The organism is Streptomyces sp. NPDC016851 (assembly GCF_055562795.1).
Map to the genome: position 1 here is coordinate 474,735 of NZ_JBVHEP010000001.1, position 115,343 is coordinate 590,077.

The window sequence follows — 115,343 nt, forward strand, 5'->3', positions numbered from 1 at the left end:
CGATCTCGTCAGGCAGCTCCTTGGGAAGGGTCTCGTCGAACCACCCCGGATGGATGACCGGCGCCGGCCTGCCCCAGGCCGCATGCGTGGCGCGCACGTCGTCCGGGGACGACCGGAGCTCGCCCGCCGCTAGATGGTCCGAGTCCTCGGCGCCGGGCGCGGGCATACCCTGGAAGGAGTCGTAGACGTGGATCTCGCGGTCGCGGTCGCCCAGCGAGTCGAGCACGCTGCGGATCCAGAGGGCCATCGCGCCTCTGTAGCAACCGAGTTCCACCACGGGTCCCGGCAGACCGCGAGCGGTCAGGTCGGCGAGTTCGTCGGCGATCACGCGGAGCCGGTCGGCACAGACCGTGCCGGAGTGCTCCCGCAGCAGCCACTCCCGCAGATCCCTCAACGTCGAGTCCATGAAGGTCACCACCTGTCCACGAAGGGGTCGGCGAGCTCCCCGCTCAACGCCGCCGACAGCGGTCGGTTGATCCTGGGCAGCAGGTACACGTCATTCAGGCGTTCCTGCGGAACCCACTCGAAGCCCACCTGGATGGGGTCCGGAGGTTCCGGCATGCGCGGCTCGGCGTCGTCCACCTGCTCGGCGAGGAAGTTGAACTGAACCTTCTGTACGTCCCCGAACTCGCCTTGCCACGACTCGGGGACGTACTCGACGACGCACAGCAAACGCCGGGCCACGACTTGGAGGCCGGTCTCCTGCGCGACCTTGCGGTTCACGGCCTGGCGCAGGTCTTCACCGACCTGGGCCTTGCCTCCCGGGAGGTTGTAGTGGAACCCGGCCTCGTCGTCGTACGACAGCAGCAGGACGGCACCGTCGCGCACGATCGCCGCCTTCACGGACACACTGATCCGAGGCAGCTCGGGCGTCAGAGACACGACAGCGCCTCCGGCTCGCCGACGCGCATCAGGTCGCCGACCTCCGCCAGAGACCCCGCGACGGTGGAACGGAAGCTCCCTCCGCGCTGGAACTGACGAGCGGCGGTGCGCATACCCGCGAGGGCGGCACGGCTGAGCTGGTTCGCATAGATGCAGAGGTGGAAGCCGGCCTCGCCGAGTTCGGTGGCGCTCAGGTCGGGGAACGCCGTGGGCACGCTGACCAGCGGCACGCCGTGACTCCACGCACGCCCGATGGTCCGCGCCTGATCACCGGTCGCGTCCTTGGAATGGATGAGCACCGCATCCGCTCCGGCCTCGGCGTACGCCTCGGCGCGGGTGATCGCCGTGGCCATGTCCTCCCCGGCGATCAGGGCCTCGGTGCGGGCCATGACCACGAGGCCGTCACCGGCGACCTTCCGTATACGCCCCACCTGCTCGCACAGAAGGTCCCGGTCGGCGAGAGCCTGCGCCCGGTGGGCAGCGAAGCTGTTGCACTTCGGGTACGCGCTGTCCTCGACACACACCGCAGCGGCTCCGGCGCGCATCAGGTCGTACGCGAACCGCTCCGCAGTGCGCCCCGAGCCGCCCGCGTTGTCGATGTCCACGACGACGGGCAGTTCGGTGACACGGCCTAGCGAGGCGACCACGTCGGACAGGTCCCGGGGACCCAGGACGTTGGCGTCAGGTAGCCCGGAGGCCGCGGACACCTCCAGACCGCTCACCCAAAGGGCGTCGAAGCCCGCCTCCACCGCGACGTGCGCGGCGAGCGCGTTCACCGCACCGATCGCCAGGAGCGGGTGCTTCCGCTCGCTGTCGGCGAGGGCCTCACGCAGACGTGTCGCCTTCGTGCCGTCAGCCATGGGTCTCTTTTCCTTCCGCGTGGGCGGCGAGCGACGGCACCAGTTGCCGTTCGCGCAGTACGTCCCAGGCTGCGAGCAGCACCTCGGACCGGGGCCGGCGGGCGTCTAGGCGGACCACGTCGCCGAGGAGCGGGAACTCGTCGGGCTTCGTGACCACGGCCTCGTAGGTCTCGCGAACCCGGCTCTGGACGTCGTGCACGTCCCAGTCGGCCCGGACGGCGTCACCCTGGCGGGCCTGCGCCCGGCTCATCGAGGCGTCGGTCTCCAGGTCCAGGACGAGCGTGAGATCGGGGGCAACGGTGAGGTGCGCGGCCAGCGTCTCGTACGTTTCCGACGCCCTCATGCCGTGCTTCACGGCGAAGAAGGCCAGCTCGCTGAGAAGCCAGCGGTCCGCGATCACGGGCCGGGCCGGCCGCTGGGGGAGCACGAGTCGATCCAGCGTGGCCCGCTTGTCCGCGGCGATCGCGGAGAGGTAGGCGTCACGGTTCCCGGCGTTCGGCTGGTACTTGCCGGTGACGATGGCGGCGGCCTGATCGGCCGCGAGGAAGTTGGTGGTGAGTACGCACAGCGGGGTGACGCCGTAGAGCCCCTCCCAGAGCCGGAACAGACCCTTGCGCAGCGTCGTCTTGCCGGTGCCGTCGAGCCCCTCGATGACGATGAACGGACTGCGGTGGTTCATTCGACCTGCCCCGCCCCCGTGCCGCCGGCGTACTTGGTGAAGCGGCCCCGCCACCGGGCCGTGGTGGACACCAGGTCCACCAGCCGCAGCTCCGCCAACTCGTCGATGAGGCGGGGCAGCTCGGGCTCGGCGCAGATGCCGGCCTCGATGGCCCGGCAGTACGCGGCGCGGAGGGCCGGGTTGTCGTCGGAGTTACGCAGCGCCGCCTCCAGCACTCGCGTGGCCATGCCGTGGGCCACGACGCTCACCGCGGCGCCCAGGGCCTGCTCATGGAGCGGGCCCGGGTGCGGCTCCAGCGTGATGTGGTGCACCCCGCGGTGGCGGATGACCGCGAAGAAGCCCACCCACCACGCGGCGGCGGCGCTGACGGCGGTCACTGCGTCGGACCATGCAGCCCCGGACTGCTCCGCGAGGATTTTCTGGGCAGCGGTGTCGGCGGCGCGGTGAAGTGCCCCGCGCCGGTTCCGCGACCCCGCTCCGTGCCGCTGGGGCAGCTCCCACCAGAAGCCGAGCCCAACGTCCTCCAGCAGCGCCATCGCGGACTCGTCGCCTGCCGGCAGCGGAGACGGGCGCTGGGCCAGCACGGAGACATCGGTGCCCGGCACGTCCGGCAGCGCGTTCTCCTCGGCGACGGCAGCCCGCCATTCGTCGAGATGGAGATGGAGCCGCTGGGTCAGCAGCCCGTCCGCCAGCGTCTGCCAGGCATGGGCCAGCGGCGGCGAACCGGAGGGCCGGGGCGGCAGGGTCAAGGAGGTCACAAGTCGGATCCTCACGTCCGGGGAGTCGCGGCACGCGGCTCCGGTCGGTGGTGCTCCACCACGATGGCCGCCACGAAGGCCCACGCCCATGAGTGTTTATGAGCCCTGCCAGCGGAACGTGGCCCGGTGGTCGCAGAGCGAGGGAGAATTCCGACCATGGTCGACAGCGGACAGCGGCGGTGCACGCGCTGCGGTGCCCTTCTCAGCCGCTTCAACGCCGGTACCCGATGCGCCTCGTGCCAGGACGGGCCAGCCGCCCGACGGGCCGACCCGGCCTTCTGGCGGGATCCGACGGTCCGGCGAGCCGTGGCCGCGTGGGAACTCGGTACCGTCGTCAAGCTGTTCAGGAAGCACACGGGCCTCTCCCAGGCCGGCGTGGCGCGGATGGTCAGCATCGACCAGGCCGAGGTCAGCAGACTGGAACGCGGTCTCAAACAGATCCGCGACCGACGGCAGTTCGTCCAGTGGACCGATGCGCTGGGCGTTCCGGAGGAGCTGCTCGGGCTCCTGCCCACGGCCGATCCGCACACGCCGGACGCCACGCGCCGCCCGGGAACGGCGGACACCGGAGCCCGTGGGTACGCGGCGTTGCCCGAAGGGCCGGGCCAGCTTCTCTTACCCGCTGGCCGGTCCGTCTCGACGACGGCGCTTCCCGTGCTGACGCTTCCCGCGGCCTCCTTCCTCGGGGACAACTTGAGACTCGACTCCCGCCCGGAGCTGGATGCCTGGCGCACCATGCCGATGCGCGCGCTCGTCGTCGCGAACCGCACGGTGGACGGGGCGGCACGGCAGTTCGTCACCGACGCCCGACCAAGCGGCGTACGCGCCACGGCCTCCGAACCGGTCGACATACCCGCCGCGTACGAACTGGACGACCTGACCTACGGCATCCTGTGGGCCGTGTCGGGATTCGAGGCGGCACTACTCGGCGACGACCAGCCCCTGCACACCTCGCTGGCGTCGCTCACTGTTTCCCCAGGCGCGCCAATCGTCGCCGACCAGGCACTGACCGAAGTCTCCCGGATGCTCATCGGCTCGGAGACCGCAGCCCGGTACATCCTGGGCAACCGTGACCACCTGGGCGACGCACCTGTCTTCTGGACCAGGGAACAGCGTGGTGAAGAGGCCGCCACATGGCTGTTCTTCCGGCACAAGTACCGCTACCTCGAACGAACGGCCCCCCGACGTCCGGGCGGCACCAGCGGCCGGGGATTCTGCGTCCCCGAGACGGCAGTCGCCTCCTCGCCGGCGTACGAGCGCGTTCTGTTGTTCCTCGCCATCGCGCTCATGGAGTCCTTCGGCATCCGCACCTGGGTGACCGACGACGGAGGTTTCGCACACACTGACGGTTTCGCCCTCTCTCCCGGGCGCCGGGCCGTCATTGCCTCTTGGGTACGGACCGAGGGAGCGTCCCACCTCGCGGTCACCGCGCGGCCGGGAGCCCTGCGGACGTTCGCGGATGTGACGGACCACGTCAGCCACCACTCGACCACAGCGGCCGAGCAGGCCGGACAGCGCCTCGCAGCGACGGCGCAGTACCTCGGCCTCGACGCCTCCTGGCTCGGTCGCCGGTGCGCCCAGTTGTCGGCCGTCGGCACGGAGCGGCTCGCCCGGCCGCGCAGCCGACTGCTCGGTCTCGAAGGGCTGGAAATCGCCTGCCGGTTCGTGGCCGAGCAGCTAGTGATCATCCCGCGTACCCGTACGGCGCCGACCCGATAGCCTGCGTGAACCACTCGTGAGGCCGCGCTCGGCGGCGTCCGGACAGGGGAGCAGGGGATATGACGGAGTCGGTCAGGAACGTGGCGGTCTTCTCCCTCGGCGGCACGATCGCCATGACCACCGATCCCACCACCGGAGGCGTCGTACCCGCACTCTCGGCCCACGAACTCCTCGCCGCGGTACCCGCCCTGGCCACGAGCGGCATCGACCTCAAGGTCCGGGACTTCCGACGTATGCCCGGCGCCTCCCTGACCTTCGAGGACCTCACCGCACTGTCCGCAGCGATCGCGGCGGAGCTGGGTACCGGAGACGTCGACGGCGTCGTCATCACCCAGGGCACCGACACCATCGAGGAGACCGCCTTCCTCCTCGACCTTTACCACGGCCATGAGCAGCCGGTCGTCGTCACCGGCGCGATGCGCAACCCCACTCTGCCCGGCGCCGACGGCCCGGCCAACATCCACGCCGCCGTCCTGGCTGCCGCCGACCTTGGCCTGCGGGGCGCCGGCTGCCTCGTCGTACTCGGCGACGAGATCCACACGGCCCGGACCGTACGCAAGTCCCATACCACCAGCCCCGCCGCCTTCACCTCACCAGCAAGCGGCCCGATCGCGCGGATCGCGGAGAACCGGGTGCAAAGGGTGGGCGGACTGCCATTCCGTGGACCGCTGGTCGGCGCCCCCGACCGTGAGGCGCGCGTCGGGCTCTACACCGTCACCCTCGGCGACGACGGCACCCTGCTCGACCTGTGGGACGGCAACTGCGACGGACTCGTGGTCGCGGCCTTCGGCGTCGGCCACGTCCCGGAGCGCCTCGTCGAAGGGCTCACCAAGCTCGCGTCCCGCAGCCCCGTGGTCCTCGCCTCCCGCATCGGCAACGGACCCGTCCTGTCCGACACGTACGGCTTCCCCGGCTCCGAGAAGGACCTCCTCGGGCGAGGACTCATCGGCGCCGGAGACCTCAGCCCGTACCATGCGCGGCTCCTCCTCCACGCTCTGCTTGCCCAGGGCGCCGATGTAGCGACGGTCCGCGAGACCTTCACCACCGGCTCCGCCCGCTGATCCCACCCCGTCAGGAGACACCCGCACATGCGTGCTCACGAGCTGACCGTCGGCCGTACCTTCGGCGTCACCTTCGACCACGGGGAGGACTTCTTCGAGGCGCTGTCCACCTTCTGCCGGGACAACGACGTACGGCAGGGCTACATCCCCTCGTTCATCGGGGCCTTCGCGGAGGCCGAGATCGTGGGTGCCTGCGAGAAGCTCGCCGACCCGGACGCACCGGTCTGGGCGAAGACGTATGTCACTAACGTCGAGGCGTTCGGCGCGGGCACGCTCGCCCACGACCCAGCCACCGGCGGGATACTTCCGCACATCCACGTCTCCGCCGGCCTGAAGGCCCAGTCGGCCGACGGCAGGACGAGCCATCTCCTCAGTGCCAAGGTCCAGTTCCTCAGCGAGCTGCTGATCGTGGAGGTCACGTCGCCCACCATGACCCGGCCCCGGAACCCCGACCTCTACGACGTTCCGCTGCTCACGTTCGGCTGACCGGCAGGAGTCGGCGAAGCCAGGGGTGGTTGGGCGCGATCACCTTGATCGCGCCCGTTAGCCAGGCGCGTGCCGGAGCGTCGAGCAGCGGCAGTACCGCTTCGAAGTCGGTCTCATCCTTGTCCCGGGTTGCCTTTGCCTTGTAGAAGAGCTGCACCTCGGGTGCGAGATACGGGATGCCCGCCTCGCTCGTTCGCCCGAGCCGGTCGATCGGGAGCCGGATCTCCGGGGTGCGCCGCGAGACCCACTGGGTGCCCTCGGCCTCGTCCAGCATGAGCTGCACCGACCAGGGCGCCTCGGACGTGCGGCGGCACCAGATGTCGTGGAGCGGCGGCCGAAGAACCTCTCCAGGACGCCACGGTCGCAACTCCCCCTGGCCGGGCGGATCCGCCACGTGCAGGTCCCAGTCGGCCAGCAGTTCATGTACGAGGGCCTGGTCACGCCGGAGGACGAGGACGTCGAGATCGCCGTGTGCGCGCAGCTCGCGGCCGACCGCGAGTTCGATCGCGTAGCCACCGGCGATCCACCACGGGAAGTCCGCCTTGGCGAAGACCATGGCCACATCCTCGGGGCGATCCGGCACCCAGCGTCCCAACACGTCAGCACTCACCCGCCCATACTCCCAGTGACCAGACGGGCGGAAGCGCAGGCCGACGGCGGGTCGGCGGTCTCGCTGGAGTGCCTTGTCGCTCGCTGGCCCTCGCGCTCATAAACGCCCATGAGCATCAGGGGCACCGGCGGCCATCGTTGAGTGCGTGACTCGCGACCGGTCTCGTGGCTGGTGCCTGAGCCACGATCCTCCCGGGATCGCGCGCCCGAAGCCGGGGGGCTTCCTGCGGCCGTACGCCTCTCAGCGGCGCGCCTGACGCGCTTCCGCGACCACGTCGCAGCTCCGGGAGACGGCCACCGACGTCACCCATAGGAGGTCCGCCGTCCGATGATCAGCGCGCCGTCCGCCGCTCTTGGCCTCGTGTACCGCTGGACCGACCACACCATCAACCCGGCGGGCGAAGCCCGCGCGGTTCTGCGACGTGTCCTCAAGGATCTACGCCTGTCAGGAGACGTCATCAGCGACGGAGTCCTGGCCGCCTCAGAGCTCGTGGCGAACGCGCACGAGCACGCGTGCGGCCCGTACGAGGTACACCTTCGCTCTGTTGCCGGAAGATACATCTGCGAGATCCACGACGGGAATCCTCTTCTTCCTACGGATCTCTGCCTGGCTGCCGTGCCCTCGCCGGAAGCCACCGCGTCGGAGGTAGTGAGCGGGCTGCTCACTGAGCGCGGACGGGGCCTGCACATCGTGAACGAGCTGACCCAGGGACAGTGGGGGTTCCAGGTCACGAACTGCGGAACCAAGGCGGCCTGGGTGGTGCTGGCCGAGGCTTCGGCTGCGATGGCTACCCGAGGCGGTCAGACCTGACGAACGTGCCGATGCGGCAGATGCTCCCCGCAAGGTCGTCGAGAAGGTCGGTGATCGCGTAGTGGCGATCATCGATCTCGTCAGCCGACACCATGGGTGGCCCTTCAACGGTCGGCTCTCGGGCAGAGGCGACCGGCGCCTGCGTACTTCCCGTTGAAGCGCGGTGACCCGCTTCATCCCAGTCGATACGATCTTTCCGCCCGTACCGTACTCGCCGTGCTGGAGAAGCGGACATGACGCAGCAGAATGCAGACGAGCGGCCGGGCATCGCCGCGGCCATCGTCATCCACAACAACCGCGTGCTCATGGTGCGGCGCCGGGTCAGCGAGGGCCAGCTCTCTTGGCAGTTCCCCGCAGGCGAGGTCGAGCCAGGCGAGGCACGTGAAGACGCCGCCGTGCGCGAAACGAAGGAAGAGATCGGCTTGGACGTGGCCGCCGTCAAGCTCATTGGCGAGCGGATCCACCCGAAGACGGGTCGGCTGATGTCGTACACGGTCTGCAAGGTCGTGGGTGGTACGGCGTACCTCGCGGACACCGAGGAGCTGGCCGAGCTCGTTTGGGTGGCCCTCGCCGATATCCCCACCTACGTGCCGTACGGGCTCTTCGAGCCGGTGCAGCAGCATCTCGACGCCACGCTGATGTGACTCACCGACCCAGGTACGGGTTGACAACTCTGCTGGATGCCCGGGCAGCTACCCCTCGCTCCCCTGCGAGCGGAGGCGCTCGTTCTCCCTCTCCAGTGCGGCTACACGTTGCTCAAGCTCCGCACGGGTCGGCCTCTTTGCCGACGGAGAAGCCGCTGGCTTCGGAGGAGAGAGCGGTTGGCCAGCCAGCCCGATGGGCTCGAAGGCCACGATCGCTGACGGATCCTTCCCGCACTCCGGGCACTGCTCTGACGACGAGCCGTGCAGCGTGGGCTTGCCATTCTCGCGATGCCGCCGAGTCTCGACGATATGGCCGCAATACAGCCGTACACGCCACCGCATGATGTCGCGCTCAGGCGTCTTGCGGCTATGCAGCCCGTTCAGCACCTTTTCCACGACAGCACGGCGACCTGCTGCGAGCACAGGGTCTGCCCGCTCTTCGGTCTCTTCCTCAGCGGCCCGCTTCTCCACCCAGCGTCTGATGTCCTCTGACTGCTCCTGCTGTCGGTGATCGGCGCGGGTGAGCTGGTAGTCCTCCAGCGGACAGCCGTAGCTCTCGTACTCCACCTCCCACATGGCCGAAACCGTAGCTCTGGGCAGTGGAAGGCTCAGGCAGAGTTCGCTCCCGATCGGCCGTGGTGCCGCACTGAGCAGAGCTGACAGCCGACGAGCGTGAAACGGCCGTACGCGACCGAGTGGACTCCGTGACCAGTCCGGAGCCCACTTGATAGTCGATTCTCGAAACAAGCAGCGCAGCCGTATGCGATTTCGGGAGCTACCCCACCGTGGGATCGCCTGGCGCCCGCTGAGCATCGACGTACCGTCAGGCCGCTCGCAGGCGCGAGTCGTTCATCGCAGGCGACCGCCCGGCATGCGCAGAGCCCGCCAACCGAAGTGCTTGCCCGCTCCCGCGCCACGTCCCGGCGGTAAGCGGCAGACCGACAGCAACTACCTCCGGCACCGTCAGCGGCCTCGGACCTGCTTGGCCACCCCAGTGGTGTTGTACCGGTACCGGGCCATTTCCTCGGTCACTCCGTAGTGCTCGGCGATCTGCGCCGGCCCCCACTGGCGGCGGACTGCGCCGAGCAGCAGGGGTCGGGGAAGCATGAGTGTTCCGCCAAAGGCAGTGGCTTGTTCTTCCTCGTCGGGGCGGCAGGTCCTGAAGGGCATGCCATTGACTTCGCGGATCTCGGTGAGGTCATGCTTCAGGACGAGGTGGGAGAGCTCGTGGGCCACGTCGCTGGCCCTGCGACCCGGGGTTCGGAGCGGGTTGGTGACGACGATGGTCCTGCCGCAGACCTGGAAGGTCGCGGCGGAGAAAGCGTACGCCTGGACCCGTTCGAGTTCTTCGAGGCGGGTGTGGCTGACGAGCTTCTCGGCACTGACGATCTTGACCTTGAGGTGGTCGGCGAGGTCGTCGACGTTCAGGGCATCGGTGTCGCTGAGATCGAGTTCGCGGCGCAGTCGGAGGGCTTCTCGTTCGGCGTTGGCCTTGAAGCCTCGGGGGAGGGTCACAGTTCGCCTGCTTCGACGAGTCGTTCAAGTTCGGTGTTCATGTCGGTGAGTAGGTCGGCGAGCCGCTGGGGGACGCCAGGACGCAGCACCGAGGCAGCCCGGAGGTGGCAGGCAAGGGCGGGTACGGCGGGGACCGCCTCCTTCGCGAGGGCGTCGTAGAGGTCGCGCAGAACAGAGCTGATCTTGTTCGCCGCGTCGTCGGTGAGCCGAGGGTCTGCGTGGAGGTGGGTGATGGCCTGGTCGAGGGGCGACACCTGGCGGGTGGCGGTCGGGGTGAAGAAGCGGCTCGGGGAGACGCCGAGCCAGGCGCAGAGGCGAGTGAAGGTGGCGAGGTCGGGCTGGGCGCCGGCTTCGACCCGGGTGAGGGTGCTGAAGCTGACGCCCGCTTCGACAGCGGCCTGCCGGAGAGAGAGGGGGCCGCGGTGTTCCTTCAGCAGGCGTCCGAGTTCGGCGATGTCGAACTGTTCGACAGCGTCCGGTCCTGTCGTTTCGGGGTCCGGGAGGGGGAGCTGGCTCCGGTCGGGGCTCATACGGGCAGCGTAGCGCGCAGCAATACGGCGATGAAGCTTGACTGCATCGACCCGAGGTGATCACACTAGACTCACTGACGCTTTGCTGAATCAGCAGGGTGTTCCTGTTTCACCCCCGAACGCCTTAGGAGATCGGTATGCCCCAGCCCCACGAGATCAAGATCACGGTGACCTCCGCCCTCGCCGAGCACCCGTACCAGCACGACTACGACCCGCAGGTAACCGCCACGAGCGTTCTGTCCGACAGCCTCACCGCCTTCAGCTTCGCCAGCGACGGCACCACCCGCTACTACCTGTTCCACGACGGGCACGAGGTCCCGCCCGAGGCAACGGTGGGCGAGCTGGCCGGGCACGCCAAGGCCCTGCATCTGAAGCTGCGCACCGAGACCACCAACGGCTAGAACCGGGGAGTCAGTCGTGGATCTCGAGAGCCGTCTGCGGCTGGCGGGCGACGTCCCGGCGGTCGAGGAGTTCCTCTCCTCGACCGCCGGCCGTCTCCACCACCGCGACCAGGACCCCGACGGCTTGTACTGGGCCGAGGTGCAACCGAACAACGGTGAGCGCGCAGCGTTCATCGCCCGGATCGAGTGGACGGTCTACCCGGACCGGCCGCCCTCCCTTGTCTTCGTCGAGTCGATCGGCGTCTCCGGAGTCGGAGCGCCCAGTGCCTGGCCGGGAGCGGATGGCTACCGCTACGGCTCGAACGACGTGTGTAAGCCGTTCACCGCCGAAGGCCAGAGGCTCCACGCCGAGTGGAGCAGCGGGCCGCACTCCTGGCGGAGCACCGGCAATCCCTTCCTGTACGTGGTGGAGAACGTGCAGGACGACATCGATCGCGTTGACGGGAGGCGTGCCGGATGACCACCGACACGAAAAAGCTGGTGCTGCCGGCCGGCGCGGTCGACCCGGTGCTCCAGGAGATTCGGTGCCACGGGCTGGCCGACCAGGAGACTGGCGCGCTGCTGCTGACCGGGTGGTCGGACATGCAGGTGCTGGTCGTGGCGGTGGCCGGGACGGCGGGGATCGTGCGGGGTCCGGGTCTGTTCACGGTGAGCGCGGTCGCGTACGACCGGCTGTTCACCTTCGCCGAGGAACGGTCCTACCGGGTGCGGGCGATGATCCACTCGCACCCCGAGAAGGCTTTCCTGTCGCGGACCGACCGCGCGTACTCGTTGCGGGTGCCGGGGTTCGTCAGCGCTGTCGTCCCGACCTACGCAGCGCCGCCCGCCGACCCGGCGTCGTGGGGGTGGTGGCGTTTCGAGCAGGACTGGGTGCCCTGCACCGCTCCGGTTGTCGACCCGGCGCTGTCCCTGGTGCGCACGGTGATGTTCGACGAGGAGGGTGTCCGTGAGTACTGACTACAGCCGCAGCGTACGCCTGGGCGGCCTGGCCGCCGGCGTGGAAGACACCACCCTGCGGGAGCGGATGGACGGCATCCTGATCCACCTGACGGCGGACGGGCACCTGCCTGCGGCCGCCGAGACTCTCGAAGTACTGGTGGCGGACCTGCGCCGGTGGCCGGTCCGGCTGGGTCTGGACCCCGGCCGCGGACCGGGACGGCTCGACGACGAATTCATCCGCAGGCTAGTGGAAACGGCGGCCGGGATCGATCCGGACCGGCCGCTTCGCATCGGCGAGGCCCAGAGCAGGGCGCCGCTGCATCTCCACGTGGGAACCGCACCTCCGCTGGGTACTGCGGTGGCCGGTGCGCCGGACGGTCACGGGGTCCGTCTGCGGCACACCGGTCATCCTTTCCCCCGGCTCAACGCGCCCGGCACCGGGCTGGGCGCGGTCCTCACTGCGGCGATGCTGGCCGGCGAGGCGTTCAAGGTCGTTGCCGGGCTGCCGGAGGGGAAGTTCCAGGTGACCCCGGTGGTGGACTTCTGCCCCGTCCTCCCCGGTGAGCAACCCGGGATCGTCGTCGCCCCGCTGCCCGCGCTGGATCAGGTGCTGCTGGGCGGGGGCGGTGCGATCGGCACCGGCATCGCCCTGGTCCTGGACCTGCTGCAGGTCTCCGGCAAGTTGACGGTGGTGGACAGGGAGGTCTTCGAGAAACCGAACGTCACCTCGTACAGCATCGGTACCCTGGCCGACGCGGCTGCGGGCCTGCCGAAGGTGCGGTTGATCGACGCACGCCTACGACGGATCGAGGTGACCCCGTTCCACGGGACGATCCAGGCTTCCATCGAGGCCGTCGATGCGGGCGCCCTGCCGTGGCCCCGGATCGTCCTCGGCGGACTGGACAGCGTCGAGGCCCGGCACGACCTGCAGCGGCTGCAGGTCGATCTCACCCTGGACGGCAGCACCGGCGGCCCGGTCGGCACCACCGTCGCCCTGCACGAGGCACTGCCCACCGGCCCCTGCCTGCGCTGCTACTTCAAGGCCAACCACACCGGGAAGAGCGCGGAGCAACGACTGCATGAACTGACCGGGCTCCCGCTATCCCGAATCGCCCGCGGGCAGGAGCCGCTGACCGAACGGGACCTGGAATGCCTGGACAATCAACAGCGGGAGCTCGTCGGGCAGTTCCTCGGACGGCCGGTGTGCGGGCTGATCAACTCGGCTGAGCTGACCGGTAGAACGGACGACGGGTTCCGTCCTTCGGCCGCGTTCGTGGCCCAGCAGGCCGCCTGCCTGGTCGTCGGTGCCTGGATCGCACGCAGCACGGGCCTGGTCAGCGGGCCTCCACGACGCATCGAGTACGACACCCGCTTCGGCCCCCGGCCCGACCAGATGATCGACCACCGGCTTCCCACCCCCGGGTGCATGTGCCAGAAGGACGCTGCTCTCATCAACCTCATCCGAGAAGCCCGACGCACCCGCCGTTGACGCCCGGCTGGAGGTGGCAGCAAGGAGAGGAGTGCGCAGGTGGTGACGGGCCCGACCATGGTGCGGTCGGGCCCGTCATCTGTTTACCGGGAGCTATTCAGGCACCCTCAACGCGTTCGTCGTGCCGTGATCAACGGCGCCGTGCCCGCGATGCCGGTGATATCGGCATGGTCTGCGCGGCAGACATGTGATCGTTGGGGCGGTTGGCCCGGGTGGCTTCCTGGGCTGGGGCGTACAACGGGAGATCCGCGGTGCGGCGCAGACGCCAGACGAGAACGTCGCTGACGGAATCGGCCGTATCCAGTTCCCGGCCGGCTGCGGCCTCGGCGAGCAGAGCGCGGGGATTGTGGCCGGCGCGTTCGGCGTCGGCGAGAGTTGCGGCCAGGGCGTCCCAGCCGGGCTCGGCCATGACGGTCTCTGCTAGCTCGGGCAAGGCGGCGCGCACGGTGGTGGCGTGGTGACGGCGCAGGGGCGGGGCGATACGGCGGCCACGTTCGCGCAGCACGGCGAGAGGCTCGGCGGCTGCCTGCTGGTAGGCGGTCCGCAGGTGCGCGGCAGCCCGGCGCGCGGCCTCGGCCTGCTGGGCGTGCTGACGCTGGGCGTGCCAGTGGGCGGTGGCGATGGCGAGGAAGACCAGCGTGTCCAGGACCAGCGCCGTGCCGGCCCCGTCCTCGCCCCGTCCGAACGCGGGCCCGCTGTACACCAGGTCGCGGGCTGCCCGGCGCAGGTCCTGCGCGTGGCGGGACTCGGCTCGGGTATGGGAGCGGGAGGCCCGCTCGAACTGCCAGGCTGCCCGGCGTAGTTCGTCACGGGTGTGCAGTGCCGAGGTCTTGGCGAGAGCGTCGAGGACCTCGCCGGTGGCAGAAACCTGGGCGGCAGCCGCGCCGTCGTCGCCGCTGCGGTCGAGGACGAGCAGTGCCGCCCAGGCCGCGTGAGCGGTGGTGCGCCGTGCCACGGCGGGTGCCGAGGGCGCGGTGAGGCGTTCCGGCCGCTGGCTGTCGGTGGTCTCCGGTGAGGCGGAGTCGGTGGTGAAGCGTGCCTGGATGCGGGGCAGGGACAGGTCGGGGGCGAGCGTGGAACCGGCGTAGAAGATCGGCTCCTTCTCCCCGTTGCGGTCACCGGGCAAGGCGACCGTGTAGCCCTTCAGGTCGCCGGAGGGCAGCACTTTGGTGCGTACGAGAAGTCCGGCGTCCTTCAGGCGTTCAAGGAACTCGTCCGTGGAGGCGGCACCGGCCACCGCGCGGCGAACGGTCTCGCGCAGCTCCTCGCGCGCAGCGCGGTCCCAACCCAGGCGATCGGCCTTGTGCCGCTCGGCGCTAGTGGTGCGCTTCGCCGCAGTGCCGTCGCCGGGGGCAACACGATGGAGGTCGTAGTCGGCTTCGATGAAGCAGGCTTCGGCCTGGGCGCGTTTGCCGGAGCGGTGGTGGTCGGGGCGGCGGCCGTCTTCGCGGACGAGGGTGGCGATGATGTGGATGTGGTCGTCGGCGTGGCGGACGGCGGCCCAGCGGCAGCCAGCGCCGTCGCCGGGGTCGATGCCGGTGGCCGCGACAATACGGCGGGCGATGTCGGCCCACTGGTCGTCGGTCAGGATCGGGTCGTCGGGGGCGGCGCGCACCGAGCAGTGCCACACGTGCTGCTCGGGTCTCTGGTCTGCGTTGAGCAAGTGGAGGGGCTGGTTGAGGAGGTGAGCGAGGTCCTTCTTCGTGGCCGAGGGATCGCGGCCGGGGTCGGGGGCCAAGTGGTCGAAGGAGGCGACCAGGTGCGGGTCGACGTGCTCCTCGTGCGTGCCCTTGCCGTAGAGGTAGTGGAGCAGGCCGAGGGCGCTGCTGCCCTGCCGGTGGATGCTGGGGATCAAGCCGCCTCACCCTCCTGCTCCTGGCGGTTGGCGACCCGGTCGACGGCCTTCTTCGCAGCATTGGCCGCGCGGCGGACGTCAGCGAGCACCTCCTTGAGATAGGGCACTTCGCCGCCGGAGTTGAGCGCCTTGGCCACCTGGTTGAGGTTGCTGCCGGCCCAGCCGAGCTGCCGGCGCACGGCGAACAGCTCCGTGAGCACATCGCGTTCGGTGGCGATGGTGACGGCGGTGCAGGACTGGTCGCGGGCGGCGGCAAGAGCGGAGTGCGCGAGGAAGCCGGCCACACTCATGCCGACGGCATCGGCGCCAGCCTGGATGATGGCGTGCTCGTGATCGCTGAGACGGACGCTCTGAGCGGGACGCTGCTTCTTCTCGCGCAGACGCGCCTTCCCCTTGATCTTGGTCCGGCGTGTACGGCGGGCCTTTCCTGGCTGCGATCCGCCCTCGGTCGCAGCCTCCCCGCCCGGCGCCCCCTGGCGCCGGGCGGGCCCCGCCACCCCCGGGGCGGGGTCGGGTTCGGGCGCTCCCCCTGCGGGGGAGTGTCCGAACCTCCAACTTGCTCCGCCTGGGGCAGGATTGGACGGCAGGGATTCCTCGGGGGCCATGGGGTCTTCGTGGTGCGGGGTTTGCATGGGGCTTTTCGGGTCGGGATGTGGTGGGGAGTGCTGGTGCGGCGGGGATCAGCGGGGTGGATGGCCGGCTGCGGCTTTGAGCTGGGCCTTGAACTCGCGGACGACTCGTCCGACTCCGTCGCTGGAGACGGTGTAGCCGGCGGCGCGCAGGGCGTCCTCAACCCGGTCGCGTCCGACGCTGCCGGTCTCCTCATGGATGCGGCGAGCGTGCTTGAAGATGACCTCGTCGGAGGCACGGGCTTTGCCGGCGTCGCGCTTCTTCCGGGCAGCCGGTTTCCGCTCGTGCCTGCCCGAAGGGCTGCCCGAGCTGTTGCCCGTGAGCGCCCGGCTCCCTTCAGTTTCTGCCCGTGCGGGCAGCCTGGGCTCTGGGCGGGCAGGCTGTGGGCGGGCAGCCGGAGGGACCTCGTCGTCACCCCGATCTGACGGGTGCGGGCGGGCAGTTTCCTCTGCCCGCGGCAGTTGTGCCGTGCGGTCGGCGCGCGGGTTGCTGTGCCCGGATTCCCGGGCGGGGTTGGAGGCCGGGACCTGCCAGCGCGGCGGCAGCGTGATGGAAGCGAGGCCGAGGGCCTGCTTGCGGGTGGCGAGCTTGTGCAGCAGCAGCTTGTCTTGGAGCGGGTCGCCGTCGACGTCGGCCCGCTCCAGGGCCTCGTGCAGGCGTTCTGTCAGGCGTCGTTGCCGCCGCTTGCTGCGCTGGCGGTCGGTCATCGACTCGGCGCGCAGGATGAGGGCGACGGCTTCGCTCAGCGCCCGGTCGCGGATGAGGCGGGCGGCATCGGTGTCCTGGTCGGCGATGCCGAGGCGAGCCAGGAGGCGTTCGCGTGCCTGGCGGACGAGGACGGCGGCCAGGCTGCGTGAGGCGGCGTCGGGGGTGCGGTGGCGCAGCTCGATGCCCATGGCCAGGTGCCACAGCATCGCGGCCATGACGGGGCCGACGAAGGTGCGCACGGTGCCACCGACCGGCCCGGACTCGGCGTAGGCGGGCAGGATCTGCACTGCGGTGATGACCCAGGTGAGGGTGCCGGGCAGGCCGGGTGCCTGCTTCGGGCCGTTGAGGTTCTGCCGGGCCATCAGGGCAGTGGCGAACAGGGCCAGCTCGGCGGCGGCGAACATCGCGACGCGCTCGGCGGTGCCGCCCATGTCGAGGTAGTCGGCGGCGAACCGCCAGCTGGTGTCCGCGCTGTACGCGGTGCAGCCGAGCGCGGCCACGGCCGCGACCGGCACCGCGGCGGTTCCACGCCAGCGGTTGGTGTGATGCCGCCGGCGGCGCTGCTGGCGGATCAGCCACCCGGCGAGCAGGCCGAGCAGCACGGGCGGGATGAGGAGCGCCACGGTCATCACCGGGGAGGAGGCCCAGTCAGGGAGGAGCGGCGTGCCGCTGATCCGTATGGCGAGGGGGACGGGGCTGAGAGGAGGCAGGAGGGGGCTCCAAGGCGTCGAGGATTGAGGGCGAAGGGCGAATCGACGGAGCCGCTGAGTTACCGCCTACGCGAGTGGCTTGCGCGGGCAGGGCTGGTGTGAGCGCAGGTGATGCGGCGGGCCCGGCCAGGAGAGGGCGCTGAGGCGGCCAGTCAGGCGGCGGGGGCTGTGCGGCGTCGTCGGTCGAGGCCGTCGAGGATGACGCGCTCCGTCATCTCGGCGAGGCGGGAGGCGACGCGGTCACCGAGGGTGACGCGCAGCTGCTCCATCGGAAGGTTGGTGGTGATGAGGGTTGGGAGCATGTGCTCGTACCGGTGGTTGATGAGCCGGTAGGTCAGCTCCTCGGTCCATTCGCTGGTCTTGGCCGCGCCGAGGTCGTCCAGGAACAGCAGCGGGCAGCGCGCCAGGGTCTGCAGGTCACGTTCGGCGTCGTGGCCGGCGCGGGGGCGCAGGCGCGCGTGGAAGTCGGCGGTGGTGGTCGCTTCCCAGCGCAGACGGACCCCTCGGGCGAGCAGGGTGCGGATGGCGCCGTACGCCTGGTACGTCTTGCCCGTGCCCGTGGGGCCGGCGATCAGCAGCGACGGGCCTTCGGCGATGCCCGGCCCGCCGGGACCGGGGCGTCCGGCGCGCACGATCTCGTCGGCCCAGGCGGTGACCTTCGGGTGGTCGGCCAGGGCCCGGCGGTAGCGGGCGGGGATCCTGGCGTCGGCGAGTTCCAGCGCGGTGACGGGCTCGGCGTGCCCGTCCTCGACGGCGGCGGTGGCGAGGTCGATGCCGCGACTGGCAAGGATGCCGTTGAGCCGGTCGGCGAGCGGGCCGACCCGGTGGGGCTCGCGGGTGAGGGTGGCGGTCAGAGGTCACCTCCGTAGGCGGCTTCGACATCGGCGGGGTTTGTCCACGCCCTGTGGACAACCGGCGCGGTGGGGGCCGCGTTCATGGCCTCGTGCACGAGGCTCGGCAGAGTGCTGGGGTGCAGGCCCTTGGCGCGGTGCCGTTCCAGGCCGGCCCGGATGTGGGCGGGGGCGATGCCCTCGCCGAGCAGCTTGCGCACCTCGCGAGCGAGATGGCCCAGGACGTCCTTGGGCGGACAGTGTGTGCAAGCGGCGGCGTACTCGGCGATGAGCTCGTTGGCCGAGACGGCGTGGTGTGCGGGGGCGCTCGCGCCCCCGAAGGGGTATTTCCTAGATCCATGATCCTAGGTCCTAGATCCGGACGCTGAGGTGTCACCGCTCCCTCACTGAGCCCTCCCCGCTGCCTCACGGAGGGCTCACTAAAGTCGCTCTGACCTGCTGTTTCGCCATCGGTGACTGGATTCACCGCAGGCTCGCGTATTCGCCCGGAGCCCTCACGGAGGGCTCCGTGAGGCTGCGGTGCGGGCTCCGTGATGCCGACTCCCGCAGTCGGCGCATCGACGCCGGGCTCGGTGCGAGCCTGCGTGTCGTGGTGCGGGCAGGCGGGAAGGCGGCTCGCGCTGGGGCGATTGATCTTCTGATGCTGCCGCCAGGTGACGATGTGCAGGTAGCGCTTGTCGCCCGGGCCCTTGTAGCGGCATATCAGCCCGGCGTCGGCGAGCTGGGCGAGGTCCTGCTCGACAGCGCCAGGCGTGTGTTCCGGGCGCAGTACCCACAGCTGCCCGGCGATGATCGCGGCGTGGTCGCGGTGCCGGCCCTGGTCGTCAGCCTGGGTGAGCAGGCCGAAGAAGGTGCGCTCGGCGGTCAGGGAGACGGCGGTTAGGGACTCGGAGACGAAAGCTTCCGGCTTGATGGTGCGGATTCGTGCCAAGAGGGGCGGTCCTCACTCGGTGGCCGGTGGGCGTGCCCACGGTTCACCGTCGGTCGGGGGCGGGTCGGGCGTGAAGGGGCGTGGAATGTCTGGCCGTTGACGCGTGAGCGTTTATGGCCGCTCGCGCTTTCCGGGGTGTCGTCAACATAGCCACACCCAGGTCGCGCAAGTCCAGCCCTATCCGGCGCAATCTCTCACGGCAGAAATGCCGCTGGAAATCGAGTCGGCGAGGGCGGTGCGAAAAAGGTAGGGCACGATCGGCGGTTGACCAAATAGTTTCCCCGCATCCCGAGCCAGAAGGATCACATCGGGAAGCCGTTGACGTCCTGCGGGTGGCGAAGCTACAACACAACACCGCACGTCAGAGAGGGTCTCTGGTGTCGGGTCCCGCTCGGGGGTCCGGCCTTGCGCAGCACCCCGACCGCCTCGCTCACCGATTGAGCGCGGCGCAACATAGCCGACGATCGGCGGTTATCCAAACCGCCGAATGCACGCTACAACTGGAGCTATGGCAGCACGATCTCTGGAAATAGGACCCGCAGGATTGACGGTGGCTCGCACCATCGAAAAACTCCGCATTGAACGCGGCCTTGTGCAGCGCCAACTCGCGGCGCGCTGTACCGCCTTGGGCCGCCCTTTGTCCAACACGATGCTGTCCCGCATCGAACTCGCCAAGCGGCGATGCGATATCGACGACCTCGTCGCCATCGCCGCAGCCCTGCAGGTGTCACCCGCCGCCCTCCTCCAGGGGCCGGGCGCCGCCTGAGCCGCCCACGCAGCCCCTCCCCGACCTCCCGACCAGGAGCCGCCCCCTTGCACCGATCCACGCCCGCGCCCGTGCCCCACAGGCCGTCTGACGCCCCTCCGCCCCGCCTCTACCGCCCCGAGGAGATCGCCGACACCCTCGGCTGCTCGGCCTGGTGGGTCAAGGACCGCGCGCGACGGCGTCTGATACCGCACACCCGCGTCGGCCGCGCCTACCGCTTCACCGCCGAGCATCTCGCCGAGATCATCCGCCTCTACGAGGAGCGCCCGGCCCAGCCCGCGCAGACAGTTGCACGGGCGGCCGAGCCGCTCTGCGAGGCCGGTACGCAGACCGGTGCCGCGCAACCTCGCCGCCCTGTCGTTGCGCCAGCGACCCGCCTGCGGGCCCGCCCGCCGCGTCGACAGCAGCAGTACGGCACTGTCGCGTGACCCGATCGAATCTGCCGTAGACGAGGACAAGGAAGAGGGGGGCAGCGGAACTTGGGTTTCGCGGAGAAGCGCGGAAACTACTGGCGCGGCCGGTACAAGGTCGCGCCCGGCAAGCACAACACGGTCGTCGACGACAACGGCAAGGCGATCAGGTTCGCCACCAAGGGCGAGGCCCAACGGGCAGCGGCCGAGGTCGAGAACAAGTACCGTCGCGGCGACTGGCGTGACCCGTCCCTCGGCCAGGAGACCTTCGGCGAGTACGCGAACCGCTGGTACGAGGCCCAGGACCTGGCCGCCTCGACCATGCAGAACTTCAAGCGCCACATCGAGGAGCACCTCCTCCCCGAGTTCGAGGACAAGGCGCTCGCCGGCATCCTGCGCACGGACGTCGACCTGTGGGAGAAGAAGGAGAAGGCCCTCTACGCGGCCTCCAGCGTCAAGACCTGGCGCTCGACGCTCCACCTGATCTTCGAGGACGCGATCGACGAGGGCCTGATCACGTCCAACCCGGCCGCTCGGCGGCGCGGACGGGGCAAACGCGCCGGCCGCTCCCGAGACCGTGGTCCGGAGAAGGTGGTCACCGACGCTCTCGGCATCCTGCTGACCGCCGAGCGCGCCGCCCTGCTCTCCGGCCGTGACGACGAGTTCGTCGCCGTGGTCCTCAAGGGGTACACCGGCATGCGCTGGGGCGAGATCGTCGGCCTGGAGACCGCGTTCGTCCGCCCTGGAGCCGTCCGTGTCGAGTGGCAGCTGTACGAGCTCGACACGGGCGAGCTGGTGCGCTGCCCACCGAAGGACGACAGCTACCGCACCATCGACTCGATGGACTGGCTGTCCGCGCTGGTCGCCAACCACATCGCCCGCACAAAGCCCAAGCCGTGCCCTTGCCACGGCAAGACCCACGTCTTCCGAGGACAGGGCGCGGCCCGCACAGGCGGCCACCAGCGCGCGAAGCTCGTGGACGTCGCCCGCCGTGCCGGCGTTTCGACCGGCACGGTGTCCAACGTCCTCAACCACCCCAAACGGGTCACCGAGGCCACGCGAGCGAAGGTCGAGCAGGCCATCACGGACCTCCGGTTCGTGCGGGGCGGCGTCGTGCCGGAGCATGCCACCCACTGGCGCAGGAACGGTTTTGCGACCTGGCTGTTCACGCCGGCGGTCTCCGGCTGGTACCCGAAGAAGGCACCCCAGGAGCCACGACCGGTGCCCCTACTCGGCGAACCTTGGCCCGGCGTCCCGGCCCGAGGGCGAGGTGCCAGCGATCGGGCCGACGCCTGCTGGCTCCCGGTAGCCAAGGGACTTACGCCCCACGGCCTTCGCCACACCCACCGGACGATGATGGAGGACCTGGGAACCGAGAAGGTGCTCATGGACGAACGCATGGGCCACATCGACGGCTCGGTCTCGGCCCGCTACGCCCACGTCACCTCAGGCATGCGCAAGCGCCTAATGTTCGGACTGGCCCAGCAGTGGGAGTCGGCGCTCGATGCCCGGCTGGCGATGTGTCCTACGTCACCGGTGCGCGTCCTCGATGGACTTCTGCGAGCGCGCCAGGGAGCGCTTCAGTAGTCAGAAGTCGAGTGGCGGATCTGGTGAAATGGGCCTCGAACGAAGCGCGGTTGAGGCCCACATCATGCGCTGTCCTTGAGCGCCCGAACAGCTGCCAGCGCCGCTCGGCCCGTACAACGAGCCCTCTACCGTGCGGTGCAAGGCCCACGCCAGGGCCAAGCCGAAGGACTCGCGGGGCTCATGGCTAGTCCGTCACCCTGCTCGGTCACTCGTACCTGTACTCCAGGATCACGGCGGTTCAGGGTGGCCTACAGCGACCCAGTCACGGCGATCACCTCAGTCTGGCGACGCGGTCGAGAGATTGCGGCGCCAGGGAGGCCGGACTACGTGTAACCAAGCTTCTCCAATCGGGCTCCGAGCCTTGCCGCAGCGGCCTCGTTCTGCTTCTCCAGATCCATGAGGGAGGTCTCGTATCGGTCGCCCCATGAGCGGTAGATATCGACCAGTCCCTGTCGTTCCGCGGCAACGAGCTTCTCCGCTCGGGAGAGGAGATCCTCACCAAGAACGTCGAGCACTCGTTCGCGCGCCAGGTTCTGGGGGAGATACGAAGACCGCCCGCCGTCGGCCGTGGCCCATCGATCGATCACCCCAGAAAAGCCCCGGAGGTTTAGGCTTCTGAGGTCGTCGTGCCGGTCCGACCACCATGCCGCGAAGGCTCCGGTCAGCTGGTACCGGTCCAGAATCCGCGCCGACAGCAGTTCCTCACAGAAGGAAGCCATAAGCCGGGGACGCAACATCAACAGTCGTGCTGTGCCAGCTAGCTCGGCAATGCGTGATGCCGTTTCCTCCCACCAAGAACGACAGCGGTCGATGAACTCTTCCTCTCGGGCAGCAGCGAGGACCGAGATGCGTGCTGCGGTCGCCTCACAGCCGTCGCTCAGGAAATCGAGATAGCCGGAACCCTTCAACGCGAACAGGTCAGCGAGGTCGATGCCGTAAGCGTGGAACTTCGCCATTTCCACATCAACTTCGCTTCTTGGCACCCCACCGAACAGTGCCGCGCGAACGTCCAGCGGTGGCTCGGGAGGCGGAGTGGTGTCCACGTAGCGCCGGATGTTGAGGTTGAAGTCGTTGTCCGCGATCTCCTCGAGCGAGACCGCCCGTGCGAATCCGGGGATGTCCGCCCACTCGCGGAAAGCATTCACGATCTTCTCAATGTTCTGCGGCTCCAGGTGGTTCTGCGACCGCCCCGTGACCAATTCGCGCTCGGCGTTGATGAACAGCACCTGGCCGCGCTGATCCGCTGGTGTTCCGTTCGTGCCCCGCAGAACCAGGATGCAGGCGGGGATGGCCGTGCCGTGGAAGACGTTCGGGCCAATACCGATCACTGCTTCGAGCCGGGCGTCCTCGACGATGCCTCGGCGGATCTCCGCTTCTGCTCCACCCCGGAACAGCACACCATGCGGAGTGACCACTGCTCCGATTCCGTCCGGGCGGAGTGTGGCCAGCACATGCTGGACGTTCATCAGGTCGGCGATCTTAAGCTGCCCTGATGCCCCGCCGTACTTCATCCGCTCCGGGTGCCTCATCTCCTTCTCGGAGTACTTGATCGAGAAGGGAGGATTGGTAAGCACACGATCGAAGCGTCTGACGCGCCCGTCCTCCCCTGAGTGAAGTGGATCGGTCAGTGTGTCGCCGCAGAGCACCGAACCGTCCGTGATGCTGTGCAATAGGAGGTTCAGCCGGGCCGTGGACCACGTCGCGCCGTTCACTTCCTGCCCGAAAAGGGCGAGGCTCGCGCCGTCCCCGCCGTGCTCGTCGACGTACTGCCTGGCCTGGACGAGCATGCCTCCCGAACCGGCGAACGGGTCGTAGACCGACTGCCCCTCCTGCGGTCGGACCAAGCGCACCATCAGCCGGACCACAGAGCGGGGGGTGAAGAACTCCCCACCCCGTTTCCCCGCGCTGTCAGCGAACGCGCTGAGGACAAAGTCATAGGCACGACCGACCTCATCGCCGAACTCCAAGTTGTCGTCGCTCAGTAGAATGTGGTCGAAGTGATCGACCAGTGCCTTCAACTCGGCACGGCCCAGCCATCTGTCGAAGTCGAGAGCCTCGAAGGCACCCTTCAATACCTCAGGGTTGCTCCGCTCGAGTTCCCACAGGGCTTCGTTGAGTACGTGACCCAGCGCCTTGCCCTCGTAGCCGATGATGTGCGACCAGCTCGCCCGCTCGGGCACTCGGAGAATACCGGGCTGGTCCGAGGCCCGCTTGAGGACCAGCATTCCGGAGATGACATCACGGTACTGCGAAGCATCCATTCTGCCTCGCAGGATGTCGGCGGCGCCGAAGAGGGCGCTTTCCAACTGCGCGACAGTAAGGGGACTCACCTGTGCCTCGTTCCTTGAATCAGCTCTCCGAAGATGGCCGGCCGTAGTGCCTCAAGGCGGTCGGCCATCAGCCGCTGGATCCTGATCCGGGCGTCGACATCGGCCAGGGCCTCGACGACGGAGCGCTGCCGGTCCAGCGGCGGAATCGTGACCGGCAACTCCTTCAGCATCGTGGAGTTGAGCGACGGGACGGTACCCGGGAGGGACTGTCCCAGCAAGGCCCGTTGCGCGGGCGGATAGGACAGATACGACACGAGGTACGCGGGCAGGACGAACTCACGCCGGGGCCTGAGGCGCAGACAGGACGAGCTGTAGAACCATGTGGCGTGTTCTTCCTCGATCAACGCCAGTCGACCGAGCGCCCCTTGCCGCACGACGAGGAGGTCGCCTTCCCGCAGCGCGAACCGGGAGAGCCGCTTGGCCTCACTCCACGGCACCCGGCGCAGCCGCCGGGTATCCACCGTGTGGTGATCGGTGAGATCCGGCGGCGATATCACCGGCACCCCGTCCGGACCGTCTTGCAGGCTTTCCAGCAAGGAACCGGACGGACCGGCCGTCACCTCGCAAATACTCCCGAGGGGGACCTGGCCCCGAGTCATGGACTCCTCCTCTCTGCGCACACTCCTCCGTCTCTCTTCCCGGCACTCACGCTTTGCTGTGATCCCTACGCGCCAGCGGTGGGGGTGCGGTGTGTATGCGCACCGTGCCCCCACCGCCGACAATCAGGCGACGCGCGTCCAGTGCCGCATGGCAGCCCGCAGCAGCTCCTGCACGGCAGCGGCCAGCAGAGTTGTGACGACCGCGATCAGCGCCGCCGTGCCGTGCCCCACGAGGGAGGCACCGAATACGGCCACGACGATGATCACCACGAGCGGCATCACGGCCGCTCTGGCCCGAGGTGGGAGGGAACGTGCATGATGGACATCGACAGTCCTCACGAGGTTGTCCTTTCTGTCTTCGCACACTGTGCGGGGTCGGTTGAGCCGCACCCCCTGCCGGGCCTGGAAACCATGCAGGGTGGTGCGGCGGTTCACGTGTCACACGCTGTTGCCTGCGGTGCCGGACTAGGAACTGCACGCTTCCCCTGCCCCCACCGCGCACGAAGTCCGAGCCGCGCCCGACCCTCGATGACTTCAACCGTACATTCGCGAAGCTAGCTTCGCAAGCAACGTCCGGTCCAACTTCCCTTCATTGATTGGCGAGTTGATCCATCCCTGCCTGGTCGGCGCGGAAGGGTCACTGGGGTGGCCGAGTTGACGCCGCCACGTCCGCCGGTACATCCCATACGCGGCCTCGGAGATCGTCGGGTCCAGTTCGAACTGCGCCCACGACTGCTGACCCATCGCTCCCCTGTGCGCGGTGACCGGTGCCGTCAATGCACATGTCCCGGATACTGTGGGGGAGTTGCCGAGAGGGGATGGGGGTTCGGATGAAGCAGGGCGATGCCGAGTACCTGTCTGCGCTGGACGGGACGATGGAAATCCTTCGGCGCTGGGCACGAGAGGGCCGTACCGACGGCTGGTACAAGTCCCTCAGCGAAGAACTGAAGGCGAAGGGGCACAATGTCCATTACCGCGGCCTGATCATCAGCCTCTTGCTGGGTGACGCCTGCCGCCGAGACAGTCAGGGGCTTGAGCCGATGCTCTCGTCCATCGTGATCCTCAAGGCAACCGGCAGGCCCGCCGGCCAGTTCTTCGAGTTGGCCAAAGGGGCGCCGTTCTACCGGACGGCCGCGGAGTGGACCTGGGAACAGGAGCGCTCTCGCGTCTTCGCGCGCTATCGCGAGTGCTGATCGGTATCGATGTCGCTGCCGGAGTACTGCCGACGTGGCCTCGCATGGCAGCCCAAGATCTGACTCTTGCTGCTGATGGTGTGCCGAGATCGCAGGGTCGACGGCATGCGTTTGAGCACATCCCTCCGGACCCACCGGGAGGCCGAGCGACAGAAGAACTGGCGACTGGTCGAGGATGTCGGAGGAGTTCGACGGCCGCAGCCGGTCGATGGGCTCGGCGCAAGGAATCCGGGAGCCGCCGGGGAGCCGGATCCCGAACTTGGCTCCCAAACGGCTCCCAAAACGACCCCCGGAACCACTCAGGGGCCCGATCCGCTCTGCGGATCAGGCCCCTGACCTGGTACTTCACTGTCGGGGTGGCGGGATTTGAACCCACGACCTCTTCGTCCCGAACGAAGCGCGCTGCCAAGCTGCGCTACACCCCGATGTCGCTGCTGTCGCGGCGACGACGTTTACTTTAGCCCACCGGTGGCTAGAGACGAAATCCGGTTTTCCAGGGGTGGCGGAGGGGGTTCGGGCGGGCGTGGTCGAGGGCCACGAGGAGGATCGCCAAGGCGTAGAAGGAGAGGCCCAGGAGGAGCGCGTTGCCGAGGACCTTCTTGTAGCCGTCCTGGTCGACGTCCAGGAAGGGGTAGAGGTAGCGGTCGGCGCTGCCCGGGAGGAGGAGCTCGCCTCGGATGAGGGAGAAGGCCAGGTAGGCCAGGGGGTAGAGCAGCCACGTGCTGGCCTGGCGCAGGTGCAGGCGGCCGGGGGTCGTGAGCAGGAGCCAGTCCAGTACGGCCGCGATCGGGGTCAGCGTGTGGAGGGTGTGGTGGGCGACGGCCTGCCAGCCCGTCGGAGCGGCCGCGGCCTCGCCCGTGAGGGCGAAGGGGCTCGCCTCGTTCGCCAGGAGCAGGTGGTGCACCAGGGCCGCGATGACGACGTAGAGCAGGGTCGCGCCCAGGACGGCTCCTGGCAGCGGGCGGGCGGCTGTCCACGCGCGGCGGGCGGAGAGGGCCATGACCAGTGCGAGGAGGATGTTGCTCTGGATCGCGAAGTAGCCGAGGGTCCGGGACGGGTCGCCCAGGAGTATTTCCAGCGCCACGCCCGCGGTCGCCGCGAGGGCGACCAGCAGGCGGAAGGCCGCGGCCGCCGGGCGGCGGACCGGGGTGACGACGGCCGTGGCGGGGACGGGGGACGGCTTCAGCGCGGGCTTGCCCGGAATCGCGGGGAGATCCGGTATGTCCCGGGGTATCGGGGCGGTCATGCCCTCACGCTGACAGAAGCGGACAGAGAGGGCGATTCTGGGCGGGCTGTGTGGGTTAAGAGGGCGGTGCAGGCCCGTCCCCGGTCCTGTCGGCGGGCAGACGCTCCGCGCTACTCCCGCCCCACCAGCGTCAGCAACGTCGCCTCCGGCGGGCACGCGAACCGTACCGGTGTGTAGCGGTTCGTGCCGCACCCCGCCGAGACGTGCAGGTACGACGTACGGCCCTCCGCCGTGTGCGTGGACAGGCCCTTCACGCGGTCCGTGTCCAGGTCGCAGTTGGTGACCAGGGCGCCGTAGAAGGGGATGCACACCTGGCCGCCGTGGGTGTGGCCGGCCAGGACCAAGGGGTAGCCGTCGGCCGTGAAGGCGTCCAGCGTGCGCAGGTACGGCGCGTGGACCACGCCCATGGAGAAGTCGGCGGAGTCCGACGGGCCGCCGGCCACCTGCTCGTAGCGGTCCCGCTTGATGTGCGGGTCGTCCAGGCCCGTCAGCTCCAGTGAGACGCCGTCGACCTTGAGAGTGCCTCGCGTGTTGGTCAGGTTCAGCCAGCCCGCCGCGTCGAAGGCGTCCCGCATGTCCTCCCACGGGATGTGGGCCACGCCGACGGCCGGCGGGTTGCCGTTCAGGCCGTGGCGGCCCTGCACCTTTTCCCACAGGTAGCGGGTGGGGTTGCGGAACCGCGGACCGTAGTAGTCGTTGGAGCCGAAGACGTACGCGCCCGGGAACTCCATCAGAGGGCCGAGCGCGTCCAGGACCTCCGGGATGCCCTCCGCGTCGGAGAGGTTGTCACCCGTGTTGATCACGAAGTCGGGGCGCAGGCCCGCCAGGGAACGCAGCCAGCGCTGTTTCTTGCGCTGGCCGCTGACCATGTGGATGTCGGAGACCTGCAACACGCGCAGCGGGCGCATTCCCGAGGGCAGGACCGGGACCGTGACCCGGCGGAGGCGGAAGGAGCGGGCCTCGAAGCCCGCCGAGTACAACAGACCGGCGGCACCAGCCGCCGCGATTCCCAAGGGGACTCCGTATCGCGCGCGCATGCGTCCATCGTGTCAGACCGCGCCGGTCGTCTCCGCCCGGCGGTGCCCGAAATCCCCTGACGACCCCGGCCCTTCAAGCATCCGTTGAAGCACGGCCCCGCAAATCAAGGGGCGCCTGCCCGCCCGCACCTGCGACAATCAACCTCATGACCACGCTCAAGTCGAAGCTGCAGGACGACCTCAACGCCGCGATCAAGGAGCGCGACGAGCTCCGCTCCTCGACGCTCCGGCTGACCCTCGCCGCGATCACCAAGGAGGAGGTCGCGGGCAAGGAGAAGCGCGTGCTCTCCGACGACGAGGTGCAGAAGGTGATCACCCGGGAGGCGAAGAAGCGCCGTGAGGCGGCCGAGGCCTTCGCGCAGGGTGGTCGTGCCGAGAGTGCGGAGCGGGAGAAGGCGGAGGGCGAGGTGCTCGCCGCGTACCTGCCGAAGCAGCTCAGCGACGACGAGCTGAACAGGATCGTCGCCCAGGCCGTCGAGGAGGCCAAGGCGGCCGGGGCGGAGGGGCCGCGGGCCATGGGTGCGGTCATGAAGATCGTGAACCCGAAGGTCGCGGGCCAGGCTGAGGGCGGCCGCGTCGCCGCGGCCGTGAAGAAGATCCTCGCGGGCTAGGGGAGTCCCGGAGACCCGGAGACCCGGAGACCCGGAGTCCCGAAGGCCCGGAGTCCCGGAGTCCCGGAGACCCTCCGGCCGCCCGGCCGCCCGGCCGCCCGGTCGCGCGGACTCCCGGCAACCCGGACTCCCGGTCACCCAGTCACCTGGACTCCCGGTCACCCAGACGCCCGGCCGCGCGGCAACCCGGTCACGCGGACGGGCACGCGGACGCCCGCCCACTCGATCGCCCGCCCCCCGGTCGCGGAAGTGTGATTTCCGAGACACCGCCCCTGGGGCGGATGTACCGTCAGCCGACTCTGAACGTTCGTTCGAATCGAGGGTGGGATGACTGGGTCGAGACGTGTTCTCAAGGCCTCCGTGACCGCGGCGGCCGTGGTCGCCGCGACGTTGGGCTTCACGGGGACGGCCGAGGCGGCGGGCAGCTGCTCGGGAAGCCTCATCGACACGTACAACGTCACGGGGGACTACAGCCCATACACCGGGCAGTACGTCGGCCAGGTCCGGCTCTACTGGGACGGTTCGAAGAACTGCGCGATCTTCACCAAGTCCGGGGGGCCGCTCTACGGCGTGAGCACGTCGATGAGCATCAAGCTCATGGCCAATACGTCCCCGGAGCGCAGCGACACCGACTCCGGGAGCTTCGCGCAGTACGCGGGCCCGGTCACGGTCTCCGCCGCCGGGAAGTGCGTGAGGTGGGAAGGGTCGATCGTGTACAACGGCCGGACCGTTGCGTACGACTCGATCGGCTGGCAGCACTGCGGCTGAGAAACACGCGGGCCCCTTCCCTCCGTACGAAGATCTTCGTACGGAGGGAAGGGGCCCTCCGCGTTCAGGGTGAGCGGCCTCAGCCGCCTCAGCCGCGCCCGCCGTTCCCGTTGCCCCCGTTGCCCTGCCCCCGGAAGAACCCCTCCGGGATGGAGAACGAAGGAGTCGGGAAGGTCTCGTCGCCCCCGCCGCCGTTGTTGCCGCCGACCAGGCCGCCGATGAAGCCGCCGTTGCCGTTGTCACCGTTGTCCCCGTCGTCGCGGCCCTCGTCGCCGTCGCCGTCGCCGCGGTCCCGGTCCCGGTCGATGCCGTCGGGGATGTGGACGGTGTTGAAGTTCTCGACGGGCTTGCCCTCCAGCGCGCCGGTCATCATGTCGCCCCAGATCGGCCCGGGGACCTCGCCACCGAACACCTTGTCGTGCGGGACGCCGCCGATGGTGATGCCGACCATCTTCCGCTTGTGCGCGGGGTCGCCGACCCACACGGCACCGGCAAGGTTCGGCGTGTAGCCCACGAACCAGGCCGCGTAGCGCTCGTCCGTCGTACCGGTCTTACCGGCGCTGGGGCGGCTGCCGAGGCCGGCCTTCTTGCCCGTACCGTCCTCGACGACGCCCCGCAGCAGCGTGTTGATGGTGTCGGCGGTCTTCTCCGACATCGCGCGCGAGCAGGTCGACTTCGGGACCGGGAGCGACTTCTTGCTGTCGCCGACGCGCTGGCTGATCGACTCGATGGCGACCGGCGTGCAGTACATGCCGCGCGAGGCGAACGTGGCGTACGCGTTCGCCATGGTCAGCGGGGACATCTCCTGGGTGCCGAGGGCGAGGGAGGGCACCTGGGGCATCTTCTTGCCGTCGGCCCGCTCGACGCCCATCTTCTTCGCCATCTTCGTCACCGGGCAGATGCCGATGTCGCTGATCATCTCCACGTAGTAGGTGTTGACCGACTTGGCGGTCGCCTCCTTCATGTCGTACGGACCGACCTCGGACCTGTTCTCGTTGGCGACCTCGGCGGGGTTGGCCGGATCGTTCTTCCAGGTCCTGCCGTTGCAGGCCGAGACCGGGCTCGGGTACTGCATCTCGTACGGCGAGCGGTACACCTTGTTCGCCGGCATGCCGTCCTCGAGGGCCGCGGCGGCCACGATCGGCTTGAACGTCGAACCGGGCTGGTAGCCGACACCGCCGCCCATGTCGTCGTTGACGGACAGGTTGAGGGTCGTCTGGCCCTTCTTGATGTCGACGCCGTACGGACGTGACTGGCCCATCGCGACGATCTTCCCGGTGCCGGGTTCGACGAGGGTGGCCGCGGTCGCCACGTCGTCGCTCGTGTAGACGTGGTCCTTGATGGACCGCTGCGCCGACTCCTGGGCCTGCGGGTCGAGGGTGGTGCGGATCGTCAGGCCGCCCTGGTTCCAGACCTTCGCCCGCGCCTCCTGGGTCTTGCCGAAGACCGGGTCGTTCAGGAAGACCTCGCGCACGTAGTCGCAGAAGAAGCCCGCGCCCTTGACCGCCGTGATGCAGCCGTTCTTGGGCTTGCTGACCTTCAGGCCCAGCGGCGCCTTCATCGCCTCGGCGGCCTGCGCCCGGGAGATGTCGCCGACGTCGGCCATGCGCCGGAGCACGGTGTTGCGGCGCTTGGTGGCTTCCGCCTCGTCGTTGACCGGGTCGTACCGGCTGGGCGACTGGACGATGCCGGCGAGGAGGGCCGCCTCCTGGACGTTCAGGTCCTTGGCGGACTTGGAGAAGTAGCGCCGGGCCGCGGCCTCGACGCCGTAGGCCTGCTGGCCGAAGAACGTGATGTTCAGGTAGTTCTCGAGGATCTTCTTCTTCCCGAGCTCCTCCTCGACCTGGATCGCGTACTTCAGTTCGCGGATCTTGCGGCCGATGGTCTGCTGGGTGGCCTGCGCGACCTTCGTCGGGTCGTCACCGGCCTCCTCGACGAAGACGTTCTTCACGTACTGCTGCGTCAGGGTCGAGGCGCCCTGGGCGACCTCACCGCTGCGCGCGTTCTTGTTGAGGGCGCGCAGCACGCCCTTCAGGTCGACCGCGCCGTGCTGGTAGAAGCGCGAGTCCTCGATCGCGACGATCGCCTTCTGCATGTACGGCGAGATGTTCTTGAGGGGCACCACCGTGCGGTCGCGCGAGTAGACCGTGGCGATCTGGCCGCCGTCGGCATCGAGGATCGTGGTGCGCTGGCTCAGGGGCGGGGTCTTCATGGTGGCCGGGAGTTCGTCGAAGCTCTCGACCGATCCCTTCGCCGCCAGCCCCAGCGCCCCCACCGCGGGCAGCGCGATACCGGCCAGCACGGCTCCCGCGAGAACACTGACACCGAGGAACTTGGCGGCCTGCTGCGTGGGAGACAGACCACCGCCCGAGCGCTTCTTTGGCATGAGGGCAGCCTACGTTCTCATTCGCCGGACAGGCGTATAGGCCTTGGCCTAAGCTGCTCTCAACTGTCACAGCAGTGAGGTCACGTATCAATACGTCCGGCGACCCCGAATCGTTCCGGGTGTTCCCCAACTTTTTTGGTGGGGTCGTGTCCGAATCCGCCTTGTGTGTCATACGGCGTCCGTTGTGACGCATGCGAACTGTCCTGGTTTGCCGGGAAGGTTACGTATGTCGCCAGCTCACTCCCCCGGGTGATCTGCCGCTTACCCATAGTCCGTTCGGACCATTCAAGATTGGGCCCGCTGGGGGTGTTGCGCTGTGCCCACCTTCCGTAACGTCCTCAACTGGCGGCGGTGAATATGCCGCTGCCGCCGTGGGGGAGCCTCGATTCGGGAGAGGACGGCGCCGGTATGGGCTGGGTAGTCGACTGGAGTGCGCAGGCGGCCTGCCGCACTACCGATCCGGATGAACTGTTCGTTCAAGGAGCGGCGCAGAACAGGGCCAAGGCGGTGTGCACCGGATGCCCGGTGCGCACGGAGTGCCTGGCCGACGCGCTGGACAACCGCGTCGAGTTCGGCGTGTGGGGAGGCATGACGGAGCGGGAGCGCCGCGCACTGCTGCGCAGGCGGCCCACCGTGACCTCCTGGCGCCGGCTGCTGGAGACGGCGCGTACGGAGTACGAGCGCGGCACGGGCATCGTGCCCCTCGACGACGACGAGGTCTACGAGAACTACGCGGCGGTGAGCTGAGGGGTTCTCTCCGGGAGCTCCAAAGGTCCGAGGGCCCTGTACGGGCCCTTCGCCATCACCGGGTTGCCCGCAGGCACTTGCTCAGGCACTTGCTCAGGCGCTCGCCCAGGCTCTCGCCTCGGGCAGGCACTTGCCCGGGCACTCGCCTCGGGCAGGCACTTGCTCAGGCGCTCGCCTCGGGTCGGGTGTCCGCGTCCGGCAGCTCGGAGCCGACGGCGGGGGCGGGAAGCTCGCGCTCGTCCGCCGCGAGCCGGTCGCCGATGTCGCGCAGTCCCGCGAGGTCGTGCACATCGCCGGGCAGCGCGCCCACTTCCGTCACGGCCACCTCTGGGTGGAGCGCGGTGAAGCGGTCACGCGTGCGCTGCTCACGGGAGAGCAGCTGCATCCGTTCGGCGTGCAGCCTCAGCAGGCCTGCCGTGAGCTGGTCGACGGACCGCTCGGTGTTCTCGGTGTCCTCAGTGTTCTCGGCGTCCTCGGCGGGGGAGCCACCGTCAGAAGCCTCAGCAACAGCCTGAGCTGGTGTTTCGGATGTGGGAGAGCCTGAACTGTCATACGTGTCGGGGGAGTTACGAAGTACTGCTTTCCCGCCCTCCTGATCCACAATGCGGGGCTCTTCAAGATTTTCCGCGGCGGCGAGCGCCCGCTCGGCCGACAGCCGGCCGGCGCCGCTGCCGTGGACCCGGTTGAGCACCAGCCCGGCGAGCGGCATGTCCTCCGCGGCCAGCCGCTCCACGAAGTACGCGGCCTCGCGCAGCGCGTCCCGCTCCGGGGCCGCGACCACGAGGAACGCCGTGCCGGGCGCCTGGAGCAGCTTGTACGTGGCGTCCGCACGCGTGCGGAACCCGCCGAAGGTCGTGTCCATCGCGGACACGAACGTCTGGACGTCCTTGAGGAGCTGGCCGCCGAGCAGCTTGCCGAGGGTGCCGGTCATCATCGACATCCCGACGTTCAGGAATTTCATGCCGGCGCGGCCGCCCAGCTTCGCCGGTGCCGTCAGCAGCCGGATCAGCCGCCCGTCCAGGAACGACCCGAGCCGCTTGGGCGCGTCCAGGAAGTCCAGCGCCGAGCGGGAGGGCGGGGTGTCGACGACGATCAGGTCCCACTCGTCCCTGGCCCGCAGCTGCCCGAGCTTCTCCATCGCCATGTACTCCTGCGTGCCTGCGAAGCCCGCCGAGAGCGACTGGTAGAAGGGATTGCCCAGGATCGCGGCGGCCCGCTCGGGATCCGCGTGCGCCTCGACGATCTCGTCGAAGGTGCGCTTCATGTCGAGCATCATCGCGTGCAGCTCGCCACCCGCGGAGTCGTCGATGCCCTTCACCCGGCGCGGGGTGTTGTCGAGGGAGTCGATGCCCATGGACTGGGCGAGCCGGCGGGCCGGGTCGATGGTGAGGACGACGACCTTGCGGCCCCGCTCGGCCGCGCGCAGCCCCAGGGCCGCCGCGGTCGTGGTCTTGCCGACCCCGCCCGAGCCACAGCACACCACGATGCGGGTCTTCGGGTCCTCCAGCAGCGGGTCGATGTCGAGCACGCGCGCGGGGGGCAGGTGGTGGCGGGCCGGGTCGTGGGTGTGGGCCGGGTCCGGACGACTCATGACATCCCCTGCTTCCGACTCAAGACGGGCCTTGCCTGTGTGCTGTTTCCAGGGCCGGGGCCTGCGCTGTTCCCAGGACCGGGGCCTGCGCTGTTCCCGGGGCCGGGGTCTGCCCGGCTCATGACACGCCCTGCTCGCGCAGCTCGCGGGCCAGCTCGTACAGCCCCGCCAGGTCCATGCCCTCGGCGAACAGCGGCAGTTCGTGCAGCGGCAGGCCCAGCTCGGTGAGCACCGCGCGCTGGTCGTGCTCCAGCGCGTACCGCTCGGCGTACTCCTCGGCCTGCCTGAGCAGCGGATCCACCAGCCGCTCCGCGCGCCCGCCGCGCCGCGCCCCGCCGAGCCCGGCGGACGACAGCGACCGCGCAACCGTGGAACGCGGGACCGTCCGGACGAGTTCCAGGTCGTCCGAGTCCAACACCTCCGGCCGCACCATGTTCACGATGATCCGCCCCACCGGCAGCCGCGCCGACCGCAGCTCGGCGATGCCGTCCACCGTTTCCTGGACGGGCATCTCCTCCAGCAGCGTCACCAGGTGCACGGCCGTCTCCGGCGACTTCAGCACCCGCATCACGGCTTGGGCCTGATTGTGTATCGGGCCGATCTTGGCGAGCCCGGCGACCTCGTCGTTGACGTTGAGGAAGCGCGTGATGCGGCCCGTGGGCGGGGCGTCCATGACGACGTAGTCGTAGACGAACCGCCCGCTCTTGTCCTTGCGCCGTACCGCCTCGCACGCCTTGCCGGTGAGGAGTACATCCCTCAGGCCGGGCGCGATGGTGGTGGCGAAGTCGATCGCGCCGAGCTTCTTCAGGGCCCGCCCGGCGCCTCCCAGTTTGTAGAACATCTGGAGGTAGTCCAGAAGGGCCAGTTCGGGGTCGATGGCCAGCGCGTACACCTCCCCGCCCCCGGGAGCGACCGCGATTTTCCGTTCCTCATAGGGCAGCGCCTCCGTTTCGAAGAGCTGCGCGATTCCCTGGCGGCCCTCGACCTCGACGAGAAGCGTCCGCTTCCCCTCCGTGGCCAGGGCCAGCGCTAGGGCCGCGGCCACCGTGGTCTTGCCGGTACCGCCCTTGCCGCTGACGACCTGGAGCCTGCTCACGTATTCGAGCCTAACCAGTCCGTGCCCGGGCTACGCGGGAGGCTGTGGATAACCATCGCCGACGAGGGCGGATGCCCGGGGGCGTGGTCGGCCGCGTGACCCCTCTCCGGCAGCGGCTAGAGTCGGCCGCATGACCAAGTGGGAATACGCAACCGTGCCGCTGCTCGTCCACGCCACGAAGCAGATTCTGGACACCTGGGGCGAGGACGGCTGGGAGCTCGTCCAGGTCGTGCCCGGGCCGAACAACCCCGAGCAGCTCGTGGCCTACCTGAAGCGGGAGAAGCAGTGATGGGCGCCGTCGAGGCGAAACTGGCCGAGCTCGGCCTGACCCTGCCCGACGTCGTCCCGCCGCTCGCCGCGTACCAGCCGGCCGTGCAGTCCGGGCCGTACGTCTACACCGCCGGGCAGCTCCCGATGGTGGACGGCAAGCTTCCGGTCACCGGCAAGGTCGGTGCGGAGGTCACCCCGGAGGAGGCCAAGGAGCTGGCACGCACGTGTGCGCTGAACGCCCTGGCCGCCGTCAAGTCCGTCGCCGGTGACCTGGACCGCATCGCGCGCGTGGTGAAGGTCGTCGGCTTCGTGGCCTCGGCCTCGGACTTCACGGGGCAGCCCGCGGTGCTGAACGGCGCCAGCGAGCTGCTCGGCGAGGTCCTCGGCGACAAGGGCGTGCACGCGCGCAGCGCGGTGGGCGTGGCGGTGCTGCCGCTGGACGCACCGGTGGAGGTCGAGATCCAGGTGGAGCTCGCGTAACCCCGTTCGGCGCCTAGCCCTCTTTCGGTGGCCCTAGCTGCGCAATCCGTCCCCGGGGCCACTCGAACATCCGCCCGTCACGGGATAGCCTCGCGCCCATGGCGAACGGTCAGTGGTACCCCCCGGAGTGGCCGGAGCGGATCCGCGCACTCGCGGCCGGCACCCTCACCCCGGTGACCCCCAAGCGCGCGGCCACCGTCATGCTCCTGAAGGACACCGGCACCGGCCCCGCCGTCCACATGCTGCGCCGACGCGCCTCCATGGCTTTCGCCGGAGGCGCGTACGCCTATCCGGGCGGCGGCGTCGACCCCCGGGACGACGACCACCACGTCCGCTGGGCGGGCCCCACGCGCGCGTGGTGGGCGGACCGGCTCGGTGTCGACGAGACGACGGCCCAGGCGATCGTCTGCGCGGCCGTCCGCGAGACGTACGAGGAGGCGGGCGTGCTGCTCGCCGGCGAGACGCCCGACTCGGTCGTCGGCGACACCACCGGCGCCGATTGGGAGGCGGACCGCGCCGCCCTGGTCGCCCGGGAGCTGTCCTTCGCGGAGTTCCTGGACCGCCGCGGTCTGGTCCTGCGCTCCGACCTGCTCGGTGCCTGGACTCGGTGGATCACCCCGGAGTTCGAGGCCCGCCGCTACGACACCTGGTTCTTCGTGGCCGCCCTCCCCGAGGGGCAGCGCACCCGCAACGCCTCGACGGAGGCCGACCGTACGGTGTGGATCGCCCCGGGCGAGGCGGCGGCCGGGTACGACAAGGGCGAGCTGCTGATGATGCCGCCGACCATCGCGACCCTGCGTCAGCTGACGGCGTACGGGAGCGCGGCCGAGGCGCTTGCGGCCGCCCCGGGGCGGGACCTCACGCCCGTTCTGGCCACCGCCCGCCTGGTGGACGGCGAGATCGTGCTCTCCTGGCCGGGCCACGACGAGTTCACCAAGCACATCCCGAACGCCCCGACCGGTGGAGCCAGCGCATGACGGACGCAGCAGCCCTTCCCGGCCAGCCCCGGGGCGGGGTCCTCTCGGGGCCCGCCACCGCGCGGGCCGTCAACGTCCTGGCCCCCAACCCGTCGGCGATGACCCTGGACGGCACGAACACCTGGATCCTGTCCGAGCCCGACTCGGACCTGGCGGTGGTGGTCGACCCGGGCCCCCTCGACGACGGGCACCTGCGCCGTGTCGTCGCCACGGCCGAGCAGGCCGGCAAGCGCGTCGCCCTGACCCTGCTGACCCACGGTCATCCCGACCACGCGGCGGGCGCCGCCCGGTTCGCGGAACTGACCGGCACGCGCGTGCGTGCGCTCGATCCGGCACTGCGGCTGGGCGACGAGGGCCTGGCCGCCGGAGACGTGATCACCACCGGCGGCCTCGAACTGAGGGTCGTCCCGACTCCCGGCCACACCGCCGACTCCCTGTCGTTCCATCTCCCGGCGGACCAGGCCGTCCTGACCGGCGACACGATCCTGGGCCGCGGGACGACGGTCGTGGCCCACCCCGACGGCCGTCTCGGCGACTATCTGGACACCCTGCGGCGCCTCAGGTCCCTCACGGTCGACGACGGCGTCCACACGGTGCTCCCCGGCCACGGACCCGTCCTGGAGGACGCCCAGGGCGCCGTCGAGTACTACCTCGCCCACCGCGCCCACCGCCTGGCCCAGGTCGAAACGGCCGTCGAGGACGGCTACCGCACTCCCGGGCAGGTCGTCGCCCACGTCTACGCCGACGTGGACCGCTCCCTGTGGCCGGCGGCGGAACTGTCGGTGCGGGCGCAGTTGGACTACCTGGAGGAGCACGGGCTCATCTGACCTCCGACCGTGCCCTGGTACGACGTCGGGCCCCGTCTCGCGAGGAGACGGGGCCCGACGTCGTACGGCCAGGGTGCCTGCGCGTCAGCGCGAGCGCTTGGCGAGGCGTTCCACGTCCAGGAGGATCACCGCGCGGGCCTCCAGGCGCAGCCAGCCGCGCTGCGCGAAGTCCGCCAGTGCCTTGTTGACCGTCTCGCGGGAGGCGCCGACGAGCTGGGCCAGCTCCTCCTGCGTGAGGTCGTGGACGACGTGGATGCCTTCCTCGGACTGCACGCCGAACCGGCGCGAGAGGTCCAGCAGGGCCCGGGCGACACGGCCCGGGACGTCCGAGAAGACGAGGTCGGACATCGCGTCGTTGGTCTTGCGCAGCCGGCGTGCGACGGCGCGCAGGAGCGCCGTGGCCACCTCGGGGCGGGCGTTCAGCCAGGGCTGGAGGTCGCCGTGGCCGAGGCCGAGCAGCTTGACCTCGGTCAGCGCCGTGGCGGTCGCGGTGCGCGGGCCCGGGTCGAACAGCGACAGCTCGCCGATGAGCTCGCCGGGGCCGACCACGGCCAGCATGTTCTCGCGGCCGTCGGGGGACGTGCGGTGGAGCTTGACCTTCCCCTCCGTGACCACGTACAGGCGGTCGCCGGGGTCACCTTCGTGGAACAGCGAGTCACCGCGCGCGAGGGTCACCTCACTCATGGAGGCGCGGAGCTCCGCGGCCTGCTCGTCGTCGAGCGCCGCGAAGAGCGGATTGCGCCGCAGAACGTCGTCCACGAGTTCTCTCCTTGTCGACCTGCTCAGGGGCTGTTGCCCCCGCGTACCAAGGCACCGTGGTGCCCATTTTGCCGGACGGTCCAAACAGTGTGATCTGTCACAAGGATGCCGCACACGTGTCCCGGGGTACGCGGCAGGGGTCCAATTGGACGCCGATCTTCGGGGTCCGGGGCGGATGTCGGTGCCGGGCCTTAGGCTGGCCGGGTGTCCAAATCGCCGGTGAGAGCACAGGCCGAGGGGGCTGGGCGGGTGGTTGTACGTCGCGATTCCGCTGTGGGCGAACAGAGCCCCGATGGCGGTAGGAAAACGGCGAAAGCGACAGGGGAGGCCGCGCCTTCCGGGAAGTCGACGCCGGCGAAGAAGGCCCTTGCCAGTAGGGCCGGGGCCGCGAGCAAGCAGGCATCCGCGATGCAGGCAGCGGCTGTGAAGAAGACCGCCTCTGCGAAGAAGACCGCGGCTGCGAAGAAGACCGCGGCTGCGAAGAAGACCGCGGCTGCGAAGAAGACCGCGTCTGGCAAGAAGGCTGCGGCCGTGAAGAAGGCCGCGCCTGCGAAAAAGGCCCCCGTCGCCAAGAAGGTCACCGTCGCGCCCAAGAAGGCCACCGCCCGCATCAAGGGCACCTCCCCGGCCAGGACCGTCGTCCACCCTCCGAGTGGCGAGTCGCGTACCGCCCTGGTCCGCCGGGCCCGCCGTATCAACCGCGAGCTCGCCGAGGTCTACCCGTACGCCCACCCCGAGCTGGACTTCGCCAACCCCTTCCAACTGGTGGTCGCGACGGTCCTGTCCGCCCAGACCACGGACCTGCGCGTCAACCAGACGACCCCCGCGCTCTTCGCCAAGTACCCCACCCCCGAGGACCTGGCCGCCGCCAACCCGGAGGAGGTGGAGGAGATCCTCCGCCCGTGCGGCTTCTTCCGGGCCAAGACGAAGTCGGTCATAGGGCTGTCCAAGGCTCTGGTGGAGAACTTCGGCGGTGAGGTCCCCGGCCGGCTGGAGGACCTGGTCAAGCTGCCCGGCGTCGGGCGCAAGACCGCGTTCGTCGTGCTCGGGAACGCCTTCGGCCGGCCCGGCATCACCGTGGACACGCACTTCCAGCGCCTGGTGCGCCGCTGGCAGTGGACCGCCGAGACCGACCCGGACAAGATCGAGGCCGCGGTCGGCGCGCTGTTCCCGAAGAGCGACTGGACGGACCTCTCGCACCACGTGATCTGGCACGGCCGCCGTATCTGCCACGCCCGCAAGCCCGCCTGCGGCGCCTGCCCGATCGCCCCGCTCTGCCCGGCGTACGGCGAGGGCGAGACCGACCCGGAGAAGGCCAGGAAGCTGCTCAAGTACGAGAAGGGCGGCTTCCCCGGCCAGCGTCTGAACCCCCCGCAGGCCTACCTGGACGCGGGCGGCACACCGGCGCCGCCGCTGGGGGCCGGATGAGCTGCCCCACCAGGGAGTGTCCGCCTAGCCCTCCGATCAGGGGATCGCGGCCGTTCGCGGAACGATCTCAGGGGTGCCGCGCGTTGGATGCGGCAGGACGACGGGGGTGGCGATGACACGGGCGAGCGACACACAGGGCGGACCGGTGACGGTGAGCAAGGAGGGCCTGCCCGGCTGGCTGGACCCGGTGGTGCACGCCGTGGAGACGGTCCGGCCGCGGCAGCTGAGCCGCTTCCTGCCCCCGGAGGACGGCGCCGGGCGCCAGTCCGCCGTGCTGATCCTGTTCGGGGAGGGCGAGCGCGGGCCGGAGCTGCTGCTGATGGAGCGTGCGAGCTCCCTGCGCTCGCACGCGGGGCAGCCCTCCTTCCCCGGCGGCGCCCTCGACCCGGAGGACGGTGACCCGCGGGGCGACGGCCCGCTGCGGGCGGCCCTGCGCGAGGCCGAGGAGGAGACCGGCCTCGACCCCTCGGGTGTCCAGCTGTTCGGCGTCCTGCCCAGGCTCTACATCCCGGTCAGCGGCTTCGTCGTCACCCCGGTGCTGGGCTGGTGGCGTGAGCCCAGCCCGGTCGGGGTCGTCGATCCGAACGAAACCGCCAGGGTCTTCACCGTCCCCGTGGCGGATCTCACGGATCCCGCGAACCGCGCCACCACCGTCCACCCCAGCGGCCACCAAGGTCCGGCATTTCTGGTCGAATCGGCACTTGTCTGGGGTTTCACGGCCGGAATCATCGACCGGCTGCTGCACTACGCGGGCTGGGAGCAGCCCTGGGACCGCGAGAAGCAGGTCCCGCTCGACTGGCGCGCATGACAGGGTGGCCTCCGTGAACGTGCTGGACATCTTGTTGCTGGTCGCCGCCGTGTGGTTCGCGGTCGTGGGGTACCGCCAGGGATTCGTCGTCGGCATCCTGTCGGTGACCGGCTTCCTGGGCGGCGGTCTCGTCGCGGTCTACGCGCTGCCCGTCATCTGGGACGCGATCACGGACAACGCGGAGGTGAACACGACCGCGGCCGTCGTCGCGGTCGTCGTCGTCATCGTCTGTGCCTCCGTCGGCCAAGCCCTCACCACCCACCTCGGCAACAAGCTGCGCCGGCACATCACCTGGTCCCCGGCCCGGGCCCTGGACGCCACCGGTGGCGCCCTGGTCAATGTCCTGGCGATGCTCCTGGTCGCCTGGCTGATCGGCTCGGCCCTCGCGGGCACCACACTGCCGACGCTCGGCAAGGAGGTCCGCAACTCCAAGGTGCTGCTCGGCGTCTCCCAGGCGCTGCCGGACCAGGCCGCCACCTGGTTCGCGGACTTCTCCTCGGTCCTCGCGCAGAACGGCTTCCCGCAGGTCTTCAGCCCGTTCTCCAACGAGCCGATCACCGACGTCCAGCCGCCCGACCCGGCCCTGGCGAGCAGCCCGGTGGCCACCCGCGCCCAGCGCTCCATCGTCAAGGTCATGGGCACGGCCCCCAGCTGCGGCAAGGTCCTGGAGGGCACCGGCTTCGTCTTCGACGACCGCCGCGTCATGACCAACGCGCACGTGGTGGGCGGGGTCGACGAGCCCACCGTGCAGATAGGCGGCGAGGGCAAGAAGTACGACGCCACGGTCGTGCTCTACGACTGGCGGCGCGACATCGCCGTACTCGACGTTCCCGACCTCAAAGCGCCCGTCCTGCGGTTCACCACCAAGGACGCGGGCAGCGGCGACGGCGCGATCGTCGCGGGGTTCCCGGAGAACGGTGCGTACGACGTGCGGGCCGCGCGCGTGCGGGGACGCATCACGGCCAACGGCCCGGACATCTACCACCGCGGCACGGTCCGCCGCGACGTCTACTCCCTCTTCGCGACCGTCCGCCAGGGCAACTCCGGCGGCCCGCTGCTCACGCCCGACGGGAGGGTCTACGGCGTGGTCTTCGCCAAGTCCCTCGACGACGCCGAGACGGGGTACGCGCTCACCGTGGACGAGATCCAGGAGGACATCACCAAGGGGCGTACCGCGAACCAGCAAGTGGGCAGCGACAGCTGCGCGCTCTAGGAGCGGCCCTGGGGGCGAGGTGATCGGGGCGTCACTCGCGCGAGTGACGCCTCAGTCGCGTGTATGGCGCAGACGTACGGAGACCCAGCGGGCCCGGCGGCGGAGGATACGCGGGATCCCGACCCTGGGGTCGGCGGTCGCCATCTGCGGTGCACCGCCTCGCTGGTGGGGGTTCGCACCGCCCGCCGAGCGGCGATTGCGGCTTGCGTCACTGTAGTCGTGCGTCCAGCCCATACCCCGACGTGTGCCCCTGCCCCATGGTCGATAACCGCCCCGGGAGCGTCCAATTGGCCTATGCGCCAGGCAATTGGCCGTTCGTCGGACAGGCGTTCACGCGCGGACACCGGCCGCGGTCGAACGGTCACCGATCGGGTTCGGGATCCTTCAGCCAGTTGATGAGCTCCGAGGAGAACGCGACGGGATCCTCCTCGTGCGGGAAGTGGCCGAGGCCGTCGAACAGGCGCCAGCGGTACGGGGCTTCGACGTACTCGCCGGACCCGGCCGCGCTGCGCGTGCGCATCACGGGGTCGAGCGAGCCGTGCAGATGGAGCGTCGGCACGCGCACGGGCCGCTTCATCCGGCGGTTGAACTGGATGCCGTCCGGGCGGGCCAGGGAGCGCACCATCCAGCGGTACGGCTCGACCGCGCAGTGTGCCGCGGAGGGGATGCACATGGCCCGGCGGTAGTTCTCCAGCGCCTCGTCCTCCGGCGGGCGCGGCCCGGACCAGTCCTGGATCAGTTCGGCCACGAGCGCCCCGTCGTCGGCGGTGAGCTGCCGCTCCGGGATCCAGGGCCGCTGGAAGCCCCAGATGTGTGAACCGGCGCGGGTCTGCTTGACGTCCCGCAGCATGGCCGCGCGCCAGCGCCGCGGATGTGGCATGGACGCGACCGCGAGCCGCCGCACCAGCTTGGGGCGCATCGCGGCCGCCGTCCACGCCAGGTACCCGCCCAGGTCGTGGCCGACCAGCGCGGCGTCCGGCTCGCCGAGCGAGCGGATGACGCCGGTGACGTCGAGCGCGAGGTTGGCGGGGTCGTAACCGCGCGGCGTACGGTCGCTCCCCCCGACGCCTCGCAGGTCCATGGCGACGGCCCGGAAGCCGGCGTCGGCGAGCGCCACCAGCTGGTGCCGCCAGGTCCACCAGAACTGCGGGAAGCCGTGCAGGAGCAGGACCAGCGGCCCGTCGCCCAGCTCGGCGATGTGGAAGCGGGCGCCGTTGGCGGCGACGTCGCGGTGGCTCCAGGGTCCGTCCAGCCGCACGGCCGAGGCCGGTTGTGCCGAAGGTGTGGCGGGATCGGTCATGACGACGAGCGTGCCACAGCCTCGATGGCCTCGGGGACCCGGTCCTTCGGGAGCTCGGGCCGCGGGTGCGGCTTGGCCTTCTGGAAGACGCCCGCGGTCTCCTTCATCGAGGCGGCGACCTTCTGCGGGCCCTTGCTCTTCTTGGCCTTCTTCGCGAAGGCCACGCCGATCAGCGCGAGCACGACCGCGACGAGCACGTTCGCCGCGAAGGACAGCAGGAAGCAGATCGCCAGGTTCCAGTCGGTCCAGGTGCGGATGCCGTAGGCCAGCGCGAAGTTCAGCATCGGCAGGGAGAACACCAGCACGGCGCCCGCCATCGAGAAGGCGCCGCCGCTGGTCGCGCCGCGCTTCACATCCTGCTTGAGCTGCGCCTTGGCCAGCGCGATCTCGTCGTGCACCAGCGCCGACATTTCAGCCGTCGCCGAGGCGAACAGCTGGCCGATGGTGCGTTCGGCGCCGACCGGGCTGCCGTCGGGTGCGCTCATCGCGGTCTCCCTCTTCTGCGTACGGTCCGATGTCCGCGTCTTCTGTCTGACTCGTCACAGTCGTCCCACTGCGTACGGCCTGACTGCGTACGGTCCCGTCTTTTGTACCGTCTCGTCAGATCATGCCGGACGGTGGTGGTCATCGCCTGCCCCGCCCGGTACTTCGGCAAGCCCGTGGCGCGCGGCCGCCTTCTCCTGGGCGATCCGGCGGTGTTCGGCGGCCTTGTGCTCGTAGAGCTCGGCCAGCCGCTCGTGGTACGCCGGGTCGTCCTCCTCGTAGATGTCCGGGATGCCGTCGGCGTCCTCGTCGCGCTCCTCGTTCTCCCACAGGCGACGGTACTTGGCGTTGCGCATCTTCAGCAGCACGGTCGCGAGTGTCGCGGCGATGAGCGAGCCCAGCAGCACCGCGGCCTTGACCTCGTCGGTCAGCGCCTGGTCGCCCTCGAAGGCGAGCTCCCCGATCAGCAGCGACACGGTGAAGCCGATGCCGGCGAGACTCGCCACCGCGAACACGTCCGCCCAGGCGAGGTCGTCGCTGAGCGACGCCCGGGTGAAACGCGCCGTCAGCCACGTCCCGCCGAAGATGCCGAGCGCCTTGCCGACGACCAGTCCGAGGACGACGCCGAGGGTCTCGGGCTGGGTGAACACATCGGCCAGAGCGCCGCCGGAGACGACGACACCGGCGCTGAAGAGCGCGAACAGCGGCACGGCCAGCCCTGCCGACAGGGGCCGTACGAGGTGCTCGATGTGCTCGCCGGGGGAGTGCGCCTCGCCCTCGTGCCGGTGGCAGCGCAGCATCAGGCCCATGGCGACGCCGGCGATGGTGGCGTGGACGCCGCTGTTGTACATCAGCGCCCAGACGACGAGCGCGAGCGGCATGTACACGTACCAGCCGCGTACGCCGAACCGCAGCAGCAGCCAGAAGAGGACCAGGCCCGCCGCGGCGCCACCGAGCGCGGCGAAGTTCAGGCCGTCGGTGAAGAACACCGCGATGATCAGGATCGCGAAGAGGTCGTCGACGACGGCGAGCGTGAGCAGGAACGCCCGCAGCGCGCTCGGCAGGGACGTGCCGATGACCGCGAGCACGGCCAGCGCGAAGGCGATGTCCGTGGCGGTGGGCACGGCCCAGCCGGCGAGCGAGCCGCCGCCGGTGACATTGGTGAGGACGTAGACGAGGGCCGGTACGGCCATCCCGCACAGCGCTGCGACGACCGGCAGCGCGGCGGCCTTGGGGTCGCGCAGATCACCGGCGACGAGCTCCCGCTTGAGCTCGATGCCGGCGACGAAGAAGAAGACCGCCAGCAGCCCGTCGGCGGCCCAGTGCGCGACCGACAGGTCCAGGCCGAGGGAGGCCGGGCCCAGGTGGAAGTGGGCGACGCTCTCGTAGCTGTCGTGCAGCCCGGGGATGTTCGCCCACAGCAGTGCGGCGACCGCGGCGGCGAGCAGCAGCACCCCGCCGACGGTCTCGGTGCGCAGCGCATCGGCCACGTAGGTCCGCTCGGGGAGCGAAAGCCGGCCGAGGACCTTGCGGGGGGTGTCGGGGCGGGGCGCGGTCACGGGGAGACCTCCGGTCGGTGGGCAGGGCTGTACGCATGCCGACCAGACTTCCCGGCGCACCATGGAGCAGTTGTTTTTCTTAGTCTAGGTAAACATATGGCCGGGCGCATCCGATGATCAACCACCCGGGGTGCCGAGGCGCACGCTCGGTGCTCGGCACCGGGTGTGCCGTGAGGCACCCGGCGTACCGACCGCCGGGTGCCCTTCGTCCGCTGCGCTATGCCCGTGCCGTGATCAGTCCTCGCTGGGCGCGGCCGGCAGCTTGGCCTGGATGAGCTCCATGACCGTGGAGTCGGTCAGCGTGGTGACATCACCGAGCTGGCGGTTCTCGGCGACGTCCCGCAGCAGACGCCGCATGATCTTGCCGGAGCGGGTCTTGGGCAGCTCGGCCACCGGCAGGATCCGCTTGGGCTTGGCGATCGGGCCGAGCGCGTTGCCGACGTGGGCGCGCAGCTCGGCGACCAGGGTCTCGGTCTCGGAGGCCGTGCCGCGCAGGATCACGAACGCGACGATCGCCTGCCCGGTCGTCTCGTCCGCCGCGCCGACCACGGCCGCCTCGGCGACCGAGGGGTGGGAGACGAGCGCGGATTCGACCTCCGTGGTGGAGATGTTGTGCCCGGAGACGAGCATGACGTCGTCGACCCGGCCGAGCAGCCAGATGTCGCCGTCGTCGTCCTTCTTGGCGCCGTCACCGGCGAAGTACTTGCCCTCGAAGCGCGACCAGTACGTGTCGAGGAACCGCTGGTCGTCGCCCCAGATGGTGCGCAGCATCGACGGCCACGGCTCGGTCAGCACCAGGTAGCCGCCACCGCCGTTGGGCACCTCGTTCGCCTCGTCGTCGACGACCGTCGCGGCGATGCCGGGCAGCGGCGTCTGCGCGGACCCGGGCTTGGTCGCCGTCACACCCGGCAGCGGGGTGATCATCATCGCGCCGGTCTCGGTCTGCCACCACGTGTCGACGATCGGGGTGCGGTCGCCGCCGATGTTCTTGCGGTACCAGATCCACGCCTCGGGGTTGATCGGCTCGCCCACCGAGCCCAGCACCCGCAGGCTGGACAGGTCGAACTTGGCGGGGATGTCGTCGCCCCACTTCATGAACGTACGGATCGCGGTGGGCGCGGTGTAGAGGATCGTCACGCCGTACTTCTGGACGATCTCCCAGAAGCGGCCCTGGTGCGGCGTGTCGGGCGTTCCCTCGTACATGACCTGCGTCGCGCCGTTGGCGAGCGGGCCGTAGACGATGTACGAGTGGCCGGTCACCCAGCCGACGTCGGCGGTGCACCAGTAGACGTCCGTCTCCGGCTTGAGGTCGAAGACGGCGTGGTGGGTGTAGGCGGTCTGCGTGAGGTAGCCGCCGGAGGTGTGCAGGATGCCCTTCGGCTTACCCGTGGTGCCCGAGGTGTAGAGGATGAACAGCGGGTGCTCGGCGTTGAACGCCTGCGGGGTGTGCTCGGCGCTCTGCCGCCCGACGAGGTCGTGCCACCACACGTCGCGGCCCTCGGTGAAGGCGACCTCCTGGCCCGTGCGGCGCACGACCAGGACGTGCTCCACGTTGCCCGCCTTCTCGACGGCCTCGTCCACGGCCGGCTTGAGCGCGGACGGCTTGCCGCGCCGGTAGCCGCCGTCGGAGGTAATGACCACGCGCGCGTCGGCGTCCTGGATGCGGGTGGCGAGCGCGTCCGAGGAGAAACCGCCGAAGACGACGGAGTGCGCGGCGCCGATGCGGGCGCAGGCCAGCATCGCGATCGCCGTCTCGGGGATCATCGGCATGTAGACGGCGACCCGGTCGCCAGCCTGAACTCCCAGTTCCAGCAGGGCGTTGGCGGCCTTGGAGACCTCGTCCTTGAGCTCGGCGTAGGTGATGGCACGGCTGTCGCCGGGCTCGCCCTCGAAGTGGATCGCGACACGGTCGCCGTGCCCGGCCTCCACATGCCGGTCGACGCAGTTGTAGGCGACGTTGAGTTCGCCGTCCTTGAACCACTTGGCGAACGGCGGGTTCGACCAGTCGAGCGTCTCGGTGGGCTCCTTGGCCCAGGTCAGCCGACGGGCCTGCTCGGCCCAGAAGCCGAGCCTGTCAGCCTTGGCCTGTTCATACGCCTCCGCGGTGACGTTGGCGTTGGCGGCCAGGTCGGCGGGGGGTGCGAACCTGCGCTCTTCCTTGAGCAGGTTGGCCAGGCTTTCGTTGCTCACGGCATCTGCCTTTCCCAGGGTGTCCGTTGTGTCCCAGGCCACAGCTCATCAGACCCGGGGGTGCGATGACAAGGGCCGACCGCCGATTGGTTTAGACCTGTCGGGCCGGTGGGTCGGCGGCCGGCGTCATCCGTACCCACGGACGCCGACCAGGGAAAGTTCAGCCTGTGTAACGCGGGTCACGCGTGGATCGGGGGCTCGGCGGGCGGGGTGCAGTGTGCGGCGGCGGGTCGTGGGGTGGTGGGGCGTGTCGGCGGTGTGGTGTGTGCGGCGGTGGGGTGTGCGGCCAGGAGGCCGTCGGGGCCGTCGGGCTGCCGGGGCCGTCCGGCTCACTGGGGCCGTCCGGGCCGCACACCCTGCGCGAGCCGGGCTCACGCCGTCAGGTCCGCCTCGCGTACGCGGTCGAAGACGCTGCCGCCGTCCGTTTCGGTGAGCAGGTAGGCCTGAGCCTCGCCCACGTGGAAGTACATCCCGTGCAACTCCAGGGAGCCCTTGGCGAGGGCCCGGGCCACCGAGTCGTGGGCGCGCAGGTGCTCCAGCTGCTGGACCACGTTGGTCAGGCAGAGCTGCTCGACGGCGTCCTCCGGAGCCCGTCCGGCCAGCCTGCCCCACGGCCCGCTGTCGTCGGCCATGCGCTCCAGGCTCGGCAGCCCGTGCCGCAGCCACCGCTTCAGCGGTGTCCGGGCGCCGCCTGGCTCGGAGTTGAGCAGCGCCTGCATGGCTCCGCAGCCCGAGTGCCCGCACACCGTGATGGACCGCACCTGGAGCACGTCCACGGCGTACTCGATCGCGGCCGCCACCGAGTCGTCGCCGCTCTCCTCGCCCGGCGGTGGGACGAGATTGCCCACGTTGCGCACGACGAACAGGTCACCCGGACCACTGGAGGTGATCATCGACGTGACCAGCCGCGAGTCGGCGCAGGTCAGGAAGAGCTGCGACGGCCGCTGCCCCTCACGCGCCAGCCGGGCGAGCTCGCTGCGCACCAGGGGCGCGGTGTCGCGCTGGAACGCGCTGATGCCACGCGCCAGTTCGTGCCCGCTGGCTCCGCCGCTGCCCTTCGGGTCCGGGTCGGTGCGGTCGGTCCCGCCCGGGTCCTTCCGGGAAGAGGGAGCGTATGCGGGCCGGTCGCACTGGTGGTTGAGCCAGGGCGTCCAGGGCCGGCAGCGGCAGCCGGTGAAAGCCTGGGGCTCGGAGATGCGGACGCCGGGGTGCCGCCCGGTGATCTCGACCGTGCCGCCCTGCGCGGTGTGCGTCTTCTGCCAGTCCTGCAGCGTCTCGTACGCCGCGTGGTCCATGAACGACCCGTCCAGCTCGACGACGGTGTCGGCACCGTGGGGCACGAGATGCAGGGCCCGGCTGAGCCGTGGCACCGCGAGGAACGTCAACTGTCCTCTGACGTGTACGTGATGGACTCCTTCCCTCTCCTCGTGTGTGATGCGGGTGCGGGTGAGGCGGTGCAGGGCGACGCCGACGGCCATGGCGATGCCCAGGGCGACACCCTCCAGGACGCCGAGGGACACGACGCCGAGGGTCGTGACGGCGTACACCCACACTTCTCGGTGGCGCGTCACCGTGCGGATGTGGTGCAGGGACACCATCTGGATGCCGACGGCCATCACCAGGGCGGCGAGCGAGGCGAGCGGGATGAGCTCCAGGATCGGGACCATCAGCAGCGCGGCGATCACTACGAGAACGCCGTGCAGCATCGTGGAGTTCCGGCTCACCGCTCCCGCGTGCACGTTCGCCGAAGTCCGCACGGCCACGCCCGCGATGGGCAGTCCGCCGAGCGAGCCGGACACGATGTTCGCGGCGCCCTGCCCGAGCAGTTCGCGGTCGAGGTCGGAGCGCCGGACGCGGGCGGACAGGCCCGGGCGGCCGGCCACCAGCTTGTCCACGGCGACCGCGCCGAGCAGTGACTGCACGCTGCACACCAGCGTGGTGGTGAGCACCGCGGCGACGATGCCGAGCACGGGGCCCTCGGGCAGTCCGGCCAGGGCGTGGTTGCTCCAGGACGGCAGGTCGACCTTGGGCAGGCGGAGCCCGGTGAGGGCGGCGGCGACGCTGGCTCCGGCGACGGCGACGAGCGCGGCCGGGACCTTGCGCAGCAGGCGCCCGGTCCGGCCGGGCAGTCTCGGCCAGAGCAGCAGCAGCGCCAGGGTCAGCACGCTCACCGACACGGCCGCGAAGCGCATGTCCGCCAACTGGGCGGGCAGGGCGCGGAGGTTGTCCGGGACGGAACTCTGCGGTGTGCCGCCGAGCACGATGTGCAGCTGGGCGACGGCGATGGTGACGCCGATCCCGGCGAGCATGCCGTGCACGATGGCGGGGCTGACGGCGAGGGCGCCACGGGCCACGCGCAGACAGCCGAGGCCCAGTTGGGCGAGGCCGGCGAGGACGGTGATGGCGCAGGTCGTCCGCCAGCCGTAGCGCTGGATGAGATCGGCGGTGACGACGGTGAGTCCGGCGGCCGGTCCGCTCACCTGGAGCGGGGAGCCGCCGAGCCGTCCGGCGACGAGCCCGCCCACGGCGGCGGCGACGAGGCCGGCCTGGAGGGGTGCGCCGGTGGCCAGGGCGATGCCCAGGGAAAGGGGCAGGGCGATCAGGAAGACCGCGATCGAGGCCGACACGTCGGCACCCGCGATCCGGAAACGGCGGGGGCCGTGGGGCGGCGGGCTGTGGGGTGGATGGGTGCGCTCGGTCCGGTTCGGATCGTCGGCGCGGGTGGGGACGCAGGCTGACATGTGTTTCCCGTCTCCTCCGGGGCTGCGCGGTCGCATAACGGGCTCTCCGCTCGGGGCGGGGCCGGTCGTGGCCGTGGTCACGGTGTAATTCGGCGGGATGCATCAACGCTCGGTAAACGAATCGTAATGCAGAGTAAAGGGCGAGCATAGACTTTACGGGCAAATGGGCTAATAAATCACTCTGAAGTGTGAAGTGGCCATGTGATCGGCTTGTCGTACTAATTCCTTCTCGGTCTCGTGCGAATTTGGCGGCGCTGTCCGCACCCGAGAGAAGGAAGAAGGTGGGCGGAACATGGCCGCCAGCCACAGGATCGTCGCGGGCTCCGTGATCGCCGCGGTCTGCGCCGCATCGCTCGCCGGTTGCGGGACCGGCACATCGAGACACGAGAGCCCCGCACCGCGGAAGGCGAAGCCGGCTCACGCGCCCGGGAGCGCGGTCCGGCTGATCGGAGACGGTTCCACCGCCTACACCGGTGCCCAGCCCCACCTGCCGAGGCCCGAGCGGCTGCGGCCCGGCCAGAAGCCCCCGCAGTTCGTCGTCTTCTCCTGGGACGGCGCGGGCGAGGACAGCCAGAAGCTGTTCTCGCACTTCCGCAAGGTCGCCAGGGCGAACAACGCGACCATGACCTACTTCCTGAGCGGCGTGTACCTGCTGCCGGACGAGAAGCGCGACCTCTACCGGCCGCCGCAGCACTCCCCGGGCCGCTCCGACATCGGCTTCAACGACCGCCGCGGCATCGCCGCCACGGTGAAGCAGCTGCGTCTGGCGTGGCTGGAGGGCAACGAGATCGGCACCCACTTCAACGGCCACTTCTGCGGCAGCGGCGGCGGGGTCGGCGAGTGGTCCGTGCAGGACTGGAAGGACGAGATCGCCCAGGCCAAGCAGTTCGTGAAGACCTGGAAGACCAACACCGGCCTGAAGAACGCGTCCCCGCTGCCCTTCGACTACGACAAGGAGCTCATCGGCGCCCGCACGCCCTGCCTGGAGGGCCAGCGGAACTTCCTGAAGGCGGCCCGCGACCTGGGCTTCCGCTACGACACCAGCGGCGTCAACGACCAGGTCTGGCCGAAGAAGAAGCAGGGCCTGTGGGACGTGTCCATGCAGCTCGTGCCGTTCCCCGGGCACTCCTACGAGCAGCTGACCATGGACTACAACTTCATGGTCAACCAGTCGGGCACCACCACCCAGGGCAACCCCGCCATGCACCGCTTCTGGGGCGACCAGATGCGCGACGGCCTGCTCAAGGGCTTCCACCGCGCCTACGACGGCAACCGCGCGCCCCTGATCATCGGCAACCACTTCGAGTCCTGGAACGGCGGCACCTACATGCGGGCCGTCGAGGAGGTCATCGAGACGGTGTGCACCAAGGAGGAGGTGCGCTGTGTCTCGTTCCGGCAGCTCGTGGACTGGCTGGACGCCCAGGACCCGACGACGCTGGAGAAGCTGCGCACGCTGAAGGTCGGCGAGGCGCCGAAGCAGGGCTGGGCGTCCTTCCTCGCGGGCGGGCCCGCCCCGGCCCCGAAGGGCGTTCCCGGGCCTCCGGCGGCGAAGTAGGGGCCGGAGTGAAGATGGCCACTCCGCCGTGGAGCGGGTCCCCGGGGTGCGTAGGGTCGTACTCATGAGTACAGCAGGCGCGACCGCCGACCCTCTCGCGGCCCTGGGGGCGCTGCCCGGTGTGGCCGAATCCGTGGAGTCCGTACGCAAGTCCGTGGACCGGGTCTACGGCCACCGGATCATGCGGCGGCGCAGCAACGCGATCACCTCCGAGGCGGCCCTGCGCGGCGCCCGCGGCTCGGCGGCGCTGGCCGGTGCGGACTGGGCCCTGGAGGAGGTCCGCCGGCGTACGGACTTCAGCGGCGACGACGAGGCGCGCACCGTGGGCGCCGCTCTGCGGCTCACCGCCGAGGCGGGCCAGCTGCTGTCCATCTGGCGGCAGTCGCCCCTGCGGGTGCTGGCCCGGCTGCACCTGGTGGCGGCGGCCGACAAGGCCGACCAGGTGGGACGGCCCCGGCAGGAGGGCGAGCCGGTCGACGAGCCGCTCGTCGGGCTGCCGCTGCCGAGCGCGGCCGAGGCGCACGGCCGGCTGGAGGGGCTGGCGGAGCTGATCATCGCGGGCGGCACCGCGCCGGCGCTGGTGACGGCCGCCGTCGTGCATGGCGAGCTGCTCGCGCTGCGACCTTTCACATCCCACAACGGCTTGGTCGCGCGCACGGCCGAACGCATCGTCCTGATCGGCAGCGGCCTGGATCCGAAGTCGGTCTGCGCGGCCGAGGTGGGCCACGCCGAGCTGGGCCGCGAGGCCTACCTGGAGGCCCTCGACGGGTATGTCTCCGGCACCCCGGAGGGCATGGCCGCCTGGATCGCCCACTGCGGCAAGGCGGTCCAACTGGGGGCACGCGAGTCGATGGCGGTGTGCGAGGCGCTGCAGCGCGGAGCGGCGTGACGGCAGGACCGGGCCGGCAGAGAAATGCGGCGGTACGAGAACTCGTACCGCCGCTGGCATGAGCATCGGGGTACCAAGCGTCCTCGATATATGCCCATCAGGTCGGGAACTTTGCCCGTCCCTGGTGCGGCTGGCCCGTAATCGACGGGTCGACGTCGCGTGGGTGCCCGGTGTTCATGCTCGGTCCGTGGGGCCAAATGCGTAATTAAGGTGATCCTCTCGGATGTCCTTGGTCTCGCGGGCCGTTGACTCCTTTGTACTCCTGCCCCGGAGTAAGCGGAAGTCCAGGCTGCACTTCTTTACTTTTGCGTTCAAATAGGACTTCGGGTCGCTCCGGGTCAAGCGACGGTCGCCCGGCGCCGGTTCGCGTACCAGACGAGGCCGGCCGTGGCCGCGGCGGCGCCTATGGCGGCCATCGCGACGAGCGCCGGACGCGGCGGTACGGAGAACCCGGGCAGGCGCTGCTTGAGCCGGACCGGACGGTGGAAGTCCAGAATCGGCCACCCGCGCGAGAGGGCCTCGCGGCGCAGCGCCCGGTCCGGGTTCACGGCGTGGGGGTGGCCGACGGACTCCAGCATCGGCACGTCGGTCGCCGAGTCGCTGTAGGCGTAGCAGCGGCTGAGGTCGTACCCCTCGGACGCGGCCAGCTCCCTGATGGCCTCGGCCTTGGTCGGCCCGTAGGCGTAGTACTCCACCTCGCCGGTGAAGCAGCCGTCCTCGCCCACGACCATGCGGGTCGCCACCACCCGGTCCGCGCCGAGCAGCTCGCCGATCGGCTCGACCACCTCCGTGCCCGACGTGGACACGATCACGACGTCGCGGCCGGCGGTGTGGTGCTCCTCGATGAGGGAGGCGGCCTCGTCGTAGATGATCGGGTCGATCAGATCGTGCAGCGTCTCGGCGACGATCTCCTTGACCTGCTGCACGTTCCAGCCGCGGCACAGCGCGGACAGGTAGGCGCGCATGCGCTCCATCTGTTCGTGGTCGGCGCCGCCGGCCAGGAAGACGAACTGGGCATATGCAGTTCGCAAGACGGCCCTGCGGTTGATCAGACCGCCTTGGTAGAACGACTTGCTGAACGTGAGCGTGCTCGACTTCGCAATGACCGTCTTGTCCAGGTCAAAGAAGGCCGCTGTGCGGGGCGACAAGTGGTTTTCCACGTCCTTGAGCATAGGGGCAGCCCATTCGGCGTAAGGTGGGGCGCGTGGGTTTGCCTGAGAGGGCCTTCGGGTACACCATGGAAGTCACGGATCGTTCGCGACCGTGCTAACCCGGTCCGACTCCTCCCCCCCCGAGTCGGCCGTGGGGACGACCCCCGCTCTCCCCCCCGGCGGGGGTCGTCGCATGTCCGGATGCATTTTCTCCCTCTTCGCGCGGCCGGAAAGCCGTTCTGAAGCCGCCTCGGCGGTGCTCTTGGCATGCCCATGATCTATCACGCTGCGTAGTCGTCGGGCTGCTCTGTGGAAGTCGCACTGAGGCCCTGAGGGCGTCACCGGTATGGGTGACGGCGATATTCACAACTGTCGGGACGTCCACAGTTATCCACCAAGATCCACACGATTTCCGGGATCGCTGCACCGTGATTCCAGCGCACCCCGCTCGCGGCGGGTTCAAGACCCGGCTCCGTTTGCCGGGAGCGCTCGGCCGGTTTGTGCCGGCCGTTCAAAGGGAGGCCGCGTTGCCGGTTCTTCCCACGTTTGGGATTCGCGTGGCCGCAGGGGCCGTGCGAGTCATGCAGCGAAGGGGGATGGAGACCGTGGCAGGAGCCGTCACACACGATCAGCCGCCGGCCGCCGGAGGGCGGCAGGGCGGACCGCTGATCGTCACCGAGGACACCGAACTCCTCGACGACCTGCTGCGCCTGTGCGCGGCGGCGGGCGCCACACCCGAAGTGCACCACGGGGTGCCCGACCGCAGAGGCGGGTGGGAGACAGCGCCGCTCGTCCTCGTGGGCGACGACGCCGCGCGGCGAGTGCGCGGGGCCGCGCGGCGAAGGGGAGTCGTCCTCGTCGGCCGGGACCAGGACGACTCCGGGGTATGGCGGCGGGCCGTCGAGATCGGCGCCGAGCACGTCCTGATGCTGCCCGACGGTGAGCAGTGGCTGGTCGACCGCATCGCCGACGTGGCCGAGGGGGTCGGCCGGCCCGCCCTCACCGTGGGCGTCATCGGCGGCCGGGGCGGGGCGGGAGCATCCACGCTCGCGTGCGCGCTCGCCGTCACCTCCGCGCGCGAGGGGCTGCGCACACTCCTCGTGGACGCCGATCCGCTGGGCGGCGGACTCGACGTACTCCTCGGCGGCGAGACGGCCGACGGACTGCGCTGGCCCGCCTTCGCCTCCTCACGCGGGCGGGTCGGCGGGGGCGCTCTGGAGGAGTCGCTGCCCGAACTGCACTCACTGCGGGTGCTCAGCTGGGACCGCGGCGACCGGATCGCCGTCCCGCCCCAGGCGGTGCGCGCCGTGCTCGCCGCGGCCCGGCGCCGGGCCGGCACCGTCGTGGTCGACCTGCCGCGCCGCATCGACGACGGCGTCGCCGAGGTCCTCACCCAGCTCGACGTCGGCGTGCTGGTGGTGCCCGCCGAGCTGCGCGCCGTCGCGGCCGCCGGGCGGGTGGCGTCCGCGGTCGGCATGGTCCTGCGCGATCTGCGGGTGGCCGTCCGCGGGCCGTACCCGCCCGGGCTCGACGACCGGGAGGTGGCCCGGCTGCTCGGACTGCCTCTGGTCGGCGAGGTGCCGGCCGAGCCGCAACTGCAGCGCCCGGACGAGGGCACGGCACCCCCGGGCGCCGCCCCGCGCGGACCGCTCGCCCGGTTCTGCAAGGAGTTCTGGGAGCGGGCGCTCGTCGAGGCGGGTGCGGCATGAGCACCCTGGCCGGACAGGAGGGCGCGGAACTGCTCGACGGAGTACGGCGGTGGCTGGCCGAGAGCGGTGCCGAGCCGACCCCTGCGCGCGTGGCCCAGGCCCTGCGGGAACAGGGCCGGGTGCTCGGGGACGCCGAAGTCCTGGGGGCCGCCGCGCGGTTGCGGTCCGAGCTGGTCGGCAGCGGGCCGCTGGAGCCCCTGCTCGCCGACCCGTCGGTGACCGACGTGCTGGTGTCGGCCCCGGACCGGGTCTGGGTGGACCGGGGCGGCGGGCTGGAGCTCACGCCGGTGCGCTTCGCGGACGCGGCGGCCGTACGCAGGCTCGCCCAGCGCCTCGCCGCCGTGGCCGGGCGCCGGCTGGACGACGCCCGGCCCTGGGCCGACGCCCGGCTGCCCGACGGAACCCGGCTGCACGCGGTGCTGCCGCCGGTCGCCGTGGGCTGCGCCTGCCTGTCGCTGCGGGTCGTACGGCCGCGTGCCTTCACGCTCGGCGAGCTGGTCGCGGCGGGCACGGTGCCGCCGGGCGGGGACCGCGTGCTGCGCGCGCTGCTCGACGCGCGGCTGTCCTTCCTCGTCAGCGGCGGCACGGGCAGCGGCAAGACGACCCTGCTGAGCGCGCTTCTGGGGCTGGTGGGGCCGGACGAGCGGATCGTCCTCGCCGAGGACTCGGCGGAACTGCGGCCGGACCATCCACACGTGGTGCGGCTGGAGACCAGACCCGCCAACCAGGAGGGCGCGGGCCTCGTCACCCTCGAGGACCTGGTGCGCCAGGCACTGCGGATGCGGCCCGACCGGCTGGTCGTGGGGGAGGTGCGCGGACCCGAAGTGGTGCATCTGCTCGCCGCGTTGAACACCGGCCACGAGGGCGGCTGCGGAACCGTGCACGCCAACGCCGCCGCCGACGTACCGGCCCGGCTGGAGGCCCTGGGTACGGCAGCCGGGCTCGACCGGGCCGCGCTGCATAGCCAGGTGGCGGCCGCCCTCTCCGTGGTGCTGCACCTCGTGCGCGACCGGGCCGGGCGGCGGCGGATCGCCGAGGTGCATGTGCTGGAGCGGGACCCGTCCGGGCTGGTGCGGACGGTGCCGGCGCTGCGGTGGGGAGCACGGGCCTTCGCGCGCGAGCGGGGGTGGGAGCGGCTGCGGGGGCTGCTTCGCGGTGAGGGAAGCGAGGGCGGGCCGGGTGAGGTCGCGATGACGGGGGCGAGTGATGACGGGAGCGGCTGAGATGTCCATGGGTGCGGCCGTGGCGTGCATGGGGGCGGCGGTCTGGCTGCTGGGTGAGCGTCACTCGGCGGCACGGCGGGCGCGGTTGCTGCTCGCGGGCGGCGGGACCATCGGGAGCGGGCCGCCTGGGCGGCGGCGGATGGCCGATGGGCTGCGGCGGGTCCGGGGGCGGCTGCGGGCCGAGTGGTGGGCGCCGGTGGCCGGGCTGGTGCTCGCGGTGCTCGGGGCGTCGGTGCTGCCGGTCGTCCTGGGAGCGGCCGGCGTGCCGCTGCTGCGACGGATCAGGCTGGTCGGCCGGGCGCGGCGGGACCGGGAACGCCGGGCCGACGCGGTGATCGCGTTGTGCGGGGCGCTCGCCGGGGAGGTCCGGGCCGGGCGCCAGCCGGGAGAGGCGCTGCTGCGGGCCGCGCGGGACTGCGGCGGACTCGCGGACGCACAGGCGACGGTGCTGGCGGCGGCACGGTTCGGCGGTGACGTGCCGGACGCCCTCTCGACCGCCGCCAGGCAGCCGGGTGCAGAAGGGCTGCGGGGACTCGCGGCGTGCTGGCGGGTCGCCGTGGACCAGGGCGCGGGGCTCGCGGCCGGACTCGACCGGCTCGCCGCCGCCCTGCGCGCCGAGCGGGACCAACGCTCCGACCTGCGCGCTCAGTTGGCGGGGGCTCGGGCCACGGCGGTGCTGCTCGCCGGGCTGCCGGCCCTGGGCCTGCTCATCGGCACCGCCCTCGGCGCCGACCCCCTCCAAGTCCTGCTGCACACCACGGCGGGCCTGGGCTGTCTGGTGGCCGGCGGTGTGCTGGAGGGCCTCGGGCTGTGGTGGGTGCGGCGGATCGTGCGGGGAGTGGAGGAGGCGGCATGAGCGGAGAAGTTTTCCACAGGCTGGGGGTGACGGTGGGGGTGTTGCCGGCTCTCTGGTGGTCGGTGCGCTTCCTGAAGAAAGCGGGGCGCCGCCGGAGGATGCGGCGTCGGCTTGCCGAACTGTCGCCCCGGGAAACGGCCGCTCGGGCTCCGCGCCTCATCTTGGGACGGGCCGCGCGGAGATGGCCGGCTCCCCTGGGTGTGGCATGCGCCGGGTGGGCGCTGATCGGCGGTCCGGTCGGTGTCGCCGTCGGACTTGTCGGCGCGCTGGGGATGTGGCGGTGGCGGCTGCGGCGTGAGGCGGCCGGTACGGACCCGCGGGCACCCGACCTCGCCGAGGCGGCACGGCAACTGCCCCTGGCCGCCGACCTGCTGGCGGCCTGCATCGCGGCGGGCGCCGGCCCGGTGATCGCCGCGCAGGCGGTGGGCGAGGCCCTGGGCGGCCCGGTGGGCGACGCTCTCGCCCAGGGCGCGGCGGAGGTACGGCTGGGCGGTGAACCGGGCGCTGCCTGGCGGAGGTTGGCCGCCCTCCCCGGTGCCGGAGGCCTGGCCCGGCTGCTCGAGCGGGCCGACGTCTCCGGACTGCCCGCCGCCACGCCGGTCGCGCGACTCGCCGCGGAGGCTCGCGCCGACTGGGGGCGCGCCGCGACGGCCAGGGCACGCCGAGCGGGCGTCATGGTCAGCGCGCCGGTCGGGCTGTGCTTCCTGCCCGCGTTCATCGCGGTCGGCGTGCTGCCCGTGGTGATCGGGCTCGCGGGCGGGGTGCTCGGAGGGGGTGGTGCGTGAGGCGGAGACCTGGCTAGGCGGCGGAACAAGTCAGCGACAACCAAGAGAAGTTCGGACTCTTTCCTACGGGGGTTGAGATGTATCAGGCGGTACGGGCACGACTGGGTGCCCTGGTGTGCGGGGCGCGTGCGGGGCGGAGGGACGCGGGGATGGTCACGTCCGAGTACGCGATGGGAATCGTCGCGGCCGTGGCCTTCGCTGTGGTGCTCTACAAGGTCGTCACGAGCGGCGCGGTCAGCGCGGAGCTCCAGAACATCGTGAAGGAAGCCCTCAATGCGCGGATGTGAGCGGGGCGCGGACCGGGGGTTCGTCACGGCGGAGTCGGCTGTGGTGCTGCCCGTGCTGGTGATGTTCGCGATGGCGCTGGTGTGGGGGCTGCTGGTCGTGGCCGCGCAGATCCAGTGCGTCGACGCGGCACGGACGGGCGCCCGCGCGGCGGCCCGCCAGGACCCGCCCGACGCGGTCGTGCGACTGGCCCGTGAGGCGGCGCCACCCGGCGCGAAGGTCACCGTCGACCGGGGCGCGGAACACGTCCGGGTGGTCGTCGAGGCCGAGCCGCCGGTGCTGCGCGGCCTGTCCTTCGCCGTGCGGGAGGAGGCGGTGGCGTCGGTGGAGGAGACGGTGGGGGCGGGCACGTGAGGAGGGTGCCGGAGGTGCGGGGCCATCGCCCGGAGTGCCGGGACCGGGGGCGCGGGCCGATACGAGGTGCCGCCTCGGACCAGGGGTCCGCCACCGTCTGGAGTGTCGGGGCGATCGCCGTGCTGTGCGTGGTGTTCGGCGTCGTCCTCGCGCTGGGGCAGGCCGTCGTGATCCGGCACCGTGCGGCGGGCGGTGCGGATCTGGCGGCGCTCGCGGCGGCGGACCACTGGGCCGAGGGCGGTACGGCGGCCTGTGCCCGGGCAGGCCGGGTGGCCCGGGCACAGGGCGTCCGGCTCGTGCGGTGCGAGGTTGTCGGGGAGATCTCGGACGTGACGGCGGCGTCGGGCCGGGGGCCGTTCACGGCGGAGGTCAGGGCGCGGGCGGGGCCTCCCTCGGCTCCTTCGGGGTTTCCGTCGGCTGCCGTGGGGCCTCCGTCGGCTGCCGCGGGGCTCCCGTCGGCTCCGGTGGGAGTTCTGTCGGCTCCGGTGGGGCTTCTGACGGCTCCCGCGGGGCTTCTGACGCCGCCGGTGGGGCTTCCGCCGGCCGCTCCGCCCTCTCCGCCTCCTTCTCCTCGGGAGCCCCCTCCAGCAGCACGGTGAGCAGCCGGACCGCCCCCCTCTTGTGCAGCGGGTCGTTGCCGTTGCCGCACTTGGGGGACTGGATGCAGGACGGGCAGCCGGCGTCGCACTCGCAGGAGGCGATGGCCTGGCGGGTGGCGGTCAGCCAGGTGCGGGCGGTGTGGAAGGCGCGCTCCGCGAAGCCCGCGCCGCCGGGATGGCCGTCGTAGACGAAGACCGTGGGCAGGAGCGTGTCGGGGTGGAGCGGGATCGACACGCCGCCGATGTCCCAGCGGTCGCAGGTCGCGAAGAGGGGCAGCAGGCCGATCGACGCGTGCTCGGAGGCGTGCAGGGCGCCGCCGAGGATCTCCGGGTTGATCCGGGCGCGGTCGAGCTGGTCCTCGGTGACGGTCCACCACACGGCCCGGGTGCGCAGCGTACGAGGAGGGAGGTCGAGTTTCGTCTCGCCCAGCACCTCACCGGTCATGAGCCGTCTGCGGAGGAAGGAGACCACCTGGTTGGTGACCTCGACGGAGCCGTAGCACAGGCGGCCGTCGCCCCAGGGCACCTCGACGTCCGTCTCCAGCACGGAGATCGACGTCGTGTCGCGGGCGACCGTGGAGTAGGGCGGCGCGGCCTCCTCGACGAGGGCGACGGAGTCCTCCAGGTCCAGCGACCGCACCAGGTACGTGCGGCCCTGGTGGAGGTGGACCGCTCCCTCGTGGACGGTCGAGTGCGCGGCGCCCGCGTCGACCGTGCCGAGCAGCCGGCCCGTGCCGGCCTCGACGACCTGGACCGGGCGCCCGCCCTCACCGCGGATGTCGGTCAGGTCGGCGGCCCGCTCGCGGCGGGTCCAGTGCCAGGCCCTGGTGCGGCGGCGCAGCAGCTTGGCGGCCTCCAACTGCGGGAGGAGGTCCTCGCAGGCCGGGCCGAACAGGTCGAGGTCCTCGTCCGTCAGGGGCAGTTCCTCGGCGGCCGCACACAAGTGCGGGGCCAGCACGTAGGGGTTGTCCGGATCGAGGACCGTCGACTCGACGGGCTGGTCGAACAGGGCCTCCGGGTGGTGGACGAGGAAGGTGTCCAGCGGGTCGTCCCGTGCGACCAGGACGGCCAGCGCTCCCTGCCCGGACCGTCCGGCCCGGCCCGCCTGCTGCCACAGGGAGGCGCGGGTGCCCGGGTAACCGGCGATGACGACCGCGTCCAGGCCGGAGATGTCGATGCCTAGTTCGAGGGCGTTCGTCGCGGCGAGGCCCAGCAGTTCACCCGAATGGAGGGCATGTTCGAGTGCCCGGCGCTCCTCCGGGAGATAACCGCCCCGGTACGCCGCGACACGCCGGGCGAGCGACCGGTCGACCTCGGCCAGTCGTTCCTGGGAGATGACGGAGATCAGCTCGGCCCCGCGCCGGGACCGTACGAAGGCGACCGAGCGCACGCCCTGCACGGTGAGGTCGGTGAGCAGGTCGGCGGCCTCGGCGGTGGCCGTGCGGCGGACGGGAGCGCCCTTCTCGCCGTGCAGCTCGGTCAGCGGCGGTTCCCAGAGGGCGAACACCAGTTCACCGCGCGGGGAGGCGTCGTCGGCGACCTCCACCACCGGCAGGCCGGTGAGGCGGCGGGCGGCCACCGCGGGCTCCGCGGCGGTAGCGGAGGCCAGCAGGAACACGGGCGAGGAGCCGTAGCGGGAGCACAGGCGGCGCAGCCGGCGCAGCACCTGGGCGACGTGCGAGCCGAAGACGCCGCGGTAGGTGTGGCACTCGTCGACGACGACGTACTTCAGCGACTTCAGGAAGGAGGACCAGCGCGGGTGGGACGGCAGGATGCCGCGGTGGAGCATGTCCGGGTTGGTCAGGACGTAGTTGGCGTACTGGCGGATCCACTCGCGCTCCTCGAACGGAGTGTCGCCGTCGTACACGGCGGTGCGCACCGAATGGCCCAACGGATGTGAAAGTTCCTTCACGGAGCGGCACTGATCCGCCGCAAGAGCCTTGGTGGGGGCCAGGTAGAGGGCGGTCGCGCCGCGGCCGTTCGGGGCCTCGGCGCCGTCCAGGAGGGTGGACAGGACCGGCGCGAGGTAGGCCAGGGACTTGCCGGAGGCCGTGCCCGTGGCCACGACGACCGATTCGCCGTCCAGCGCGTGCTCCGCCGCACGCGCCTGATGGGCCCAGGGATGCTCGATGCCCGCGGCCTGCACGGCCGCCACGACCTCCGCTCGGATCCGGTCCGGCCAGACGGCATGCCGACCCTCGCGCGGGGGCAAGTGCTCCGTATGAGTAATGCGCGAAGCCCTGCTCGGACCGGACGCGAGCCGGTCCAGGACCGCGCCCGGTGTGGGTCGGGAGGCGGGGTCCGTCGGGGTTCGATCGGATCGGTGATTCTTGGCCATCGGCACCGAGTGTGTCACTGGCGTGACGGACAATGGAGCCAAGGCGTCGTGCACGCCTGCCCGTAAGTGATTGAATGCCATCGCGGCTGGCGAACCGTCCAGGGGACGAAGCCGAGGTGCCCCAAGGGCGACCGCTCGATAGCAAGGTGCTGGAGGATCCGTGGACCTGTCCCTGTCGACCGAGACCATGGGCGATCGCACGATCGTCAGGGTCGGTGGCGAAATCGACGTATATACCGCGCCCAAGCTGCGCGAGCAGTTGGTCGAGCTGGTGAACGACGGCAGTTTCCACCTTGTCGTCGACATGGAGGGCGTGGACTTCCTCGACTCCACCGGGCTCGGCGTGCTGGTCGGCGGCCTGAAGCGTGTGCGGGCCCATGAGGGCTCCCTGCGCCTGGTCTGCAACCAGGAGCGCATTCTGAAGATCTTCCGTATCACCGGCCTGACCAAGGTGTTCCCGATTCACACCTCGGTCGAGGAAGCGGTGGCGGCGACCGACTGACCACCGTGCCCGGGCCCCGTGCCCGGGCCGGCCGAAGTCGTGGCAAGAGTTCGGCAGAAGTAGAAGACCGAGGGGGCCCGGGATTTCGGCGGCCCGGAGCCTCCCGACAGCACGCCCGTAGTTGCGAGGGGGATGCATGGCCACCGTTGAGCTCCGCTTCAGCGCGCTGCCCGAGCACGTCAGGACCGCCCGGCTGGTGGCGGCCGCGGTGGCGCGCAGGGCCGGAGTGGACGAGGCCGTCCTCGACGAGGTCAGGCTCGCCGTCGGCGAGGCCTGCACGCGGGCCGTCGGGCTGCATCAGACCGGCGGGATCTCGGCACCCGTGAAGGTGCTGCTGATCGAGGAGGAGAAACAGTTCTCCATCGAGGTCGGCGACGAGGCCCCGCACGCGGTGCCCGGCGAGCGCACAGGCGCCGGATCCGGCGACCCCGACGGTGAGGCCGAGGAGGACGAGATGGGCCTCGCGGTCATCAGCGGACTCGTCGACGACGTCGAGGTCAGCGCGGGGGAGCACGGCGGGTCGATCAAGATGACCTGGCCGACCACCCCGCCGCCGACCATCCTGGCCTGACAAGCTACCGCGCACACCGTTCTCGACGAAGGGCCCCACACCCGTGGGGCCCTTCGTCATGTGCGGGTGTCAGTGGTCGCCTTTACAGTAGTTCCTGTGCCGTTCATCGCGTGAATTCGTTCACGATCATTCGCATGCTCCCGGGCCGTCCGAGAATGCTTTCAGGGCATTACCTCAGAAGGTCAATTCCACTTATCGCGCTCTGTTTTGATCAGGTTCCGGTACCTACAATCCCGTCCACATCTTGAGCTCAGCCCAAGCGTCAAGGAGGACGAATGGCGGGGCTTTCTCTCTCACCACAGTCGGGCCATCCCACAGACCTCGCAGCCGCCGTACTGACCGATGACAACCGCGTGCTCGTCGTGGTCATCGCGGTCGTCGCGCTGGCGGCACTCGTGGTCGCGGGCGTCCTGGTACGCCAGGTACTCGCGGCCGGCGAGGGCACCGACAGCATGAAGAAGATCGCGGCGGCGGTCCAGGAAGGCGCGAACGCCTATCTGGCACGTCAGCTGCGCACGCTCACGGTATTCGCCGTGGTCGTGTTCTTCCTGCTCATGCTGCTGCCCGCGGACGACTGGAATCAGCGTGCCGGTCGGTCGGTGTTCTTCCTGATCGGAGCGGCGTTCTCGGCGGCCACCGGCTATATCGGCATGTGGCTCGCCGTGCGCAGCAATGTGCGTGTCGCCGCGGCGGCGCGTGAAGCCACTCCGGCGGCAGGCGAGCCGGAAAAAGATCTCACCATCGTTTCGCACAAAGCGATGAAGATCGCATTTCGCACGGGCGGCGTCGTCGGCATGTTCACGGTGGGCCTCGGCCTGCTGGGCGCCTCCTGTGTGGTGCTGGTGTACGCGGCCGACGCGCCGAAGGTGCTCGAGGGCTTCGGCCTCGGGGCCGCGCTGATCGCGATGTTCATGCGGGTCGGCGGCGGCATCTTCACCAAGGCCGCCGACGTCGGCGCCGACCTGGTCGGCAAGGTCGAACAGGGCATTCCGGAGGACGACCCGCGCAATGCCGCGACCATCGCCGACAACGTGGGCGACAACGTCGGCGACTGCGCGGGCATGGCGGCCGACCTCTTCGAGTCGTACGCCGTGACCCTCGTCGCCGCGCTGATCCTGGGCTCGGCGGCCTTCGGCGACGCCGGGCTCGGCTTCCCGCTGCTCGTGCCGGCGATCGGTGTGATCACGGCCATGATCGGCATCTTCGCGGTGGCGCCCAGGCGCGCCGACCGCAGCGGCATGAGCGCCATCAACCGCGGGTTCTTCATCTCCGCGGTGATCTCGCTGGTGCTGGTGGCCGTGGCCGTCTTCGTCTACCTGCCCGGGAAGTACTCGGAGCTCGACGGTGTGACGGACGCGGCGATCACGGGCAAGGACGGCGACCCGCGGGTCCTCGCGCTCGTCGCGGTGGCCATCGGCATCGTGCTCGCCGCCCTGATCCAGCAACTGACCGGCTACTTCACCGAGACCACCCGGCGTCCCGTCCGGGACATCGGCAAGACCTCGCTCACCGGCCCGGCCACCGTCGTCCTCGCCGGTATCTCCGTCGGTCTCGAATCGGCCGTCTACACCGCCCTGTTGATCGGCCTCGGCGTGTACGGGGCGTTCCTGCTCGGCGGTACGTCGATCATGCTGGCGCTGTTCGCGGTGGCGTTGGCGGGCACCGGCCTGCTCACCACGGTCGGTGTGATCGTCGCGATGGACACCTTCGGGCCGGTCTCCGACAACGCCCAGGGCATCGCGGAGATGTCCGGCGACGTCGAGGGCGCGGGCGCGCAGGTGCTCACGAACCTGGACGCGGTCGGCAACACCACCAAGGCGATCACCAAGGGCATCGCGATCGCCACGGCCGTGCTCGCGGCGGCGGCGCTGTTCGGGTCGTACCGCGACGCGATCTTCACCGGCGCGCGGGACGTGGGCGAGAAACTCAGCGGGGACGGAGCTCCGCTGAGCCTGATGATGGACATCTCGCAGCCCAACAACCTCGTGGGTCTCGTCGCGGGCGCGGCGGTCGTCTTCCTCTTCTCGGGGCTGGCGATCAACGCCGTGTCGCGGTCGGCCGGTGCCGTGGTCTTCGAAGTGCGGCGGCAGTTCCGCGAGAAGCCCGGGATCATGGACTACAGCGAGACCCCGGAGTACGGCAAGGTCGTCGACATCTGCACCAAGGACGCGTTGCGCGAGCTGGCCACGCCCGGTCTGCTCGCCGTGATGGCGCCGATCTTCATCGGGTTCACGCTCGGTGTCGGCCCGCTCGGCGCGTTCCTGGCGGGTGCGATCGGGGCGGGCACGCTGATGGCGGTGTTCCTGGCCAACTCCGGTGGCGCCTGGGACAATGCCAAGAAACTCGTCGAGGACGGCCACCACGGAGGCAAGGGCAGTGAGGCCCACGCGGCGACCGTGATCGGCGACACCGTCGGCGACCCCTTCAAGGACACCGCCGGTCCCGCGATCAACCCGCTGCTGAAGGTCATGAACCTGGTGTCGCTGCTCATCGCGCCCGCGGTGATCAAGTTCTCCTACGGCCCGGACAAGAGCATCGGGGTGCGGATCCTGATCGCGGCCCTCGCGTTCGTCGTGATCGCCGGTGCGGTGTACGTGTCAAAGCGGCGCGGAATCGCCATGGGTGACGAAGACAACGCCGAACCGGAGCCCAAGTCGGCGGACCCGGCGGTGGTTTCGTAGGGAGGTCGACCGAGCCCCAGCTCAAGGTGCGGGCGGGCGGCGCGCGTTGCGTGTCGCCCGCCCGCTCTGTGTGTGAGCGCCATCGCGCCGTGAGGCTTCTCTCGCCTGGTGCAAAAGGTTACAAAAAGGTCTTAATAGACTCTCGCCGTGCGGTTGCCGTGCATCTGGCGTGTATGTTCCGGGGCCGAGAGCCATGGAAGGGACCAAACCGGTGAACAAGAAGCTCGCGGCCGCACTGTCCGGCGGTGCGGTACTGGTACTGGCGCTGTCGGGATGCGGCGGCGACGACAACGAGAAGCTGGACTCCTGGGCCAAGGAGGTCTGCGACGCCGTACAGCCGCAGGCCAAGAAGATCGAGTCGGCCAATGCCTCGATCCAGAAGGAAACCTCGGACAACAGCAAGCCGGAGGACGTCCAGAAGACCGACGCGAAGGCCTTCCAGGACATGTCCGACGCCTACAAGGCCATCGGGGCCGCGGTGACCAAGGCAGGGGCGCCGGACGTCGAGAACGGCGAGAAGAAGCAGCAGGACGCCGTCAAGGAGCTCAACACGATCTCCACCTCGTACGCCTCCCTGAAGAAGCAGGTCGACGGGCTCGACACCAAGGACCAGGGCAAGTTCGCGGATGGCCTGAAGGACATCGCCACGGAGCTCGACAAGCTGGGCAAGAGCGGGAACGACGCGCTGCGGACCCTGGAGGAGGGCGAGGTCGGCCAGGCGATGGCGCGCCAGGACAGCTGCAAGGCGGCCACGGCGCCGGCGACCCAGAGCTGAGCGAGGAACACTTCCGGGCAGGAGGAGCACTTCCGGGACAGGCGGGACTGCCGACTATCAGAGTGACTGCCGGGCGGTCCGCCGAGCCGCGCCCGTTGCCCGGCACGGGCACGTGCGATACCGGCGCCGGCGGCCACAATGGGGGGCGTGAGTAACGCCAGTCAGTCACCCCTGTCCCCGCTGCCCTCCTCCGATCGTCCCGATGTCGCCACCCGGCTCCGGGACGCCCTGCTCGGAGCCTCTTTCACCGCCGACGGGCTGCTCGAACTGCTCGGCGCCCCCGCGTACGCGGCCCTGGCGCGGAGCGAGACCGTGCCCGCGCTCCGGGCGACCCGCGGGGATTCGCCGCTGGAGCTGCTCGTCCGGCTGCTCCTGCTTCAGCAACCGGTGCCGCACGCGCGCGTGGCGGACGTCCTGCCCGTCGAGGCGTGCCTGGAGAGCGGCTGGCTGACGCGCGCCGGCGACGACGAGCTCGCCGCCACCGTGGACGTACGGCCGTACGGCGGGCCCGGTGGCGAGGACTGGTTCATCGTGTCGGACCTGGGGTGCGCGGTCGGAGGCGCCGGCGGGATCGGCCGGCGTGAGGAGGGCGTCGTCCTGGGAGTCGGCGGCGCCTCCACGACCCTCGCCGGCATCACCGTCCGTACGCCGGTCGCCGCCGCGCTCGACCTCGGCACCGGCTCCGGTATCCAGGCGCTGCACGCCGCGCAGCACGCCACGCGTGTGACGGCCACCGACCTCAACCCGCGCGCGCTGCACATCACCGCTCTCACGCTGGCGCTGTCCGGCACCCCGGCCGCCGATCTGCGCGAGGGCTCCCTCTTCGAGCCGGTGCGGGACGACGAGACGTACGACCTGATCGTCTCGAACCCGCCGTTCGTGATCTCTCCCGGCGCCCGGCTCACCTACCGCGACGGCGGGATGGGCGGGGACGATCTGTGCCGCACGCTCGTTCAGGAGGCGGGGGAGCGGCTGAACGAGGGCGGGTTCGCGCAGTTCCTCGCCAACTGGCAGCACGTCGAAGGGGAGGACTGGCAGGACCGGCTCAGGTCATGGGTGCCCCGGGGCTGTGACGCGTGGGTCGTGCAGCGCGAGGTGCAGGACGTCAACCAGTACGCCGAGCTGTGGCTGCGGGACGCGGGCGACCACCGCGAGGACGTGGCGGAGTACCAGGCGCGGTACGACGCCTGGCTCGACGAGTTCGAGGCGCGCAAGGTGAAGGCCGTCGGCTTCGGCTGGATCACCCTGCGCAGGACGGACGCCGCCGTGCCCTCCGTCACGGTGGAGGAGTGGCCGCATCCGGTGGAGCAGCCGCTCGGGGACACCATCCGGGCCCACTTCGACCGGCTGGACTACCTGCGCGACCACGACGACGCCGCGCTGCTCGAAGCGCACTTCCGGCTCGGCGCCGAAGTCGTGCAGGAGCAGGTCGGGCTGCCCGGCGCGGAGGATCCCGAGCATGTCGTGCTGCGGCAGAACCGCGGCATGCGCCGGGCGACCCGGGTGGACACGGTCGGCGCGGGCTTCGCGGGCGTGTGCGACGGCACGATGAGCGCCGGCCGCATCCTCGACGCCATCGCCCAGCTGATCGGCGAGGACCCGGTGCTGCTGCGCGACCGCACTCCGGCGCAGATCCGGCTGCTCGTCGAGCAGGGCTTCCTGGAGCCGGCCCGCTGAGGGGATCGAGAGATCGTCGGGGGTGGTGCCTGCCGGCCCGCCAATAAATTCGAGTCGATTTGAACACCTCGTCCGAAACGGTCCGTGAGGGGCCGGAAGCCCCCGATCCGCAGTCATGTCGTCCCGGCGTTCACCTCCGGTTCGCCTGCCCGCCGCCCACAGGTGACAGCCTCCCGTGGCTGGGAGACGAGAACGGGGACAAGGGGGCACGGCGAGCCATGGAGAGCGAACCGGCGATCTTCGCGGGAGTGGTGTTCTCCCTGTTCGGAGGCGCACTGCTGGCGTGGACCGTGACGCGCGTCCGCCGGCACCGGCCCGTCGCCCTGGGCGTGAACCCCGTCGCGTCGGCGACCCTCGCGAGCGTCGCCGCGGTGCTCGCCCTGGCGGCCGGAACCTGGTGCTTCACCCGCCTCTGAAGAGCGTGTCGGCGGTGTGCCTGTGGGTAACCGACAGGTGGCACTCCGCATGGGGCCGGGCCGGCTCCGGGCACTCCGGGCGGCAGGAATGGTGGTAGTCGGGTTACCGTTCGAGTGGCCGTTGCGGGCTTTTCCCGTTTGACACGGGGGCGGGATGTACCGTCACACTCCGCAGCGTCACCACGACCCGACCCCGGGAGACGAACCCTGGGGAGGCCCCAGCGTCGACCGGAGAGAAGAGCGAAGTTGTCCCCGACCAGCGAGACCGCACAGGGCGGCCGCCGACTCGTCATCGTCGAGTCGCCTGCCAAGGCGAAGACGATCAAGGGCTACCTGGGCCCCGGCTACGTAGTCGAGGCGAGCGTCGGGCACATCCGCGACCTTCCCAACGGCGCTGCCGAGGTGCCCGAGAAGTACACCGGCGAGGTCCGCCGCCTCGGTGTGGACGTCGAACACGACTTCCAGCCGATCTATGTGGTCAACGCTGACAAGAAGGCGCAGGTCAAGAAGCTCAAGGACCTGCTGAAGGACTCCGACGAGCTCTTCCTCGCCACCGATGAGGACCGCGAGGGCGAGGCCATCGCCTGGCACCTCCAGGAGGTCCTCAAGCCCAAGGTCCCGGTCAAGCGGATGGTCTTCCACGAGATCACCAAGGCCGCGATCCAGGCCGCCGTGGCCAACCCGCGCGAGCTGAACCAGAAGCTCGTCGACGCCCAGGAGACCCGACGCATCCTCGACCGCCTCTACGGCTACGAGGTCTCGCCGGTCCTGTGGAAGAAGGTCATGCCGCGCCTGTCGGCAGGCCGTGTCCAGTCGGTCGCGACACGTCTCGTCGTGGAGCGGGAACGCGAGCGCATCGCCTTCCGTTCTGCTGAGTACTGGGACCTGACGGGCACCTTCGCGACCGGCCGCGCGGGAGACCAGTCGGACCCGTCGTCGCTGGTCGCGCGCCTGCAGACCGTCGACGGCAGGCGGGTCGCGCAGGGCCGCGACTTCGACTCCCTGGGACAGCTGAAGAGCGCGAACACCCTCCACCTCGACGAGGCGAACGCCCGCGCCCTGGCCGCCGCCCTGGAGAACACCAGCTTCGCGGTCCGGTCCGTCGAGTCCAAGCCGTACCGCCGCTCGCCGTACGCCCCGTTCCGTACGACGACGCTGCAGCAGGAGGCGAGCCGCAAGCTCGGCTTCGGCGCGAAGGCGACGATGCAGATCGCCCAGAAGCTGTACGAGAACGGCTACATCACGTACATGCGTACGGACTCCACGACCCTGAGCGACACGGCGGTCGCCGCCGCCCGCGCCCAGGTCACGCAGCTGTACGGCGCCGACTACCTGCCGCCGCAGCCGAGGACGTACGCCGGGAAGGTCAAGAACGCGCAGGAGGCCCACGAGGCGATCCGCCCCTCGGGTGATCGTTTCCGCACTCCCGCCGAGACCGGACTGACCGGCGACCAGTTCAAGCTGTACGAGCTGATCTGGAAACGGACCGTCGCCTCCCAGATGAAGGACGCGACCGGCAACAGCGTCACGGTGAAGATCGGCGGCACCGCGTCCGACGGCCGGGACGCCGAGTTCAGCGCGTCCGGCAAGACGATCACGTTCCACGGCTTCCTCAAGGCGTACGTCGAAGGCGCCGACGACCCGAACGCCGAGCTCGACGACCGCGAGCGCCGGCTGCCCCAGGTCTCCGAGGGCGACGCCCTGAGCGCCGAGGAGATCACGGTCGACGGGCACGCCACCAAGCCCCCGGCCCGCTACACCGAGGCCTCCCTGGTCAAGGAGCTGGAAGAGCGCGAGATCGGCCGCCCGTCGACGTACGCGTCGATCATCGGCACGATCCTGGACCGCGGCTACGTGTTCAAGAAGGGCACGGCGCTCGTCCCGTCCTTCCTGTCCTTCGCCGTGGTCAACCTCCTGGAGAAGCACTTCGGGCGGCTCGTCGACTACGACTTCACCGCCAAGATGGAGGACGACCTCGACCGCATCGCCCGCGGTGAGGCGAAGTCCGTGCCGTGGCTGAAGCGGTTCTACTTCGGCGAGGGCACGGGCACGGGCGGGGGCGGTGCCGCCGACGCCGGCAACGGCGACGGGGACCACCTCGGCGGCCTCAAGGAACTGGTGACCGACCTGGGCGCGATCGACGCGCGCGAGGTGTCGTCGTTCCCCGTGGGCAACGACATCGTGCTGCGGGTCGGCCGCTACGGGCCGTACATCGAGCGCGGCGAGAAGGACACCGAGCAGCACCAGCGCGCCGACATCCCGGACGACCTGGCGCCGGACGAGCTGACCGTCGACCTCGCGGAGGAGCTGCTCGCCAAGCCGAGCGGTGACTACGAACTGGGCACGGACCCGGCCACCGGCCACACGATCGTCGCCAAGGATGGCCGCTACGGCCCGTACGTGACGGAGATCCTCCCCGAGGGCACCCCGAAGACGGGCAAGAACGCGGTCAAGCCGCGCACGGCGTCCCTGTTCAAGTCGATGTCCCTGGACACGGTGACCCTCGATGACGCCCTGAAGCTGATGTCGCTGCCGCGTGTCGTCGGCGCCGACGCCGAGGGCCAGGAGATCACCGCGCAGAACGGCCGCTACGGCCCGTACCTGAAGAAGGGCACGGACTCGCGCTCGCTCCAGTCCGAGGAGCAGCTCTTCACGATCACGCTGGAGGAGGCGCTGGCGATCTACGCCCAGCCCAAGCAGCGTGGCCGGGCGGCCGCCAAGCCGCCGCTGAAGGAGCTGGGCACCGACCCGGTGAGCGAGAAGCCGGTCGTCGTCAAGGACGGCCGCTTCGGGCCGTACGTCACCGACGGGGAGACCAACGCGACCCTGCGCTCCGGCGACAGCGTCGAGGAGATCACCCCGGAGCGCGGCTTCGAGCTGCTCGCCGAGAAGCGTGCGAAGGCGCCGGCGAAGAAGACCGCGAAGAAGGCGGCCAAGAAGGCGCCGGCGAAGAAGACGACGGCGGCGAAGAAGACCGCGGCGAAGAAGACCACGACCGCGAAGAAGACGACGGCCAAGAAGACCACCACCGCGAAGAAGACAGCCGCCAAGACGGCGGCCGCCTCGGAGCCGGCGGAGGACTGAGGCCCGTTCCGGACCCGTTCGGTATCCGGACCGTCAAGGTCCGGATCTTCGCCCGGGGTTCGGAAAGCGAACGCCCCGGCAACACTTCGGTGTCGGGGCGTGCGCATGCCAGGCCGGGCATCCCGGGGTGTCGGTGGCTCCCGATAGGCTGAACGCATGACGCGAGCCGAGCATCCAACGGCCTCTCAGCCGGCCCCTGACGACGCCCTTGTCGCGGACTCCCGCGAGCGTGCCGTCCGCGCCCTGCTGCGCCGTCCGCAGTTGAAGCGGTTGTGGAGCGCGCAGCTCGTGGGCGGCGTGGGCGACACCCTCGCCCTTCTCGTGCTGGTCGTCCTCGCCCTCCAAGCGGCCGTCGCCGAGGGCTCGTTCGGGGGCGGCTACCGCGGCGTGGCGTTCGCAGTGGCGACCGTTTTCGGCGTCCGCATCCTGGCGACGCTCCTGTTCGGCGCCGTGCTCCTCGGCCCGCTCACCGCGCTCACCTCCCAGGACGGCCCGCTGGACCGCCGCTGGACGATGGTGGGCGCGGACGGGCTGCGCGCGGCGCTGCTCATCGTCGCGCCGCTGTGGATCGACTGGACGCCCGATGACGCGCTGGCCGTCCTCCTCGTCACGGCCTTCGTGACCGGAGTCGCCGAGCGGTTCTGGACGGTGTGCCGCGAGAGCGCGGCCCCCGCGCTGCTGCCGCCCCCGCCGCCGGAAGGCGCGACCGTCCGGCCGCTGCCGGACCACATGGACGCCCTGCGCCGCCTGTCGCTGCGCACCGGCTTCGTGGCCATCCCGCTCGCGGCCGTCGCGCTGGTCGTCGCCTCCCTGTTCAACAACCTGCTGGGCGCCGGCATCGACTGGTTCGGCCAGCACCAGGCGGCCCTCGCCTCCTACGTGGCGGCGGGGCTGTTCGCCGCCTCCCTGTCCGTGCTGACCTTCCTGGAGCTGCCCGCCACGCGCACCCCGCGCGCGCGGTCGCCGCTCGAGGGGCTGCGCCGCCCGAAGACGACCGCCGGTGCCGACAAGGGACGCACCGGCGTGATGCCGCTGCTGGTGCTGGCCTGCGCGGCCGTCGCCGCCGCGGTGTCCGCCGCCGTCGCCGTGGCCGTGCTGCACGCCAAGGACCTGGGCGGCGGCCCGGTGCTCTACGGGCTGTTCGTGGCCGCGCTGACCGGCGGTGTCGTCGTCGGCATCCGTACGGCGCCCTCGCTGCTGCCCGCCCTCTCGCGCCGCCGGCTGCTCGCGCTGGCCATCGCCTTCACCGGTGTCGCGCTGCTGGCCGCCGGGCTCGTCCCGGACGTCACCAGCGTGCTGCTGATCCTCGCGCTGGCCGGCGTCGGCGCGGGCATGTCCGCCAACACCGGGCACACCCTGCTCGACCAGGAGACCGAGGAGTACCGGCGGTCCCGTACGACGGAGCACCTGCACGCGGTCGTCCGCGTCTGCGTGGCGCTCGGCGCGGTGATCGCCCCGGTGGTGGCGGCGGGGATCGGGCCGCACCGGCTGGAGAGCGGCAAGTTCGTCTTCGCGCACGGCGGCGCGGCCTTCACGCTGATGCTGGCCGGCGCCCTGCTGCTGCCGGTGGCCGCCCTGGTACTGGCCAAGGTCGACGACCGTTCCGGGGTCCCGCTGCGCCAGGACCTGCGCGACGCGCTGCTGCGCGGTGACGACCCGGAGCAGGCGTCCGCCGCCTCCGGTTTCTTCATCGCCCTGGAGGGCGGCGACGGGGCCGGGAAGTCCACGCAGGCCGAGGCGCTCGCCGAGTGGATCCGCGGCAAGGGCCACGAGGTCGTGCTGACGCGCGAGCCGGGGGCGACGCCGGTGGGCAAGCGGCTGCGGTCGATCCTGCTGGACGTGTCGAGCGAGGGTCTGTCGCACCGCGCGGAGGCGCTGCTGTACGCGGCCGACCGGGCCGAACACATCGACACCGTCGTACGGCCCGCCCTGGAGCGCGGCGCGGTCGTCATCTCCGACCGGTACATCGACTCCTCCGTCGCCTACCAGGGGGCGGGCCGCGACCTGTCGCCGACCGAGATCGCCCGGATCAACCGCTGGGCCACGAACGGACTGGTGCCGCATCTGACCGTCCTGCTGGACGTCGCGCCGGAGACCGCGCGCGAGCGGTTCACCGAGGCGCCGGACCGGCTGGAGTCGGAGCCGGCCGAGTTCCACGCGCGCGTGCGGGCCGGTTTCCTGACCCTGGCCGCGGCCGACGCCGGGCGGTACCTGGTGGTGGACGCCGGCCAGGAGCCCGAGGCCGTCACGACCGTCATCCGGCACCGGCTCGACCAGGTGCTGCCGCTGTCCGAGGCCGAGATCAAGGCCCAGGAGGAGGCGCGGAAGAAGGCCGAGGAGGAGGCCCGCCGGAAGGCCGAGGAAGAGGCGGCCCGCAAGGCCGAGGAGGAGCGCCTGGAGCGTGAGCGCCAGGAGCAGCTCGCCCGGCTGCGCGCCGAGGAGGAGGAGCGCAAGCGGCGCGAGCTGGAGGAGGCACAGCGCCGCGAGGCCGAACGGCAGGCGGAGGAGGCCCGTCGGCGGGCCGAGGAAGCGCGGAAGAAGGCCGAGGAGGAGCGAGCACGGCTCCTCGCGGAGGAGAAGGCCCGCGCCGAGGAGGAAGCCCGCCGCAAGGCCGAGGAGGAGCGGCGCCGCAAGCAGGCCGAGGAAGAGGCGCGGCTGCGTGCCGAGGCCGAGGCGCTCCGCCTGGAGAAGCAGCGCAAGGCCGAGGAGGCCCTGCTGCGGGCCGAGGAGGCCCGGCGCCTGGCGGAGGCGGCGGCCGCCGCCGCGGAGGCCGGCCCGAAGAGCGCCGCCCCGCGGGGTGCCTCCGGTCCGGCCGCCGGTCAGGACGCGGCGACGGTGCCCACGCCCGTGGTGAAGCCGGGCGGTGCGGCGGACGAGACGACCGTGCTGCGCCCGGTGCGGGACGAGGAGCAGGGCCGGGGCCGGACCTCCGGTGGGTCCGACGCCGAGGTGACGGCCGAGCTGCCCAAGCCGCCGGTTCCGCCGGGGCCGGGGGAGGAGACGGAGGTACTGCCTCCGGTCCGGCCCGGCTCGGGATCCGGGTCCGCTTCCGGATCCGCTTCCGGTTCTGGTTCTGGTTCCGGGGACGAGACCGAGGTGCTGCCCCAGGTGCCCTCCGGAGCGGGCGACGAGACGGCCGTGCTGCCTCCGGTCCGGCCCGGGGACGCGGAAGAGACGGCTGTGCTGCCTCCCGTCCGGCCGGGGGACGCGGATGAGACGGCCGTGCTGCCGCCCGTACGCGGGGACGAACCGGCGGACCGCGTTCCGCCCGGGTACTTCCGGGAGGGTGCCCCGGCCGCCCGGCCCGACGGGACCGAGGACCGTACGCGGGAGATGCCCCAGCTCGACGCCGAGGGCCGGCCCCGCCGGCGGTCCGACTGGGCCGAGGAGACGCCGCTGGACGACCTGCCCTCGCTGGCGGACGAGCTGCTCGGACCGCACGACGAGGACGAGCCGGACGAGGGCCGGGGGCGCAGGGGGAAGGGCGGCCGGGGCCGCTGAGGCCTCCGGCGGTCCGACAGAGGGCCCGGGCCGACGAGACAGGCGGCGGGAGCCGTTGTCAGTGGTCACCCCCACAATGGATCTCACACCGTGGAACGTGACGAAAGGGCGGCGTGACCCATGACCGTGTGGGACGACCTCGTCGGACAGGAGAGGGTGAGCGCGCAGCTGGACGCCGCCGCCCGGGATGCCGACGCCCTGGTCACCGCGGCCGGGACCGACGTCCCCCCGCCCGAGGCGTCGAAGATGACGCACGCGTGGCTGTTCACGGGCCCGCCCGGGGCCGGGCGGAACCAGGCGGCGCGGGCGTTCGCGGCGGCTCTGCAGTGCGTCAGCCCGGACCGGGCCCTCGGCGGCTCCCCGGGCTGCGGCTTCTGCGACGGATGTCACACGGCGCTGATCGGCACGCACGCCGACGTCACCACCGTTGCCGCCGTCGGCACGCAGATCCTCGCCGACGACATGCGCGACACCGTCCGCAAGTCGTTCACGTCACCGGCGACCGGCCGCTGGCAGGTCATCCTCGTCGAGGACGCCGAGCGGCTGAACGAGAAGTCGGCCAACGCCGTCCTCAAGGCCGTGGAGGAGCCCGCCCCACGCACGGTCTGGCTGCTGTGCGCCCCCTCCATCGAGGACGTCCTGCCGACCATCCGCTCCCGCTGCCGCCACCTGAACCTGAGCACGCCGTCGGTCGACGCCGTCGCCGACATGCTCGTACGCCGCGAGGGCATTGAGCCCGCCGTCGCCGCCGCGGCGGCCCGCGCGACGCAGGGCCACGTCGACCAGGCCCGCCGCCTGGCCACCGACCCGGCCGCGCGCGAACGCCGTGCCGCCGTGCTGAGGCTGCCGCTGCGGGTGGAGGACATCGGCGGCGCGCTCAAGGCCGCCCAGGAGCTCGTCGACGCGGCCGCCGAGGACGCCAAGCAGCTCGCGGAGGAGACGGACGCCAAGGAGACCGAGGAGCTGAGGGCCGCCCTCGGCGCGGCTCAGGGCGGCCGCATGCCGCGCGGTACGGCGGGCGTGATGAAGGACCTTGAGGACAAGCAGAAGCGCCGCAGAACGCGCACGCAGCGCGACAGCCTCGACCTCGCCCTGACCGACCTCACGGCCTTCTACCGCGACGTGCTCGCCCTCCAGCTCGGCTCCCGCGTGGCCATCGCCAACGCCGACGCCGAGGACGTCCTGGAGCGCCTGGCCCGCGGCAGCTCCCCGGAAGCCACGCTCCGCCGCATCGAGGCGATCGCCGCCTGCCGCGACGCCCTCGACCGCAACGTGGCCCCGCTGCTCGCGGTGGAGGCCATGACGATGGCGCTCAGAGCGGGCTGAGCCGGCACTTGCCCGAGCGCACCACGCGTCCCGCCCACGAGGTGGAGTGGCGTTGACGCCGTAACTCGTACGAGGCACGACACGCACGCAGGGCATCCATTTCGTCGCTCAGAGTTACGCTCGCTGGATGGACACAAGGCGCACTCCCCGCTCCGCCGACCGCTTCGCCGACCGCTCCGTCTCCCGTCCCGGCGGCCTGCACCGCCGGACCCGCAGCGGAGCCAGGACCGCGGCAGGCATCCTCGCCACGGCCGCGTTGCTCGTCTCCGCCTGCTCCTCAGGGAGCTCGACGACGTCCGCCACCGCGGCGGCGGAGGCGGCGGCACTGGTCGCGCTGCCGCGGTCCACCCCCGCGGCGCTCACGTCGTACTACGCCCAGAAGCCGGCCTGGCGCGGCTGCGGCGCCCCCGGCTTCGAGTGCGCCACGATCAAGGCACCGCTCGACTACGCCGAGCCCAGCGCCGGAGACGTCCGGCTCGCCGTCGCCCGCAAGAAGGCCACCGGCCCGGGGAAGCGGCTGGGCTCGCTGCTCGTGAACCCCGGCGGGCCGGGCGGCTCGGCGATCGGTTACGTCCAGGCGTACGCCGGCATCGGCTACCCGGCCGAGGTCCGGGCCCGCTACGACATGGTGGCGGTCGACCCGCGCGGCGTGGCCCGCAGCGAGCCCGTCGAGTGCCTGGACGGGCCGGGGATGGACACGTACACGCAGACGGACACCACGCCCGATGACACCAAGGAGACCGACGGGCTGGTCGCGGCGTACCGGACGTTCGCCGAGGGCTGCGGCGCGGACGCGCCCCGGCTGCTGCGCCATGTGTCCACCGTGGAGGCGGCACGGGACATGGACATCGTGCGGGCGGCGCTCGGCGACGAGAAGCTGAACTACGTCGGCGCCTCCTACGGGACGTTCCTCGGGGCGACGTACGCCGGGCTCTTCCCGGACCGGGCGGGCCGGCTGGTGCTGGACGGTGCGATGGACCCGTCGCTGTCCGCGCGGCGGCTGAACCTCGAACAGACGGCGGGCTTCGAGACGGCGTTCCGGTCGTTCGCGAAGGACTGCGTACGGCAGACGGACTGCCCGCTGGGCGGCGCGGGCGCCTCGCCCGAGCAGGTCGGCGAGAACCTCAAGGCGTTCTTCGAGAAGCTGGACGCGCGCCCGACCGCCACCGGCGACCCCGACGGCCGCCGCCTCACCGAGTCGCTCGCCACGACCGGTGTGATCGCGGCCATGTACGACGAGGGCTCCTGGCAGCAGCTGCGCGAGGCGCTGACGTCCGCGATGAAGGAGAACGACGGCTCCGGGCTCCTCGTCCTGTCCGACGGCTACTACGAGCGGGACGCCGACGGCGGCTACAGCAACCTGATGTTCGCCAACGCGGCCGTGAACTGCCTCGACCTGCCGCCCGCCTTCGACACCCCCGATGAGGTGCGCAGAGCTCTGCCCGCGTTCGAGAAGGCGTCCCCGGTCTTCGGCGAGGGGCTGGCGTGGGCCGCCCTGAACTGCGCGTACTGGCCGGTGCACGCCACGGGCGAGCCGCACCGCATCGAGGCGAAGGGCGCCGCTCCCATCGTCGTGGTCGGCACCACCCGCGACCCGGCAACCCCCTACCGCTGGGCGCAGGCCCTGGCCGGCCAGCTCTCCTCGGCCCGCCTCCTCACCTACGAGGGCGACGGCCACACTGCGTACGGCCGCGGCAGCTCCTGCATCGACCGCACGATCAACGCGTACCTCCTCCGCGGCACCCCTCCCACGGACGGCAAGCGCTGCTCGTAACCGCTGCACCCGGCCCCGGAGGGCCGCCTCCGGGGCCGGTACGGAGCACCCTCGGAAACTGTGTAGACTTACCGCTGTTGCTGATCGCACCATAGTGCGGACAGCGCGCCGCCTTAGCTCAGATGGCCAGAGCAACGCACTCGTAATGCGTAGGTCTCGGGTTCGAATCCCGAAGGCGGCTCCGAGAAACCCCAGGACTCACTCGCCGTGACCTGGGGTTTTTCCCTTCTCGGGGCATGATGCATCACACGGCCGGAGTGCCGCGAGATGGCTTGCGTGAGCGATGCGTGAGCGGAGCGGTCCGGTGCCCTACTTCTTGGGCTTCTTCCGCTTGCCCTTCTTCTTGGCCCTGGCCTCGGCTTTCGCCTTGTCCTTGGCCTCCTTGGCGGCCTTACGGGCGGCCTCCTCCGCCTCGGTCTTCCGCTGAAGCGGGACCAGCCTGGCGGTGGCCTCAGCCGCGTTCTTGCCGACCTGCGGCAGGACGCTCTGGTAAATGTCCCGCGTGATCCGGGTGTCGCTGTGCCCGAGCGTGTCCGACACGATCTTCACGTCGATGCCGGCGGCGAGCATGAGCGTGGCCGCCCCGTGCCGGAGGTCGTGCAGCCGGATCGGCGGGAGCCCGGAGGCGGCGACGAGGCGCTCGAAGAGGTCGGTCAGCTTCCCGGGATGGAGCCAGGAGCCGTCTTCCTGGGTGAAGACCATGCCGGTCTCGACCCAGGCTGATCCCCACTCCTCGCGGTCCGCGTCCTGCTGTTCGCGGTGCCGCTTCAGGACGTTGACGGTGTCGTCGTCGAGCGCGACCACGCGGAAGCCGCTGTCTGTCTTGGGCTCGGAGGTCTCGACCTCCCACCCGTCCTGGACGAGCTGGGCGGAGACGGTCAGGGAGTGGTCATCGAGGTTGGTCTCCGACCAGGGCTGCGCGCATGCCTCGCCCCGCCGCAGGCCGCGGAAGGCGATCAGGTGCCACATCGCGTACAGCCTGTCCTCCGCGAGGAAGTCGAGGAACGCGCCGGTCTGTTCGGGCGTCCAGACCATGACGGGGGAGGGCTTCTCGCCCGTCTGCTCCCACCTGGTGACCCGCGCGTCGGTCCACACCAGGGCCTTCGGCTTGCGCACGGGGTCGAGCTCGACGTGCGCCGCCGGGTTGAAGGTGAGGATCTGCTGGCCGATCGCGTCGTTCAACGCAGACCGCAGCGTGGCCTTGATACGCAGCCGGGTAGCCGGACCGGTCACACGCCGGAACGGCGGCATGGCATCGATCGCCGTCTTTATCACCTTGCGACGGGCACGGTTGTCCAAGCCCTTCCACGGCACGGTGGCCAACTCCTCGACCGCGGCCCGGCGCTGGGCGTTCTGCTCCAGGATCTCGGCATTGGCGTCGGCGATGGCCGTGAACATATCGCTGAGATGGCTCACGCGCAGGCAGTCGAGACGGTGGTGGCCGATCCGCGGCTTCAAATGGAAGCGGATGTCGGTCTCGTAGCGGGTGAGCCCCGACTTGCGGATGCGCTTGCCGTCGAGCCATCGGTCGAGCCACTCGCTGACGGTCAGGCGGCCGATCAGGTCCTGACCGGACTTCAGGCGCCGCCGGGTCTCCTCGACATCGGGCAGTGGCGACTTCTCGTCGCCGACCTCCTCCAGCATGGCGGCGATCAGCGCCATGCCCTCGGGGTCGTCGGTGTCGGCGAGGCCGAGCAGCGCGCGTATGTGGTCGAGATCGGCCTGGGCCGCCTTGAGGCTCTCGTAGCCGGCGCGGCTGAAGGAGCGGCGGGTGCCGTCTTCGCGGGGCGGGAGCTCCTGGCGTATGGAGTACGAGCCGTGCTTGCGGCCAGAGAGCTTCGGGCAGGACTTGCCGAGCGGCTTACCGGAGTGGGCGTCGCGGCAGTAGCAGCGGCGGTGGGTGGAACCCTTCAAAGATCATTCTCCTCATCGGTGTTGCCGACGTGCAGGTCGACGTCGGCGAGTTCGGGTGGCAGGGCCGGCGGTGTGCCGCCGTCTTCGCGGATGAAGGCGCGGGCGCTGCGGAGCCGGTACTTGGCTTCCAACGCCCTTTCGGCGTAGTCGGCTTGGGCCCGTACGGCTTCCTCGCGTTCGGCCTGGTTGGGTGCCGTTGCGGCCTTCCAGCGCTCGTGCTTCTCGCCCTTCAAAGCGGCCAGGGCGGCGCGCTGGTGGCGGACATGGGCGCGGAAGGAGCGGAGCATGTCGTCCTCCATGCCGAAGTCCTCGCTGTCGCCGGTGAACCAGCGCATGGCATCCCAGGTCGGTTCGGAGTGCTGAAGGGGAAGGCGTTGGACTCTGTCGACGTAGCCGACGGGGTAGAGCAGGCAGATCGGGTAGGTCCGCAGGGCTTCGGCGAGGACGAGGACGTCGACCAGGGGCAGGCTGGCGCGGCGGCCGGACTCCATGTTGGCGATCACGTTGCGCGGGATCGGGTGGCCGATCTCCTCGCAGCGGTCGGCCAGGTCCTGGGCGCTCATGCGTAGCTCCTTCCTGCGTCTGCGGACCTCGGCGGCCACCGTGGCCATCACCTGATCCACCCACTCCGGGACGTCGTCCTCGTCATCTCTAGGATCAAAACGGCGTTGTGTCATCGAGACACATTAACTTCCCGATGATGGTTAGTGATCGCCTGGAGCCGGACGTGATGCCGCGTTCGCCGAGGGCTCACTCATGGACGGACACTGCATGCGCAACAACGAGACCGCCGAGCAGCCCAAGGGCATGACGCGTGAAGAGCTGCTGGCCCTGCCCGCCGCAGTTGACCTGGACACCGGCAACCGGGCGCTGGGGCTGGGGCGGAGCAAGGGCTACGAGCTGGCCAAGCGCGGCCAGTACCCCTGTAAGGTCCTGCGCCTGGGCAAGGCGTACCGCGTCGTGACCGCCGACCTGTTGAACCTGCTCGGCCTGGCCGCATGACCAGCCCTGCCCATAGCAGACGCTTCTGCGCTGAGCTGACACAGAAACGCTGGGCTGTGGCCGGACATGAACGTACTGTCCGTGTTCCCTCGCCCCGGCCAAGGAAGCGAGAAAGCCCCCGGCGCGCCAACGCCGGAGGCTCCGCACACTCCACTGCCCGCATTCCAACGAACGACCTGTGTGAGTCGGGCCTGCATGCCCGACGTCACCGGATAAGGAGCTGCCCTGTGCAACCTACGACACCCGAGCGCCTATTCCGCACCCGGCAAGGCGGTATGGCCGGCGGTCGCGGTGCCCGGCCGGCCCGGCCACGCGCCCGAAGCCGCCCCGGAGGTCGATGAGCGGGTGCCGGATCAGCCCGCTGAGGAAGCGGTGCCGGATCCAGAGCCGACGTACGGCTCCGAGCTGTTGGACGAACTGCGTGCACGGATAGCCCAGTTCGTGATCCTTCCCTCCCAGCAGGCGCTGGACGCGGTCACGTTGTGGGTGGTGGCGACGCATCTGCAGCCCGCGTGGCAGCACGCCCCGCGCCTGGCGGTGGTCGGGCCGGCGAAGCGGTGCGGCAAGTCGCGGCTGCTGGACGTGCTGACCGAGACGGTCCACGAGCCGATGCTCACCATCAACACCACGCCGGCGGCGGTCTTCCGCTCCATCACCGACGAGCCGCCCACCCTGCTGGTGGACGAGGCGGACACCATCTTCGGCACCCCGAAGATGGCGGAGAAGAATGAGGAGATGCGCGGCCTGCTCAACGCCGGCCACCAGCGCAACCGGTATGTCACCCGCGTCGTCGGCAACGATCACACGCCCCACCGGTTCGCCACCTTCGCCATGGCGGCCTTGGCCGGCATCGGTGACTTGCCGGACACGATCATGGACCGGTCCGTGGTGATCCGCATGCGTCGCCGGGCCGAGGGCGAGAGCGTCAAGCCCTTCCGCTCCCGCCGCGACACTCCCGCCCTCCACGACCTGCGCGACCGCATCGCCGCATGGATACGGCCGCTGCTGGACGAGGCAGCCGACCTGGAACCGGCCATGCCGGTGGAGGACCGCGCTGCCGACACCTGGGAGCCCCTGGTGATCGTCGCCGACCTCGCCGCCGGGCCCTGGCCCCGCCTCGCCCGCGCGGCGTGCGCGCAGATGGTCACAGCCGAAGCGGCGGCCGAGGAGGACCACCCCAGCTCAGCGCGGATCCTGGCCGACATCCGCCGGGTCTTCGTCGCCCAGCGCGAGGTCGACAGCCTCTCCACGGACGAACTCCTGCACCACCTGCGCCAGGACCTGGAAGGCCCCTGGGCGGAGTGGGGTCGCAACGGATTGAGCCCACGTGAGCTCGGCTCGCTGCTGCGCGACTTCGACATCAGGCCCGGCAACGTCCGCCTCGCCGACGGCACCCAGCGCAAGGGCTACACGCGCAACAAGTTCCTCGACGCGTGGCGCCGCTACTGCCCGACCGTCCACCCGGTCGACACCGGCCCCGCCCGCAGCGAGGGCTGAGCCCCCGCCCCGCCCACGGTTGCCGTCCTTGCCGTCCCTGCCGTAATCCCGCAGGTCAAACGGCACACGGGCAAGACGGCAACCGGGGCTAGGACGGCAACACGATCATGACCGTCGTTGCTGCCCGCCGGGACGCCGCCCGCTTCCGTCTTGTGCCGTCCCTGGCGTCCTCGCCGTATCACCGCAGGTCACAGCGCATGCGGCCGGGACGCCAAGACGGATCCGATCCGTCCACGGCCACTGAACCGCAGCCCTCACCGCCCGTGCGTGCCTCCAAGGCGCGACGGCACCGCCAAGACGGAACGTTGAGCCCCCTGCCGTACCGGCCTTGACCTGCGCTTGCAACGGCCAAGACGGCAAAGACGGACCACGCCACCACCCCAGGAGAACCCCGCTTGACCACCCTCTCCACACCCACCCACCAGGACCAGCGCCCTGGCGAAAGGCGGCCGATGACGACCAAGCAGGCTGCCGAGCGATACGCGCTCGTCGCGGCGGGAGTCGTCATCGTGGTCCTCACCGCCGGCGGATTCTGGCTGTCGTACGCACACCTGGCGGAGGTCGCCGGACAGCACGGCCTCAAGAGCTCCCCGATCCGCCAGTGGGCCTGGCCGGCGACCCTGGACGCGTTCATCGTCGCGGGCGAACTGCTCATGCTCCGCGCGGGTCTGCGTCGCGTCACCGACGGCTGGGCGATCGCCCTCACCGCCACCGGATCGGTCGGCTCCATCGCACTCAACGTGGCCGGGGTCAGCGGCACAGGCAACGCAGGCATCGTGCCCCTGCTCGACTATGTGGTCGCCGCGGTTCCCCCGACTGCCGCGCTGCTGGCCTTCGGTGTCCTGATGCGGCAGATTCACCAAGTGGTCGACCAACCTGCCGACCACTTGGACGCCGCGCCCTTCCAGTCGCCAGAATCACCGGTCACCGCGCCCGCCAAGCCCGCCGAGCCGGTCGGGCTCGCTGAGCCTCCGGCCGCCGGTTCCGTCCAGCCGACGGAACCACCGCCCGAGGTTTCGGAGAGCAAGCCGCGCGGTGGTCGTCCGCCCAAGGCCACGCTCGCGGAGCTCGTGGCGATCGGCCGGTTTGCCCTCGCTGAGCACGGCACACTCAGCCGCTCCCTTCTCCGGAAGGCCGTCAAGGACAGGGACTTGACGATCGGCAGCCAGCGGCAGACCGAGGTGATGGAGATGCTCCGGCCCGAAATCGAAGCCGCCGCCACGACGACTGGTCCGAGCGGAAGCTGACCGGAAATCCAGCGGGGTGACCGGAACCCCTTCCGGTCACCCCGGCCAGCCGACCACCGCACCGCTCACCGCCCGCTTATCCACACCTGTGGATGGAGCGCTGGCCACCAGCACTCCGCCAGTCCTTCCCTCAGTCCTTGCCTCCGACCCGCCTGTCCCCGCCCCTTCCGGAGAACCGCCCGTGACGCACGACCCGCACCGCTCCAACCACACTCCCGACGAGCCGCTGCCGCTGACGAAGTCCCCTACGCTGATGGGGCGTTTGCGCCGCGCGTTCGGACGGGCTGCCCCTGGCGGAGCCAGTAGTACCCCGAGTCCGACTCAAGGCCGGACTTCGGGGGTCTCCGCCCCGGGGGTGGCGGAGACGGCCCAGCGCCAGGGGGCGCCGGACCAGGGGGTCGGAGCCGAGGGCGGCTCCGACCTGGACACGCTTCACTCCGTCCAGCGAGCCGTCCTGCGCCCCGTAGACAGCGCAGCCGTCGCCGCCGGCGAGCCTGCCGTGCAGAGCGTGCAGCCCACGATCCGCCGCTTCACCGGCACCAAGCGCAACGACCGTGTCGGCCCGCTGCGCTTCACCGGCGACCAGCGAGCCCGTCTTCAGGAGGCAGCCGTCGAGCACGGCTACAAGGGGGACTCCGGCTTCGCCGCCGACATCGTCCTCGCCTTCATCACCGGCCGGTTCACCGCCAACCTGCCCCTGTCCGAGGACCGCCGCCGCACACACCACTTCCGTGCCCAGGTCCTGCGCCAGCTCAACCGGATCGGCGTCAACGTCAACCAGATCGCCCGCGCCCTCAACAGCGACCACACCCCACCCGACATACGCCAGCGCCTCACCGAACTCCACCACCTGCTGGAGCTGATCGCCGAGGCCCTCCGCCAGCCCGCCGACCCGGAGGAGGTCTGAACCGTGATCGCCGCCATCAAGCCCGCCGGGACCAACACCCGGGGCCTGCTCGCCTACCTCTACGGCCGAGGAACCCACGACGAGCACTTCGACCCGCACATCGTGGCCGGCTTCGCGATGCTCGGCATGCCCGACCCCGGCCGCGACGAGAACGCCACCCTCACCGAACTCGGCCACGACCTCGACGAGCCGGTCTCCTTGCGCAACAGCGAGTTCGGCAAACCGGTCACCGATCACGTCTGGCACTGCCCCGTCCGCGCCGCCCCCGAGGACCGCTACCTCTCCGACACCGAGTGGGCCGAGATCGCCCAGCGCATCGTCCAGGCCGCCGGCATCGCCCCCGCCGGTGACGACCTGGCCTGCCGCTGGATCGCCGTACGCCACGCCGACGACCACATCCACATCCTCGCCACCACCGTCCGCGAAGACGGACGGCGTCCCAAGCTCCACGACAGCGGCCTCCGCGTCGGCGACGCCTGCCGCGAGATCGAGAAGGACTACGGGCTGCGCCGTCTGAAGAAGGGGGATCGCACCGGCGCCCGCCGCCCCACCCAGGCCGAGATGCACAAGGCCGAACGCCTCGGCTGGGAACAGCCCAGCTCCGAGTGGCTCCAGGACCGCATCCGTGCCGCCATCCCCCACGTGACAGGCGCCGAGGAATTCATCGCCTACCTCGAAGCCAGCGGCATCGAGGTCCAGGTCCGGCGCGGCCCGTCAGGCGATCTCCTGGGATACGCTGCCGGCCGCCCCGGCGACGTCAACGAGGCCGGCGAGCAGATCTACCACCCCGGAAGCAAGATCTCCCCCGACCTCTCCCTGCCCAAAATCAAGACCCGCCTCGAATCCAGCCAGCCCGAAGAACACCCCACCGCCCGCCGCAACCACCCCAGCACCCCCTGGCACCAAGCCACCGACGCCCTCGACACCCTCCACACCGACCTCGCCGACGACACCCACGCCCAGGCCAACATCACCGCCCTCGGTGAACTGATCGAAGCCACCGCTCAGAAGGCACCCGCCAATCTGCGCGCCGAACTCCGGGCCGCCTCGAAGGCGTTCAGCCGAGCCCAGCGCTCCCAAGTCCGGGCGGAAGACCGTGCCGCCCACGCCCTGCGCCGCGCGGCACGCGACATCGTCCACACCGCCACCGGCCCCGACGGCAGCGCACTGGCCGCCCTGGTCGCAGCCCTCGTCTGGGCCACCGTCGTCGCCGGGCGCTGGCACGAAGCGAAGAACCACGCCCACCAGGCCGACGCCGCCCGCCAGGCCGTCCAGCACCTCCAGACGGCCGCCGACCGCGCTCTCGCCCCGACGCTCGCCGAACTAACGGCCCGGCCGCCCAAGGAGGAAGCCCGCCGCGTTCTGGCCAGCGACGTACGAGCCGCTGTCCCCGACCACGCCGAGCGAATCCTCTCCGACCTGGCCTGGCCCGCGCTCGCCACCGTCCTCGCCGATGCCGAAGCCCGCGGCCACCAACCCCACGAACTCCTCAAGGAAGCCGCTGCCCAGCGCGAGCTGATCACCGCCCGCGAACCCGCCCGCGTGCTCATCACCCGCATTCAGCACACCTGCCGAAACCCAGCGCCCAACCGCCGCGCCGAAGCCGCTCGCCGACGCTCGACCATCGCGGGCTCGGTCCCCCTCGAGCAGACCCGAAGCGGTCAGCTCCCAGCGGTGACCACGTCGCCTGCCGAACAGCAGCGCCGACAGCGCCGGTAGAGGTAGACACCGTTCCTGCTTTTGGCCGACATGCTCGCCGTCGGTGCTGGTGATCGGTTTGGGTACGAATCACCTCCGAGCAGCGGGCGCTCGCTCATGATGTGGTGGTGGAGATAACGAAGTTGATCCTTGAGTTCGTCAAGGCTCTTGTGTGGCCCGTGGTCTTCATGCTCTGCGCGTTGCTGTTCCGCGCGGAGCTTCGTGACCTGTTCGAGCGCCTCACGGTATTGAGGACCCCGGGCGGTGAAGCTGAGTTCGCCGCGCGAGTGCATGAGGTGCGAGAAGCGTCTGAATCTACGCCCCTGCCCGCTGCTGATGACGTGGACCAAGGCGAGACGGGTCGCTTCGTCGAGGCGGAGAGCAATGTTCGAGAGGCCGCAGCCTCGGCAACATTTGATGCGCTCGTACGAGTCGCAGAGGCGAGCGGAAGTGCCGCAATCCTAGCTGCCTGGGCAGAGGTGGAACAGCGCACTGGTGAGCTGCTTTTCAGGGAAGGGGGCCATGACGCGGCGCGTCCCATTCGGTGGCTGACGCCATCGAGTAACCCGGTTCGACTGCTGACGGCGCGAGGACTGCCGGAGCCGTTGCCTGACACGATTGGAGACCTATCCCGGTTGCGTAATGAGGTGGCCCACGGCGAGCAACGCTCTGTGTCTTTGAAGACTGCGGTCGACTACATCGAGACTTGCAAGCGGGTTGCGGAGGTCCTCGACGCGTTGATCGTGCTCATGAAGGCCAAGGAAGCCGAGGAGCGTCGAGTGGATGCGGCCGCAGTCGACGAGGCTTCCTGACGCACATCGGGCGAGACAGGCGCGCCACCTGGAGTCGATTACAGATCGATAACGGCGACAGTGTTTGGGGGGTGCGTAGTGCCTTTCGCGACGAGCCTTGAACCAAGGCACCCCGATGAGGCCACCGCGCTGAGCAAGTCGAGGGGGCCTTCCCCCAGTGGGGAGAAGCGAGCTGACGCTCGACAACTTCATACCGAGATGCGGCGTGCGGGCTTGGTTCTCGACTTGATCACCAGAGAGCAGTGGTGGTCGATTCGAGATGCCATGCCCTCGGAGCGACCACCCTTCACGGAAGGCGAATCGGTCCGAATGGAAACGGTCGGATGGGCTACAGCGACGGTGGTCGCGCTCGGTGGGTGCGTGTGGGTGCTGAGTTACGTACTTGAGCAGGTGCCCCCGCTATCCGACAAAGCGGTTGCCGCGCTGTTGGCGCTGCGTCGGCTGCGCGAGACCTGGCAGGGGCGCGAAGCGGGCGACGGCCAGTCGTCGGCGACGAACAAGACGCACACCTCACCCGCATCCAGGACACCGGCTGTAACTCCGCACCCGAGCGCCGCGGCGAAGCCGCCCGCCGACGGTCAACCATGAGGGCCTCGGCCTCCGCCCGGCAGACCCCGCCCCCCAGCCCCAGCGGCGGCGACACCCACCGAACAGCAGTACCGGCAGCGCCTGTAGCTCCTGGCCGGCCTTGCCGAGCAAGGGGTGTTGCCCTCGCGTGTGGTGGCGAGGGCAACACCCCTTCCTACGGTTTGTCTCCGCTACGTGGCTTCGGCTCCGTGTGGAACGCTAGCGGCACCCGCCTGCGTGACGGGCAACCGCACGGCCCACGCCAGGATTTCGACCAAGTGCTCGGCCAGCAGCCCGACGTGGGGATCAGGCTGAACAAGGGCAGTCGCCTGACCGCGGGCACTGCGTTCCGTTGCCCAGGTGTGGTCGAGGCTGGTGAAGTCGTCGTCGATCCAGACGGCGGGTACGTCCCCGAGCCAGGTGTCGACGTGGTCGCGTTTCCAGAGATAGCCGTTGGGGTGGCTGGTCGTGATCTGCGGGCGCGGCAGGTCGACGTACGGCAAACTCGGGACGCCGAGGAGCGAGCCAATCAGGGTGGTGGCGTCTTGGCGCCAGCTGGTGCACCAGACGGGCGTGACCAGGCCGGTCCGGATCACCTGCATGAGCAAGGGACCGTGCGCCGGGTTGAGCCAGATGGTCACGGGGACGTCGGGGTCTCGGCCAGAGGGCACGACGTCGTGCCGTGTGTGGGTCGTCGGGCTGGCCCCCTCCGCGTCCGGGAAGGGTACGAGGACGCCGTCGACGTCAAGGAGTAGGTAGGGCGGGCGCATCGGTTTCTCCCAAGGGAGCCGGGATGAGGCATTAGAGCTTGCGCGCGGTGATCAGCAGGGTGGTGGGCCAGCGGACGTGACGGGCGTCGTGGAACTCCTGGGCCGAGGCGAGCCAGAGGCCCGCGCGGCCGAGGTGTTTCTCCCAGCGTTCGGCGTCGAAGTCCCAGCGGGCAATGGGTAGTCGGGTGAGATCGGGGAGGGCGGCGTAGTCGCGGCGGGGCCGGTCGTCGGTGGCGGGGCGTAGACCACCGCGCTGGGGGTGAGGAACGGAGAAGGCGAGAGTGCGCCCGGGTTTGAGGTGCTGGGCGATGGCCGGGAGCAGAAGCTTGGGGGCTACGAGGCCGATGGCTCCGAAGACTGAGTAGATCGCGTCGAAGCGCTCGTCGGAGGCTTGCAGGTAGTGCAGGGCGTGGCCGGCGACGAAGGTCAGGTTGTTCAGTCGGCCGTAGTGGGAGCGGGCTCGGCGGACCTGGAGGCCGACAAGGTCGACGGCGGTGACCTGGGCGCCGTACCGAGTGGCGAGGTGGGCGGCGTTGTGGCCGGGGCCGCAGCCGAGTTCCAGCAGCCGCTTGTGGCGTAGGTCCGGGCCGAGGATCTCGGCTCCGGGGCCGCTGCCGGGGCGGGTGGTCCATTCCATCCGCGCAGGTACGGACAGCGGCTCGGCGGGGCTGGCCGTGGTGCGTTGGAGGGCATGGACGTACCAGGGGGAAGCCTGGGCGAGCACCTAGACCTCCAGGAGGTGGAGGACGTCGGTGAGGTGGCGGCGGACGGTCTTGATGTAGGCAGGGTCGGTGGCCGGGTCGTTGATCCAGCGGATGGACTGCTCCATGAACCACTCGACGGCCCACATGCGGTGCCAGCCCAGCGCCCACTTCTCGGCGGGGAGACCGCCTCGTTCCGAGAGGGCGTCAGGGGTGCCGCCCTCGGAGACGTAGGTCTCCAGGAAGACGCGCAGGCGGACGGGGTCGGGTTCGTCGATGGTGCCGTGCCAGCTGGCGAGGTCGAGCAGGCCGGGGCCGGTGAAGGCGCGGGCGAAGTCGAGCAGGCGCCAGCCGTGTCGGCGGATGTGGAGGCTGGTGGGGTGGAACTCGGACTGCACCCAGCCGAACGGGGCCACGGTCGTACCGGCTGAGCGTTCCTCGGCAGCGTGGGCGATCCGCTCGAGCGCGTCCTCGATGTCGTCCGCGTCCTGCCACCGTTCCGCCTTGCGGAGCTGGGCGAGGTGGTCCAGGGCCCGGCTTGGCAGGGTGCGCAGCCGCTCCTGGTCGAGGACGGGGAGGGCGGAGGCGGTTCGGGTGCGGTGCAGGACCACGGCTGCGGCTGCGCCGTCGAGGTCGTCGGCTTCGCGGATGGGGGCGCCGAGGTCTTCCAGCAGCATCCCGAGCCAGCCGTCCAGGACGGCGGACGAGTGAACGGTGGGTACGGGCACACCGAGGGTGTGGGCCAGCCGGAGTGCCTGATCCTCGCTGTCGAACGGCTTCTTGGCGTACTTGAAGATGCTCGTGGTGTCGTCGGTGAAGGTCAGGCGTTCGACGCCGGACATGGACCACACGCGCACCTCCTCGCGAAGAGTGGTGGTCCGGCCGGTCAGGGTGAGCAGGTGGTCGAGGAGTTCGGTGCTGGGGTTCGCGGTCATGTGGGGGCTCCCGTGGGGTTGGCGGCGTCCGGGGCGGGCGAGAGGTGCCGGCCCGCCCCGGAGCCAGGGCAGTGGTGCTACGCGGCGGGGCTCACGCGGTGGGCGTAGACCTGCTCGATCCACTCGGCCTTGAAGGTGGCGAGGTCGTCGCGGAAGGTGGCCATCGAGGCACCGTAGGGCGCCACGACCCCGCCTGACTGGTCCGGCACGGACTGGCAGCCGTGCACGAGCCGGCCGCCGAGGGCGGCGTGGGCCTTGATGGACTCGATGCGGCGGTGCTCGTTGAACCAGCCGCCGTGGTAGACCTCGTCGAGCGTCCCGCCCATCTCGTCGTCCAGGTCGAAGACGACGGAGGTGGCGGCGGGGAAGAACCAGCACGGGCCGACGTTGGAGATGTGTCCGTCCAGCGCGACCTTGTTGAGCGCCATCAGCGTGGCTGCCTCGCGCAGCATCCGCAGGTGCTCGGCGGTGATCTGCGGCAGGCCGAGGCCGGCCAGGTGCTCGTCGCGGAACAGGTAGGCGTACACCTCGTAGGCGGTGGCGAGCACGCGGGCGGCGTCCGAGGTCGACTGGGCGTGGGTCTTGATGAACTCCAGCGTGAGCTGCTCGACCGCGCTCTCGGTGGTTTCCTCCACATGCAGGAGCCGGGACTTGACCAGCTCCCAGTCGGCGACGAGCCACGTGTTTGACTCGAAGCGGAAGAAGTACTCAGCCGGGTCGATGGTGATGCGCCGGCCGTCGACCTGGATGCCGGGCAGGCGGCTCCAGCGCTCGTCGAACGCCTCGGGCAGTACGACCGTGATGGCTGCGGTGTCGATGGTGGTCACCGTGTCTCCGTCTCTGATCGGCCGGGGGCGGGCACACGGGTGCCTGAACCCGGTGTAGGCGTACGGAACTTCGGGGGCCGCCCGGCTGAAGGGGGGAGCCTGGTCACGGTGTCGGACCGGGGCCGGGCGGTTGATGATTAGTGAATCCTCCGTCACGCACAGTGGGTACGGTGAGAGGCAGTTGAAGCGGTATACGCGGTTTACAGCTGCGGACGGGAGGCGATCGTGGCAGCGCCGAGAGGTCCCAACTCCCGCCTGCGTGACGTCATCGAGGCGATCGGCTGCACCTACGAGGCCCTGGCGAAGGACATCCGGCGCATCGCCGCCGAGAACGGCGAGATCCTCCAGACCAACAAGTCGGCCGTCTCCCACTGGTCGAAAGGCACCCGCCAGCCGACCGGTCGGACCGGGAAGTACCTCGCCGAGGCCCTGTCCCGGCGGGCAGGCCGCACCGTCACCTTGGTCGAGATCGGGCTCCGGGCACCGGATGCTGAGGGGACGGACGAGTGGGATCCCGTCCTGGCCGCACCGACCTGGGCCGCGCCGATGTCGAGCGCCGCCGCTTCCTCGCGGTGGCCGCCTTTACCACCGCCGGCGTCGCCATGCCCCTCGCCCACGACCACGAGGCGACCGCTCGCATGCTCCGCGCCCGCACCGGCACCTCCGTGGTCGGGGCGGAGGACGTGGACGTCGTACGCCAGATCACCGCAGCTTTCAGCGCGGCAGACGAACGCCTCGGCGGCGGTCGTGGCCTGACCACGGTCACTGCCTATCTCGCCGACACCGCCGCCCCCATGCTCCGCGGGCGCTTCCCGAATGAAGCCTTACGGCAAGCGGCCTTCGGCGCAGTGGCCGAACTCGCCTACCTGGCAGGCTGGAAGCACCACGACCTCGGCCAGGAAGGCGCCGCCCAGCGCTACTACCAGGTCGGCTACCAACTCGCCTGCGAAGCCGACCCACACGGCCACGCCGCCTGGATGATGCGCGCCCTCGCCCACCAGGCCCTCAGCCTCAAGCAACCCCACCACTGCGTTGACCTCGTCGAAGGTGCCCTACGGCGGGGCCTCGGCCACGTCGATGGCCGGACCGAAGCCCTGCTCCACATCACCCATGCCCGCGCGTACGCCGCCGTCAGCGAGAAGACCGCAGCGGCCCGCGCCCTGCTCGCCGCCGAAGACGCCCTTCTGCGCGACGACGGCCTTCAGCCCAGCTACTCCCGCGTCAGCGGCCCAGCCGCCGGCACTGTCGCCAGCCACACAGCCCGCACGCTCACCGACCTCGCCGACCACGTCGGCACCGAACAGCAGCACCGCGACGCCCTGATCCGCTGGGACCTCGAGAAGTACAAGCGCGTCCACGCCCTCACCTACGCCGACCTTGGCGACAGCCTCGCCGCTCAGGCCCGCGCCGACGAGGCAGTTGCTGCCTGGTCTCAGGCCCTGACCCTCATGGAGGGCATGACCTCCGACCGCGCCCGCAAGGCCATCACGTCACTCCGCTCCACCCTCTCCATCTACCAGCACCGCCGAGTGCCCGGAGCTGCCGAGCTCGCCCGCCGGGCACGCGAAGCACTGGCCTAAGCTGCCCAACAACCGGCCGATGAAGGGACGCAACCGTGGCTCAGCGGACAACCGATGACCAGCCCAAAGCCCTCAAGCCCGCCCTCGAATCGATGACCCTGCTGGTCGCCGCCGTCATCGTCCACGACAAGGCCACCAACCGCGTCGTCCTCCTACAGCGCAGCCAGAACGCCAAGTTCGCCCAGGGCATGTGGGACCTTCCTGTCGGCAAGAGCGAGCCCGGCGAGCCCATCACCGAGACTGCCGTACGGGAGCTGTACGAGGAGACCGGCCTGACCGTGAAGCCCGAGTCCTTGAAGGTCGCCCACATCATCCACGGCGCATGGGGCGTTGAGGCTCCCAATGGCTTCCTCACTGTCGTCTTCGCCGCCCATGAGTGGACCGGCGAACCCGAGAATCGCGAACCACGCAAGCACGCTCAGGTCCGGTGGGTCGACGCCGACTCCATCCCCGACAGGTTTGTGGACACTACCGCCAGTGCGCTCCAGCGGTACCTCTCTGATGGCCCTGAAGTGTCACTGAGCGGGTGGCACTAGCGGAACACCGTGACGGTTGTGTTGCCAAGGATCCGGGGCATGCGGGACGACGATGCCAACCATAGAGAGGGCCTCGTGGTTCCTTGCAGCCGTTGCCGCGCGTTCCCCACCGTGTACCTCCGTGTCGGTAGGTCACATGGATCTCTCGGTGAGAGCAGCGCCAACCCTTCGGTTGCCCTATGCTCACCATCGGTGATTCTGCATCAGACTGTGAGGGCGGTCCGTGTCGGCATCAGACAAGAGTGACTCGGCTGTTAGCTCGGTGCCCGTCCCACAAGAGATTACGATCGCGGTCGATCCAGCCGTTCAAACGGCATTGGCTAAGTGGCTCACCGACTCGGGGACGACCCTGCACTTCGACCGGTGGATCACTCCGGGATTGAGCGGTGCTCTCCTCGCTACCGTGGTTCTCAACATTCCTGGGCGTGCCGCAGTCGGGCTGATCATGAAGGTCTGTCCACCTGGCAAGGTGACTGGCAAAGAGGCCCAACGTCACGCCGAGGCGCTTGAGGCGTCCCCCGAGTTTGCCGCTGCTCACCTGGTGACTCAGCCGGTTGAGCCCATCCGCGGCTCGCGTGGCTGGTCGATCATGTTCCAGGAGGTTGCCGGTGGGTCGCTGCGGGCAATTCGTCCTCTCTCAGCGATCCAGGGCGTTGACCTGGCTCAGGTGACGGCAACTGTGGTTCGTTCCGTCCTATCGGATTGGAATCCAGCCCCCAGGACCAAGCCAGTCACCGCGGTCGATTTCTTCCGCGATCTGCTCGGCAGCAGAATCGACAAGGGTGGCCCTCTGGACCTGCTTGCCGACCAGATGGCGTACGGAGCGGACCCTGGTAGCCCCGCACCGCTCTGGGTAGTAGGCCGAACCGGTAACGTTGTGCCCAATGCCCTGGCCTGGACGTCTACGGGTACTTGGCAGGAGGCGCTTAGTAGCGAACGTCTCATGGTAGTCGTGGGCTGTGCGCACGGAGATCTGCATGCCGACAACATCCTGATTCCGCAGAAACCCCTCCCCAACCCGTCTGGGTATCGACTGATCGATCTTTCCGCTTACGCGGGAGAGGCTCCGCTTGCCCGAGACCCCGGCCATCTGTTGCTATCAATGCTCATGGATGAGGTCGCCGACTTGGGCGAACTCAAGCGCCAAGCTGTATCAGAGTTTCTCCTTGACCCCGCGCTGGAACAGTCGGACTACCTGCAGGTCGCTGGGCTGCTTGGACTGATCAAGGCAGTGAACCAGGTCGGTGATCAATTCGCCTCCCAACTGGGACTCCTCGACCACTGGCAGGATCAGGCTCAGCTTGCGTTGGCTGCGAATGCGTTGATGTTTGCCGCGCGACTGCCCGATGTGTCGATGAAGCAGTGGTGCTTCGAATTGGCCTGCGAGGCGCTGGGTAGATTCTGCGCTACCCGGGGAATCGAAGCGCCAACTGACGCACCTAGTGCTTCCCTTCTGGGAGCGCGGGAGCCAGCATCCTTCGATACCGCGAGAGCCTTCGAAACGTTGGCCGCAGCATGCGCAGACTGGTCGGCAACGCATACCACAATTTTGGTCGTCGACTCCGCCCGGCTCACTCCAGAATCACAAGCGAAGATTTCGTTGTTGCGCTGGAGGGTTGTGGTTGACCTCAATTCGTCAACGGACATTGACGGCGGCTGGGCGGCTGCACTCGGCTCGCCTGGTGATCGACGGCTGGTCACCATGGGACAGGACCCGCTTTTTGGTCGCTCGAGCACCGTTTGGCTTGCAGCGGCAGGTCTCAGTGACATGGACCCTATTGACCCTGTAGCAGAAATCCGGCAGTGGCGTTTTCGGCATCGCCGTTTCGTCGCACAGGCCATTGAGGCTGTGTCGCAGGTTATGTCACACCCGGCAACGGTGGTCTGTCTTGGCGAACCACGAGGTGCGGAGCGCGCCGTCGTGGAAGCTTGCGTCGATGCCTTCGGTGAGCGGGTCCGTGTGCTCGTAGTTTCTGCAACGGATTCTGGAGATCTCTCCGAATATGCGGCGGAAAACATCTCATGCAATCCAGACGAACTTTTACTCGCTATCCCCGAGGCCACTTCTACCGTCAAGGCCGCCCGAGTAGCCACCCTTCCGGGACAGGACGGCCCTGTCGTGCTGCCGCAGGAGTTGATCAGTCGGTATTCCGACTGGATGGAACTGCTGCATTCCGAGGTCGGCGTCACTGGTGAACGCGATGCCGAATCTGACGCATTCTACAAGGGTAGGCCCATCACATGGTTCGAACTGGGATTGGGCCTCGACGTTGATCGTGCAGAGACGAAAAATCTTATTGACGAAGTGCTACGGCCAAGTCTCCGGCAACGCAACACTCTGCGGGTGATGCTGACACATTCCCCAGGCGCAGGCGGCACTACGATGGCTCGCCGGGCGGCTTGGGACCTGAGGGGTGAATTTCCCACCGTCTACGTGCGCGGCTCTGTTGACGAGACTGTTCTCGTCCAGGCCGTGGGAGAGCTGGCTCAACTGTGCGACACCTCCGTACTGGTGGTTGCCGAGCTAGTTCCAGACTCCACTCTTCGTAGCGTATTTGAGGCGCTGCGCGCGAGTTCAGTCCCGGCTGTTCTGCTCATTACTACTCGACGCGGCTCAAGTCGCGGCAAGCAAGCTCCTTCCAATAGCCCGGAAGGGGAGCGTCGGTATCGAAGCCAGCACGTGGGTGCGCTGGCAAGCCGTACTGAGCGGCAAGAGATGGCCCGGCGATTCAGCGAGCTCGCCCCGGACCGGGGAGCCGAGCTATTCGAGCTTGCGGCGCGTGCAGGCGACAACAATGTCCCATTCTTCTATGCCTTGACAGCCTTCGGTGCGGAGTTCCAAGGGCTGCGCAGCTACGTTGAACAATTTATGATGGACTTGTCTGAGGTAGAGCGCGAGGTTGCGATCTTCATCAGCATGTCTCACTATTTCTGTGGGGTCCCAGTCCCGGCTGACCTCTTCGCGGAGAGCTTGAATGTGCCGCTGTCTGAGTCGGTCCGCTTGGACAGAGAAATCACCTCCACATTGGCCGCTCTCTTGGTTGAGGAGCCCAAGGGGGCATGGCGTACGTCGCACAGTCTCATCGCCGAGGAGATACTGCGACAGTTGCTGGCGCCTTCTGTTGCCGCGCCGGGGAGCGAGGACTGGAAGGCCGCACTTCCCACCTGGAGCCTGCAGCTCATCGAATTGACCGTTAATGTCTTTGGCCAGCGTCTACCCAATGATATGAAGGTTATTTTGGACCGTCTCTTCACGACCCGTGAGAGTCGGGATTCGCTTGATATTGAGACTCCCGCGAACGCGACGTACACCGAGCTCATGCAAAATGTCTCGTCCCCCGGTAGGATTCAAATCCTCAGGGAGCTTGTTTCTGCTTTTCCTGACGAGCCGCACTACTGGGCGCATTTGGGTCGTCTTCTGTCCTATGATGCAGGTGACTTTGTAGAAGCCCTCGATGCAATGGATCGGGCGATTGCGCTCTCACCCAAGGATCCTCTCCTGCACCACATGCGTGGAATGGTATTCCGTAACGAGATGCGCGCGCGGATTCGCGATCGTAGCGGCAGTGCTGCCGGGAAAGAAGAGGAAGTCCTTTCTCTCTGTCAATCGGCAGGCGAAGCGTTTCGGGCTGTGTCCGAACTCGACGACGCCACTGAATACGGTCATATTGCCTTGGCGCAGACAAATATTTCCGTTATTGAGTTCGGTTATGGAGTGTCCGGGTGTAGCAAGTACGCCCAGTTCTTGGCCCGCCCATCCGCCGGCAGTTATAGAGACCTACTCGCCGAAGCTGAGGGAAGCCTTGAAGCAGCTAGAGAAATCCGAGGATCTGACCGCGCGTCTTACTCCGCCGAACGTGCGGAGAACCAGCTCAAGGAGCTCTACGACGACTATTCCGGTCTGCTTCAAGGGTGGCGCAACCTCCTTGAACGAGCTGACCTGGCGAAGCCGCCGATCCGTCGCAGGCTGGCGCGGGCCTACCGGAATCGGGCCGGCTCCTGGCGTAAGGCGCCACATAAGGACGTTAGGCAGGCCGTAAGCCTGCTTCAAGAGAATCTCAAGGATAATCCACGAGACTCGCGGAGCCTTCTGGAATGGATTTGGGCCGCCCGCTTTACAGATGCCTCTCTCGACCAGGCAGCCGATCTGGTCGGCGGCTGGGCCAGCTCCGAAGGAACTCGCGAGGCGCTCTTTTACGACTATGTCGTTACATTCCTCCTGGCCATGTCGGGCCATAGTGCCGCGGTCGGCGACTATCAGCGCAAGCTTGAACGCAGTCGTGAACGCGCCGCATGGTTTGGCAACAGACGGTTCCCCTACGAATGGCTGGGAGAGGGCACTGGGATCGCAGGTCTCGTACATCATTCAGACCTGGCTGGATGGGACCGCAGAAGTGGTAGCCCAGAACCCACGATTCTGCGACGGGTTCCTGGGCGAGTAAAGTCGATCAACAAGCCGACCGCAGGTACGATCAGCATTGCGAACGGCTTGGAAGTGTTTATGAACCCCTCTGCCTCGGGTTTGCTCCGGGGGAGCGACGAGAATGAGCAAGTAACTGCATTGATCGCCTTTAGATACGATGGCCCGATGGCGTTCAACGTTCAGAAACCCAAATAGGCCCTGTAGCTGCACAGGCAGAAAGCTTGGCGTTGTGGGGTCGTTGTCCGTGCTGTCACCGGCGCCTTGCAGGGGCGGATACTTCTCAGACGCTGCTTTCTTGTACCGACTTCCTCCGCCGCGATTACCGGAAGTCGATGGTTCGCAGAGCAGGGGGTAGTACGGCCCGGTAGGGGATTAGGCCAAGACGGCGCTGTTTGACGGTCGCAGCCAACGTGATGTGGGCCCGTGCCGGCACGCCGGCGGGAACGCGGACGATGAGGGTGAGTGACTCGTCGCCGACCAGGGGTGTGCCAGTGGTGGCGCTGAACCGCCACTCCGGGTCGCTGTCGCGTTCGCCCATGCCGACCACGAACAACTCCTCACGACCGCCCTGTTCCGGCGTGTACTCGACACCGGCTTCGACGAGCATGAGCTTGGCGGTCAACTTCAGTCGGGTGGAAGGCGTCACAGGGAAGGCTCGCTTCTTCGGCGAGATGGACCATGCGATCGGCTGCCGGGCGGCCGGCTCGTCGGGAGCCTCCAGCCGGATGCCGATGCCCGCGTCCACGAAGGGAGTTCCGTCGGGGGAAGGACGGAACGAACAGACCAGGCTGAGGAGCAGGTAGTCGTACTGGCCAGCCTGCGACTCCAGGAAGTCCCCCCAGTCCCCGTCGCCCTCGGCGGCCTGCGCGGCGGTGAGGGGACGTACGACCGGGATGCCCAGCGAGATCCGCCCTGTCAGAGAGGGCTGGGGGGTGGGCGTTCCCAGGAGGAGGGTCGGCACGAGGTCGATGTCGTAGGTCGGTGCTGCCGCTTCGGTCGGCTCGTCGAGAGGGGTCATTCGATGGCTCCGTGGGAGGGATCGGTGGTAGTACGCCAGTCGCCGATGAAGCAGAAGGCGCCCCAGTCGCGGTAGGCGGGGTGGCGGGCGCGGGTCGCGGACTGGGCGGTACGGAAGGCGGTGCGCCGGTCCGGGTCGGCGGCGAGCTGTTCGTAGAGCGTGCCGAAGAAGCCGGTGGCCACGTCGGGGGCGACCGGCCAGAGGCAGCCGACGATGGCGGCGGCACCGGCCGAGAGGAAGGCGGCGGGCAGGCCGTGCAGGTTGTCGTTGATGTCGAAGCGGCCGAGGGCCGACTCGCAGGCGCTCATGGTGACGAGTTCGACGCCGCGCAGGTCGGTTCTGAGGATGTCGTGGGCGAAGACTCGACCGTCGTCGCCGTTCTCCGGATCCGGCGCCAAATACAGGCACTGGTGCCAGGGTGCCCACTCGTTGTGCGACCCGTGGGCCGCTACGTGGACGTAGCGGGCTCCGGGGAGCGCTTCGAGGAAACGGCGGGGCGTGGCGGCCGTCCCGAGAACCGGGTCGGCCTCGCCCATCGAGGCGGCGATCCGTGCGGTGTGGGCCTCCAGGGAGTCCGTGCCGCCGCTGTCGAACGCGAAGGCGGCCAACGCCTGACGTGGTGAGGGCGGGGTGGGCGGGGCCGGACGGCTGAGGAAGGACAGGCCGGGCACCTGGGTGACGGTCCAGTCGTCGGCCACCGGGCGGCCGTCGGCAGAGAGCAGGTGGAAGGGGAGGTAGTGGAGCGGGCCGTTCGGCCAGACGCACAGATGGGTCTTGCCCTCGGTGAGCCAGGAGGGCAGGGCATCGGTGAACCCGGCCAGGTAGGTGCGGGAGTCGTGGGCGAGGACCCGCTGGGCGGTGCGGGTCACTTGGCGGTGCAGTGGGTCTGCGGTGATCTCACGGCGCAGTTCCGCGATCTGTGGGGCTGCGTGCGACACGTTGAGGGTGTGGCCGGCCTTGAACACCCGGTACAGCCCGCCCTCGATGTCCGGGAACACCGTCGTGCGGCAGGCGAGGCCCTCGCGGGTCATCGCCAGCCCTTGCAGGGCCATGACGGGGTTGGCCGAGCCCTGGTGGCGCACCTGGCTGAGGAAGAGCGAGAGCAGCACCGTCTCATCGGGCAGCAGGGCTTGGATTTCGTCGACGTGCAGCAGTGGGAGGTGCGCGGGCTGCCGGGACGTGCGCAGTTCCCGGCTGATCCTGCGATCGGCGGCACGCTGCAGGTTGCGCACTTCGGCCTCGGCATCGCTGTCCGGTTCAGCCTCGCCGGAACCCAGGTAGAACAGCATGGCCGTCTCGGCCCCGCCGGGCAGTTCGAAGTCGGGGAGCGGGCCGGGCAGCGCCGCCTCGCCGAGTTGTGCGCGGTCGAGGATCCGGTCCAGAGCCGTCGTGAACTCCAGCGGACCCGGATGCCCCGCGGCGATGGTGAAGTCCATGCCTTTCGCGGCTTGGTGTACTGCGGACAACGCGGAGAAGTTGACCGTGGTGTCGGTCAGTTTGAAGGTCAGCGACTGGTAGAGGTCCCGCAGTTTCCAGTCCACCGTCTCGTCCGTCCCGTGACGTAGGAACACGGACGCCGGGACCAGGGCGTGGGCCGCTCGGTCGGCAGACCTTCCGTCGCAGGCGTGGGCACACTCCAGCCCGGCATCGAGGGAGGCGAGGGCGAGATCGATCTGACCGCACAGGCCGAACTGGAAGGCGGCGGATGCGAAATCACGGGCGGCGGCCTCCGGTTGCTGTTCCCTCTCGGCACGCACGCCCAGGTCGTGAGCGAGTACGGCGTCGAGATAATGCAGCGCGTCAACGTGCCGCAGGAAGAGCTCCGGCTCCAACCGGCGTGCTTCTTCGATGAGATCGCGGGCGGCGTCACCTGTCTCAGCCGGATCGGCATGGGCCGCGAGATGAATGAATGTCGCCGCAAGTCCGGCGGCGGACCACCCCTCGGCTACTGCGCGGGACCGTACCTCGGCGGCGACTGCGTCCACCGGCGCCGACTCCGGGAAACAGGCCAGCCGGTCGTCGGCGAGGCAGTGCACCTCGCGCGCCCAGCGCAGTCGGCGGTGGGAGTCCTGCGAGAGATCGGGCAGTTCGCGGTCGGCCGCGTCGAGCAGTTGGGCCTGCAGGTCGAGCCGGCGGGCCTCGTCGGCGAGGGTGAGGGCCTCGGCGAAGACACATGAGGCTTCGTGCTCGCCCTGTCGCGCCCGGACGGCCGAGAGGGGGACGGGGAGCAGGCCGGGCAGCCCGTCCGGAAGGGCGACTTCGCCGAACAGGTGCAGGATGCGGAGCGTGTACAGACGGGCCAGTGGATCGCGCAGCGGGTCCAGGACGTCGAACGCCTTCCGGGCGGTCAGCAGGATCTCCCGGTCGTACGACTCCTCCCGCATCCCGGCGAGGAAGGACAACGCCTCAGCCAGGGACTTGAGGACTCGCCCGAGCGCATGCCCCGACGACAGATCCGCGGCATCTCTGAGGTACTCGACCGCGGCCGCCGCAGCTTCCGCGGGGGACGGCATGTCCGGTCCCGCGGCGTGGGCGGGGTCGTCCGGGTAGAGGGACCGATAACGGTCCTGACGGTCCCACCAGACGCTGAGTGCGCTGTCGAAGGCCATGCCCGGCATTTCGCCGAAATACGGACTGAGGTGCAACAGTCCGGCGGCGAAGAGGGTCTCGGCGAGCTCGTCGGTCTCGTCGCGTTCGTGCAGTACTTCGATCTGGGTCCGCACAGCGTCGTGGGCGCGGCGGAACAGCATCCCGTCGGGACGTCCGACCAGGCTCAGACGCGCGGCCTCGCCATAAGCGTCGGCAGCCCTCCACCAGGGGCTCTCGGGCACCGTTCCCCACCGTGCGGAGGCGGCCTCCAGAGCGAGGGTGAGCGCGGGCACCGCGTCCTGAGGCGCACCGGAGCCGACGAGGTCCATGGCACCGGCCACCACCGCGTCGACGGCCTCCCGCGAGAGCGCGAAGGCCGGGTCCACGGCACGGCGGACCGCTTCACCCTCCGGAATGATCCGCGCGACGATCTTCGAGCCCAGCTCGGCGAGGGCCCGGGCTTGGCGCGCACTGCCTGACGCGAGCGGCGGGGCGGCTCTCGCCACCTCACCTTCCCGCTCCTCCTCAGGGCCCACAACCGTACGGGCGAGGAGGAGCCGCATTGCCCTGCGGAGGTTCGTGCGGTGGTCCGACTCCCGTCCCGAGGCGGTCTCGAGATCGACCGCCAGGCGCAGCCAGGATACGGCTTCCCGCAGCAGGCCGACCGCTTCCGGATGGGATGTCTCCTCAGCACGACGGCCGAGGGACACGCCGATGCTCGCCGCCGCATCCGCCTGCTCGCCGGAGCCTTCCGCCGCCTCGGTGATCGCCGTACGCGCGGCGGACTCCGCCGCGGTGAGGTCGGCGTGGTCGGCGGAGAGCCCGAATCGCTCCATGTGGGCGCCCGCGAGGCTCACGCGACGTCGAGCCCGCCGGGTAGGCGACTCCTCGGGAAGTGCGGCCACACTGGTGAGCAGTTCGACAGCGGAGTCGGCATCGGCCAGCCGGTCGGCCACCGGGCGGTCGGCGACCACCGCTCGGTGGCGGAGGGTGAGGCCCAGAGTGGTGTCGCGGTAGGGGCCGGCAGGCGAGCTGCGGAGCAGGGTTATCGCCTCGTCGAGTACGGACGGATCGCCGCCTTCCTCGGCATCCAGTACGAGATCGCTTGCGTGGTCCACAGGGTCCTGCCACGGATCGTGGCCGGTCTCCTCGGTGAGCTCGGACCACAACGCGCGGGGCACACGCCGGTGATCGACCAAATACAGCAGGCCGAAGACATGCATCGCCATCTTGTGATCGGCGGTCGACAACTCAACGTCATCGTGGCTGAGAGACCGAGCCCAGTGGTACGCCGCGACCGTGTGCAGGACGTCGGTGTCCACCGAGCCTTGCTCGTCCAGGGCTTCGCCTGCGACCGCCATCAGTTCTGCGGCGGCCTTGCCCCCCGCATCGTCGAGTACGACATCCGGCACCCCGCCGTTACCGAAGACCCTGACTCTGTCGGCCAGTTCTCTGAGCAGCGCATCCCTCACCCCCGTAACCTCCTGAGCGCCCAGAGTAGGCCAGCCAGTACGGTAAGAGGCCACGGTTGGGTGTCTCACCCGTCTCAAAGACCCTCAAGGGCAGAGGGCACATCTTCAGCGCCGGCCCATGGGGATGCTTCAAGGGCTTCCAAGGCATTGAGGACATCGTCATCCCATGAGATCGCTCGCTCAGTCTGCTCCCGCGCTCGGTCCCTGAGGAAGGCATCGGCGGCGATGACGGCCGACTCTTGAGTTGGGGTAGGTCTCTCGGGGCTCCGCAGTGGCTGCGTGAGCGACGCGTGAGCGGACGGCGCAGCACCCGTTGGACCGGGCATCATGCCGGTCGAGACCGATAAGCCTCTGACCAGGTAAGACCGGACCGAGCGTGATCAGGGAGCAGCACGCGTCACGATCATGCAAGCCCTCGTAATGCGTAGGTCTCGGGTTCGAATCCCGAAGGCGGCTCCACGGGAAACCGCAGGTCGGGCATACGACCTGCGGTTTCTTCGTTTTCTTGTCCAGAGGCGGAAGACCTTGTCAGTAGCCGATCGTGAATCGGCGCTGGACGTACCGGGGTAGCTCCGCCTCGTCGACCAGTGCCACAGCCGCGTCCTCCATGGAGATACGGCTGCGCCCGTCCGCGTCCACCACCAGCTGATCGCCCCCGAGGCGGAACCGGCCGGTGCGCTCACCCGGGAAGATCTCCTTGGCGGGGCTGAAGTAGGTCCACCTCCGATTGGAGTTGCGCAGCACGTTCAGGGCGTCCCGGTGGCCGCGCACCGCGGCGGCGTACTCCCGGGGAAGCCCGAGTTCGTCGAGGGTCGCGTGCAGCAGTTCGTCGGAGTCGGCCAGGACGCGGCCGGGCTCGACCTCCAGACTGCCGACGCCGCCGATGACCACGAGGCGGGTGCGCGGGTGGCTCTCCAATGCTGTCAGCAGGGCCCGGGCAGCGGTGGAGAAGAGGGTGGGCTCGGCTATGGAACGGCGCACGGCGCCGGCCAGGTCCTTGGCGGCGTTCCCGGGCTGGAACCCGCTGATCAGGACGTCCAGCCCGGGCAGGATCGCGGCGATGCTGTCCGCGTCCAGTACGTCGACGCTCTTCCACTCGATGTCGCCCTGGCCGGCCACGTCACCGGGTTTCTCACTGATCAGCGAGGCATCGCGGGTCAGCGCTGTGACGCGGTGTCCCCGGCCGAGAGCTTCGGTGACGACCCGGCTGCCGATACCGCCGGTGGCGCCGATGACTCCGATGTGCATGGTTGTCCCTTCGATCCCCTGGTGCTGAGTCGTGCACGGGTCTGGCCGGGCAACCATACGGTTGGGATTCCTGATGGCCCCTCAAGTCGGGTGCTGCGCACGCGCTTGATGGAGACGAGGGTTTCGGCCGCACGGGATGGGATTCGGAGGGCCGAAAGGCTTTCAACATGTTTACACAATCCCTGCTCAGCATACTGGCGACGGTCGCGGGACCGTGGCGGTCGGGGGGCCGATCTCGCCAGCCGCCTTTCCGGCTCGTGTTCTTTTCACTCACTTCGACATCACGCCTGACAAGAAGAGGGATGCTCACGATGTCATCACCCTCATCAGCCGGAATTCCGCCGCGGGCAGGGACCCGCGAGTGGATCGGCTTGGGAATCCTGGCCCTACCGACCCTGCTGTTGGCGCTGGATATGAGCGTCCTGTATCTGGCGGTGCCCCATCTCGGGGCGGACCTGCTGCCGAGCAGTTCGCAGCTGCTGTGGATCATGGACATCTACGGATTCATGATCGCGGGCTTCCTGGTCACCATGGGGACGCTCGGTGACCGGATCGGCCGCCGCAAGCTGCTGCTCATCGGCGCGGCCGCGTTCGGCGCAGCGTCGGTTCTGGCCGCGTATGCCTCCAGCGCCGAAATGCTGATCCTCGCGCGCGCCCTGCTCGGCATCTCGGGCGCCACGCTCATGCCGTCCACGCTCGCGCTGATCAGCGTCATGTTCCAGGACGCCAAACAGCGCGGCAGCGCCATCGGCGTCTGGATGATGTGCTTCTCCGCGGGTACGGCCATCGGCCCGCTGGTCGGCGGACTGCTGCTGGACAGTTTCTGGTGGGGTTCGGTCTTCCTGATCGGCGTTCCGGTCATGCTCCTGCTGCTGGTGGCCGGGCCTGTCCTGCTCCCGGAGTACCGGGATCCGAGCGGCGGTCGCATCGACCTGGGCAGCGTCGCGTTGTCCCTGCTGGCCGTGCTGCCGGTCATCTACGGCATCAAGCGGTTCGCGGAGGAAGGCGTCGACCCGCAGACCCTCGCCGGGATCCTCGTCGGTCTGGTCTTCGGCGTCGTCTTCGTGCGCCGGCAGCGGAAGCTGGATGAGCCGCTGATCGACCTGAACCTGTTCTCGCACCGCGCGTTCAGCGTCTCCCTGGTCGTGCTGCTGCTCAGCATGGCGACGGTCGGCGGGACGGTGCTCTTCTACACGCAGTTCCTGCAGTCCGTCGAGGGCATGTCGCCCATCAAGGCGGGTCTGTGGATGCTGCCCTCCGCAATCGGCATGGTCGCGGGCTCGATGGCCACCCCGGCGCTCGCCGCCCGTCTGGCCCCGCGTGTGGTGGTCGGCATCGGCATGGGCATCTCGGCCGTCGGCTACCTGCTGCTGACGCAGGTGGACAGTGTCTCCGGACTGCCCGTGCTCATCACCGGCGTCACCGTCGCCTTCGTCGGTACCAGCTCGGTCCTTGTGCTCGGCACCGATCTCGTGGTGGGCTCGGCCCCGCCGGAGAAGGCCGGTTCGGCTGCCTCCCTGTCGGAAGCCAGCTCCGAGTTCGGCATCGCGTTCGGTGTCGCCACCATCGGCACCGTCGGCACGGCCGTCTACCGCAGCGGGATCGAGGATGCCGTTCCGTCCGGCCTGGAAGCCGGCGTGGCCGAGGACGTGCGCGACTCGATGGCCGGCGCGGCGGATGCCGCCGCGAACATGCCCGAGTTGCTCGCCGCGGCGCGCGACGCGTTCGCTGACGGACTCAACATCAGCGCCGGCATCAACGCGGCCATCGCCGCTGTCCTGGCCGTACTCGCCCTCGTGGTGCTCAAGACCACCGCGCAGGGTGGCGAGGACACCTCGCACACCGCGGACACAGACGAGAGCCCGTCCGTGGACGTCGCTTCCGTGGGGGACAGCCGGGCTTGACCGCCCAATTCAAATAATGGGGGAATGGCAAATGCGTGAGTCCGTACCGATAGAACGGCCCTCTAGATGGAGGGCGCAGGGACCCGATGTCGTAGCACCACGGTTGTACGACCGCGCCGAGCAATTCGCGGTGCTCCACGAACTACTGGCCGCTGCCCGTCGGGGCAGCCCACGGCTGGCAGTGGTGTCGGGGCCCGCGGGATTCGGCAAGTCCGAGCTGATGCACGCGTTTGCCGCCCAAGCCGTTGCCGCCGGCGCCTCGTATCTGGCGGCAACGGCCTCCCGCACCGAGCAGAAGGTCCCGTTCGGTGTGCTCACCCAGCTCTTCGACGGTTCCGATCTGCCGCACGATCCGGTGGCCGAGCTGTTCCCGGCTGTGAACGACAACCTGTCCGAGGTGCTGGCACGGGACCCGTCCTCGCCCATCGCGGGCAGGACCTTCCAGCGTGTTCACCGGGCGCTGCTGGAACTGGTCGAGCAGGAGTCGGCCGCCGGTCCGCTGGTGGTGGGTATCGACGACATCCACTACGCCGACCACGCATCGATGCAGAGCCTGTTCACCCTGGTGCGCCGGGTGCGCGCGGCGCGGCTGCTCGTCATCCTGACCGTTCCGGGCGACGGCACGTTGCTCGATCTGCCGTACCACGCCGATATCCCGCCGTCGCCGTACTCGGTGCCGGTGCCACTGCCCGCGCTCACTGCGCACGGCACCCGGGAGCTCCTGGAACACGAGCTCGGACGGGTGGCCGCGCAGCGCTGGGCGGCGGAGATGCACGCGATCTGCGGGGGCAACCCGCAGTTCGCGCGGGGTCTGGTGGACGACAACCGTCTGGCGGCCGCCGGCAGCGATGGTCCGCTGACCCTCGGCGCGCAATACAGCAAGGCGCTGCTGGCCTGCCTCCACCGCTGTGACTGCACCGGCCTCGAAGCGGCCCGGGCCATCGCGGTGCTCGGCGACGCCGTGAGCGAACGGCTGCTCGGCCAGTTCCTCGGCCTGGACCGCAAGTCGACGGACCGGGCCCTGCGTGATCTGAACCAGCTCGGCCTCGTGCACGGTGTGCGGTTCCGCCACCAGGGCACCGGCACGATCCTGCTCGACGCGATGACGTACGAGGAACGCAGTGAGCAGCACCGCCGGGCGGCCGACCTGATGATCCAGCACAACGTCCCGGCGCCCATCGTGGCCCGGCAATTGCTGGCCGTCGGTCACACGGTGCGCCAGCACGACGTCCCGGTCCTCCAGGAGGCGGCCGCGCACGCCTGGTCCGTGCAGGAGGCCCGGCTCGCGTTGGACCTCCTGGAGACGGCGGCCCGCAGCAACCAGGACCGCCTCACGGGGCTGAGGACGACGGCGATGCTCGCCGGCGTCGAGTTCCACGTCGACCCCGGTGCCGCCGCGCGGCGGGTGCCGCTCCTGACCAGGGCCGTACTCGACGATGAGCTGACCGGGGCCCTGGCAGCCTCCGTGGGCATGCTCCAGTTGGTGCTGGGCGACAGCCGGAGTGCCGTGGAGACGCTGCGCAGGGTCGATGCTCTCCCGGGGTGTGACAGTGCCACGGCGAGTGCCGCGGAAGCGCTGCGGATGTGGTTGACGGTGGTGTATCCCGAGTCCGCGCAGGCCATGGTCGGGTCCGCTGAGCCGCAGCAAGGGTGCTGCGTGCTCAACGTTCCCGGCAGAGAAGCCGTGGAACTGCTGAAGTCGGCCCTCACCGCCGGTCCTTCGCCCGAGGTGGTGGAGGAGGCCAAGCGACTCCTGCGGGCCTCCAAGGTGGGCGTGGTCGCGATGCTGGATCTGGTGGTGGCCCTGCTCGTGATCGCCGCGGCGGACGACACGCTGGCCGCCGACCGCTGGGCGAAGAGTTACCAGGCCGAGGCCGACAGCAACCCCTCGCGCATCTGGCGCGCGATGTACGCGGCCACGCGCGCGGAGATCGCACTGCGGCGCGGTGCCCTGGGCGAGGCGAAACGGCACGCGGAGACGGCGCTGACCCTCGTGCCCGTCGAGCACTGGGGGATCGGCGCCGGGCGGCCGCTGGGGGTGCTCCTCCAGGTGTTCACGCTGACCGGGAACTATGCGCGGGCGGCGGAGCTCACCCGTGTCGCGTTGCCGGCGGCGATGTTCCGCTCGCCCCTCGGCATGAGCTATCTGACAGCGCGGGGAAGGTACTTCCTCGCCGTCAATCAGCCGGCCGCGGCGCTCGAGGACTTCCTGACGGTCGGCCGACGGGTCTCTGCCTGGAACTGCGACGAACCCGCGCTGTTCCCGTGGCGTACCGACGCGGTACGGGCCTGCCTGCGCCTGGGGCGTGAGCGTCAGGCCCGGCAACTGGCCACGGAGCAACTGGAGCGGTGCGCGCCGCACACCGGGCGTGAGCGCGCGAGAGCTCTGTGGGCCCTGGCCCTGTGCGGTCCGGTGTACGAGCGCCTCAACTTGCTGGAACAGGCGGTGGAGACGCTGGCAGGGCGTGAAGCGCCTATCGAACTGGCGTACGTCCTTGCGGATCAGGCCGACGCGCTGCGTGCCGTCGGGCAGGAGAGCAAGGCGAGGATGCTCGAGTGGCGTTCCGGGCGACTGCTCGATGGCGTCGGTGCGATCCCTGCCCCGAAGTCGGGAGTCGAGCGGGGCGACCGCGAGGCGACCGAACACGCCGCCGCCCCGCAGGCGTCGACGGATGTGCTGACCAAGGCGGAGTTGCGGGTCGCTGCCCTGGCGGCGCGCGGCATGAGCAACCGGCAGATCGCTCGCCGCCTTTTCATCACGGTGAGCACGGTGGAGCAGCACCTCACGCGGGTCTACCGGAAGTTGAAGGTCAAGCGGCGGGAAGATCTTCCCGACGACCTGGTGGACGACGCGGTGGACGGGGCGAGCGCCGCCTGAGAAATAGGGGTCACGACCTGCGTGGGCCGGGTTGTGATTAGGGGGTGCCGACTCGTAGCGTGCAAGCGAATCGACGCGTAGTGATCCGCTGACATTCATAGCGAATTCGAGCGCGAAATCCGTTGGGTAGCGGCGAAATTCCGCCCGTGATACTGCCCGTATTTCGACTCTTCATGACGAGGTTGTTGCACATGAAATGGTCCGATGTTTATGTGGCCGGCACGGCGATGTGGCTCGGTCGCCGGGAGGACGTACGCGACGCCGTCGCCGACGGCCGGTACGACGAGGACGAGGCGATCTCCGACGACCTCGCCAGCGTCCGGGTCGCGGCCGATGCCGACGTCCCGGTCGATATGGCCGTGACGGCCGCCCGCCGCGCGCTGGAGCGGTCCGCCACGGCGCCGGAGGAGGTGACGCTGCTGCTCCATGCGCACATCGGGCACCAGGGCGTCGACCAGTTCGCGCCGGCGTCGTACGTCCAGGGCCGGACGGTCGGTGGCAGCGCCGCCGCCATCGAGGTCCGCCAGGCGTCCAACGGCGGCATGGCCGCCCTGCACCTGGCCGCCTCCTACCTGTCCGCCTCGTCCGGCTCCGCCGCGGCGCTGCTGACCACCGCGGATAAGTTCAACGCCCCCGCCTGGAACCGCTTCCGCACGGACAACGGCATGATCCTGTCCGACGGCGCCACCGGCATGGTGCTCTCCCGTGAGCCGGGGGTGGCCAGGCTGCTGTCCTCGGTGGTGATCGGCGACGCCACGCACGAGCAGGTCTACCGGGGCGACAGCTGGACGCAGGCCCCCGGCGAGGAGGGGTGGCCCGTCGACCTGCGCACCCGCAAGGAGCGGTACTTCGCCGCGGGAGCGGATCTGCTCGGGGTCATCGGAAGCATCACCAGGAACCAGGAGGAGTCCCTGCGGACGGCGCTGGACGAGGCCGGTGTGTCGGTCGACGACGTGACGCGGTTCGTGTTCCCGGCCGTCGGCCGCGTCCTGCAGGACTGGGAGTCCCGTAAGGCCATGGGCATCGACGAGTCCCGCACGACGTGGCCCTGGGGCCGCACCGTCGGCCACCTGGGCGCCGGCGACCAAGCCGCCGGCCTCACCCACCTGCTCGAGACCGGCCAGGTGAGCCCCGGGGACAAGGTGGTGCTGTGCGGCGTGGGTAACGGATGGGCGTACTCGGCCGCGGTGCTGGAGATCCTGGAGCAGCCGAACTGGGCCGAGCAGCCGGAGGCGAGCGCATGACGCCGGAACACGACACGGTCCGCCGGTTCATCACCGAACGCTATCCGCAGGCCGACATCGCCGGCGACGACGACATCTTCGCGCTCGGTTACGTGAACTCCCTGTTCGCCGTCGAGCTGGTCCGGTTCGTCGAGAAGGCTTTTGGGATCAGCGTCCCCGAGGACGCGATGCGGATGGACAACTTCCGCACCATCGACGCCATCGTGCAACTGGTCCGGGATGAGGCGGCGGTCGCGGACCGGTGACCTACGGGCGCAGGCCGGCCGGACCGCGCCGGCAGCGGGCGCGGGGGGGGGCCGGAGGGCGGCGCCCCCCCCCCCCCCCCCGGGGCCCCCCCCGCGGGGGGAATGAACACCCACCAACACAAACGCCCGGGCCGGGGGGTGTGGGGGGTGGGGGGGGGGGGGGGGCGGGGGGGGCGGGGGGGGGGGGGGGCGGCGCGCCGCCGGGGGGGGGGGGGGGGGGGCCCCGCCCCCCCCCCCCCCCCCCCCCCCCGACGCCGCGTTGCCGCCAGCGGAGGAGTCATGCATCCCCTACGAGCTCAACGGCAGGGCAGTGGGGATGTCGTCGATCCCCAGGATCAGCCGCAGACAGTCCTCCGGGCTGAGGCGCGCCCCTTGCCGCCACACCTCGGACAGGGTCCTGAGATCGAGATGGTCACGTACGGCCGCCTCGATACGGTCCACGTCCGCGCGTTCGGCCTTGGGCAGCGGCACCTTCACCGACTTCCTGGCGGCTTCGGCGGCGGCGAGGAGCTGTGCCGCGTCCTCGAAGTGGCCGGCCACGACGCGTGCCCCCGCCAGGCCCTCCAGGGCCAGGGCCACCGCCCGTGGGTCCCCGAGCCGGTGCGCCACCCGGTAGCCCTCCAGATGGAGCCGGGTCGATTCGGCCGCGTCACCGCGCAGTTCGGCGATGAAGCCCAGTTCGCCGAAGACGAGGGCGTCGCTGTGGTCGGGACTGCCGCCCGACCCGCGTTGGTGCAGCCGCCACAACCGTTCTTCCGCCACGTCGAGTTCGCCCTGCCGGCGGGCGGAGAGCGCCAGGCCGATCTCCGCGTACCGCTCGCCGATGTGGTCGCTCTGTTCCCGGGCCAGGCGGGCCGCCCGCTCGTGCAGTTCGTCCGCCTGGGCATAGGAGCCTTCCAGGAGAGCGATCCGCCCCAGCCGGGACAGGCTGTGGGAGACCTCGCTCCACAGACCGAGCTCCTCGGCGATGTGCAGCGCCTCCCGGTTCAGCCGGCCGGCCCGGACGTAGTCACCGGCGATCTCGGCCAGCGATGCGAGGGTGTCGAGCGCCTGCAGCCGCCCCCAGCGGTCGCCGAGTTCCCGGAAGATCCGCTCGCTGATCTCGCCGTTGCGCTGCGCCGCCCGCCAGTCGCTGCGGAAGATGCTGTGCAGACTGCGCGTGCTCAGGGCCACGGCCACCCCCCACTGGTCGCGGAGCTTGTTGAACCTGCGCAGGGCGCTGAGCACCAGCACCTCGCTGTCGTCGATGTTGCCCATGCTCAGTTGCGCGTATCCCAGGAACCATTCCGCGAACGCCAGGTTGTGCTCGTCCGGGAACTCTTCGAAGTTCCGAAGGACTTCGGCGGTTTGCTCCGGGCCGTCGGACTCGGCGCCGACCAGCATGGTGAAGCCGGCCTGCCAGGCGGATGCCACAGCCGACTCGCTGCTGGGTTCGGTCACCCGGGCCAGCGCCAGGCTGGTCCACCGGTGTGCCTCGTCGAGCCGACCACGCAGCAGCCAGTACCACGACAGGGCGTTGGTCATGCGCAGCGCGAGGACCGGCTCCTCGGCGCGCAGCGCACTCTCCAGTGCCGCACGCGTGTTGAGCAGGTCGGCGTCCAGCCGGCGCAGCCACTCGTTCTGTCCGACGCCCTTCAGGTGCGGCAGGGCACGTTCGCACAGGCCGGTGTAGTGCAGATCCCGCAACCGCTGCGTCTCCTCGAACTCGTCGGCGTCCTCCAGTCGTTCGAGGCTGTAGGCGGTAACCGCTCCGAGCAGTCGGTAGCGGGTGCCGGTGGAGGAGCGGACCGTGGCGACCAGCGAGCGGTTCACCAGCCGCGCCAGCAACGGGAAGACCTGAGACTTGGCGATGTCCCCGAAGGCGGTGACCGTCTCGGCCGACTCGACTGTCCAGCCGCTCTTGAGCAGGGCGAGACGGCGCAGGACGGCCCGCTCGGGCTCGTCGAGCACCTGCCAGCTCCAGTCGATCACGGCCCGGAGGGTCTGCTGACGCGGGGGTGCCCCGCGTGGCCCGTGGTCGAGCAGGGCGAAGCGGTCGTCCAGCCGGGTCAGCAGCTCGTGCGGGTCGAGTACCCGCAGGCTGGTCGCGGCGATCTCCAGGGCCAGCGGAATGCCGTCGAGCTTGTGGCAGAGGGCGGCCACCGCCTCGACGTTGTCCCGGTTCAGGGTGAACCCTGCGACAGCCGCCTTCGCGCGCTCGACGAACAGCCGCACGGCGCTGCTGTCCTGCAGCAGCTTCTCCGGTGCGCCCTCGCCGGTCTCGGGCAACTCCAGCGGAAGCACGGACCAGACGACCTCGCCCAGCAGCCCGAGTGGCTCGCGGCTGGTGGCCAGCACCCGCAGCTTCGGGCTGGAGCGCAGCAGCATGTCCGCCAGTTCGGCGACGGGCTCGATCAAGTGGTCGCAGTTGTCCAGGACGAGCAGCATGTCCTTGCCGCGCACGGCGGCGCCCAGCTTGGTCAGCACGTTGCTGGTGGTGTCCAGAGGCAGCCCGCCGATGCGGCCGATGTTGTCGCGCAGGTCCAGCGTCGCGGACACGCTCTCGGCGACCTCGGTGACCGACGGCCGACCGCCCTGCGCGGTGCGCCCGCGCATCTCCGCCAGCTCCACCAGCCAGACACCGTCGGGGTACTCCGCCGCCAACTGGTGGGCGACTTCCTGCGCCAGCCGCGTCTTGCCCACGCCTCCCGGGCCCGTGAGCGTGACGAGCCGGTCGGAGGTGATCAGCGACTTCACCGTCCGCACCGCGGCCGCGCGGCCGATCAACTCGGTGAGCGCCGAGGGGATGTTGATTCGAGGACGCGTGATCGAGGTGACGGGGGGCGCAGCGGGTTCCAGCTCCGGCGCGTTCGCCAGAATGGACTCGTGCAGTGCCGATACCTGGGCTCCCGGGTCGAGTCCGAACTCCTTGCCGAGACGGCTCCTGAGATCGGCGTAGCTCGCCAGGGCCGCGCTCTGCCGGCCGGTCCGGTACAGGGCCAGCATGTGAGCGGCCCGCAGGCGTTCCCGCATCGGGTGCCGGACCACCAGGTCATCGAGATCGCCCACCAACAGACTGTGCTCACCGAGCAACAGCCGCGTTTCCGCCCACTCCTCGATCGCGGTGAGACGTTTTTCTTCGAGGCGGGTGATCGTGCCCTGTGCGAAGTCGTGCTCGCTGAAGTCCGCGAGAGCCGGGCCCCGCCACAGGGCGAGCGCTTCGGCCAGTCGCGAGGCCCGGTCCTGCGGATCCTTGCTTTCGTACGCTTTGTTGGTGATGTCCTGGAACTGAGTGACGTCGACCCGGTCCGGCTCCACGTTGAGTCGGTACCCGGCCGGCGTGGAGACCAGCAACTGGCGTCCCCGTGGGTCGAGGCGGGCCAGCTGACGTCGGAGGATGGATACCTTGGTCCTTAAAGCGGAAGCCGGGTTCGCGGGTACGTCTTCGTCCCACAGATAGTCGATCAGCCGCGCCGCCGAGACCGGCTGGCCCTCGTTGATGAGCAGGATGGCCAGCAGCATCCGAACTTTGACTTCCGGAACGCGAACCGTCTCACCGTCTTCCCCCCAAGCCACAAGCGGCCCTAGCAGTCCGAAGAGCATGATCAGAACGTTACAGCACGCAGTCAAGCGAGTTCCATGCGTATTCGGAAGTGATTCGAGTGTGCGCTGGACGGGGTCGAGGCCTCACATATCCGAGACCGCATTGCCCGACCCCGCCGCATTCGGCACAAACGAGACCTAGCTGACTATTGGGGAGAATCAAATGGGAATTGGTCGGCGAAAGCGGGTTTGAGATCGTCCACCCAGACAGCCGCGGGGTCGTATTTCGCGTAAAATGGCTTTCCGACCAGTTCGGCGTTCCGGGCCTGTATCAGACGCAACGCGAAGACCTGCTCTCCGAAGAGCTCGACCACGCCGTCGACGCACACCTTTCCGGGGGTGGCGGACATCGACGGGCCGCGGACCGTGCGGGCGAGCCCGGAGACGTTCTGATAGGCCGTCCGGAAGATGTCGTAGGCCCTGGCCAGCGGGACGGCGAAATAGTCCTGCGGTCCGGTGTCGCGCTCGACAAACATGTAATAGGGCACCATGCCCATGGCCGTCTGCGAGCGCCACATGGATTCCCACAAGGCGGGGTCGTCGTTGATCGACCGGATGAGCGGCGCCTGGGTGCGTATGACCGCTCCGGTTTCTCGTATTCGGCGAACTGCTTCGCTCACGACGGGGAGTTCGAGCTCCCGGGGATGCGAGAAGTGCGCCATGAAAGCGAGATTGCGTCCGGATGAAACGACGTCGGAGAAAAGCCGGAGCGTTTCGTCGGCGTCGTTGTCGGTGACGAACTTGTAAGGCCAATAGGCCAGGGACTTGGTGCCGATTCGTATGGATTCGACCTGTTCCAGTTCGAGCAGCGGCTCGATATAGCGGCGCAGTACATGAGCCGTCATGATCATCGGGTCGCCGCCGGTGAACAGGACGCTGGTCACCCGGGGGTGCTTGAGCAGATAGTCGCGCAGCCGGTCCACGTCCTCGCCGGCCATCTTGAGGTCCGGTTCGCCGATGAACTGCGCCCAGCGGAAGCAGTACGTGCAGTACGCATGGCAGGTCTGGCCTTGCTTGGGGAAGAACAGCACAGTCTCGTCGTACTTGTGCTGCACGCCCGCGAGCTCCTGGTCGTCGTGCGAAGGGACGTTCAGCTGGAGCTGGCCCGCGGGATGCGGGTTGAGCCTGGCCCGCACCCGGTTGGCGGCACGGTTCCTTTCCGCGAGGGGGGCCTCGCGGAGCAGCAGGTCCGCGAGATGCGCCACCTCGTCCTCGGGAAGCATGTC

94 protein-coding genes, 2 tRNA genes and 4 pseudogenes (2 of these 100 cut by a window edge) are annotated in these 115,343 nt (G+C 69.9%); 56 read left to right on the top strand and 44 right to left on the bottom strand.

Annotated elements, in window-relative coordinates:
* The 5 genes in view from ACZ3I3_RS02205 to ACZ3I3_RS02225 are tightly spaced (at most 5 nt apart) and all read right to left on the bottom strand, a layout consistent with a single transcriptional unit that may run on beyond the window.
* Positions 1-406 carry the 5' portion of a TylF/MycF/NovP-related O-methyltransferase gene (locus ACZ3I3_RS02205; RefSeq protein WP_467361831.1) on the bottom strand. Its footprint begins 260 nt before the window's first position, so the window shows 406 of its 666 coding nt (coding positions 1-406); its start codon is at positions 404-406; its stop codon lies off the left edge, out of view.
* 5 nt (positions 407-411) lie between these two features.
* A complete protein-coding gene (locus ACZ3I3_RS02210; protein WP_467361832.1) occupies positions 412-882 on the bottom strand; it encodes an NUDIX domain-containing protein in 471 nt (156 codons plus the stop codon).
* Positions 873-1,742, bottom strand: a complete 870-nt coding sequence (locus ACZ3I3_RS02215) for an isocitrate lyase/phosphoenolpyruvate mutase family protein (RefSeq protein WP_467361833.1) — start codon at positions 1,740-1,742, stop codon at positions 873-875. Before ACZ3I3_RS02215 ends, ACZ3I3_RS02210 begins: the two co-directional genes overlap by 10 nt.
* On the bottom strand, positions 1,735-2,421 hold the full coding sequence (locus ACZ3I3_RS02220; protein WP_467361835.1) for a dTMP kinase: 687 nt from the start codon (positions 2,419-2,421) through the stop codon (positions 1,735-1,737). The genes ACZ3I3_RS02215 and ACZ3I3_RS02220 overlap by 8 nt, the downstream gene beginning before the upstream one ends.
* Positions 2,418-3,179 (bottom strand): hypothetical protein, encoded by a 762-nt coding sequence (locus ACZ3I3_RS02225; RefSeq protein ID WP_467361836.1) that lies wholly within the window; start codon positions 3,177-3,179, stop codon positions 2,418-2,420. Before ACZ3I3_RS02225 ends, ACZ3I3_RS02220 begins: the two co-directional genes overlap by 4 nt.
* A gap of 306 nt (positions 3,180-3,485) precedes the next feature.
* On the opposite strand from ACZ3I3_RS02225, the gene ACZ3I3_RS02230 reads away from it, so the two are divergent.
* The 3 genes from ACZ3I3_RS02230 to ACZ3I3_RS02240 are packed head-to-tail and all read left to right on the top strand — an operon-like array spanning position 3,486 to position 6,445.
* The gene (locus ACZ3I3_RS02230) at positions 3,486-4,898 is read left to right on the top strand and encodes a helix-turn-helix domain-containing protein (protein WP_467361838.1); all 1,413 of its coding nucleotides are present in this window, start codon (positions 3,486-3,488) and stop codon (positions 4,896-4,898) included.
* A gap of 59 nt (positions 4,899-4,957) precedes the next feature.
* Positions 4,958-5,959 carry an asparaginase gene (locus ACZ3I3_RS02235; protein WP_467361839.1) on the top strand — a complete coding sequence of 334 codons (1,002 nt, stop codon included), beginning with the start codon at positions 4,958-4,960 and terminating at the stop codon, positions 5,957-5,959.
* Between the two features lie 27 nt (positions 5,960-5,986).
* Entirely contained in the window at positions 5,987-6,445 is a 459-nt protein-coding gene (locus ACZ3I3_RS02240; RefSeq protein ID WP_467361841.1) for a PPC domain-containing DNA-binding protein, read from the top strand.
* On the opposite strand, the gene ACZ3I3_RS02245 is transcribed toward ACZ3I3_RS02240, so the two are convergent.
* Positions 6,432-7,001 carry a nucleotidyltransferase domain-containing protein gene (locus ACZ3I3_RS02245; protein WP_467361979.1) on the bottom strand — a complete coding sequence of 190 codons (570 nt, stop codon included), beginning with the start codon at positions 6,999-7,001 and terminating at the stop codon, positions 6,432-6,434. The two genes, ACZ3I3_RS02240 and ACZ3I3_RS02245, sit on opposite strands and share 14 nt — an antisense overlap.
* A 381-nt stretch (positions 7,002-7,382) precedes the next feature.
* Here ACZ3I3_RS02245 and ACZ3I3_RS02250 point away from each other — a divergent pair, with 381 nt between their 5' ends.
* Positions 7,383-7,865, top strand: coding sequence for an ATP-binding protein (locus ACZ3I3_RS02250; protein WP_467361842.1), 483 nt, complete (start codon positions 7,383-7,385; stop codon positions 7,863-7,865).
* A gap of 22 nt (positions 7,866-7,887) precedes the next feature.
* Here the strand turns inward: ACZ3I3_RS02250 and ACZ3I3_RS02255 are convergent.
* A pseudogene (locus tag ACZ3I3_RS02255) lies at positions 7,888-7,995 on the bottom strand (nucleotidyltransferase domain-containing protein); the annotation flags it as partial.
* Between the two features lie 103 nt (positions 7,996-8,098).
* Between ACZ3I3_RS02255 and ACZ3I3_RS02260 the strand changes: the two are divergent.
* Complete coding sequence (locus ACZ3I3_RS02260) at positions 8,099-8,509, top strand: NUDIX hydrolase (RefSeq protein WP_467361844.1); 411 nt, start codon at positions 8,099-8,101, stop codon at positions 8,507-8,509.
* A gap of 48 nt (positions 8,510-8,557) precedes the next feature.
* Here the strand turns inward: ACZ3I3_RS02260 and ACZ3I3_RS02265 are convergent, their stop codons facing one another.
* The 3 genes from ACZ3I3_RS02265 to ACZ3I3_RS02275 form a co-directional block, all read right to left on the bottom strand.
* On the bottom strand, positions 8,558-9,085 hold the full coding sequence (locus ACZ3I3_RS02265; protein WP_467361846.1) for a hypothetical protein: 528 nt from the start codon (positions 9,083-9,085) through the stop codon (positions 8,558-8,560).
* 387 nt (positions 9,086-9,472) lie between these two features.
* Positions 9,473-10,024 (bottom strand): ImmA/IrrE family metallo-endopeptidase, encoded by a 552-nt coding sequence (locus tag ACZ3I3_RS02270; RefSeq protein ID WP_467361847.1) that lies wholly within the window; start codon positions 10,022-10,024, stop codon positions 9,473-9,475.
* On the bottom strand, positions 10,021-10,554 hold the full coding sequence (locus ACZ3I3_RS02275) for a helix-turn-helix domain-containing protein (RefSeq protein WP_466212085.1): 534 nt from the start codon (positions 10,552-10,554) through the stop codon (positions 10,021-10,023). The genes ACZ3I3_RS02270 and ACZ3I3_RS02275 overlap by 4 nt, the downstream gene beginning before the upstream one ends.
* 137 nt (positions 10,555-10,691) lie before the next feature.
* On the opposite strand from ACZ3I3_RS02275, the gene ACZ3I3_RS02280 reads away from it, so the two are divergent.
* The 4 genes from ACZ3I3_RS02280 to ACZ3I3_RS02295 are packed head-to-tail and all read left to right on the top strand — an operon-like array spanning position 10,692 to position 13,383.
* Complete coding sequence (locus ACZ3I3_RS02280; protein ID WP_467361848.1) at positions 10,692-10,955, top strand: hypothetical protein; 264 nt, start codon at positions 10,692-10,694, stop codon at positions 10,953-10,955.
* Between the two features lie 16 nt (positions 10,956-10,971).
* Complete coding sequence (locus ACZ3I3_RS02285; RefSeq protein ID WP_046913958.1) at positions 10,972-11,415, top strand: hypothetical protein; 444 nt, start codon at positions 10,972-10,974, stop codon at positions 11,413-11,415.
* Positions 11,412-11,912: a hypothetical protein gene (locus ACZ3I3_RS02290; protein WP_467361850.1), complete on the top strand. Its 501-nt coding sequence runs from the start codon at positions 11,412-11,414 to the stop codon at positions 11,910-11,912. The genes ACZ3I3_RS02285 and ACZ3I3_RS02290 overlap by 4 nt, the downstream gene beginning before the upstream one ends.
* The gene (locus ACZ3I3_RS02295) at positions 11,902-13,383 is read left to right on the top strand and encodes a ThiF family adenylyltransferase (RefSeq protein WP_467361852.1); all 1,482 of its coding nucleotides are present in this window, start codon (positions 11,902-11,904) and stop codon (positions 13,381-13,383) included. The genes ACZ3I3_RS02290 and ACZ3I3_RS02295 overlap by 11 nt, the downstream gene beginning before the upstream one ends.
* 130 nt (positions 13,384-13,513) lie before the next feature.
* Here the strand turns inward: ACZ3I3_RS02295 and ACZ3I3_RS02300 are convergent, their stop codons facing one another.
* From ACZ3I3_RS02300 to ACZ3I3_RS02320, 5 genes and pseudogenes are all read right to left on the bottom strand, one after another.
* On the bottom strand, positions 13,514-15,238 hold the full coding sequence (locus ACZ3I3_RS02300; protein ID WP_467361853.1) for a relaxase/mobilization nuclease domain-containing protein: 1,725 nt from the start codon (positions 15,236-15,238) through the stop codon (positions 13,514-13,516).
* Positions 15,235-15,870: a plasmid mobilization protein gene (locus ACZ3I3_RS02305; RefSeq protein ID WP_467361854.1), complete on the bottom strand. Its 636-nt coding sequence runs from the start codon at positions 15,868-15,870 to the stop codon at positions 15,235-15,237. The genes ACZ3I3_RS02300 and ACZ3I3_RS02305 overlap by 4 nt, the downstream gene beginning before the upstream one ends.
* 48 nt (positions 15,871-15,918) lie before the next feature.
* Positions 15,919-17,205, bottom strand: coding sequence for a hypothetical protein (locus ACZ3I3_RS02310; RefSeq protein ID WP_467361855.1), 1,287 nt, complete (start codon positions 17,203-17,205; stop codon positions 15,919-15,921).
* 233 nt (positions 17,206-17,438) lie between these two features.
* A complete protein-coding gene (locus ACZ3I3_RS02315; protein WP_467361981.1) occupies positions 17,439-18,140 on the bottom strand; it encodes an ATP-binding protein in 702 nt (233 codons plus the stop codon).
* Positions 18,137-19,068: pseudogene (locus tag ACZ3I3_RS02320) on the bottom strand (hypothetical protein). Before ACZ3I3_RS02320 ends, ACZ3I3_RS02315 begins: the two are co-directional and overlap by 4 nt.
* A 508-nt stretch (positions 19,069-19,576) precedes the next feature.
* Here ACZ3I3_RS02320 and ACZ3I3_RS02325 point away from each other — a divergent pair.
* The 3 genes from ACZ3I3_RS02325 to ACZ3I3_RS02335 all read left to right on the top strand — a co-directional run bounded on the left by ACZ3I3_RS02325 (position 19,577) and on the right by ACZ3I3_RS02335 (position 21,831).
* Entirely contained in the window at positions 19,577-19,834 is a 258-nt protein-coding gene (locus ACZ3I3_RS02325; RefSeq protein ID WP_467361857.1) for a helix-turn-helix domain-containing protein, read from the top strand.
* A 71-nt stretch (positions 19,835-19,905) separates the two neighbouring features.
* Positions 19,906-20,262 (top strand): helix-turn-helix domain-containing protein, encoded by a 357-nt coding sequence (locus ACZ3I3_RS02330; RefSeq protein WP_467361859.1) that lies wholly within the window; start codon positions 19,906-19,908, stop codon positions 20,260-20,262.
* A gap of 51 nt (positions 20,263-20,313) precedes the next feature.
* Entirely contained in the window at positions 20,314-21,831 is a 1,518-nt protein-coding gene (locus tag ACZ3I3_RS02335) for a LacI family DNA-binding transcriptional regulator (RefSeq protein WP_467361860.1), read from the top strand.
* A gap of 323 nt (positions 21,832-22,154) precedes the next feature.
* Here ACZ3I3_RS02335 and ACZ3I3_RS02340 read toward each other — a convergent pair whose 3' ends face one another.
* From ACZ3I3_RS02340 to ACZ3I3_RS02350, 3 genes are all read right to left on the bottom strand, one after another.
* Complete coding sequence (locus tag ACZ3I3_RS02340; RefSeq protein ID WP_467361862.1) at positions 22,155-24,137, bottom strand: type I restriction-modification system subunit M; 1,983 nt, start codon at positions 24,135-24,137, stop codon at positions 22,155-22,157.
* Between the two features lie 20 nt (positions 24,138-24,157).
* Positions 24,158-24,760 carry a restriction endonuclease subunit S gene (locus tag ACZ3I3_RS02345; RefSeq protein ID WP_467361983.1) on the bottom strand — a complete coding sequence of 201 codons (603 nt, stop codon included), beginning with the start codon at positions 24,758-24,760 and terminating at the stop codon, positions 24,158-24,160.
* A 123-nt stretch (positions 24,761-24,883) separates the two neighbouring features.
* The gene (locus ACZ3I3_RS02350) at positions 24,884-25,039 is read right to left on the bottom strand and encodes a hypothetical protein (protein WP_369151539.1); all 156 of its coding nucleotides are present in this window, start codon (positions 25,037-25,039) and stop codon (positions 24,884-24,886) included.
* Between the two features lie 551 nt (positions 25,040-25,590).
* On the opposite strand from ACZ3I3_RS02350, the gene ACZ3I3_RS02355 reads away from it, so the two are divergent.
* Positions 25,591-25,953, top strand: a complete 363-nt coding sequence (locus ACZ3I3_RS02355) for a hypothetical protein (protein ID WP_467361864.1) — start codon at positions 25,591-25,593, stop codon at positions 25,951-25,953.
* Positions 25,954-26,304: 351 nt separating this feature from the next.
* On the opposite strand, the gene ACZ3I3_RS02360 is transcribed toward ACZ3I3_RS02355, so the two are convergent.
* The 3 genes from ACZ3I3_RS02360 to ACZ3I3_RS02370 all read right to left on the bottom strand — a co-directional run bounded on the left by ACZ3I3_RS02360 (position 26,305) and on the right by ACZ3I3_RS02370 (position 28,236).
* Positions 26,305-26,378 (bottom strand) — tRNA-Pro (locus tag ACZ3I3_RS02360).
* A 47-nt stretch (positions 26,379-26,425) separates the two neighbouring features.
* A complete protein-coding gene (locus tag ACZ3I3_RS02365; RefSeq protein WP_467361865.1) occupies positions 26,426-27,199 on the bottom strand; it encodes a Pr6Pr family membrane protein in 774 nt (257 codons plus the stop codon).
* A 110-nt stretch (positions 27,200-27,309) separates the two neighbouring features.
* Positions 27,310-28,236 (bottom strand): metallophosphoesterase, encoded by a 927-nt coding sequence (locus tag ACZ3I3_RS02370; RefSeq protein WP_467361866.1) that lies wholly within the window; start codon positions 28,234-28,236, stop codon positions 27,310-27,312.
* A 146-nt stretch (positions 28,237-28,382) separates the two neighbouring features.
* On the opposite strand from ACZ3I3_RS02370, the gene ACZ3I3_RS02375 reads away from it, so the two are divergent.
* Positions 28,383-28,847: a GatB/YqeY domain-containing protein gene (locus ACZ3I3_RS02375; RefSeq protein ID WP_467361867.1), complete on the top strand. Its 465-nt coding sequence runs from the start codon at positions 28,383-28,385 to the stop codon at positions 28,845-28,847.
* Between the two features lie 327 nt (positions 28,848-29,174).
* A complete protein-coding gene (locus tag ACZ3I3_RS02380; RefSeq protein WP_467361868.1) occupies positions 29,175-29,615 on the top strand; it encodes a hypothetical protein in 441 nt (146 codons plus the stop codon).
* A gap of 88 nt (positions 29,616-29,703) precedes the next feature.
* Here the strand turns inward: ACZ3I3_RS02380 and ACZ3I3_RS02385 are convergent, their stop codons facing one another.
* Positions 29,704-32,001 carry a transglycosylase domain-containing protein gene (locus tag ACZ3I3_RS02385; protein ID WP_467361870.1) on the bottom strand — a complete coding sequence of 766 codons (2,298 nt, stop codon included), beginning with the start codon at positions 31,999-32,001 and terminating at the stop codon, positions 29,704-29,706.
* 408 nt (positions 32,002-32,409) lie between these two features.
* On the opposite strand from ACZ3I3_RS02385, the gene wblA reads away from it, so the two are divergent.
* Positions 32,410-32,748 carry a transcriptional regulator WblA gene (gene wblA / locus ACZ3I3_RS02390; RefSeq protein ID WP_010031964.1) on the top strand — a complete coding sequence of 113 codons (339 nt, stop codon included), beginning with the start codon at positions 32,410-32,412 and terminating at the stop codon, positions 32,746-32,748.
* A gap of 163 nt (positions 32,749-32,911) precedes the next feature.
* Here wblA and bagB read toward each other — a convergent pair whose 3' ends face one another.
* Both bagB and bagA read right to left on the bottom strand, forming a co-directional pair.
* Positions 32,912-34,339 (bottom strand): ATPase BagB, encoded by a 1,428-nt coding sequence (gene bagB, locus ACZ3I3_RS02395; RefSeq protein WP_467361872.1) that lies wholly within the window; start codon positions 34,337-34,339, stop codon positions 32,912-32,914.
* Positions 34,340-34,457: 118 nt separating this feature from the next.
* Positions 34,458-35,435, bottom strand: a complete 978-nt coding sequence (bagA, locus tag ACZ3I3_RS02400; protein ID WP_467361874.1) for an ATPase BagA — start codon at positions 35,433-35,435, stop codon at positions 34,458-34,460.
* A gap of 130 nt (positions 35,436-35,565) precedes the next feature.
* Here bagA and ACZ3I3_RS02405 point away from each other — a divergent pair, with 130 nt between their 5' ends.
* The 4 genes from ACZ3I3_RS02405 (at position 35,566) to ACZ3I3_RS02420 (ending at position 37,989) form a co-directional block, all read left to right on the top strand.
* Positions 35,566-35,724, top strand: coding sequence for a DUF4177 domain-containing protein (locus ACZ3I3_RS02405; protein ID WP_003991873.1), 159 nt, complete (start codon positions 35,566-35,568; stop codon positions 35,722-35,724).
* Positions 35,724-36,185 carry a RidA family protein gene (locus ACZ3I3_RS02410; RefSeq protein WP_356042706.1) on the top strand — a complete coding sequence of 154 codons (462 nt, stop codon included), beginning with the start codon at positions 35,724-35,726 and terminating at the stop codon, positions 36,183-36,185. The genes ACZ3I3_RS02405 and ACZ3I3_RS02410 overlap by 1 nt, the downstream gene beginning before the upstream one ends.
* A gap of 98 nt (positions 36,186-36,283) precedes the next feature.
* Positions 36,284-37,162, top strand: coding sequence for an NUDIX hydrolase (locus tag ACZ3I3_RS02415; protein ID WP_467361877.1), 879 nt, complete (start codon positions 36,284-36,286; stop codon positions 37,160-37,162).
* Positions 37,159-37,989 carry an MBL fold metallo-hydrolase gene (locus ACZ3I3_RS02420; protein ID WP_467361878.1) on the top strand — a complete coding sequence of 277 codons (831 nt, stop codon included), beginning with the start codon at positions 37,159-37,161 and terminating at the stop codon, positions 37,987-37,989. The genes ACZ3I3_RS02415 and ACZ3I3_RS02420 overlap by 4 nt, the downstream gene beginning before the upstream one ends.
* Before the next feature lie 84 nt (positions 37,990-38,073).
* Here ACZ3I3_RS02420 and ACZ3I3_RS02425 read toward each other — a convergent pair whose 3' ends face one another.
* Positions 38,074-38,748, bottom strand: a complete 675-nt coding sequence (locus ACZ3I3_RS02425) for a Crp/Fnr family transcriptional regulator (RefSeq protein WP_010031945.1) — start codon at positions 38,746-38,748, stop codon at positions 38,074-38,076.
* A 408-nt stretch (positions 38,749-39,156) separates the two neighbouring features.
* Here ACZ3I3_RS02425 and nth point away from each other — a divergent pair, with 408 nt between their 5' ends.
* The 3 genes from nth to ACZ3I3_RS02440 all read left to right on the top strand — a co-directional run bounded on the left by nth (position 39,157) and on the right by ACZ3I3_RS02440 (position 42,197).
* Entirely contained in the window at positions 39,157-40,176 is a 1,020-nt protein-coding gene (nth, locus tag ACZ3I3_RS02430; RefSeq protein ID WP_467361881.1) for an endonuclease III, read from the top strand.
* Positions 40,177-40,288: 112 nt separating this feature from the next.
* Positions 40,289-40,984, top strand: coding sequence for an NUDIX hydrolase (locus ACZ3I3_RS02435; RefSeq protein WP_467361883.1), 696 nt, complete (start codon positions 40,289-40,291; stop codon positions 40,982-40,984).
* A gap of 13 nt (positions 40,985-40,997) precedes the next feature.
* Entirely contained in the window at positions 40,998-42,197 is a 1,200-nt protein-coding gene (locus ACZ3I3_RS02440; protein ID WP_467361885.1) for a MarP family serine protease, read from the top strand.
* 51 nt (positions 42,198-42,248) lie between these two features.
* Here the strand turns inward: ACZ3I3_RS02440 and ACZ3I3_RS02445 are convergent, their stop codons facing one another.
* The 6 genes from ACZ3I3_RS02445 to ACZ3I3_RS02470 form a co-directional block, all read right to left on the bottom strand.
* Positions 42,249-42,431 (bottom strand): hypothetical protein, encoded by a 183-nt coding sequence (locus ACZ3I3_RS02445; RefSeq protein WP_356922498.1) that lies wholly within the window; start codon positions 42,429-42,431, stop codon positions 42,249-42,251.
* A 127-nt stretch (positions 42,432-42,558) separates the two neighbouring features.
* Positions 42,559-43,497, bottom strand: coding sequence for an alpha/beta fold hydrolase (locus ACZ3I3_RS02450; protein WP_086561036.1), 939 nt, complete (start codon positions 43,495-43,497; stop codon positions 42,559-42,561).
* Positions 43,494-43,982 carry a phage holin family protein gene (locus ACZ3I3_RS02455; protein ID WP_356922499.1) on the bottom strand — a complete coding sequence of 163 codons (489 nt, stop codon included), beginning with the start codon at positions 43,980-43,982 and terminating at the stop codon, positions 43,494-43,496. The genes ACZ3I3_RS02450 and ACZ3I3_RS02455 overlap by 4 nt, the downstream gene beginning before the upstream one ends.
* A 120-nt stretch (positions 43,983-44,102) precedes the next feature.
* Positions 44,103-45,539, bottom strand: coding sequence for a Na+/H+ antiporter NhaA (gene nhaA / locus ACZ3I3_RS02460; RefSeq protein ID WP_467361887.1), 1,437 nt, complete (start codon positions 45,537-45,539; stop codon positions 44,103-44,105).
* A gap of 234 nt (positions 45,540-45,773) precedes the next feature.
* Positions 45,774-47,729: an acetate--CoA ligase gene (acs, locus tag ACZ3I3_RS02465; RefSeq protein ID WP_467361889.1), complete on the bottom strand. Its 1,956-nt coding sequence runs from the start codon at positions 47,727-47,729 to the stop codon at positions 45,774-45,776.
* 371 nt (positions 47,730-48,100) lie between these two features.
* Entirely contained in the window at positions 48,101-50,470 is a 2,370-nt protein-coding gene (locus ACZ3I3_RS02470; RefSeq protein ID WP_467361891.1) for a bifunctional SulP family inorganic anion transporter/carbonic anhydrase, read from the bottom strand.
* Positions 50,471-50,762: 292 nt separating this feature from the next.
* Between ACZ3I3_RS02470 and ACZ3I3_RS02475 the strand changes: the two genes are divergently transcribed.
* Both ACZ3I3_RS02475 and ACZ3I3_RS02480 read left to right on the top strand, forming a co-directional pair.
* Entirely contained in the window at positions 50,763-52,025 is a 1,263-nt protein-coding gene (locus ACZ3I3_RS02475; RefSeq protein WP_467361893.1) for a polysaccharide deacetylase family protein, read from the top strand.
* Between the two features lie 64 nt (positions 52,026-52,089).
* Positions 52,090-52,914, top strand: coding sequence for a Fic family protein (locus ACZ3I3_RS02480; RefSeq protein WP_467361894.1), 825 nt, complete (start codon positions 52,090-52,092; stop codon positions 52,912-52,914).
* Between the two features lie 338 nt (positions 52,915-53,252).
* Here ACZ3I3_RS02480 and ACZ3I3_RS02485 read toward each other — a convergent pair whose 3' ends face one another.
* The gene (locus ACZ3I3_RS02485; protein ID WP_467361895.1) at positions 53,253-54,086 is read right to left on the bottom strand and encodes an HAD family hydrolase; all 834 of its coding nucleotides are present in this window, start codon (positions 54,084-54,086) and stop codon (positions 53,253-53,255) included.
* Between the two features lie 575 nt (positions 54,087-54,661).
* Here ACZ3I3_RS02485 and ssd point away from each other — a divergent pair.
* From ssd to ACZ3I3_RS02520, 7 genes and pseudogenes are all read left to right on the top strand, one after another.
* Positions 54,662-55,774, top strand: coding sequence for a septum site-determining protein Ssd (gene ssd / locus ACZ3I3_RS02490; protein WP_467361985.1), 1,113 nt, complete (start codon positions 54,662-54,664; stop codon positions 55,772-55,774).
* On the top strand, positions 55,771-56,997 hold the full coding sequence (locus ACZ3I3_RS02495) for a TadA family conjugal transfer-associated ATPase (protein ID WP_467361897.1): 1,227 nt from the start codon (positions 55,771-55,773) through the stop codon (positions 56,995-56,997). Before ssd ends, ACZ3I3_RS02495 begins: the two co-directional genes overlap by 4 nt.
* Positions 56,998-57,004: 7 nt before the next feature.
* A complete protein-coding gene (locus ACZ3I3_RS02500; RefSeq protein ID WP_467361987.1) occupies positions 57,005-57,853 on the top strand; it encodes a type II secretion system F family protein in 849 nt (282 codons plus the stop codon).
* On the top strand, positions 57,850-58,638 hold the full coding sequence (locus ACZ3I3_RS02505) for a type II secretion system F family protein (RefSeq protein WP_467361899.1): 789 nt from the start codon (positions 57,850-57,852) through the stop codon (positions 58,636-58,638). The genes ACZ3I3_RS02500 and ACZ3I3_RS02505 overlap by 4 nt, the downstream gene beginning before the upstream one ends.
* 77 nt (positions 58,639-58,715) lie before the next feature.
* On the top strand, positions 58,716-58,925 hold the full coding sequence (locus ACZ3I3_RS02510) for a DUF4244 domain-containing protein (RefSeq protein WP_467361901.1): 210 nt from the start codon (positions 58,716-58,718) through the stop codon (positions 58,923-58,925).
* Entirely contained in the window at positions 58,912-59,277 is a 366-nt protein-coding gene (locus ACZ3I3_RS02515) for a TadE family type IV pilus minor pilin (RefSeq protein ID WP_467361902.1), read from the top strand. The genes ACZ3I3_RS02510 and ACZ3I3_RS02515 overlap by 14 nt, the downstream gene beginning before the upstream one ends.
* A gap of 131 nt (positions 59,278-59,408) precedes the next feature.
* Positions 59,409-59,606, top strand: a pseudogene (locus ACZ3I3_RS02520) (Rv3654c family TadE-like protein); the annotation flags it as partial.
* Between the two features lie 40 nt (positions 59,607-59,646).
* Here the strand turns inward: ACZ3I3_RS02520 and ACZ3I3_RS02525 are convergent.
* A complete protein-coding gene (locus ACZ3I3_RS02525) occupies positions 59,647-62,295 on the bottom strand; it encodes a DEAD/DEAH box helicase (RefSeq protein ID WP_467361904.1) in 2,649 nt (882 codons plus the stop codon).
* Positions 62,296-62,374: 79 nt separating this feature from the next.
* Between ACZ3I3_RS02525 and bldG the strand changes: the two genes are divergently transcribed.
* From bldG to ACZ3I3_RS02580, 11 genes are all read left to right on the top strand, one after another.
* Complete coding sequence (gene bldG, locus ACZ3I3_RS02530) at positions 62,375-62,716, top strand: anti-sigma factor antagonist BldG (protein ID WP_003991900.1); 342 nt, start codon at positions 62,375-62,377, stop codon at positions 62,714-62,716.
* 136 nt (positions 62,717-62,852) lie between these two features.
* The gene (locus tag ACZ3I3_RS02535; RefSeq protein ID WP_467361906.1) at positions 62,853-63,287 is read left to right on the top strand and encodes an ATP-binding protein; all 435 of its coding nucleotides are present in this window, start codon (positions 62,853-62,855) and stop codon (positions 63,285-63,287) included.
* A 275-nt stretch (positions 63,288-63,562) separates the two neighbouring features.
* The gene (locus ACZ3I3_RS02540; RefSeq protein WP_467361907.1) at positions 63,563-65,968 is read left to right on the top strand and encodes a sodium-translocating pyrophosphatase; all 2,406 of its coding nucleotides are present in this window, start codon (positions 63,563-63,565) and stop codon (positions 65,966-65,968) included.
* 193 nt (positions 65,969-66,161) lie between these two features.
* On the top strand, positions 66,162-66,743 hold the full coding sequence (locus ACZ3I3_RS02545; protein WP_356922514.1) for a small secreted protein: 582 nt from the start codon (positions 66,162-66,164) through the stop codon (positions 66,741-66,743).
* A gap of 138 nt (positions 66,744-66,881) precedes the next feature.
* Positions 66,882-68,420 (top strand): DUF7059 domain-containing protein, encoded by a 1,539-nt coding sequence (locus ACZ3I3_RS02550; RefSeq protein WP_467361909.1) that lies wholly within the window; start codon positions 66,882-66,884, stop codon positions 68,418-68,420.
* Positions 68,421-68,638: 218 nt separating this feature from the next.
* Positions 68,639-68,836, top strand: a complete 198-nt coding sequence (locus ACZ3I3_RS02555) for a hypothetical protein (protein WP_467361910.1) — start codon at positions 68,639-68,641, stop codon at positions 68,834-68,836.
* Positions 68,837-69,082: 246 nt separating this feature from the next.
* Positions 69,083-71,920: a type I DNA topoisomerase gene (gene topA / locus ACZ3I3_RS02560; RefSeq protein ID WP_467361911.1), complete on the top strand. Its 2,838-nt coding sequence runs from the start codon at positions 69,083-69,085 to the stop codon at positions 71,918-71,920.
* 156 nt (positions 71,921-72,076) lie between these two features.
* The gene (gene tmk / locus ACZ3I3_RS02565; protein WP_467361913.1) at positions 72,077-75,421 is read left to right on the top strand and encodes a dTMP kinase; all 3,345 of its coding nucleotides are present in this window, start codon (positions 72,077-72,079) and stop codon (positions 75,419-75,421) included.
* Positions 75,422-75,541: 120 nt separating this feature from the next.
* On the top strand, positions 75,542-76,747 hold the full coding sequence (locus ACZ3I3_RS02570) for a DNA polymerase III subunit delta' (protein WP_467361914.1): 1,206 nt from the start codon (positions 75,542-75,544) through the stop codon (positions 76,745-76,747).
* Between the two features lie 127 nt (positions 76,748-76,874).
* Positions 76,875-78,521: an alpha/beta hydrolase gene (locus ACZ3I3_RS02575; protein WP_467361915.1), complete on the top strand. Its 1,647-nt coding sequence runs from the start codon at positions 76,875-76,877 to the stop codon at positions 78,519-78,521.
* Between the two features lie 107 nt (positions 78,522-78,628).
* Positions 78,629-78,702 (top strand) — tRNA-Thr (locus tag ACZ3I3_RS02580).
* A gap of 128 nt (positions 78,703-78,830) precedes the next feature.
* Here the strand turns inward: ACZ3I3_RS02580 and ACZ3I3_RS02585 are convergent.
* Positions 78,831-80,435: a tyrosine-type recombinase/integrase gene (locus ACZ3I3_RS02585; protein ID WP_467361916.1), complete on the bottom strand. Its 1,605-nt coding sequence runs from the start codon at positions 80,433-80,435 to the stop codon at positions 78,831-78,833.
* The gene (locus ACZ3I3_RS02590; RefSeq protein WP_467361917.1) at positions 80,432-81,112 is read right to left on the bottom strand and encodes a helix-turn-helix domain-containing protein; all 681 of its coding nucleotides are present in this window, start codon (positions 81,110-81,112) and stop codon (positions 80,432-80,434) included. Before ACZ3I3_RS02590 ends, ACZ3I3_RS02585 begins: the two co-directional genes overlap by 4 nt.
* A gap of 94 nt (positions 81,113-81,206) precedes the next feature.
* On the opposite strand from ACZ3I3_RS02590, the gene ACZ3I3_RS02595 reads away from it, so the two are divergent.
* The 6 genes from ACZ3I3_RS02595 (at position 81,207) to ACZ3I3_RS02620 (ending at position 87,598) form a co-directional block, all read left to right on the top strand.
* Positions 81,207-81,437: a hypothetical protein gene (locus ACZ3I3_RS02595; protein WP_272171321.1), complete on the top strand. Its 231-nt coding sequence runs from the start codon at positions 81,207-81,209 to the stop codon at positions 81,435-81,437.
* A 291-nt stretch (positions 81,438-81,728) separates the two neighbouring features.
* The gene (locus tag ACZ3I3_RS02600) at positions 81,729-82,934 is read left to right on the top strand and encodes a DUF3631 domain-containing protein (protein ID WP_467361918.1); all 1,206 of its coding nucleotides are present in this window, start codon (positions 81,729-81,731) and stop codon (positions 82,932-82,934) included.
* Between the two features lie 452 nt (positions 82,935-83,386).
* Positions 83,387-84,181, top strand: coding sequence for a DUF2637 domain-containing protein (locus ACZ3I3_RS02605; RefSeq protein ID WP_467361919.1), 795 nt, complete (start codon positions 83,387-83,389; stop codon positions 84,179-84,181).
* Between the two features lie 355 nt (positions 84,182-84,536).
* Entirely contained in the window at positions 84,537-85,088 is a 552-nt protein-coding gene (locus ACZ3I3_RS02610; RefSeq protein ID WP_467361920.1) for a MobC family plasmid mobilization relaxosome protein, read from the top strand.
* A 3-nt stretch (positions 85,089-85,091) separates the two neighbouring features.
* Positions 85,092-86,807 (top strand): relaxase/mobilization nuclease domain-containing protein, encoded by a 1,716-nt coding sequence (locus ACZ3I3_RS02615; protein WP_467361921.1) that lies wholly within the window; start codon positions 85,092-85,094, stop codon positions 86,805-86,807.
* 107 nt (positions 86,808-86,914) lie between these two features.
* The gene (locus tag ACZ3I3_RS02620; RefSeq protein WP_467361922.1) at positions 86,915-87,598 is read left to right on the top strand and encodes a hypothetical protein; all 684 of its coding nucleotides are present in this window, start codon (positions 86,915-86,917) and stop codon (positions 87,596-87,598) included.
* A gap of 758 nt (positions 87,599-88,356) precedes the next feature.
* Here ACZ3I3_RS02620 and ACZ3I3_RS02625 read toward each other — a convergent pair.
* The 4 genes from ACZ3I3_RS02625 to ACZ3I3_RS02640 all read right to left on the bottom strand — a co-directional run bounded on the left by ACZ3I3_RS02625 (position 88,357) and on the right by ACZ3I3_RS02640 (position 91,398).
* On the bottom strand, positions 88,357-88,935 hold the full coding sequence (locus ACZ3I3_RS02625) for an HAD domain-containing protein (RefSeq protein ID WP_467361923.1): 579 nt from the start codon (positions 88,933-88,935) through the stop codon (positions 88,357-88,359).
* Between the two features lie 31 nt (positions 88,936-88,966).
* Positions 88,967-89,659 (bottom strand): class I SAM-dependent methyltransferase, encoded by a 693-nt coding sequence (locus ACZ3I3_RS02630; RefSeq protein WP_467361924.1) that lies wholly within the window; start codon positions 89,657-89,659, stop codon positions 88,967-88,969.
* Entirely contained in the window at positions 89,660-90,571 is a 912-nt protein-coding gene (locus tag ACZ3I3_RS02635; RefSeq protein ID WP_467361925.1) for a phosphotransferase family protein, read from the bottom strand.
* 77 nt (positions 90,572-90,648) lie between these two features.
* Entirely contained in the window at positions 90,649-91,398 is a 750-nt protein-coding gene (locus tag ACZ3I3_RS02640) for a hypothetical protein (protein WP_467361927.1), read from the bottom strand.
* A gap of 225 nt (positions 91,399-91,623) precedes the next feature.
* On the opposite strand from ACZ3I3_RS02640, the pseudogene ACZ3I3_RS02645 reads away from it, so the two are divergent.
* From ACZ3I3_RS02645 to ACZ3I3_RS02655, 3 genes and pseudogenes are all read left to right on the top strand, one after another.
* Positions 91,624-92,978: pseudogene (locus ACZ3I3_RS02645) on the top strand (tetratricopeptide repeat protein).
* Positions 92,979-93,013: 35 nt separating this feature from the next.
* Positions 93,014-93,514, top strand: a complete 501-nt coding sequence (locus tag ACZ3I3_RS02650) for an NUDIX domain-containing protein (RefSeq protein ID WP_467361929.1) — start codon at positions 93,014-93,016, stop codon at positions 93,512-93,514.
* Between the two features lie 223 nt (positions 93,515-93,737).
* Positions 93,738-98,132 (top strand): hypothetical protein, encoded by a 4,395-nt coding sequence (locus ACZ3I3_RS02655; RefSeq protein ID WP_467361930.1) that lies wholly within the window; start codon positions 93,738-93,740, stop codon positions 98,130-98,132.
* 124 nt (positions 98,133-98,256) lie between these two features.
* Here the strand turns inward: ACZ3I3_RS02655 and ACZ3I3_RS02660 are convergent, their stop codons facing one another.
* The 3 genes from ACZ3I3_RS02660 to ACZ3I3_RS02670 form a co-directional block, all read right to left on the bottom strand.
* Entirely contained in the window at positions 98,257-98,955 is a 699-nt protein-coding gene (locus ACZ3I3_RS02660) for a hypothetical protein (RefSeq protein WP_467361931.1), read from the bottom strand.
* Positions 98,952-103,016 (bottom strand): CHAT domain-containing protein, encoded by a 4,065-nt coding sequence (locus ACZ3I3_RS02665; protein WP_467361933.1) that lies wholly within the window; start codon positions 103,014-103,016, stop codon positions 98,952-98,954. The genes ACZ3I3_RS02660 and ACZ3I3_RS02665 overlap by 4 nt, the downstream gene beginning before the upstream one ends.
* 528 nt (positions 103,017-103,544) lie before the next feature.
* On the bottom strand, positions 103,545-104,264 hold the full coding sequence (locus ACZ3I3_RS02670; protein ID WP_467361934.1) for an NAD(P)-dependent oxidoreductase: 720 nt from the start codon (positions 104,262-104,264) through the stop codon (positions 103,545-103,547).
* A 311-nt stretch (positions 104,265-104,575) separates the two neighbouring features.
* Here ACZ3I3_RS02670 and ACZ3I3_RS02675 point away from each other — a divergent pair, with 311 nt between their 5' ends.
* The 4 genes from ACZ3I3_RS02675 to ACZ3I3_RS02690 all read left to right on the top strand — a co-directional run bounded on the left by ACZ3I3_RS02675 (position 104,576) and on the right by ACZ3I3_RS02690 (position 110,535).
* Positions 104,576-106,168: an MFS transporter gene (locus ACZ3I3_RS02675; protein ID WP_467361936.1), complete on the top strand. Its 1,593-nt coding sequence runs from the start codon at positions 104,576-104,578 to the stop codon at positions 106,166-106,168.
* A gap of 31 nt (positions 106,169-106,199) precedes the next feature.
* On the top strand, positions 106,200-109,046 hold the full coding sequence (locus ACZ3I3_RS02680; RefSeq protein WP_467361938.1) for an AAA family ATPase: 2,847 nt from the start codon (positions 106,200-106,202) through the stop codon (positions 109,044-109,046).
* Between the two features lie 191 nt (positions 109,047-109,237).
* A complete protein-coding gene (locus ACZ3I3_RS02685) occupies positions 109,238-110,290 on the top strand; it encodes a ketoacyl-ACP synthase III family protein (protein WP_467361939.1) in 1,053 nt (350 codons plus the stop codon).
* Positions 110,287-110,535, top strand: coding sequence for an acyl carrier protein (locus ACZ3I3_RS02690; protein WP_467361940.1), 249 nt, complete (start codon positions 110,287-110,289; stop codon positions 110,533-110,535). The genes ACZ3I3_RS02685 and ACZ3I3_RS02690 overlap by 4 nt, the downstream gene beginning before the upstream one ends.
* Before the next feature lie 288 nt (positions 110,536-110,823).
* Here ACZ3I3_RS02690 and ACZ3I3_RS02695 read toward each other — a convergent pair whose 3' ends face one another.
* Positions 110,824-114,036: an AfsR/SARP family transcriptional regulator gene (locus ACZ3I3_RS02695; RefSeq protein ID WP_467361941.1), complete on the bottom strand. Its 3,213-nt coding sequence runs from the start codon at positions 114,034-114,036 to the stop codon at positions 110,824-110,826.
* A 227-nt stretch (positions 114,037-114,263) separates the two neighbouring features.
* Positions 114,264-115,343 carry the 3' portion of a KamA family radical SAM protein gene (locus tag ACZ3I3_RS02700; protein ID WP_467361942.1) on the bottom strand. The gene runs 240 nt beyond the window's last position, so 1,080 of the gene's 1,320 nt are visible here — the last part of the coding sequence; its start codon lies off the right edge, out of view — the gene reads right to left on this strand; its stop codon occupies positions 114,264-114,266.

Coding starts and splice junctions, on each gene's coding strand:
- ACZ3I3_RS02445 (WP_356922498.1), bottom strand. CDS start 42,431: ATGGGCTGGACGCACGACTACAGTGACGCAAGCCGCAATCGCCGCTCG.
- ACZ3I3_RS02290 (WP_467361850.1), top strand. CDS start 11,412: ATGACCACCGACACGAAAAAGCTGGTGCTGCCGGCCGGCGCGGTCGAC.
- ACZ3I3_RS02495 (WP_467361897.1), top strand. CDS start 55,771: ATGAGCACCCTGGCCGGACAGGAGGGCGCGGAACTGCTCGACGGAGTA.
- ACZ3I3_RS02480 (WP_467361894.1), top strand. CDS start 52,090: ATGAGTACAGCAGGCGCGACCGCCGACCCTCTCGCGGCCCTGGGGGCG.
- ACZ3I3_RS02590 (WP_467361917.1), bottom strand. CDS start 81,112: ATGACACAACGCCGTTTTGATCCTAGAGATGACGAGGACGACGTCCCG.
- ACZ3I3_RS02220 (WP_467361835.1), bottom strand. CDS start 2,421: ATGAACCACCGCAGTCCGTTCATCGTCATCGAGGGGCTCGACGGCACC.
- ACZ3I3_RS02675 (WP_467361936.1), top strand. CDS start 104,576: ATGTCATCACCCTCATCAGCCGGAATTCCGCCGCGGGCAGGGACCCGC.
- ACZ3I3_RS02415 (WP_467361877.1), top strand. CDS start 36,284: ATGGCGAACGGTCAGTGGTACCCCCCGGAGTGGCCGGAGCGGATCCGC.
- ACZ3I3_RS02625 (WP_467361923.1), bottom strand. CDS start 88,935: ATGCGCCCGCCCTACCTACTCCTTGACGTCGACGGCGTCCTCGTACCC.
- ACZ3I3_RS02280 (WP_467361848.1), top strand. CDS start 10,692: ATGCCCCAGCCCCACGAGATCAAGATCACGGTGACCTCCGCCCTCGCC.
- ACZ3I3_RS02275 (WP_466212085.1), bottom strand. CDS start 10,554: ATGAGCCCCGACCGGAGCCAGCTCCCCCTCCCGGACCCCGAAACGACA.
- ACZ3I3_RS02410 (WP_356042706.1), top strand. CDS start 35,724: ATGGGCGCCGTCGAGGCGAAACTGGCCGAGCTCGGCCTGACCCTGCCC.
- bagB (WP_467361872.1), bottom strand. CDS start 34,339: ATGAGTCGTCCGGACCCGGCCCACACCCACGACCCGGCCCGCCACCAC.
- ACZ3I3_RS02365 (WP_467361865.1), bottom strand. CDS start 27,199: ATGACCGCCCCGATACCCCGGGACATACCGGATCTCCCCGCGATTCCG.
- ACZ3I3_RS02660 (WP_467361931.1), bottom strand. CDS start 98,955: ATGACCCCTCTCGACGAGCCGACCGAAGCGGCAGCACCGACCTACGAC.
- ACZ3I3_RS02310 (WP_467361855.1), bottom strand. CDS start 17,205: ATGACCGTGGCGCTCCTCATCCCGCCCGTGCTGCTCGGCCTGCTCGCC.
- ACZ3I3_RS02575 (WP_467361915.1), top strand. CDS start 76,875: ATGGACACAAGGCGCACTCCCCGCTCCGCCGACCGCTTCGCCGACCGC.
- ACZ3I3_RS02250 (WP_467361842.1), top strand. CDS start 7,383: ATGATCAGCGCGCCGTCCGCCGCTCTTGGCCTCGTGTACCGCTGGACC.
- ACZ3I3_RS02380 (WP_467361868.1), top strand. CDS start 29,175: ATGACTGGGTCGAGACGTGTTCTCAAGGCCTCCGTGACCGCGGCGGCC.
- ACZ3I3_RS02235 (WP_467361839.1), top strand. CDS start 4,958: ATGACGGAGTCGGTCAGGAACGTGGCGGTCTTCTCCCTCGGCGGCACG.
- tmk (WP_467361913.1), top strand. CDS start 72,077: ATGACGCGAGCCGAGCATCCAACGGCCTCTCAGCCGGCCCCTGACGAC.
- ACZ3I3_RS02690 (WP_467361940.1), top strand. CDS start 110,287: ATGACGCCGGAACACGACACGGTCCGCCGGTTCATCACCGAACGCTAT.
- ACZ3I3_RS02670 (WP_467361934.1), bottom strand. CDS start 104,264: ATGCACATCGGAGTCATCGGCGCCACCGGCGGTATCGGCAGCCGGGTC.
- nth (WP_467361881.1), top strand. CDS start 39,157: ATGCAGGCAGCGGCTGTGAAGAAGACCGCCTCTGCGAAGAAGACCGCG.
- ACZ3I3_RS02350 (WP_369151539.1), bottom strand. CDS start 25,039: ATGCCGCTCGTGGTGATCATCGTCGTGGCCGTATTCGGTGCCTCCCTC.
- ACZ3I3_RS02605 (WP_467361919.1), top strand. CDS start 83,387: ATGACGACCAAGCAGGCTGCCGAGCGATACGCGCTCGTCGCGGCGGGA.
- ACZ3I3_RS02680 (WP_467361938.1), top strand. CDS start 106,200: ATGCGTGAGTCCGTACCGATAGAACGGCCCTCTAGATGGAGGGCGCAG.
- ACZ3I3_RS02525 (WP_467361904.1), bottom strand. CDS start 62,295: ATGGCATTCAATCACTTACGGGCAGGCGTGCACGACGCCTTGGCTCCA.
- ACZ3I3_RS02260 (WP_467361844.1), top strand. CDS start 8,099: ATGACGCAGCAGAATGCAGACGAGCGGCCGGGCATCGCCGCGGCCATC.
- ACZ3I3_RS02570 (WP_467361914.1), top strand. CDS start 75,542: ATGACCGTGTGGGACGACCTCGTCGGACAGGAGAGGGTGAGCGCGCAG.
- ACZ3I3_RS02470 (WP_467361891.1), bottom strand. CDS start 50,470: ATGTCAGCCTGCGTCCCCACCCGCGCCGACGATCCGAACCGGACCGAG.
- ACZ3I3_RS02405 (WP_003991873.1), top strand. CDS start 35,566: ATGACCAAGTGGGAATACGCAACCGTGCCGCTGCTCGTCCACGCCACG.
- ACZ3I3_RS02685 (WP_467361939.1), top strand. CDS start 109,238: ATGAAATGGTCCGATGTTTATGTGGCCGGCACGGCGATGTGGCTCGGT.
- ACZ3I3_RS02545 (WP_356922514.1), top strand. CDS start 66,162: ATGGAAGGGACCAAACCGGTGAACAAGAAGCTCGCGGCCGCACTGTCC.
- ACZ3I3_RS02305 (WP_467361854.1), bottom strand. CDS start 15,870: ATGCAAACCCCGCACCACGAAGACCCCATGGCCCCCGAGGAATCCCTG.
- ACZ3I3_RS02555 (WP_467361910.1), top strand. CDS start 68,639: ATGGAGAGCGAACCGGCGATCTTCGCGGGAGTGGTGTTCTCCCTGTTC.
- ACZ3I3_RS02435 (WP_467361883.1), top strand. CDS start 40,289: ATGACACGGGCGAGCGACACACAGGGCGGACCGGTGACGGTGAGCAAG.
- ACZ3I3_RS02245 (WP_467361979.1), bottom strand. CDS start 7,001: ATGGTCTTCGCCAAGGCGGACTTCCCGTGGTGGATCGCCGGTGGCTAC.
- ACZ3I3_RS02500 (WP_467361987.1), top strand. CDS start 57,005: ATGGGTGCGGCCGTGGCGTGCATGGGGGCGGCGGTCTGGCTGCTGGGT.
- ACZ3I3_RS02550 (WP_467361909.1), top strand. CDS start 66,882: ATGGGGGGCGTGAGTAACGCCAGTCAGTCACCCCTGTCCCCGCTGCCC.
- ACZ3I3_RS02540 (WP_467361907.1), top strand. CDS start 63,563: ATGGCGGGGCTTTCTCTCTCACCACAGTCGGGCCATCCCACAGACCTC.
- ACZ3I3_RS02635 (WP_467361925.1), bottom strand. CDS start 90,571: ATGACCGCGAACCCCAGCACCGAACTCCTCGACCACCTGCTCACCCTG.
- ACZ3I3_RS02535 (WP_467361906.1), top strand. CDS start 62,853: ATGGCCACCGTTGAGCTCCGCTTCAGCGCGCTGCCCGAGCACGTCAGG.
- ACZ3I3_RS02485 (WP_467361895.1), bottom strand. CDS start 54,086: ATGCTCAAGGACGTGGAAAACCACTTGTCGCCCCGCACAGCGGCCTTC.
- ACZ3I3_RS02450 (WP_086561036.1), bottom strand. CDS start 43,497: ATGACCGATCCCGCCACACCTTCGGCACAACCGGCCTCGGCCGTGCGG.
- ACZ3I3_RS02595 (WP_272171321.1), top strand. CDS start 81,207: ATGCGCAACAACGAGACCGCCGAGCAGCCCAAGGGCATGACGCGTGAA.
- ACZ3I3_RS02515 (WP_467361902.1), top strand. CDS start 58,912: ATGCGCGGATGTGAGCGGGGCGCGGACCGGGGGTTCGTCACGGCGGAG.
- ACZ3I3_RS02215 (WP_467361833.1), bottom strand. CDS start 1,742: ATGGCTGACGGCACGAAGGCGACACGTCTGCGTGAGGCCCTCGCCGAC.
- ACZ3I3_RS02345 (WP_467361983.1), bottom strand. CDS start 24,760: ATGACTCGGGGCCAGGTCCCCCTCGGGAGTATTTGCGAGGTGACGGCC.
- ACZ3I3_RS02240 (WP_467361841.1), top strand. CDS start 5,987: ATGCGTGCTCACGAGCTGACCGTCGGCCGTACCTTCGGCGTCACCTTC.
- ACZ3I3_RS02385 (WP_467361870.1), bottom strand. CDS start 32,001: ATGCCAAAGAAGCGCTCGGGCGGTGGTCTGTCTCCCACGCAGCAGGCC.
- ACZ3I3_RS02370 (WP_467361866.1), bottom strand. CDS start 28,236: ATGCGCGCGCGATACGGAGTCCCCTTGGGAATCGCGGCGGCTGGTGCC.
- ACZ3I3_RS02695 (WP_467361941.1), bottom strand. CDS start 114,036: ATGCTGCTGGCCATCCTGCTCATCAACGAGGGCCAGCCGGTCTCGGCG.
- ACZ3I3_RS02505 (WP_467361899.1), top strand. CDS start 57,850: ATGAGCGGAGAAGTTTTCCACAGGCTGGGGGTGACGGTGGGGGTGTTG.
- ACZ3I3_RS02355 (WP_467361864.1), top strand. CDS start 25,591: ATGAAGCAGGGCGATGCCGAGTACCTGTCTGCGCTGGACGGGACGATG.
- ssd (WP_467361985.1), top strand. CDS start 54,662: ATGGAGACCGTGGCAGGAGCCGTCACACACGATCAGCCGCCGGCCGCC.
- ACZ3I3_RS02475 (WP_467361893.1), top strand. CDS start 50,763: ATGGCCGCCAGCCACAGGATCGTCGCGGGCTCCGTGATCGCCGCGGTC.
- ACZ3I3_RS02420 (WP_467361878.1), top strand. CDS start 37,159: ATGACGGACGCAGCAGCCCTTCCCGGCCAGCCCCGGGGCGGGGTCCTC.
- ACZ3I3_RS02325 (WP_467361857.1), top strand. CDS start 19,577: ATGGCAGCACGATCTCTGGAAATAGGACCCGCAGGATTGACGGTGGCT.
- wblA (WP_010031964.1), top strand. CDS start 32,410: ATGGGCTGGGTAGTCGACTGGAGTGCGCAGGCGGCCTGCCGCACTACC.
- ACZ3I3_RS02455 (WP_356922499.1), bottom strand. CDS start 43,982: ATGAGCGCACCCGACGGCAGCCCGGTCGGCGCCGAACGCACCATCGGC.
- ACZ3I3_RS02510 (WP_467361901.1), top strand. CDS start 58,716: ATGTATCAGGCGGTACGGGCACGACTGGGTGCCCTGGTGTGCGGGGCG.
- ACZ3I3_RS02375 (WP_467361867.1), top strand. CDS start 28,383: ATGACCACGCTCAAGTCGAAGCTGCAGGACGACCTCAACGCCGCGATC.
- ACZ3I3_RS02265 (WP_467361846.1), bottom strand. CDS start 9,085: ATGTGGGAGGTGGAGTACGAGAGCTACGGCTGTCCGCTGGAGGACTAC.